The following is a 90,310-nucleotide window of genomic DNA, read 5'->3' as shown; positions in this document are numbered from 1 at the left end:
CCGCACGCAACGGCCTCGTCATCGCTCGCCTACGGCTACGCGATAACGAGGCCGTTGCGCATTCGGCACCCGAAGAGGGGGCCCGTTTGAACGCCGATGAGGGGTCCCGTTCCGAAGCCGTTTGACAGCGGCTCGCGCTCGCCGTCACGCGGCCGGAATCCTTCGTCTACGGCAACCTCGTCGCCGGCGACGCAAGCTGATCATGAGCGACGTCGAGATCGAGGCGCTCAAGCCGTTCAACCGCACGCCGCAGGGTGACCCCTGCGACGTCGGCGATCGCTTCACCGTCGGCGCCACGCGCGCCGACGAGCTGGAGCGGCTGAAGCTCGCCCGTCGCGTCGCCGCGGCGCCCAAGCCCGAAAACAAGATGCGGCAGGAACCGGCAGCCAAGCAGCCGCCGGCACCGCCCGCCCGTCGAACCCGTCCGAACAAGGGTTGATGCCATGCTCACCGTCGTCACGGCTGCCACAGCCGCCAATCTGACCACGCTCGAACGGGCGCGGGCAATGCTGGACTTCGCCCCGACCGAAGATGCGGCGGTGAGCACCCTTATCGACCAGGCGTCGCGCGTCATCGCCGACTATTGCCGGCGGCCGTTCGGCCTTGAGACGGTGCGCGAAACCTTCGACGCGTTCCTTTGGGGCTCGGCGGTTCTTCTCAGCCGGTCGCCTGTCATCGCCATCACGGAGGTTTTGGACGGAACGCAGGCTATCGACATTGAGAACACTCGCCAAGATGCCGAGACCGGGCTGCTCTACCGGATCGATGATGACGGCTATCCGCTTTGCTGGAGCGGCGCCCGGCTCACGGTCACGTACAGCGCCGGCTACGTCCTGCCGTCCGACGAGGACGGTGCGCCGGCGACAACCCTGCCGGAGCCGGTAGAGCGCGCGGCCATCCGCCTCGTCGGCGCCTATCGCTCGCTGTCCGGCAGAGACCAGCTCATCAAGAGCGAGACCGTCGAAGGCATCGGCTCCACGTCGTGGTGGGTGCCAGGCGCAGGCAGCGTCCTCGCCGATCCTGAGGCCGAGCAGCTTCTACAGCCATATCGGAGGCTGTTCTAATGCTGCAGCTCACTCACACAGCGATGCGGATCATTCGCGCCGATCAGACCAGGCGCGAAGCGAAGGCGGCGGCGAAGGCTAAGGCGAAATGCCGCCAGCTCAATCATCAAGTGATGCTGCGCCTCGTCGAGAGCGCGGCTTCTATCCTGCGCACGGGAGAGCCGACCTATTTCGAATTCGAAGGGGCGTGCAGATCCGGCATCCGCCGTTCGCTCATCATGCAGGGTTGGAAGTGGGTCGACGCTGACAATGCCGCTGCCGATGTTGTCTCTGCAGCCCTGAAGCAGATAGGCGCCGTTCGCCCAACATGGGACCAAGGTCAGCCGGAATGCGCCGCAAACTTCAGCGTCGAGCACTACTATTGCTCCAGATGCGGCACATCCATTCCCGACGAGCGCAAGGCTTCCGGCAGGGCGAAGTTCTGTTCCGACCTGTGCTCCACGGCCGCGAGCTTGACCAAGGCCCGTATGTCCGGCGAGCGGCGGTCGCTTGCCGATTATCTCGCTCAGATATCCCGCACGTCAGCGGAAGAAGTCCGGCAGAGGACCGGCACCTGTGAGCAGTGCAACCGGCCGTTCATAGCGCACAGCGGTCAGCTCTTTTGCAGTGTGCGCTGTCGGGGGCTCGCCGAAAGGTCCAAGCCTGAGGTGAATTGCGAGCAGTGCGGGACGGCATTTCGCTCCAGGCTGAACCATGGTCAGCGGCAGAAATACTGCTCGAAGACATGCGCCGACGCCGCAGCGACCGGCATCGAAAGATGGCGCAAGCCCCGTCCGCAGGTGACCTGTGAAGGCTGCGGTTCGATCTTCTCGCTGAAGGTCGTCTCCCGGCCGCGCCGCTTCTGTTCGCAGAGCTGCGCCAATCGGAAAAACAACAGCGACCGCGCCCGAATGCGCTGTGAGCCCGTGAGCGAGCCCCAAGAGTGGGATTTCCAGAAAAAGGGAGGCCGCTGACATGGCCGGAGAAGTCTATCGGCGGCTCACCGTCACCGCGCAGCAGCGCGGCGTTCGCGAGACCGCGCAGGATGTCGAGAAGCTCGGCCAGAGCGTCCAGCGCGCCGCCACGACGGCGTCCGACGGATCGCGGCAGTTCGATCGGTCGTTGACGGCCGCGGGCGCGAGCGGTCGCACCTTCGCGACCGATCTGCAGCGCGTTCAGCAGGCGCTCAAGAACCACGGCTTTTCGCAATACGCGTCCGACCTCGCCAGCGTGAAAGCGGCGACCGCCGAGACCACGAAGCTGACGCTTTCGCAGAGCCGCGCCATCGAGTCGCTGGAGCGCAGTCTCGATCCGGCCGTGCGGAACCTGCAGCGGTATGAGGCGGCCGAGGCGAAGGTCGCGGCTGCCGTGGCCGGCCGCAAGTTCAGCCTCGAGCGCGGCAACGAGCTGCTCGGCCTCGCCGCAGTTCGGTTCAAGCAGGTCGGTGACCAGGCCAGCGGCGCAAATGACAACGTGCGCCTGACCTCCAACCAGATGCTGAACCTCGGCCGACAGGCGCAGGACGTCGGCACGATGCTCGCGATGGGGGCGAGCCCGTTCCAAGTGATCACGAGCCAGGCCGCGCAGGTCTATGATGCGCTCGCCTCGGGCCCCGGCGGCTTGCGCGGTTCTGTGAAGGCGCTTGGCGTCGAGCTTGCATCGCTCGTTGTTCGCTTCGCCCCGATCGGTCTCGCCGCCGGTGCGGCGACGACGGCCGCCTATCTACTTTGGAAGGCCGCATCGGGCCCGGAGGTGAAGACGGCCGAGGAAGCGCTTAAGAGCTACAAGACTCTGCTCGACGAGCTCGAGGCGGGGTACGGGCGCGCAGCGGATGCAGCCGCCGACTTCTTCAAACGGGCCCGGCAGGAATCGCCGAACGTCGCGTCTGCGCTCATTCAAGGAACCGAGGCGGAGATCCGCGCGACGCTTGCGCAGGAGATCGAAACCTTGACCGCGAAAACGCAAGGTTTCGTCACCTCGTTCAAGGATCTGTCTCCGGCAGTCCTCGCGGGACAGCAGCAAATTCGGACCCTCGGCGATCGGCTGGAGTCGGGCAAGATCACGGTCGCCGAGTTCCGGGACGAAATCGCGAAGATCCGGATCGCGCCTGACCAGCCGCGCGTCATCGTCAAAATCGCCGACGACTTGCTCAAAGGGTCGGTGAATGCACGCGAGCTGGCGAACGCCCTCGGCGCCGTCGGCGGGGCAGCGGACATCGCCGCCGGCAAGACGTCGCGGCTGGCGATTCCGTCGATGCGGGAGCAGCCGCGGCAGTTCGGCGGTGCGGTGCCGCTGATGCAACGCCTCAATCCCGAGGGATACGACGCCATGGTTGAAGGCCTGAAGGCGCAGGCGGACGCCATGAAAAAGGTCGACACTGCCGCGAAGTCCGCCGCCGATGCCCTACGGGAGGCGCAAGACGCGATCGCGGACGCCTCGCTCCGCGGCTACGCGGCAGAGATGGCGCAAATCAACCGCGAGATCGAGCGGCAGATCGCATTGAACCCCGAGAACGCCGCGGCGTGGCGGGAGGTTCGAGCGGCGCGCAAGCAGGCTTTGGAGATCGCGACGAACCGCGGTCTGTTCGATCCGCTGCAAACGCAGGTCGATCAGGTCAAGGCGCAGGCGGCGGCCATCGGACTCAATGCCGACGCGACCCGGACCCTGACCGACGCCATGAAGGCCGAGCAGGCGATCCGACAGGCCGGCATCGATCCGCTTAGCGACCGCGCCGACCAGTACCGCCGCGCCGCTGCTGCCGTGTCCGATTACGCCGCCGAGGTCGACCGGCTGGCGAAAGCCTGGGACGTCGTCCACAAGGCGGAGACGGACGCCATCGACAAAGGCGTCGACGCGCTGATGTCCGGCGATTGGAAGTCGGGCCTGACAAGCATCCTCGATGACCTGCAGAAGCAGATCGTCGAGATTGGCATCAAGAACCCGTTGAAGAACTCGCTGACCGGAAGCCAGCTTCCGACCTTCTCGGATCTGTTCCTCAATCCGCAGGCGCCGGCTCTTCCGACGTCGCAGATGACGAACGCCATGAATGTCAACGCCGCCGTGGTGAACATCGGAGGCGTCGGCGTGACAGCGGCGCTCGGCGGGGCGCCTGTCGGCAATGTCGAGCGAGGCGGCGCACTCGCTGCCGTGAACAAGCTCGCCGGCGTGAACGACAACGGGAAGGTGCCGCCCGTCAGCGACCTGGCCGCCTACATCCGCCAAGCGGCCAACGTGCGCGGCATCGATGCTGAGACCGCTCTACGCGTTGCCCGGTCCGAAGGCTTGGGTGAAGGCATCTGGCAGTCGAACTATCGGCGGAACGGCTATCGCGAGCCGTCCTTCGGGCCCTTCCAACTGCTCAAGGGCGGGCCGGGAACCGGCTTCGGCCGCGGCCTCGGCAATGCGTTCATGCGCGATACAGGGATGGATCCAGCCGATCCGCGCAGCGCCTATGCCGGCATCGATTACGCACTGAACCACGCCGCCAAGAACGGATGGGGGGCATGGTACGGCGCCGACAAGGCTGGGATCGGTAAATGGGAAGGGCTTCGGGGCGCTCAGACGGTTCCGATCGAGCAGATGCAGGCTCAGATCCAGCAGTCGGCAATGGCTCTTCAGCAGTCGGCTTCCACGCTCGCACCGGCGGCTTCGACGTTCACAACCGGCCTGCAGCAGAGCCTGAACGGAACGATCCTAGGCGGCGCCGGCCAGATCGCGAACCAGTTCGTCCCCGGGCTCGGTGGCGTGGTGCAAACCTTCCTGCAGGCGTTTCAGAACGCCGCGCCGGGCGGCGGTATGGGCGGCGGCATGTCGGGAAGCGGCGCCTACAACATCGGCGCCATGCTGGCGAACCTCGTTTCGTCCTTCTTCGACACCGGAGGTTACACCGGGCCCGGTGGCGTCCATGAGCCCGCCGGCATCGTCCACAAGGGCGAGGTCGTCTTCAGCCAAGCGGACGTCGCCCGGGCCGGCGGTGTGGGCGCCGTTGAGGCTATTCGCCTCGGCGGGCGCGGCTATGCAGACGGTGGGGCGGTAGCGGCGCCGGCGCGCACGATCGTGAACCGGCAGTCGGCCATTGCCCGCGCGCACTCGCCCGCAAACGGTCAATCGCCGGTCGTAAACATGCCGGTCACGATCGAGAACCGGAACGGATCGAAGGTAACCGCGCAGCAGGAAGACGACGGCCGCGGCGGGAAGCGCCTGCGGATCAACATCATGGACGACATGGTTTCCGAGACCCTCAGCAAGGGCAGGAAGTCGAACCGGGCGCTCAGCCAGCGCGGCGCCAAGACACCATTGGTGCGCTGATGAAGACGATCGCAAAATTCCGCCAGCGCGTCCGCCGGGAGGCCCATCGCAATTTCGACGCCTGGGACCGCGACATGGCGGCGGACGACGACGCTATCGACTGGCTTTGCGCCAATCGGGACGAGGCGCTTCGGCGGCTTATCCTGCCCATCCGAAGCGAGGCTGAGAAGATGCTCGCTGAGGGAGTGAGCCCGCTCGTCGCCGCGATCTACCTGAACGAAACCGAGGCGGTGCTTCGCAGCCGGTTCGAGAAGATGATCGTCGACCTTATCGAGGCGCTTCGTCGGAAGCTCGAGCAATGACGGACGATCCGTTCCTCGCCGAGGTCCGGCTGATCGTGTCGGACCTTTCGTCGCCAGAGGCGCAGTCGGCGCGCCTCGCCACCTTCGCGGCCGAGGAGATCGCCAAGGCGCAGGCGGCGAACGCTGCGGCGCTCGGCGGGCGGCAGCCGGATCCGCGCGTCACGGTCGACGGACGCCAAGGCGCGCCGCTCGCGACCGTGCGGCCGGATGGCAAGATCGTCGCCGACTTTGACCTCGGCGGCGAGGTCATCGAATGGATAGGCGCCGAGCTCCTGAAGGCGTCGCCGGTCCTCACCGGCGCCTATCAGCGGGCGCACCGCTTGTTCGTTGATGGCGTCGAGCACACGCCAGGCGATCCACTGCCGGCCGGCGCCAAGCGGTTCGTGTTTCTCAACCTCGCGCCCTACAGCCGGAAGATCGAGGGCGATGTCGACCGGGCCCCGCTGTCGTCTCAGGCCCCGGCGGGCGTCTTCGAAGTCGTCGCCGCCATGGCAAATCGGCGCTTCGGCAACACGGCCGACATTCGTTTCGGATGGGAGGCAGTCGAGAAGGCGCCCGAAAAGTCCACCGTCGGCCAGCGGAAGGCCGAGCGAGCCAGCCGCACCCCCGCAATCATCGTGAGGCTCTACTGATGGCACATCCCACCGTTGACACCGCCGTGCGCGCCCGCTTGGCCGCCAACTTCAACGCCTGCGAAATCCGGCCCGAGGGAAGCCTTGAGGCCGGCGACGGCGCCCCGTTCCTCGTCGTGCAGTTCCCCTATTCGTCCAGCCGGCAGGCGAGCATCGGCGATCCGGGCGGCAACCGTTGGCGGGAGGAAGGAGGCGTGCGCTTCGTCCTCAGCGTCCCGCGCAATCGTGCCGCGATCGCAGCGGGCCGGCAGTGGGCAGAGGAGATTGCCACCGTGTTCCGGGGGAAGCGGTTCGATGGCGTGCTGACCTTCGCGCCGACGTCACCCGTGAGCGACGACAACAACGACGTCGGCGGGCTTTATCGGCTGTCCTGGGCGGTGCCGTATCAGTTCGATGTGAGGGGCTGACCGTAGGGTGCTCAGAGCGACCTACGGGAGCAAGGGTCCGATATGCAGATATTATCGGACCTTTGAGGGATGGGGGATTGCGGCCTCGAGCGTCAGATCACCGGCCTCAACGGAATCGAGGACCTGGAATGCGGATAGCCCCTCGACCCTCTCGATCGGCGGGCAGGTGCACATAAGCCGCATTGCGATGATCGAGTTGGGCGTGACGAATTCCTTCCCGGCGATTTTGAACGTCACAAGCCTGCCCTTCTCGCGCTCTCGGCGGAGCGACGCGGGGGTGAGGTTCCCATTGAGGAGAACTTCGCACGCCTGCGCAAGCGTCAGCAGATCGTCGGGCCGAAGCTCTTCGCGAGAGAGGAGCGCTCGCTTTCGCATTAGTCTAGGTCACAAGGATGAACGACAACGCCGACCATCCCCTGTTTGTGACAGACGCGCAAGCGGCGAGGCGCGTCGGTGTGCCGGTCGCAGTCTATCGCCAAGCTGCGGCGATCCTCGAGCGGCAAGGCTTCCCGCGGCCGGATCCGATGTTCCACGATCGGCGATATTGGCCGGCCATCCGTGCATTCCTCGATCGCAGGGCGGGCTTGGATCGTTCCGGCCTAACGCTTCAGCCGGACGGCGAGGAGCATTGGGACTAGGCCGGATCGAAGTGCGGGAAACGTCAGTACCGCCAGCGCTGCTTGAAGTCGTCGATGAACCAGCCCTCCGAATCCTCCTCGGCGCCTCTCATGGACCGGAATTTGAAGTAGGAGTCGTAGCCCTGCGCAGAGCACCAGCGTCGAAAATCCGCATAGTCGGGGTCTGCTTCAGCAGACTTCGGGGTGCCGGTCTCGCGGCTCCATCTGTCGCGCAGCTGCGCTTGGGCCTGCTTCGCTTCATCCTTCGTCATGTCGCATTCCATGTCGCGTGGAGCTGCCGAGTGTCGCAGGAAACCGCTGAAAATCAAGGGAACTCACTGCAACATGGATGCGACATAAGACAAGCAGATTTGCCGCTCTTAATATCGTTCAAGTGGCTGATTTTGCTTAGAAAATTGAGTGGCTGGGGAACCTGGATTCGAACCAGGACTAACGGAGTCAGAGTCCGCTGGTCTACCGTTAACCTATTCCCCACCAGGCGCCCCCGGGGCGCCGTGTCTGCGCCGAACCTGGTAGCGGCTCTTGCTGGCGCAGGGCTTGCCGTCCGGACGAACCGCGGCGACGGGCTGTCATATAGCGGTCTCGCCGCAGGATGTGAACCCTGCCGGGGTGGATTTTTGCCGCCTATCATCGGGATCTCCGGAAACGACCGTCGTTAATGTGGAAACCGCCCCGTGCCGGGCCGCAGGGCAATCGCATGCGAAAATTTGCAAGGACGTCGGGAGCGAAAGGCCGGAGCCACGGACGGCTCCCGCAGGAAAAACCAAGGTTCCGACAGGTAGCGGCTTCGTCCGGCGAGCGACGACAGCGGCGGCAACGCGGCTTGCCACTGGGTTGGCCGCATGCCAGCATCGCAACCGATGGTGCAGATCTTCCTTTCCTACGCCCATGCAGACACCGAGCGGCTCGACGCGTTTTTGACGCATCTCGATCCCGTGCGCCGGTCGGAGGGGTTCACGATCTGGGACGACCGGCGCTTGAGGGCCGGCGAGATGTGGGACGAGGGCATCCGCAAGGCCGTCCGTGAATCGGACATCTTCATCTGCCTCGTCACCAACCGGTTCCTCGCCTCGACCTATATCCGCGGCAGCGAGCTGCCGGCGATCCTTCAGGCGGAAAACCGGGGTGCGCTGGTCCTCCCCGTCATCCTCGAACACTCGCATTGGGACCAGATCTTTGCCGAGCGGCAATGCGTGCCTTCGACGAAGCGCGGGGAGCTGCGGCCGATCGTCAACTGGCGGCCGCGAAACGACGGCTATCACGCGGCGAGCGTCCAGATCGCCCGCTCGATCACCGACTATGTCGAGACCGAGCCGGCCCCAATACCCTCCCCCGGCCCATCGCTGATCGCGACGCCGGACGGCTTCGAGATCACCGACGACACGCCGTCGGCTGCCGCGCTACAGGATCGATCCGGACGGGACCATTCACGATCCGGATGGAAACGCAAGCGACCTGTTCGAAAGTTGGGCACTTGCGGCGCGCGAGACGAGTGGGCCAGAGGCTCCTGAAGCGGAGAGATAGCCGCACTGCCCAAAGCGCGGGAGCTTTGGCGATGTTTGGCGATCGCCCCTATGTTCCTGACCGTGACAGCACGCCCTACCCCTCTTGCGCCCGACAGCGCGCCGATCTCCCTGCCCGAACCTTTCCTCCGATGGTTCGCCGGCCATGGCTGGGCGCCGCGGGCGCATCAGCTGGAGCTGCTGACGAAAGCCGAGGCCGGCGCTTCGGTACTGTTGATTGCGCCGACCGGGGCGGGCAAGACGCTGGCCGGGTTTCTGCCGGCGCTGGTCGATCTCCACCGCCGCGGCCGGCCGAAGACAGGCGCCCGCCCGCGCGGGGTGCATACGCTCTATGTCTCGCCGCTGAAGGCGCTGGCCACCGACATCCAGCGCAATCTCGAGCGGCCGGTCGCCGAGATCGGGCTTTCGGTGACGCTCGAAACCCGCACCGGGGATACGAGCCAAGTGCGCCGCCAGCGCCAGAAGCTGAAGCCGCCGGACATCCTTCTGACGACGCCGGAACAACTGGCACTGCTGATCGCCGGCAAGGACGCAGCCGACTTCTTCTCCGACCTTCGCTACGTCGTCTTCGACGAGCTGCATTCGCTGGTCACGTCGAAGCGCGGGCATCTGCTGGCGCTGGGGTTGGCGCGGCTCAGGAAGCTGCGGCCGGAGCTGCAGACGATCGGGCTTTCGGCGACGGTGTCCGAGCCAGCGGAGCTGTGTCGCTGGCTGGTGGCGCAGAATCAACGGACGGGAGACGGCATAACGGCTGATGCGGATGCTGATGCTGCAGCAGAACTGAAGCCCGAGGCCGATCTCATCACCGTCGCGGGCGGCGCCAGGCCTGACATTCAGATCCTCGATTCAGAGGAGCGCGTTCCCTGGCAGGGGCATACGGCGCGCTATGCGCTCCCCGAAATCTACGCGGCGATCAAGGCACACCGGACGACGCTGCTCTTCGTCAACACCCGCAGCCAGGCGGAGCTCTTGTTCCAGGAGCTGTGGCGGATCAACGAGGAGACGCTGCCGATCGCGCTGCATCACGGCTCGCTCGACGTCGGCCAGCGCCGCAAAGTCGAGGCGGCGATGGCGAAGAACGAACTCCGCGCCGTCGTCGCCACCTCCACCCTCGATCTCGGCATCGACTGGGGCGACGTCGATCTCGTCATCCATGTCGGCGCGCCGAAGGGCGCCTCGCGGCTGGCGCAAAGGATCGGCCGGGCGAACCACCGGATGGACGAGCCGTCGAAGGCCATCCTCGTTCCCGCCAACCGCTTCGAGGTGATGGAGTGCCGCGCCGCGCTCGACGCCAACTATCTCGGCGCGCAGGACACCCCGCCGCTCCGGGACGGCGCTCTCGACGTCCTCGCCCAGCACGTCCTCGGCATGGCGGTGGCGGCGCCGTTTCGCGCCGACGATCTCTATGACGAGGTCACCTCGGCCGCGCCCTATGCCGGTCTTCCCCGCGAGACCTTCGAGCGGATCGTCGAATTCGTCGCCACCGGCGGCTATGCGCTGAAGGTCTATGAGCGCTACGCCAAGATCAGGCTCACCGAGGACGGCACCTGGCGGCTGACACATCCGCGTTTCGCGCAACAGTACCGCATGAACGCCGGCACGATCATCGAGGCGCCGATGCTGGAGATCCGGCTCGTGCGCCGGCGCACCGCCGCGGCGATCGCGAGAGGCGGCCGGGCGCTCGGAAAGATCGAGGAAGCCTTCCTCGAAACCCTTTCCCCCGGCGACACCTTCCTCTTCGCCGGCGAGGTTCTGAAGTTCGAGGGCATCTTCGAGACCACCTGCCTCGTCACCAAGGCGGCGAGCGAAGAGCCGAAGGTGCCCTATTACGGCGGCTCGAAATTTCCGCTGACGACCTATCTCGCCAAGGAAGTCCGGGCGATGCTCGCCGATCCCGCCCGCTGGCACGCCCTGCCGGACCAGGTGCGCGACTGGCTGTCGATCCAGAAGCTGAAGTCTGTGATTCCGGGGCCGGACGATCTGCTCGTGGAGACCTTTCCGAACGCCAAGCTCTTCCACATGGTGCTTTACCCGTTCGAAGGCCGCCTCGCCCACCAGACCCTCGGCATGCTGCTCACCCGCCGGCTGGAGCGCGCCCGGGCGATGCCGCTCGGCTTCGTCGCGACGGATTACGCCATTTCGATCTGGGGCCGGCGCGACATGGGCGCAATGATCGCCAAGGGCTCGCTCCCCCTCGACGCCTTGTTCGACGAGGACATGCTCGGCGACGATCTCGAAAGCTGGATGGCCGATTCCTGGCTCCTGAAGCGCACCTTCCGGCAATGCGCGGTGATCTCCGGCCTCATCGAGAAGCGCCATCCTGGCCAGGAGAAGACCGGCCGGCAGGTGACCGTCTCGACCGATCTCGTCTACGACGTTTTGAGGGCCCACGAGCCGGACCACATCCTCATGCAGGCGACCTGGGCGGACGCGGCGACCGGGCTTCTCGACGTTGCCCGCGTCTCCGACCTCCTCGCCCGCATCAAGCACCACATCGTCCATGTCGACCTCGACCAGATTTCGCCGCTCGCCGTCCCCGTCATGCTGGAGATCGGCCGCGAGAGCGTCGTCGGCGAAGCGCGGGACGCGGATCTTCGCGAAGCGGCGAAGGAGGCGATGATCGCGATGGCGATGGGCGAGATGGCGGGCGAATAGGTCGGCGACCAGTGGAGTGCATCTATCTCCACTTTCAACTTTATTGACTCCATACTGCTACTTGAGATAGTTTCTAATTCCCTAGCGTAAGAACCGGTTCGGAGCCGGGACCGTGGTCGCCGCGGTTTCCGGCAACGGCGGAGCTTTGGGGACGACGGATATTCGTGTGGGAGCCCCCTATGGCCAATGCAAGTGAGCGCCAGGCGGAACTGGCGAAGACGCAGACCCGCGCTGCCGACGCGGCCATGTCCTCGGCCAGGGCAGGCAGCCCCGCCGTCGCGATGGGCACGTTGATGACCGAGGTAATGGGGCACGGCGGCCTCTACACCTTGCTCGACAAGGAAAGGACCGGGAAGCGGATCGAAGCCATGGCGATGGCCCATATGGGGCATGGCGGCGGGATGCATGGCCCCCATGGGGCGCATGCGATGATGCAGCATGCCGCGGCGATGGCCGACATGGTGCCGACGTTCTTCTTCTACTTTCTCGTCAACAAGCCGTATAACCTTCGATCCGAGCTGATCAGTTTTCTCAGCTATCCCAATCGCCATATGCTCAGCCCTATAGTGCCAGACCCCGGTATGGTCGAAAGTGGCCCTGCCACGCCGGCAGACGGCGCGCCGTCTGCCAAGCCCTACGGCTCCGTCGGCCGCACCTATTCGCAATTCAACGATCCGAGCCCGACCATCCCGGCGGCAATGACCTTCCTCGGCCAGTTCATCGATCACGACCTGACGCTGAACGCGGTGAACCTGTTCGATGACCAGACCAATCTGGTTCCGAACGACGCCTCGCCGCTGATCGATCTCGACAATGTCTACGGCCCGCGGGTCGACGACGAAAATCCCGGCAAGCCGCGCGAAATCCCGATGAAGGACGGATATTTCTGCTTTCGCCGGGTCGAGAATTCTGACGGCGAGCGGATCGGCTTCGACGTCTGCCGGCGCGATGGCGAAAGTGACGGCCGCAAGGTGAAGGTCGCGCTGATCGGCGACAAGCGCAACGACGAGAACCAGATCGTCCTGCAGGTGCACATCCTCGCCATGCGCCTGCACAACGCCTTCCGCTCCCTCGGCTTTGACTACTGCGAGGCACGCAGGCAGACGATCCTCACCTGGCAGGCGATGATCCTCGACGAATATCTGCCGCTGATCGCCCAGCCGGAGATCATCGCTGATGTCCGGGCGAAGATCTTGACCGGCGATCGGGACGGCCTCGGCAACAAGCCGGGCAAGACCGTATGCGGCGGCGATGTCCTCGGCATGCCGCATGAATTCGCCATCGGCTTCCGCTTCGGCCATGCGCAGATCCGCAGCGAATACAGCCTGCGGGCACCGTCGGAAAAGGACGATCTCAAATACGTCTTCCGGCTGTTCGACAGCCTGTCCGACGGCAGCACCGATCTTCAAGGCGGAAAATGCCTCAATGCCAGCCGCATCATCGATTGGACCTACTTCCTCAACGATCCCGATGAGAGACTCGACTCGAACATCATCGACACGAAGCTCAACGAAGTGACGTTCGATCTGCCGCAGAGCGCCATTCCCGACGATCTCAAGCTGGTCGGCAACCTCGCCTTCCGCAATCTGGTGCGCAGCGACAGCATCGGCGTTTGTTCCGGCGAGGATCTCGTCGATTTCTACAATCGGATTCTGGATCGGACGAATCAGATTGTGAGGCTGACTCCCAGGCAGGTCGAGAATAACGAAGGTGATCCGGATGATCCGGACAAGTTCCATCCGCTCTTCAAGCAGTCCAGCTGCGACTGCCCTCCCTTCCGCACGCCGTTGTGGTACTATCTGCTACGAGAGGCCGAGGTTGAGAGAGCTGCAGACCCCAACGCTATTCAAGGCCGTCTCGGCTCGCTCGGCAGTCGGCTGGTCGCGGAGGTCCTCCTCTGGGGCATCGACTACGGCGAGCATTCCGTGTTCCGGGCGGTTCGCGAACAGACACCTTGGCAGCCGGACGTCTACCGGGGCGGTCTCGTTCCTTCGCAGGGCGAGGTCGAATATCCGGATGAGCCAAAGCGCAAGAAAGTCACGCTGCTCGATATCGTCAAATTCGTCGAATGGGCGGAAAAGCAGCCTGATTTCATCGTCCATGACTGCTGCGACCCGGATCAGGCCCCGCCGCCTTACTGCCCTCCAACTCCGGGCGGCGACACATCGGCGTGCAAGAGCACGGGCGATGATCCGAAGTCGGCCGCCCAAAGCGCGGGCTGACGGCAAGCGGTCAGAATGCGCTGCCCTCCTCGGCTAGCCGCCCTAACTCATCGTGCGTCCCTTCCGGCCGGAGCGCACGATGTACAATCTCTGGTACAAGAACGCCGTCATCTATTGTCTCGACGTCGACGCCTTCATGGATGCCGACGGCGACGGGGTCGGCGATTTCCAGGGGCTGACCGACCGGCTCGACCATATCGAGGCGCTCGGCTGCGACACGATCTGGCTCCTGCCCTTCTATCCCTCGCCGGACCGGGACAACGGCTACGACATCACCGACTATTACGGCGTCGATCCGCGGCTCGGCAATCTCGGCCATTTCGTCGAATTCGCTCAAGCGGCCAAGGATCGCGGCCTGAAGATCATGGTCGATCTCGTCGTCAACCACACGTCGATCGACCATCCGTGGTTCCAGATGAGCCGGGCGGGCCATCCGAAATATCGCGACTGGTACGTCTGGGCCGACGAGGAGCCGGCCGACGCCGAAAAGGGCATCATCTTTCCCGGCGTGCAGGAATCCACCTGGACCTTCGACCGCAAGCGCCAGGCCTATTACTTCCACCGCTTCTACAAGCACCAGGCCGATCTCAACGTCGCCAATCCGGAAGTGCGCGAGGAGATCGAGCGGATCGTCGGCTTCTGGCTGCAGCTCGGCGTCTCGGGCTTCCGGGTCGACGCCGTCCCGTTCATCATCGAGGACCTCGCGGGCCCCGACGACGGGCTCTCCCCCTACGGCTATCTCGGTCAGATCCGCCGCTTCCTCTCCTGGCGCCGGGCCGAGGCGATCCTGCTCGCCGAGGCGAACATCCCGATGGAGAAGGCCGGCGACTATTTCGGCAATGACGACCGGCTGAACCTCGTCTTCAACTTTCCGCTGAACCAGCGGCTGTTCCTGGCGCTGGCGCGCCGCGAGGCGACGCCGGTGCGCGACTTTCTGGCCGCGCTGCCGACGATCCCGGAGACGGCGCAATGGGCGACCTTCCTGCGCAATCACGACGAGATCGACCTCGGCCGGCTGGAGGACGAAGAAAGGGCCGAGGTCTTCGCCGCCTTCGGACCGGAAAAGTCGATGCAGATCTACGACCGCGGCATCCGCCGGCGGCTCGCGGCGATGCTCGGCGGCGACGAGCGGCGCATCGCCATGGCCTTTTCGCTGATGCTGTCCCTGCCCGGCACACCGGTGATCTGGTACGGCGACGAACTCGGCATGGGCGACAATCTCGCCCTTCCCGAACGCAACGCCGTGAGGACGCCAATGCAGTGGTCGGCGAAGCGCTCCGGCGGCTTTTCCACCGCAAGGCCGGAGGATTGCGTCCGGGTTCCGGTCAGCGAAGGGCCGTTCGGCTACGCCCATGTCAACGCCGACGCCCAGCGGATCGACCCGACCTCGCTGTTCTCGACGGTGCAGCGGCTGATCCGGGCGCGGCGAAGCTGCCCGGAGATCGGCTGGAGCCCGCCGGAGGTGCTCGACGTCGACGGCGCCGCGATCATCGGGCTTCGTTATTCCTGGCGCGGCAACACCCTCATCACGCTGCACAATCTCTCCGACGCGCCGCAGACCGTCGAGATGACCGCGTTGATCGAAGGCTGCGAGGTCCGTCCGGTGCTGCGCGCCGGCATCGATCTCGACCGCTCGCGCGACGGGCTGACGCTGCGTCTCGACGCCTATGGCTACGAGTGGCTGCGGCTGGAGCCGCCGGCGGAAGGGTCGTGATCGCCGTCAGCCTGCGCCGTCCTGCCGCAGCGAAGGCCCGCCCCGACTCTTGCCTTCCCCCCGCCGTCTCGGCCAGAAAGAACGAAACGCGAATCAGCGCTGCGTGCAACGAAGGTCCCGCGGCGGGGCCGGCGATGCCGCGAGACGACGGGGAGCAAACGGCGATGAACGCTCTGGCACGGCGGCGGGCGCAGCTTGGCTGCGAAGCGCTCGAAATGGCGCTGGCGGGCGAAAGGGTCGCCTGCGATCCCGCCGGCGTCCTCTACCTTGCCGCGGAAAACTGCCTCGTCGTTTCGGACCTTCATCTCGAAAAGGGCGCGGCCTTCGCCCGGCGCGGCATGTTCCTGCCGCCCTACGACACCGCCGCGACGCTGTCTCTGCTCGCCGCCTGCCTCGATCGCTATTGCCCGGCACGCGTCGTCTGCCTCGGCGATTCGTTCCACGACGTGAAGGGCGCCGCCCTGATGCCGGCCGGCGAGCGCGCGTCCCTGCGTTCGCTGATGGCCGGCCGCGACTGGATCTGGATCGCCGGCAACCACGATCCGGAGCCGCCGGTCGGGATCGGCGGCGAGACGCTGGCGGAGGTCGCGATCGGCGCCCTCGCCTTCCGCCACGAGCCGAGTGCCGGCCGGCGCCGGGGCGAAGTGTCCGGCCATCTCCATCCCGTCGCGCAGCTCGCCGGCCGCGGCTCGCGCCGGGCCTGCTTCGCCACCGACGGGGAGCGGATGATCCTGCCCTCCTTCGGCGTCACCACCGGCGGGCTGAACGTTCTCGACCGGGCGTTTCACGGGCTGTTCGACGCCAGCCGGGCGCTTGCCTGCATGATCGGCCATGCCGGCATCTATCCGGTCCGGTTCGGCGCGCTGTCCGCCGGCTGACCCTGGTGCAGGTCAGCCCCAGGTCGACGCAAAGGCGGCGATCTGGCACAGCGTGACGACCGAGGCGAGGACGAGGCGCAGCCGACCGAACCAAGCGGGCAGTTCGCCGCGGCGCGCCGAAACGACGTCCCACAGGCCGGTCAGGGCAAAGCCCGCCGCAAAGCCGGCGAAGCTCCAGGGGCTCGGGGCGAAAAGCAGCGCCCAGCCGAGGAGCGACGGCAGCACCGCGGCGACGAGGGTGCCGATCGCCTGGTGCTGCGGCGCCAGCGAAAAGCCCCAGCGGATGCCGCCGAGAAAGGCGAGGATGGTCGCCGAATAGCCACCGAAGGCGAGGATCAGCTGGGGATAGGCGATGAAGTTCCGCCCGGCATAGACGAGCAGCGCGGTCATGACCACGAAGGGAACGAGACCGAAGAGCCCGAGCGTCCAGGCCGTGCGCCGGTGGTCGCGGTGGCGCCCGCCGGCGCGCGGCCCGGCAGCCGCCGGCCCGGAAACGTCGTCACCCTCGCTCTGATCAATCGTGCTCATGGAGCAGAAGATAGGCGGGAGCGCAGCAAGGTCACCGGGCGCGGCGTCACGTCCATCAGGCGCCGTCCCGCCCCTGCCGGCCCTGCCGCCGCGGCCGACGCGGGCGCCGCGTCAATCGCGCTTGAAGACCAGCCGGCCGAACCATCCGGTGAAGATGGCGAGGAGCACGGCGACGATGCCGTAGAGCACGCCGTAGCGGGTGGCGACGTCGTCGATGTAGCTCTCGAAGCCGGACTTGCGGACGTAGAGCGGCTCGGAGCTCTCCCGGATGAACACGCCGCTGCGGAAGAGATAGGCGCGCGCCATGTGGGTCCCGGTCGGCAGGTCGGCCGGGAGATAGAGGTCGGCCCGAAACAGCGTCGGGCTGACGAACTGCACCGTCCCGACCGACTGGTTGTAGAGGCCCTTCGCCTCGCGGATGCGCTTCAGCGCCTCGGCATAGCGACCGCCCGGTCCGTTCTCGTCGGATTCGGGAACGGGGCCGCCGCCGACGCTCGCCCGCGCCCGGCGTTCGCCGAGGCTGACATTCGCCTGCCCCTTCGCCGGGTCGGGATCGTCGAGCGCCGGGTCGGCGGCGGTACCGGGAGGGCCGGCGGCCGGCGCGCGGTCGAGCCGCAGGTCTTCGATCCCGAGCGACAGACGCTCGCGCAGCTCCCTGCGGGCGACGTCCCCGAGCGGGCGCGTCGCGGCGAGCGCGTAGGAACCCGGCACGGCGTCGAAGGTCTCCGAGCCGCGGTTGATCCACAGGCCGAAGGTCCGCTCCTTCTCGCGCACCACCACCGGGCTGCGCGGCCCGACCAGAACGACGACGATGTCGTAGCGCTGCTGGCGCAAGAGCTTCGGATCGGCATTGTCGAGGGCGCCGAAGACCACGAGCCGGGCGCCGGTGAAATCGGAGGTGATCGAGATGGTGCCGGTCGAAAGGCCGATCTCGAAGGTTTCGTTGCCCTCCTGCTGGGCGAGCGCCGGCAACGGCGCGAAGGCGAAGCCCGATGCGAGCGCGAGGACCGCAGGCCGCCGGATCGCACCAAGGCCGAGGGACGCCGCCTGCACCGCGCCCTTCACCCGATCTCTCCCGTCGGCAGGCTGATGCTGAAGGGCTCGTCGGGCTTGGCGACCAGTTCCCAGCCGAGGCGCAGGCCGACGGCGAGGACGAGAAGCGCGAGCAACGCGCGCAGCTGGTCGCCGCGCAGCTTGCGGCCCGCCTCGGTGCCGAACTGCGCGCCGATGACGCCGCCGAGCATCAGCAGGAATGCGAGGACGACGTCGACGGTGCGGTTCGTCGCCGCCTGCAGGATGGTGGTCGCGGCGGCCGTGAAGATGATCTGGAACAGCGAGGTGCCGATGACGACGCTGGTCGGCACCCTCAGGAGATAGATCATCGCCGGAACCGCGATGAAGCCGCCGCCGACGCCCATGATGCCGGCGAGCAGGCCGATCAGGAAGCCGAGCACGAGCACCGGGATGACCGAGACGTAGAGCTTCGAGCGATGGAACCGCATCTTCAGCGGCAGGCCGTGGACCCAGCTGTGCTGGCCCGGCCGGCGGATTTCGCCGGTGCCCTGGGACCGCGCCCGCAGCATCGACTGCAGGCTTTCCACCAGCATCAGCCCGCCGATGCCGCCGAGAAAGACGACGTAGAGGAGCGAGACGACGAGATCGAGCTGCCCGAGACGCCGCAGCAGCGTGAACAGCAGCACGCCCGCCAACGAACCGACGAAGCCGCCCGACAGCAGCACGGTGCCGAGACGCAGATCGACCGTGCCCCGGCGATAGTGCGCGAGCGCGCCGGAAAACGACGCCGCGATGACCTGGTTCGCCCCCGTCGCGACGGCCACCGCCGGCGGGATGTTGTAGAAGATGAGGAGCGGCGTGATCAGGAAGCCGCCGCCGACGCCGAAGAGGCCGGAGATGAAGCCGACCGCCGCGCCCATACCCACCAGCACGAAGACGTTGAGAGAGATTTCCGCGATCGGCAGGTAGAGATTCACGGGAGCGCGGCCAATGGATCTTGTCGGGATTCCGCACTGCGGCGGATGCTCAATCTTCTGACCCGAAGGGCACCCGGTGTCAAATGGCGAAAGGCCTGCTGCACCGGTCTTTCGCGCCCCGCCCCGACGCCCTCAGCCGTCCTTGCGGGCCAGCAGCTTGCGGATCAGCGTCTCGTCGACCTTGCCGGTGGCGGCCAGCCCCGAATCCTTCTGGAACGCCTTGATCGCCTGGGTGGTCTTTTCGCCCATGACGCCGTCCGGCGCGCCGGGATCGTAGCCGATCTTAATCAGGATTGCCTGGATGTTGCGGATCGCCCGCGTCATGTCGACGGAGGAGGTCTCGGTCTTCTCGGACGGACCGGTCCATTCCTTCGGAATGTCGACGGTGTTCGCCTGTTCGTTGCGGGCGAGCGGCTTGAAGCCGGCGATGTCGGCATCGGCGCTCTTGAGCTGCGCCGGGGTCAGCGCCTTGCGGATCTCGTCGCGCTTGGAGGCGGCGTCCTTGTCGCCCTCGCCGGCGACGATCGAGAACCACTTGTAGGATTTGACGAGATCCTGGTCGACGCCGGCGCCCCGCGCAAAGAGGATGCCGAGATTGTACTGGCTGTCCGGCATGCCGTAGCTCGCGGCCTTTTCGAACCACTGCGCGGCCTTCGCCGGATCCGACTTGCCGTCGATGCCGGTGGCATAGAGGACGGCGAGATTGTGCATCGCCCGGACGTTGCCGCCGTCGGCCGCCGCCTGATACTCGTCCCGCGCCTTGGCGAGATCGCGGTCGACGCCGTTGCCCTTCTCGTAGAGCGTGCCGAGGCTGTATTCGGCCGGGGCGAAGTCGCGGCCCGCGGCGAGTTCGAACCACCGTGCCGCGGCCTTCGGATCCGGCTCGCCGAGGCGGCCTTCCATCAGCCTCAGGCCGATCTCGAACAGCGCCTTCGGATCGCCGGCCTGGGCCGCCGCCATGAGCGGCTGCGAGGCGAGCCCCTCGGGGATCGACGGCAGGTCCGCGGGCGCGATCGCCGGCTGTGCCCCCTGCGCGTCCGTCGCCGCGCCCGCATCGGCGGGCGCCGGCTCGGCAAGGCCGGCGACGGCGCCCTGCGAGGCCGTCTGTGCATTCGGCGCGTCGATGGCGGAAGCGTCGGCGGCGGGTCCCGCCGTTTCCGCAAAACCCGCCTGGCTCGGGCCGTCGTCCAGCGAGAATCCGACCTTCGGGCTCGGCAGCGCACCGGCCGTCGTCATCGGCGCCGGAACGTCCGCGGTCCGGTTCGAAGCACTTCCGGCCGGAACGGCGATGCCGGGGCCGGCCGCATCGCCGGCGGCAGTCGCCTGCTTCTTCGAGACGGGCTCGGCGGCCGTCGTCGTGTCGGAAACGTTCGCTTCCCCGCCCGCCGGGAGTGCCTGGTCCTGGGTCGCGACCGCGTCCCGGGCGGCACGGTTCTCCGGCGCCGAACCGGACATGAGGCGCGGCGCCATCTGGCTGGCGAGCACCGCGAGCAGGATGGCGCTGACGGCGAGGAGGATCGGCTTGCGGCGGCGGCGAATCGTCGCGGCGAGCCCCTCGCCCGAAGCATTGTCGGCCTCGCCGGCGCGGCTGTTGCGCATGACGTCGGCTTCCGCCGCGGCGGCGAGCGCGGCGCGGCGTGCGGCGGCGATGAAGTCGGCCTTGCCGCCGTGGTCCTCTTCCGAGCGGCCGGCCTGCTGGGCACGCACCCGCTCGATCAGGGAGACGATGTCCGGCTGGCCCGAGCCGACCGCGAGCGGACGGTTGGCCTCCTGAGAGGCGACGTCGAGGGGATCGCCCGCGTCGCCGCCATCCGGCTGCCCGCCGAAGCCTTCCGGCTGCGCCGAGGCGGCCGCGTGGTCGGCAAATTCCGGTTCCTGCCAGGGGTCCGGACGCATCTCCCTGGCGGCGGCCGGCGCGGCCTTAGCGGAGCGGCGCTTCAGCATGCCGCGCAGGCCGCGCGGCGCTTCGTCGACGGCCGGGGCCGCGTGCACGGCCTCGGCGGCCGCCGGCTCGCGGCCGGAGCCGATCTCGGCGTCGATGCGGTCGATGCGGTCGACGAGCTTGAGCAGCGTCGCATGCATCGCCTCGTAGAAGGTCTGGCTCTGCTCGCCGCTGGCGCGCGACATTTCCTGCAGGGCCCGCAGGTCGCCGGCGAGCTGCTCGACATAGGCGCCCTGGCGCCCCTCGCCCTCTTCCATCATCCGGCGCACGGCCGCATCGGCGGCAGCCTGGGCCGATTCGATGATCGCCTCGCGGTTCTCCTCGATGCGGAACTCGATGGTGGCAAGGCGCTCGTCGAGGTCGGGATCCGACAACGCCGTGGCGCTGCCGACCTCGGCGATCCGCTCGGACAGCCGAGTGATCTGCGCCTCGAGGGCTCCGACGATCTCAGGGTCGAGGCTCGGCGCCGCAAAGGATTCGAGCCGCTGGTTGAGGCTGACGAGACGCGCCTCGATGGCGGCGACGTCCGGCCCGGCATTTGCGGGCATCGAGGCGAGGGAGTCGAGCTGCGAGGAAAAGGCCTCGATGCGCTCGCCGAGCGCCGCGATCGCCGGGCCGTTGGAGAGCCCCTCGATCCGGTCGGCGAGTTCGGCGATCCGCGTCGACATCGCCTCGACATCCGCCTCGCCGAGGCTGTCGACCCGTGTCTGCAGGGCCTGCAGCCGCGCCTCGACCCGCTCGACCGGCGACATGTCGACCGACGGCGCCTTGGTCGCAGCCGCGACGATGGCCCGCGAGATTTCGTCGAGACGCTCCTCGAGCGCCTGGAAATTGGCTTCCTCGGCCTCGTCCCGGCGCGCCGCGCCGAGCGCGTCGAGCCCCGCAGACAGCGCCTCGAGGCGGGCCTCGATCGGCGCCAGCGCGAGGCTGTCCGGCAGCCTGCTCAGGGTTTTTTCGAGCTGCTCCATGCGCCCCGAAAGCGCCCCGATGTTCTCCTCGATCGCCCGCGAGGCGAAGCGCTCCTCGAGCGAGCCCCAGCGCGCCTCGACCGCCTTCACCGACTGTTCGGAGGCGAGCGTCTCGAGCTTGTCGCGCAGGCTCGCCATCTCCGAGCGCAGGAGCTCGGTGAGGTCCGGCCCCTCGGCGCGCTCCGGCTTGTCGAGATAGCGGCTCTCGAACTCGTCCCAGCGCCGCTCGACGGCCTTGATGTGCTCTTCGCTCGCCAGCCCGCCGAGCGACATGCGCAGGCGTTCGAGCTCGTCCTTGATGTCGCGCCGCTCCGTGGTCGACGCTGCCTCGCGATCGTTGATCGTCTCGCGGATGTCGTCCCACTTGGCGTCGGCGAGCCGCAGGCTCTCCTCCCGGGCAACGTCCTTCACCAGGCTTTTGATCGAATCGAGCTCCGAGCGCAGGCCCTCGACGCCGACCTCGTCGGCGCCGCTCGTCGCCATGCGGGCAAGGCCCTCGTGGACCCGGGCGATCTCGGCGTCGATCTTGGCGCTGCTCGCCCGCTCGGCGATCATCCGGCGCAGCTCGTCGACCGCGTCGCGCATGTCGTCGAAGCGCGGCTGGAAGCTCTTCGCCATGTCGGCGCGCAGTTCCTCGCGCAGCCGCTCGAGCTGTTCGGTGATGCTCGGGCCGGCCGGAACCTTCGGCCGCGCGGCGAGCCGCGCTGCGGCCGCCTCGTCGGTGGCCGGCAGCGGCGTCACCCGGGGCTGGGCTTCGCTCCGCTCTTTCGCGGAGATGTCGTCGACCGGCGCCTCGCGCAGCGCGGCTCCGGCCGCGGCGGGACGGGCCGCCGCCGAACGGTTGAGCGTGCGCTGGCGCATCACGATTTCGGAAACCGCCTGTGACAGATCGGTGCGCGGCGAGGGCCGCGCGGCACCGACCGCCCGGCGACCGGCGGAGGCGGCGAGAAGCACGGGCTCGGCCGCATCGGGCCTGGCGGCGGCAGGTTCGTGGCGGTGCAGATCCGCCGCGGCGCGGGCATGGCTTGCGGTCAGTTTCGACAGACGGGCTTCGAGCTCCTCGAGCGTCCGGCTCAGGGATTCCAGCGAGGAACCCTCCTCCGCACCGCGATGCCTGCCCTTTTCCATCCCTTGCAAGTCGGCCATTTCCCGCTCTTCCCGGTTTTCCAAGGGCCGGCCCGTCGGTCCAGCCTCTGCACGCTGTGCGCGCCTTCTTGGCGCGGCCCCGCTCCGCACCATTTCCCGACGGGTGGGGCGAAGACGGTCCCCTCCACGGCTCATAGGGGATTAGACCCGGAACCCGGCTTGAAGCTGGAGTCCGATCGTGTCCGGCGACCCTCTGTTACAAATCTGTCTTTGAAGAGCCGCATTTGGATCGATATTCCTCTAGGTAGGGATTCGGGGCTTGCCCTCCGGCAGGTCGACCCGGATCTCGGGGCAAAAACGGAAATTCGTAATGGCAAACCTAACAGCGGTCGCGAGACCGGAAGAAGACGAAGCCCAGGTCGACATCGACTTCCTCCTGGGGATCAGCGGCGACCCCCACGCGGAGAAGGAGACGTTCCGCATCGGCGACCTCTCCCAGGAGTTCGGCGTCACCTTGAGGACCCTGCGGTTCTACGAGGATCGCGGCCTGCTGGCACCGGCTCGTCGCGGCACGACGCGGCTCTACAGCCGCAAGGACCGGGCACGGCTGCGGCTCATCCTGCTCGCCAAGATGCTCGGCTTCTCCCTCACCGAGGCCAAGCAGCTCATCGAGCTCTACCATCAGCCGAACGGCAAGCGGAAGCAGCTCGAAGTCTCGCTCGAGCGGTTCGAAGAACAGCGCCACATCCTGCTGGAGCAGAAGCGCGAGATCGAAGAGTCGATCCGCGCGATGGACAAGACGATCGACTATACGCGCTCGCGGCTCGACGAGGCCGCCGGCTGAACCGTCCGGCCGGCTCCGCTTTCGGCGGAGCCTTTGCCGACGGGCCGAACGACCCGGACATGGCTCCGCCGACCCGCGTCGGCGAGGGCCTTGTCGTATCGTCCGCACGAGCCCGGCGCAGCGTTCCTGCGGGACGCGATTGCTACCTTGCCGTGGGCGCCGCCTCGGCAATCTTTCCCTCTTCAAACCGGTCCAAGCCGGTCCGGCTCCGGAGCCTCCGCCTGGGCGGACGGACACCGGGCACCGCGCCATTGACGTTTACGTCAATGTAAGCCATAGACCGGCGACGCGATGGATGCGGCCTCGTCCCGATTGCGGCGCGGCCCGGCACCACGGATCATGGGAGAGGAGGCAACGCTCATGGCCGAAGCTTACATCTACGATCACGTCCGCACGCCGCGCGGTCGCGGCAAGAAGGACGGCGCGCTGCACGAGGTGCCCGCCGTCCGCCTCGGCGCCAAGGTTCTCGAAGCCCTGCGCGAGCGCAACGGTATCGACACCGCCACGCTCGACGACATCATCTTCGGCTGCGTCGACCCGGTCGGCGAGGCGGGCAGCGTCATTCCGAAGGCGGCCGCCTTCGAGGCCGGCTACGCCTTCTCGGCGCCCGGCATGCAGATCTCGCGCTTCTGCGCCTCGGGTCTCGACGCTGTGAACCTCGCCGCGGCGAAGGTCGCACAGGGCGCCGACGATCTCGTCATCGCCGGCGGCGTCGAGTCGATGTCGCGGGTCGGCATGGGCATGTCCGGCGGCGCCTGGGTGATGGACCCCTCCGTCGGCATCCCGGCCTATTTCATGCCGCAGGGCGTCTCGGCGGACCTCATCGCCACCAAATACGGCTTCTCCCGCGACGACGTCGACGCCTATGCCGTCGAGAGCCAGAAACGCGCCGGCAAGGCGTGGGCCGAGGGGCGCTTCGCCAAGTCTGTCGTCCCGGTCGTCGACCAGAACGGCATGACGATCCTCGACCGCGACGAGCACATGCGCCCGACGACGGACATGCAGTCGCTCGGCAGCCTGAAGGCTTCCTTCGCCCAGATCGGCGAGATGGGCGGCTACGACGCCGTCGCCATCCAGGCCCATCCGGAGATCGAGGCGGTGGAGCACGTCCACCATGCCGGCAATTCCTCGGGCATCGTCGACGGCGCGGCGGGCGTACTCGTCGGCTCGAAGGCCGGCGGCGAGGCGATCGGCGCCCGGCCGCGGGCGCGGATCAGGGCCTTCGCCAACATCGGTTCGGATCCGGCGCTGATGCTGACCGGGCCGGTCGACGTTACCCAGAAACTGCTGCAGCGTTCCGGCATGACGCTCGGCGACATCGACCTGTTCGAGCTCAACGAGGCCTTCGCGGCGGTGGTGCTGCGCTTTCGGCAGGCCTTCGACATCAATCCCGCGATCCTCAACGTCAATGGCGGCGCCATCGCCATGGGCCATCCGCTCGGCGCCACCGGCGCGATGATCCTCGGCACCGTGCTCGACGAGCTGGAGCGCCAGGACAAGCAGACGGCGCTCGTCACGCTGTGCATCGGCGCCGGCATGGGCACGGCGACGATCATCGAGCGGGTGTGAGGGCGCCGCGATGTCTGCCCCGGCGGCATGGCGGCGTTCAGGCGGTCTGCGCCAGCCTTTCCTGCCCGGCGTCGCACCACGGCACGTCCAGCGACACTTCGAGGGTCGGCAGCGCCTCGAAGGCCGGCTTGGCGAAGTAGTAGCCCTGGAAGAGGTTGACGCCGGCCGCCTTCAGCGCCCCGAACTCGGCCTCCGTCTCGATGCCTTCGGCGAGCACGGTGATGCCGAGTTCGCGGGCGACGTAGAGGATGGCGGCGAGGATCGCCTGGCGGGGATGGGATCTGTCGACGTCCCGCACCAGCTTCATGTCGATCTTGATGAGGTCGGGCTGGAAGTCGGCGAGCAGGCCGAGCCCGGCATAGCCGGCGCCGAAATCGTCGAGCGCGGTGATGAAGCCCATGCGGCGGTATTCGGTGATGATCCGCTTCAGATGCGCGACGTCCGCCATCTCCTCGGATTCGGTGAACTCGAACATCACCGCTTCGAGCGGAAAGCTGTGCTTGCGGGCCGCGGCCAGCGTCGCGCGCAGGCAGGCCGCCGGCTCGTAGACGGCGTTGGGCAGGAAGTTGATCGACAGATGCAGGTCCCTGCGCGGAAACAGACGTGCGGCGAGATCGATCGCCTTGACCCGGCAGGCCTGGTCGAAACGGTACTTCTGCTCGGCGGAGACCCTGCCGAGGACGGAATAGGCCCCCTCGCCCGCCTCGCCGCGGACCAGCGCCTCGTAACCCCAGACGCGGCCGGCCCCTGCGTCGACGATCGGCTGGAAGGCCATCGAGAAGGAGAAGTCGAGCGGCTTCGAGCCCTGGCAGCCGGGGCATTCGTGAGCAGTCATCGGGGATTTCCTTGCTTTCGTCTGCAAGGATGACGATGCCGTGCAATCCTTGAGACTGTCTCAACGTCGGATCGTCGCATCGCCTCAAAGCATTCATTTCGAAGGAAAATCGGTAGCCGGATGCGTTTCGGCCGCAAACGGGATGGGAGCCAGCCATGACCTACGAGAACTTCACCATCGACACCGATGCCGACGGCATCGCCCTCGTCACCTGGGACATGCCGGGACGTTCGATGAACGTCTTCACGGCAGAGGTGATGGACCAGATCGACCGGATCATCGATCAGCTCGCGGCTGACGAAGCCGTCAAAGGGGCGGTCTTCACCTCCGGCAAGAAGGGATCCTTCACCGGCGGCGCCGACCTCAAGACGATCAGCGCGATGTTCGAGGACTTCCATGCCGAAGTCGGCCGGAACCGCGAGGCGGCGATCGCGACGCTGTTCGAGCGGGCGGGCCGGATGTCGTGGCTGTGGCGCAAGCTGGAGACCTGCGGCAAGCCGATCGTGACGGCGATCAACGGCACCTGCATGGGCGGCGGCTTCGAGATGGCGCTGGCGAGCCACGGCCGGGTCGCGGCGCGTTCGGCGCAGATGGGTCTGCCGGAGGTGAAGGTCGGCATCCTGCCCGGCGCCGGCGGCACCCAGCGGATTCCCCGCTTGCTCGACACGCAGGCCGCGCTCGCCCTGCTGACCAAGGGCTCGACGCTCTCGGCCGACGAGGCGAAGGCGATGGGCCTCATCGATGCGGTGGTCGGTGACGGCGATCTCGTCGATGCGGCCAAGGCTCTGCTGAAGAAGGGGCTTTCGCCGGTGAAGCCCTGGGACGAGGAGCGCTTCAAGCTTCCCTCCGGCCCGATCTATTCCCCGCAGGGTGCGAAGATCTGGCCGGCGGTTGCCTCGCTCTACCGCAAGGAGACGGCGGACAACTATCCCGCGGTCAAATGCATCGTGAAGAGCGTCTACGAGGGCCTGCTGCTGCCGATGGACCAGGCGCTCAGGGTCGAGCAGCGCTACTTCACCGAGGTCCTGCAGACCACCGAGGCGCGGATGATGATCCGCTCGCTCTTCGTCTCCGCCCAGGCGCTGGCGAAGGGTGCCCGGCGCCCGAAGGACGTCCCGCCCTCGAACCTTCGCAAGGTCGGCATCGTCGGCGCCGGCTTCATGGGCGCGGGCATCGCCTTCGTCGCGGCCAAGGGCGGCCTCGACGTCGTGCTGATCGACCAGGAGCAGGCGGCCGCTGACAAGGGCAAGGCGCATTCGCAGAAGCTCGTCGAGGGCCTCGTGGCGAAGGGACGCATGAGCCAAAGCGAGGCGGAGGCGCTTCTCGCCCGCATCACCCCCACCGCGGACTATGCCGCGCTCTCCGACGCCGGCCTCGTCGTCGAGGCGGTGTTCGAGGATCGCGACGTCAAGGCGGAGGTGACGAAGAAGGTCGCGGCGGTGCTTTCCGCCGACGCGGTCTATGCCTCCAACACCTCGACCATTCCGATCACCAGCCTCGCCGAGACCTTCGACGATCCCGAGCGCTTCATCGGCATCCACTTCTTCTCGCCGGTCGACCGGATGCAGCTGACCGAGGTGATCCTCGGCGAGAAGACCGGTGAAAAGGCCCTCGCCGTCGCCCTCGATTTCGTCCGGGCGATCAAGAAGACGCCGATCGTCGTCAACGATTCCCGCGGCTTCTTCGCCAATCGCTGCGTGCTTCGCTACATGAACGAGGCCTACGACATGCTGGTCGAGGGGGTGCCGCCGGCGATGATCGAGAACGCCGCGAAATTCGCCGGCATGCCGGTCGGGCCGCTCGCGCTCAACGACGAGACCGCCGTCGACCTCTCCCACCGCATCATGAAGGCGACGATGCGCGACATGGGCGAGAGCGCCGTCGACCCGCGGCACTTCAAGCTGGTCGAGACCATGACCTCGGACGGCCGGCTCGGGCGCAAGGCGGGCAAGGGCTTCTACGACTATCCGGAGAAGCCGGCGAAGAAGAAGCTCTGGCCCGGCCTCAAGGAGATGTTCGACCAGAAGGATCCCCAGACCGTCGACTTTACGGAACTGAAGCAGCGCTTCCTCGTGACGATGGCGCTGGAGGCCGCCCGCACCATGGAGGAGGGCGTCGTCACCGATCCGCGCGAGGCCGACGTCGGCTCGATCTTCGGATTCGGCTTCGCCCCCTATACCGGCGGCACGATCAGCTACATCGACGGCATGGGCGCCAAGGCCTTCGTCGCGCTGTGCGAAAAGCTCGAGGCAAGGTTCGGCGAGCGTTTCGCCCCGACCCCGCTGCTGCGCGAAATGGCCCGCAGCGGCGAAACCTTCTACCAGCGGTTCGATCCGGACGGGGCCTCGGCAAGGGCCGCCTGACCCGGGCAACCCAGGCGGGCCGGTCACGGCCCGCCCTCGCCGACATGCAATGCCGGAAGGTCTGGCGTCGTCCTGTGCCAAAATGGGATGACGCCAGACCTTCGCCATGTTTAAAGGTTCAAATTCGACGAAAGGGATGCGACGCGGACTTGGATGCGATCGACGGCGGGCCGGTGGGGACGGGCCTTGCGGATCGATGCGAAGGGCGACGGCGTGGGCTCGGCCATCAAGGCGGCCCGCGCCGCGCCGTGGCGAAGCCGCAGCCATCCGGCGCCGGGCAGGCACCCGCCGGAAGGCACCTTGAAGGAGACGGGGATCGATGGAAGCGGGGGATGGAGCGTCCCGGCAAGGCGGGCGTGTCGGCGCGGGCGGGGTCAAGGGCGGTCGCCCGAGCGAAGAAGCCATCCGCAACCGGCTGATCGACCGGCGCCGGTCGTTCGAAACGGCCGAGGCGGACCGCAAGGTGAGGAACCGGCTGCGCCAGCGCCTGCGACGCAGCGCAGCCCTCCCCTTCCTTCCGCGCGGCGGCGGCCCCGAGGGGGCGGTGCGGATCGGCGGGCGGATCGGCCGCGCGATGCGCGATCGACCGATCCTCGCCTTCTGCGCCACCGTCTCGCTGTCGGCGGCGATACTCGTCCCCCTGGCATTGTCCTCCTTTGAACCGCTGACGGGCGAGCGGCCGTTGCCGCCGACGATCCTCGGCGAGACCGGCGGACCGACGCTGCAAAAGTCCGCTCCCTCCGACGATCCGCAGCTCGCGGCGACGACCGGCGCCGAGGCGAAGCCGTCGATCTTCGAAGCCTTGGAAAAGGAAGAGGCATCGCTCGGCGGCAGGACCGGCTGGAAACCGGCCGCGCCTGCGGCTTCGCCCGGCTCCCAGCCGACCGCGGCCGGGGCAAATATCCTCGGAAGCACCACGCTGCGCCAGGCAGCCTCCGCCGGCCCCTTATTCGCCGGCGGGAGCAAGCCGGCAAACGCTGCCGCAGAGGTCGCGACCGGTCCGGACGCTGCGCCCGCCATCTCGAACGGCGCGCCGGCGATCGACCCGGTGGCGGCGGCGCTGGCGCTGCGCCTGCCGCCAGAGCCGGCGGAAGGGGGTGGTAGCGCCGCCACCCCCGATCCGCTGACGACCGGCGGCATCGCTCCGACGGCGGGCGACGCGGCCACCGCCGACACGATGCAGGCAGCCTCTGCGAACGCGGCGGCAACGGTGGACGCGGCCGGCACGGCGGGCAACTTCGTCGCCGTCTCGCCGTCGATCCTGATCGCCAGCGGCCGACCCGTTGCGGCAACCGGTGCCGCGACGGAGATCGGCGCAAACCCTGCGAGCGATCCGGCCGCAGATGCAGCCGGCGCAGAGCCGGCGGCGGAGGCAGGCGGCGGCAGCGACGAGGCCCCGCCCCGCTCCGACGACGCAGCGCCGGCGAACCGGGAGGCCGCCCTTTCGCCGGCGGCGAAGGGCTCCGCCACCGCTTCGGTGAACATGCGGGCCGAGCCGACCAATGACGGCAGGATCGTCGCGATCCTCGCCAAGGGCGATCCGGTGACCGTCGTTTCCTGCAAGGGCTGGTGCGAGGTCGAGACCGCGGCCGGCCAAAAGGGCTACGTCTACGAGAAGTTCATCGCCCGCGAGACGAAGGGCTGAAAGCCGGCGGCCCCGCTCTCGGCGGGGCCCGCAACCTTCCGATCACCGCCATGCCTCGGCGTGCTGGCCCTCGCGCTCGTCACCCGAGGCTTCCGCCTCGCTCGCACTGGCTCCACATCGCATTCAACACAAGGTGACGTTGGCGGCGAGGCCGCCGAGGGCCGTCTCCTTGTATTTCTCGCTCATGTCCTCGCCGGTCTGGCGCATCGTCTCGATCACCTGGTCGAGCGAGACGAAATGCGTCCCGTCGCCCTTCAGCGCCAGCCGGGCGGCGTTGATCGCCTTGACCGCGCCCATGGTGTTGCGCTCGATGCAGGGGATCTGGACGAGGCCGCCGATCGGATCGCAGGTCAGGCCGAGATTGTGTTCCATGGCGATCTCGGCGGCGTTCTCCACTTGCCGCGGCGTCCCGCCGAGAACCGCCGCGAGCCCGGCCGCCGCCATCGAGCAGGCGACGCCCACCTCCCCCTGGCAGCCCATCTCGGCCGCAGAGATCGAGGCGTTCTGTTTGTAGAGCGCGCCGATCGCCGCGGTCGTCGCGAGAAAGCGGATCGCCCCCTCGTCGGAAGAGCCGGGGACGAAGCGCTCGTAATAGGCGAGCACCGCCGGGATCACGCCTGCCGCGCCGTTGGTCGGGGCGGTGACGACGCGCCCGCCCGCGGCGTTCTCCTCGTTGACGGCGAGCGCGTAGAGATTGACCCAGTCGAGCGTCGTCAAAGGGTCGCGCAGGGCGCGTTCGGGCCGGTGCACGAGATCCTGATAGAGCGACTTCGCCCGGCGCTTCACCTTCAGGCCGCCCGGCAGGCAGCCGTCCATGCGGCATCCGCGCTCGATCGAGGCGATCATCGCGTCGCGGATCGACAGGATCCCGGCCCGCACCTCGGCGCGGCTGCGCCAGGTCTCCTCGTTGGCGAGAACGACGTCGGCGATGGAAAGCGCCTCGGTGTCGCAATGGACGAGCAGTTCGGCGGCGTCGGCGAATTCGTAAGGGGCGAGCGCGTTGCGTAGGACCGGGGTCTCATTGCCCGCCTCCTCCGCGGAGAGGACGAAGCCGCCGCCGACGGAATAATAGTCGGCCCGGTCGATCTCCGACCCGCTCTCGTCGAAGACGACGAAGCGCAGGCCGTTCGGATGGTGCGGCAACCGCTCGCGCTTGCGGAAGGACAGTTCTTCCTCGGCGCGGAACGGCATCGCCCGCACCCCGTCGAACTGCAAGACGCCGGTCTCGCGGATCGTCGCATAGTCGCGTTCCGCTTCGTCCGGATCGAGCTGGTCCGGCCGCATGCCCTGCAGCCCCAGCATGACGGCCTTGTCGGTGCCGTGGCCGATGCCGGTCAAAGCCAGCGAGCCGTAGAGCTCGGCGGAGACGCCCGCGACCCGTTGCTTCAGCCCGCGCGCCTCCAGCCGGTCGAGGAAACGGCGCGCCGCCCACATCGGCCCGACGGTATGGGACGACGACGGACCGATGCCGATCTTGAACAGGTCGAACAGGCTGATCGACATGATGGCGCCTCCCGCTGCATCCCGGCCCGTTGCAAGACGGGAACGCTCCTGAGAAGGGGAGCGTGAACCCGCCTCCGCGTCAAGCCTTCCGCCCGATACGCTGGCCGACCGTGTCGGCCACCCGGGCACCGCGCCTGCCGATCGGTTTCGGCGGCGGATCCGTCGTGTCGACCGCGGTCTGATGCTCCATCTCGGCGTTGATCTCGGCCCCGACGATGAAGATCAGCGAGGAGATCCAGACCCACATCATGAAGCCGACCACGGCGCCGAGCGAGCCGTACATCGCGTTGTAGTTGGCGAAGTTCTGGAGGTACCAGGAGAAGCCGATCGAGGCGAGCAGCCAGATGCTCGCGGTCAGCGTCGCGCCGAAGACCACCCAGCGCCAGCGGGCGCGCCGGCGGCTCGGCCCGTAGCGGTAGATGACGGCGATCGAAAACACCACGAGGAGATAGACCACCGGCCAGCGCAGCGCGGCGATGACGCCTTCCGAAAAGCTCCTCAGCCCGAAGATCGCCATCAGCACGGGGACGATGCCGATGGCGGTGAACAGCACGACGGCGAGGAAGATGCCGCCCAGCGTGAAGCCGAAGGCGACGAGGTTGAGCCGCAGGAAGCTGCGCTTCTCGCTCTCGCCATAGGCGACGTTCATCGCCTCGAACAGCGTCTTGATGCCGTTGTTGGCGCTCCACATGGCGAAGATGAAGCCGGTGACGAAGCCGAGCGAGAGCGAGGCGGAGTTCTGCTTCGTCAGGTTGGTCAGCTGGGCTTCGAGGAGATCGGTGCCGGCCTGCGGCAGGAAACGGCCGATGAAGGCGATGTGATCGCTGATCGTCGTCGGGTCGCTGACGAAGCCGTAGAAGGAGACGAAGACCGCGAAGGCCGGAAACAGGGCGAGGAGCAGATAGAAGGTCGCCCCGGCCGCGATCAGCATCACGCGGTCCTCGAAGAACGAGACGTAGAGCCGCGCGACGATGTCCTTCCAGCCCTTCCATGGGATTCTGGTCGGATAGTCGGCGTCCCGTCCGCGGCCCGGCTCGCTCGCCCGGTGCCGCATTTCCTCGCTGGTCTGGGCGGCGAACCGCGTCTCACTCACCTCTCAGCATCTCCGCCGGTGCGCCGCCGCCCGAAGCTGCCGGGCCCTGTTTTCAAAGCGGGTGTCGCGGGTCGTGGCGGTCGCCCTTCCGCATCGACACCCGAGACCGCTTCAATGCCGCAGACGCGCCATTCGTTCCCTGCCGGGGCGGAGGAGGACACGGTTTCGCCACATGGCTGCCATTCGCTCTGGACAACCGGCGAGCGGCCTCCTAAGAAGATCGAGGGATATTTTCCTCAAGCTCTTCGTGACGGATCCTCCGCCATGTTTTCGCATGACCGCATCTGGGCCGCAATCGACGCGCTGGCCGCCCGCAACAAGCTCTCCGCCTCGGGGCTTGCCCGCCGCGCCGGCCTCGACCCGACGACCTTCAACCGGTCGAAGCGCAGCGCCGGCGACGGGCGGCCGCGCTGGCCCTCGACGGAATCGATCGCCAAAGTGATCGAGGCGACCGGTTCGTCGATCGAGGAATTCACCACGCTGATGGCCGGGCGCGGCGCGGTCGACGCGGCGACGCAGGCGCGGCGCGCCTCCGTCGGCGTGCCGCTTCTCGGCTTTGCCCAGGCCGGCGGCGGCGGCTATTTCGACGATGCCGGCTATCCGGTCGGCCAGGGCTGGGACGAGATCCAGCTGCCGGCGCGGGCCGACGAGACGACCTATGCGCTGGAGGTCTCCGGCCAATCCATGCTGCCGCTCTACCGGGACGGCGACATCGTCATCGTCGCGCCCGGCGCCTCGGTGCGCCGCGGCGACCGGGTGGTGGTGCGTACCCGCGACGGCGAGGTGATGGCGAAGGTCCTGCAGCGGCAGACCGCCCGCACGGTCGAGCTCGCCTCGGTCAATCCCGACTATCCCGACCGGCACTTCCGCGTCGACGAGATCGAGTGGATGGCACGCATCCTCTGGGCCAGCCAGTGAACATTGCCTTCGACGTCGCGGCCGTGCGGCGCCACATCGCGACGGCCGCGGGTCTCGTCCTGCTCTTTGCCCTGGTGATCTGGCTTGCGCCCGACAGGGGCCCGGAGAGAACCGTCTTCGAGGCGGCGAACCGCCGTCCGGTGGCAGAGCCGGCCGGGGGCGCCGCTCCGCGAAGCGACGAGGAATCGGGCAAAAGGGCCGCCGAAGCCTCCCGCCCTGAGAAAGATCAAGCAGCGCCGGGCGTTGCCGGAAAGGCGCCGGCCGCCACCGGCGACGCGGCCGGCGAGCCGCTGGAGCGCCTGCCGCCGCGCCCGCCGCTTTCGGCGCCCGAACTGCGGGCGGACACCCCGAAACCGCAGCTTCTCGCGCGCCCGATCGCCCTCGACGGCGCGCGCATCGCCTATCGCCAGGGCGTCGTCACCCTGCCCGGGGTCGAGGCGTTGCCGCTCAACGCCCAGTGCGGCGCCGGAGCTGCCGCCTTTCCCTGCGGGGTGAAGGCGCGGACGGAGCTCCGCCGCTTCCTGCGCGGCCGGTCGATCGCCTGCGACGTGCCGGCGGATTTCGGGGTGAGGCGCAGCGATGCGGCGAGCGCCTGCACCGTCGCCGGCGAGGACATCGGCCGCTGGGTCGTCGAGAACGGCTGGGCGAAGGCGACGCCGGACGGTCCCTATGGCGAGGCCGAGGCGACGGCGAAACGGCAACGGCGCGGCATCTGGGAGACGGACACCCCGGCCGCGGCGACGCAGTGACGCGCGTTTCGGGCGGCGCGGCGGGCGGCGCGGAAAGGACGCGACGCAGGGTCCCGGAGCCTCGAGCGGATCGCGCGTCAGGTCGCGGCGGCAAGCCGGCCTTCGAGCGCCTGACGGATCAGCGAGCGGGTCTCGCCGATGCCGTAGAGCGCGACGAAGGAGCCGAAGCGCGGCCCCTTCTCCTGGCCGAGCAGGATCTCGTAGAGGGCCTGGAACCATCCGACCGAGACGCCGGGGCCGCCCTCCGGCCCCTTCTTCTTGTGGTCCTGGAAGCGTTCGATCGGCCGCGCGACGTCGAGCATCGCCGCCTGGATCGCCTCGCCGTCGGCGTCCTGCGGCAGTTCGGCGAGCTTTGCGTCGAGCGCCGCGAGCGCCTCGCGCTCCACCGCATCCGGGGCGCGGAAGCGCTTTGCCGGCTTCACGAAGTCGTCGTAGTAGCGGATGGCGTAGCCGACCAGCCGGTCGAGTTCGGGCGCCGACTGCGGCGTGACGCCCGGGGCGTAGCGGCTGATGAAGCCCCAGAGCGTCTCCTTGTTGGCGGCGTTCGAGGCCGAAACGAGGTTGAGCAGCATCGCGAAGGGCACGGCGATGCCTTGCTCCGGCGGCTGGCCGTCATGGATGTGCCAGACCGGATTCTGCAGCCGCTGCCGCACGTCCTGGCGCTGATAGGCGGAGACGAAGGCATAGTAGTCGTCGACGGCCTTGGGGATGACGTCGAAGTGCAGCTTCTTCGCCGCCCGCGGCTTCTGGAACATGTAGAGCGCCAGGCTCTCCGGCGAGGCGTAGGCGAGCCACTCGTCGATGGTGATGCCGTTGCCCTTGGACTTGGAGATCTTCTCGCCGTTCTGGTCGAGGAACAGCTCGTAGACGAAATGCTCGGGCGGGCGGCCGCCGAGGATTTCGCAGATCCGGTCGTAGATCGGGGCGTTGGTCTGGTGGTCCTTGCCGAACATCTCGAAATCGACGCCGAGCGCCGCCCAGCGCATGCCGAAATCCGGCTTCCACTGCAGCTTCACCCGGCCGCCGGTGACGGGGAGCGTCACGTCGGTCCCGTCCTCGTCGGCGAAGGTGACGGTGCCGGCTTCGGCGTCGACGGCCTTCATCGGCACGTAGAGCACCCGGCCGCTGGTCGGCGAGATTGGCAGGAACGGGCTGTAGGTCGCCTGCCGCTCCGGCCCGAGCGTCGGCAGCATGACGTCCATGATGTCCCGGTAGCGCTCCGCCGCCCTGAGCAGCACCGCGTCGAAGCGGCCGGCCCGGTAGTAGTCCGTCGCGCTGGCGAATTCGTAGTCGAAGCCGAAGGCGTCGAGAAACCGCCGCAGCATGGCGTTGTTGTGTTCGCCGAAGCTCTGGTAGTCGCCGCCGAACGGGTTCGGCACGGCGGTCAGCGGCATGTGCAGATAGGGCTCGAGGAAGGCGCGGTCCGGGACGTTGTCGGGCACCTTGCGCATGCCGTCCATGTCGTCGGAGAAGCAGAGAAGCCGCGTCGGCACCTTGTCGTCGGTCAGGATCCGGAAGGCGTGGCGCACCATCGACGTGCGGGCGACCTCGCCGAAGGTGCCGATATGCGGCAGGCCGGAGGGGCCGTAGCCGGTCTCGAACAGCACCTCCGCCGGCATGCCGGACGCCTCGTAGCGCTTCAGGATCTTGCGGGCCTCCTCGAAGGGCCAGGCGTTCGAGGCGAGCGCCTCCTCGCGCATCGGATCGGCTTCGGGGAAAGGTGTCGGCATGGATGCTTCCGGGACGAGGGAGACGGTGCCGCAACGCGGCGGGAAAGCCGGCGGCTCGTGGGACATGCTCTAGAAAGAAGCCGGCCGAAGGTCAACAAAACCGGCCGGGCGGAGCCGTGGCGGGGCGCCGCGGCGCGTCCGCCGATCCTTGTGGGCGCGCCGCTTCCTCCCTAGCTTTGGCAAAAACCGAGACGGAGAGTAGCAGAGAATGGCCGAGCTCACGGCGCAGGACGCCCTCATTCACCTGATGATCGCCGCCGCGGCGGCGGACGGGCAGATCAGCGGCATCGAGCAGCGGGAATTCACCGTGCTTCTCTCGACGCTGCCCGCCTTCGACGGCTTCGAGCGAAGCCGGCTGCCCGCCATCGCCGGAGACTGCGCCGAACTTCTCGACCGGGAGGACGGCATCGACCTGATTATCGACGCAGCGCTCGCCGCCCTGCCGAAGGCGCTCCACGAGACCGCCTACGCCCTCGCCGTCGAGGTCACGGCGGCCGACGTCAGTGCCTCGGAGCCGGAGCTCAGGCTTCTGGAAATGCTGCGCGACGCCTTCGAACTCGACCGGCTGACGGCCGGCGCCATCGAGCATTCGGCAAGGGTCCGCTATCGCCGGATCGACCGCTGATCAGAAGGCGCTGATCGGAAAATAGCGCAGCATCAGCTCGCTCATCCGTCCCTTGCCGACGAGCTGGGCGACGGCATAGTCGACGGCGTCTGCGAGGGCCGTGTCGTTGGGCGGTACCGCGACCGAAAGGCCCTCGCCGAGAAAGCGGTCGGAAAGGAACGGGCCGCCGGCGAAGCTGCAGCAATGGTTCGCCGCGTCGCTCTCCAGCCAGAAGGACAGGCTCACGCCGTCGCCGAAATAGGCGTCGATCTTGCCGTCGCGCACGGCCGCCAGCGCCTGCTCCCGATCCGGATAGGTCTGCACCTTCGCCCCGGGAAAGAACGCCTGGAGCATCGCGGCATGGGCGCTGCCGTCCGCGACGCCGACCACCTTGTCCGCCAGGTGCTCGGCGATCGGGGCCTCGATCTGATGCGCCTTGCGCGTGACGAAGCGGGCCGGATAGCGGAAATAGGGCTGGCTGAAGGCGAATTCCCGCCGCGTCGTCGCGCTCATGGCGAGACCCGCGATGACCGCCTCGCCGTCGCCGCGCTTCAGCGCCGGAACCAGTTCGGCAAACGGCACCGCCTCGATCTGGCACTTGGCGATGACGCCGAGCTCCTCGCAGATCGCCCGGGCGAGATCGACGTTGAAGCCGGTCAGCCGGCCCCGATCGTCGAGGAAATTGAAGGGCGGGTAGTCGGTCGAGGTGAGGAAGCGGATGCGCTGCCGGTCGGAAAGGTCCGGCTTGGCAATCCGCTGATGCTGGTCGACGAAGTTCGGGGTTGCAACCTCCTCTTCGCCGGAGCCGGCGGCGCACGCCACCGCGGCAGAGCCAAGCACAAGATATATCGAAAGAATCAACCGCAGCAAGAAATCTTCACGCCTTGATTGGTTTACGCGACGGTCGAAGGGCAACACGATCATCCGACGATTGAACTTTGGCAATCTGCACCCGGTAGACGAGGATCTTCGCCCTTGCGGACGCACCGCGACTCCGCTGCTCCGCCCGGGGCGCAGATCTATCCGAGGCGGGACGATGCCGGCAAGCCCGTTACGGCGCGCGCCGGATCGGGCCGCTCCAGCTCTCGGCCGACCACGGGGCAACCGGCGGCCGCCGGGCCGGAGGACGAACTCCTCGTCGCCTTCGGCGGCCGGACGGAGCTTTGGCCTGCCCCGGACGGGCCCTTCAGCGCGCGCCAGCTGCGCGTCCTCGACATTCTCGGCATCGCCTATGGCGATGCGCTGGAAGCGGTCCGGGCGGCGCAGCGCCACGGCAGCGACGTCGTTGCCGAACTCGTCGCCGCGGGCCGCACCGACGAGCGGCGCTTTGCCGAGATCGCCGCGATCGAACTCGACCTTCGCCTCGACGCGATCGCGGCGGAGGATCGGATCCTCAATGCCTCTACCCTCCTCGCCCTGCCGCCGCCCCGCCTTGTGCGTGTCTGCAACGACCGGCTGGACGCGCGTCTCTTCGTCTGCCCCACCCTGGAGGGGCTGGACGGACTTGCCGCCTATCTCGAGCGCCTGCCGTCGATGCGCGCGATGCTGAGAATCGCGACGCCCTCATGCCTCGCCGAAGCGCTCGACCGACAGACCATGGCCGAACGCCTGCGCGATGCCCGGCTCAGCCTCTCGGCCGAGACCCCGGGCCGCTCCGCCCGCACCACGCTCGCCGCCGGCCAGGCGGCGCTCGGCGTCGCCGCGGCGGCCCTGGCGAGCCTCGGTCTCGCCGCGATGCCGCATGCCTCGCTCGAACTGCTTCATGCTGCGGCGTCGACCTTCTTCGGTACCTGCCTCGCCTTCCGGCTGCCGGCGGCTTTCACACAGAAGTACGGACCGGCAGCCCTCGCCGACCTGCCGGCGCCGGGCGTCCTCGAAAAAGGCTGGCAGGGCGTGCCGGTCTACAGCGTCCTCGTCGCGCTTCACGACGAGGCCGAGATGATGCCGCAGCTCGTCGCCGCGCTCGAGCGGCTCGACTGGCCGAAGACCCGGCTCGACATCAAGCTCGTCTGCGAGGCCGACGATGCCGCGACGATCACCGCCGCGGCGCTGGCGACCCGCGGCAAGCCGCATTTTTCCATCGTCCGCGTCCCGCCGAGCGCGCCGCGGACCAAGCCCAAGGCGCTCAACCACGCGCTTCCCCTCGCCCATGGCGAATTCCTGGTGCTCTACGACGCCGAGGACGAGCCGGATCCCGGGCAGTTGCGCGAAGCCTATCTGCGCTTTCGCACCGGACCGCACGACCTCGCCTGCCTGCAGGCCCCGCTGGTCGTCACCAACGGGGCGGCGCACTGGCTGGCCGCCCTCTTCGCGCTGGAATATGCCGCGCTGTTCGGCCGGCTGCTGCCCTGGCTCGCCGGCAGAGGCCTGCCGATGCCGCTCGGCGGCACTTCGAACCATTTCGTGCGCAGCCGCCTCGTCGCAGCCGGCGGCTGGGATTCCCACAACGTCACCGAGGATGCCGACCTCGGCATCCGCCTCCACCGTGCCGGCTACCGGGTCGCGACGATCACCCGCCCGACCTTCGAGCACGCGCCGGAGCGCTGGACCGTCTGGCATCGCCAGCGAACGCGCTGGATGAAAGGCTGGTTCGTGACCTATCTCCTCCACATGCGCCGGCCGCTGGCGCTGCGGCGCGATCTCGGCGGCTGGACGATGGCGGCGTTCCAGCTCCTGTTCCTCGGCATGCTCCTGTCTTCGATCGCCCATCCGCTGCTTCTCGGCTGCATCGGGCTCGAAGCCGCGGCGCTCGCCACCGGGGCGCTGTCGCTCGCCGACATCGGCCCGATCGAGATCCTCGACATGATCAACGTCGTCCTCGCCTACGGCCTCTTCGCCGCTCTGTCGGCGCGCGGCTGGCATTCTGCCGCGCAGCGGCCAAAGAGGCGGATCTACCTTCTCCTGCCGGCCTACTGGGTGCTGCTCGCCCTCGCCTCGGCCCGCGCGCTGCTGCAACTGCTCGTCGATCCGCACAAATGGGAAAAGACTCCCCACGGCCGCGCCGCCGCCCGGGCTGCGCCGGGGGACGCCGGCCACCCTCCCGGCCCCGCCGCCCTCCGGCCGCCGGCGGGGCCGGCGCCGCTTCCCGACGCCGTGGCCGAGCGCCTCACTGCCCGGCTTGAGGGCGCATTTGCAGCCGGTCCATGGCCTGTTTCAGAACCGCGGCGATCCGCTCGCGCTCGCGTTCGCTGACCTGTCCGAAGTCGAGGAAGATCCGCGCGCCTTCCGAATATTCGTTGATGACGTCGCTGGTCTCGGCCTCGGCCTCGTCGATCAGGCCCTCGACGACGTATGGCACGACCTGCCGGCTGATCCCCTTCAGCGAGATCGGCTCGATCGGCCGTGCCCGCACGATGTCGGTCACCAGCGCGTAGGTCTCGTAGCTGAGCACGATGCCGCCCGGCTCGGCGGTCTGTTCGAGCCGCGCGGCAAGGTTCGCCTCGGCACCGATGATCGTGTAGTCCATGCGGTCTTCGCTGCCGAAATTGCCGACGTTGCAGTAGCCGGTGTTGATTCCCATGCGGGTCTGGAAGGGCTTTTCGATGCCGCGGCGGCGCCAGGCGTCGTTCAGCTCATGCATGCGCCGCTGCATGGCGATCGCCATCCGGACGCAGGCCTGCGCATCCTCCTTCACGCCCTTCGTTTCGGGATCGCCGAAAAAGGCGAGGATCGCGTCGCCGATGAACTTGTCGACGGTGGCACCGTGCTCGTGGGCGATCCGCGCCATCTCGGTGAAGTATTCGTTGAGGAGCCGGGTCAGCTCCTCCGGCTGCAGCCGCTCCGAGGTGACGGTGAAGTCCTTGATGTCGGAGAAGAACACGGTGAGCTTCTTGCGCTCCGTGGAGATCACCACGTCCCGCTCGCCGGAAAAGATGCTGCGATAGACCTGGGGCGAGAGGTATTTCGAGATCTTCAGCGAGACCGCCGCGAGGAAGGAGTTAGCTTCCTCGAGCTCGCGGTTCATGCGCCGGAACACCCGCGCCTGACGCCACTGCACGGAGGCGAAGGCGACGCCGAAGATGCCGGCCCCGGCGAAATAGGTCAGCAGATACTTGAAGGAGAAGATGTTGGCGGCGATCGGCTGCGAGATCTCCACCTCCTGGATGCCGCGCACGTCGCCGACCTTCCAGTCGCGCTTCGGGCTTTCGGGGTGGGTGTTGTGGCAGGCGACGCATGCCTCGCCCATGAGGACGGGCGAGGCGAGACGGATCTGCCGGTCGAAGAACGAGCCGGTCAGCGCCGCGATCACCGGCTTGCCGGTCCCCTCGCGGCGGAACGTCCGCAGCGCGTCGCGCTCGAAGGCGTCCAGTTCGTGCGGCGGACGCGACCGGAAGACGAAGTCGGAGACGAACCGGTAATGCATGTTCTCGCCGCGCCCGCCGATCACCTGGCCGAGTTCGAGCGAAAGCGTCGCCGGGATCGGGATACCGCCGGGAACGTCGAGATAATTGTGGACCGGCACGGCCTTGCCGCCGGCGGCGTTCACCCGCCCGACGACGTTCTTGGCGTAGTAGCCGCGAATGTCGGATATCATCGCGTCGAGGCTCTGCGCCTGCTCGCGCAAGGCGACGTCCGACAGATGCCGGAGATCGAGCCAGACCGCGACCGGCAACAGCGCCAGCGCCGCGGCGACCACCAGCGCGAAGACGATCGGCCGCGCCATCAAGGCGGTGAACAAGGTGGACATCGTGCCCTCGATCCACGACGGGACTGAGGGCGCAAACTATCGCATTGCTGACGCTGGGTCACCCCGGCCGCAACGGCGCGGGACATCACATTCTGCGGCGAGGGAGGACGCCGAGCCGCGACGGCAGCTCAAGTGGTCCGCCGTCGCTTTCATGCTCGATCGGACGCCGAACCGTGTGTCGAAACGGCGTCCGTTACCTCTCTGCCCGTCAGTGGGCCACGTCCCGCACGGCCGAGCCGGTCGCATCGACGGTATTGCCGACGTCGCGCCCGACGCCGCGGACGGTGTTGGCGCAAGCCGAGAGCATCAGGGCACCCGCGAGGGCTGCGAGAACGAAGGAACTGCGCCTGGACATCGAACAAAACTCCACAATCGGCACGGGATGGCCGGTGAACGTCCGCCACGCAGCGAAGTTCCCTCGGGCGCCGAGGCCGGCGCCGGTTCCTTCCTTGCTGCGCCGCAATATGTAGCGTCGGAGATCGACCGGCCGCGACGAGGAACCGCTCCGCACGGCCCGGCAAGACGATCGGAGGGTTTCCCGACATGCAGCCAACTCACGGCACCGACCGGCGGATCTCGAACGACGCCGCCCTCACCAGGGAAAGCGAACTGCTGGTGCTGGTCTTCCAGGGCGGCGGCGCGCTCGGCTCCTACCAGGGCGGGGTGTTCGAGGCGATGGAGCGGCGCGGGGCGCGGCCGGACTGGGTTTCCGGGATCTCGATCGGCGCGATCAACGCGGCGCTCGTCGCCGGCAACCCGCCTGGCAAACGGGCGTCGGCGGTGCGCAGGTTCTGGGAGGAGGTCTCGTCCGCCATCACCTTCGGACCGCCGCTTCCGGGCCTCTTCCTGCAGACGGCGTTCAACGAGGCGAGCGCCGCCTCGACGGCGCTCTACGGCGTTCCCGGCTTCTTCAAGCCGCGGTTCCCGCCGACCTATCTGGTGCCGGACGGCAACCCCGCCGACATCGGCTACTACGACACGCGGCCGCTGCGCGCCACGCTGGAGCGGCTGGTCGACTTCGACCTCCTGAACGACGGCGAGACCCGGGTGAGCCTCGGCGCGGTGAACGTCGCGACCGGCAACTTCCGCTATTTCGACACGGCCGAGACGCGGATCGGGCCCGAGCACGTGATGGCGAGCGGCGCGCTGCCGCCGGGCTTTCCGCCCGTCGAGATCGAGGGCGAATGGTACTGGGACGGCGGTCTCGTCTCGAACACGCCGCTGCAATACGTCCTCGAACGCGACCACCGTGACGACATGTGCATCTTCCAGGTCGATCTCTTCGCCGCCCGCGGGCCGTTGCCGCGGACGATCTTCGACGTCGCGGAGCGGGAAAAGGACATCCGCTTCTCCAGCCGCACGCGTTTCAACACCGACGTGATGAAGGAACAGCGCAAGCTGAAGCGCGCCCTGCACCGGCTGCTCGACAAGCTGCCGGCCGAACTCGCCGCCGATCCGGACGTCGAACTCCTCTCCGCGGCGACGAACGACGCTTCGGTGACGATCGTCCACCTCATCAACCGCCGCAAGGCGGCGAGCCGCGACTCCAAGGACTACGAGTTCTCCCGCCGCTCGGTCGACGAGCGGTGGCGCGACGGCTTCGGCGATGCCGAGCAGACGCTGGACGATCCGCGCTTCGTGCATCGGCGGATGCCGCCCCACACGGTCGCCGTGCTCGACCTCACCGGCGACTGATTGGCGCGGGCGCGCAACATCGATCCGCATTGCGTCTTGCCGTCGCCCCGGAAACCTCGACTTAAGCCGGGAATGGGCATAGTGAGCCCATGCGCCGGTCGATGATCCGCCTGCCGTCTCGCAGCGGCACCATCGCGGCCGGCACCGTTCGAGCCTCGTTCCCGGCAGCTATCGAAGTGTCATACGACAGAGTCCCGTCCGTGCCCCCTGGTGGTTTTTCCAGCCTGCGTCATGCCCTCCGGCGGCGAGGAGCCAAGCGTCAGAAGCGGATTTCCGCGATCCTTCGCACCTTCAGCCACCGTCGCCGCGAAGAGCCGACGATCAACGAACTCTCGCAGGCCTTCGACACCCGCGCCTTCGGCGCCTTCTTCATCCTGTTCGGCGGGCTCAACCTCATCCCGCTGCCGCCGCCGGCCTCGTTCTTCATCGGCCTGCCGCTGATGTTCTTCACCTTCCAGCTGGCGATCGGCCGGCCGCGCCTCTGGCTGCCGGATTTCGTCGGCACGAAGCGCCTGAGCCCCGAACGCATCGCCCAGGTGATGGACAAGATCGGACCGATGCTGCGCAAGATCGAGCGGCTGGCCCGGCACCGCTACTGGCTGGAGCCGGAGCGCCTGCTGCTTCTGATCCTCGGTTGGTACTCCTTCATCATGGCGACGATCGTCGCGATCCCGTTTCCGCTGACCAATCTCATCCCGGGCATCTCGGTCGCCCTCGTCGGCGTCTCGATCAGCACGCGGGACGGGCTCTGGCTCGCCGCAGCCCTGATCACCGGCCTGATCGGCCTGATCGTCCTCGGCGCTTTCTACGGCGCGGCGGCCTTCGCCATCTTCCAGTTCTTCTGAGCGGCCGGACGGGCAGCCTCCCGCGCAACTTTCTTTCGAAGGCACGCGCGACTTTCCCCGGCTTCACGCGTTCTGCCGAAAACCCGTGAGGCTTGATCCATGCGCCGTGCGATGCCCTTTCCTCCCAAAATGACCGTCGACGCGCCGAAGAGCGCCGCCGAACTCGTCACCCTGGCGACGCTCTCTCCCCTGGTCATCGGCAGCCGGCTCGGGCAGTTCTGGTTCGCACTGGCGACCGTCCCGACGGCGAAGGACAAGTCCGAAGCGACGCGGATGGTCACCGAGAAGCTCGCCGCAACCGCCGAGGCCACGGTGGCGATGCAGACGGCCTTCGCGCGGGCCGCCGGCGACGCCTTCCTCGCGGCGCTGAGCGGACGCGGCCCGGCCAACGCGATGGACGCGATCATGGCGGCAGGCCTGCGGCCCTATTCCCGGCGCGTGAAGGCCAACCAGCGCCGGCTGTCGAAATGATCCGCCCGGTCGCCGGTTCGTTCAGCGCGGACGCGCGCTGACGAAAGCATTTTTCGAGCATCGCGGGGGCCTGCTCAGCATTCTTGCAATCATGGTGCGGCGGCGCGACCGATGGCTGGCTGACGATCGTCGCGGCGTCCCAATTCCGGCAAGTCGATCGCCCGGTGAATCGCCGGCATCGATGTCATCGTCTGTCGCCGCCGGATATCCGGACATGACGGATGCGCGACGCCACCCATTCTTAACCCTTTCTGCACTTTGCCGGCCTCGATCGGCATTTTCGCGCTGCCCGACGGAAAAGTTGGCCGCGCGTTAAGGTCGAATGACGAATGCTATTCCTCCGAGAATCGGTCTGGCGGAGGATCACGACATGGCGCACTCACCGTCCCGACTGTCCCATCGCATCGATCGCTGGGTCGGCGCCCTTCGTCGCCTTGCCGGCGACAGCGCCGGCAATTTCGGCATGATGACGGGGCTGGCGGCGATCCCGCTGATCCTGGCGCTCGGCGGCGGCGTCGACGTCGCCAACACCTGGCGCCACAAGGCGGAGGCGCAGTCCGCCGCGGATGCCGCGGTCGTTGCCGCCGCGAAATATGTCGGGACCGATGCCACCGAGCGCGAGCGGCTGGCGGACATGTATTTCCTCGCTAATGTCGGCGACGACATCGACGCCGACGTCTCCGGCGAAAACCTCTCGATCGAGAACGGCGAGTACAAGTACACCATCGACTTTTCCGTCGACACGCCCTTCCTCAGCCTGATGCACGTCGCCTCGCTCGACGTCGGCGTCGAGGCGGTGTCCGCCCGCGCCAACATCCCGCTCGACATCGTCCTCGTGCTCGATTCCTCCGGCTCGATGAAGGACGACAGCCGGATGGTCCAGCTGAAGGCCGCGGTCAAGCTGTTCCTCGAGCAGTTCAACGGCGCCGAGTCCGGCGACGCCAAGGTCCAGGCGGCGCTGATCCCCTTCGACACGCAGGTCAAGCTCGACGCCACGACGATGGGCACCTACACGGCGACGGCGTCGAACCCCTATGCGACGACGAACTGCTCGACGATCACCGATCTCACCGACCGGGCGGCCTGCGTCGCGGCGCAGTCGGTGAGCGATCCGGTCGTGAACTGCAGCGCGCTGAATGCCAGCGCCAACGACTGGGACCGCTATTTCTGCTCCCCGACCCGCGACGGCTTCAAGGTCGGCACGACAGACGTCCTGACCGGCTGCTACATCATCTTCTGCACGTCCTATTCCTACAGCGCCTACAAGTCCGGCAGCCTGTTCGTGATCGAGCGCCGGAATGCCTCGATTTCCTGCGGCCACCATGGCTGTTCGACGACGGTCTACGGCAGCACCACCCGCATCTATTCGGCGACGATCACGACCACCACGTCGTCGCCGGTGGCCACCAAGAACAACGACACGGAAACCGCCAACAACGACCTGATCCTGACCAGTTCGCAGGTCTGGTCGGGCTGCGTGATCGACCGGACGCAGCCCTACGACGTCCAGGACGACGCGCCGCAGTCGGCCATCGCCGACACGCTCTATCCGAAGGCCAACTGCGCGACGAGCACGCTCCTCGCGGTCTATCCGCTGACCACCGACCTCGCCACGCTGAAGACCAAGGTCGATGCGATGCAGCCCTCCGGCAACACCAACATCACCATCGGCGTGCAGTGGGGCATGGAAGCCTTCACCCCCACCTACCCGCTCGCAGGAGCCAACACCGACAGCCGGACGCAGAAGGTGATGATCGTGCTCACCGACGGCAACAACACCCAAAACCGCTGGTATGGCGGCAGCCAGGCGTCGCTGATCGACGCACGCACCGCCGCCGCCTGCGCCAACGCCAAGAAGAAGGACATCGAGCTCTTCACCATCCGGCTGATGGGCGGCAACGAGACGCTGCTGAAGGCCTGCGCCACGGACGAGGAACACTATTTCCCGGTCACGGTGGCGAGCGAACTGACCAAGACCTTCAGCGACATCGCCGAACGCGTTCTGAGGATCCGCATCGTCAGCTGAGCCCGAGCCAGGGCCGGACGAACAGCGGCCGAACGAGCGGCCGGCGGGAGCGCCCGCCTCGGCGAAGCCGGCGGCGTTGCGGCCAGGGCGTTGCCGGATCGACGAAAATTCGTCACCCTCCGGTCGTGCAATGCCGACGAAATGACGCGATTTCGTTCGACGATGGCTTTCGATGGACACTGTTGACGAATCGGGGACGGGGCTCGGCACCGTCATGGTCGGCGCCGCCGCGGATCAGCCGCGGCGCACGATCGTGTTCCTGCTCGTGCCGAATTTCTCGATGATCGCGTTTGCCAATGCGGTCGAGCCGCTGCGGATCGCCAACCGCATCGTCGGGCGCGAGACCTATCGCTGGCGCCTCGCCTCCCCCGACGGCGGAAGCGTCGAGGCCTCGAACGGCGTCGCCTGCTCGGTCTCCGCGAGCGTCGAGGAGGAGCGGCGCCTGCTCGTCTCGAACGGCCGGCCCTCGATGATCTTCGCCTGCTCCGGCATCGCGGTCGAGGAGTTCGGCGACCGGCAGGTCTTCTCCTATCTGCGGGAGGCGCACCAGCGCGGCGTCTCGGTCGGCGGCCTTTGCACCGGCGCCTGGCTGCTCGCCCGGGCCGGCCTCCTGTCCGGGCGAAAATGCGCCATCCACTGGGAGAATCTCGCGGGCTTCGCCGAAGCCTTTCCGCTGGCGGAGGTCTATGCCGACCTCTTCGAAATCGACCACAATCTCTACACCTGCGCCGGGGGGACGGCCGCTCTCGACATGATGCTGACGCTGATCCGTGAGGATCTCGGCGACGGGGTGGTGAACAGGGTCTGCGAACAGGCGATCACCGACCGGGTGCGGGCGCCGCACGACCGCCAGCGGGTGCCGCTGACGGCGCGCCTCGGCGTCCAGCATGCCAAAGTGGTGCGGGCGATCGAGATCATGGAGTCCAATCTCGCCGACCCGCTCTCGCTCGCCGAGATCGCCGACCATGTCGGCCTGTCGCGGCGTCAGGTGGAGCGGCTGTTCGAACGGGAGATGGGGCTTTCGCCGGCCCGCTACTATCTCGAGATGCGGCTCGACCGGGCCCGCCATCTCCTGCGCCAGTCGCAGCTGCCGATCGTCGAGATCGCGATCGCCTGCGGCTTCGTCTCCGCGTCGCATTTCGCCAAGTGCTACCGCGAACTCTACGACCGCACGCCGCAGCAGGAGCGCGCCGGGCGGCTGAAGAAGGCCGTCTCCGCCGCCTGATGCACCCGGCCCGGCCGAACCGCCGCCGTTCCGCCGGCAGCAGGCCGACGAGCGAAGCCGGCGCAGCGGCTCAAAAACCCTGACGTCCGGCACTGCGAGAAATCGCGCCCAGCGCCGTCGCGCAACCCGGCGCCTATCGGCTGTCGTCCATCCAGCGCTGCTGGCGCTCCATCCACATGTTCTCGCCGACGAGGCAGTCGGCCGGAGGCACGTCCTGCACCTTCACGACGGCGCCACCGCCGCCGCCGCGCCCGACCGGCCAGCCGCCGGCGAGTTCCAGGATCAGCTTGCGCCGCACCGCTTCGGGAAACTGCGACCAGTCGTTCACCGGGATCACGAAGGCGCCGGGGCCGCCGATGACGCAGTCGGAATAATAGCGGTCGAGATGGGCGATCGACCCCCAGGAAAAGCCCATGTCGGAGGTCATCAGCGGCAGGCCGTTGATGGTGATGCCCTTGGCGACCGCCTCGTCGCGGGCGACCGTGACCATCCGGCCCTGGTTGTTCGGCCCGTCACCGGAAATGTCGATGACCCGGCGCAGACCGTCGAAGCCGTTGCCCGCAAACATCGGCGCGATGCGGTCGATGGCGGCCGAGATCGACGTCCGGCGCTCGCGGTCGGGGAGTTCGGTGGCGAGCTTGTAGGCGAAGGAATCGGCCGCCGCCTTGGAATCGATCAGCGTCCAGGGAACGACGATCGTCTGCGACGCGACGCCGGCCCATTCGACATAGGTGACCGCCACGCGGCCGTGGACGCCGTCGAGGATCGCCTCCTGCACCTTGGGATCGCGGAAGGCCGCGGCATAGCCGTCGCGCTGGATCTCCTGCTCGCCCTGATCCATCGACCAGGAGACGTCGACCGCCAGGACGAGCTCGACGTCGACCGGCTCGCCGTCCGACGGCGCCCGGCTGCCGGCGCCGAAATCCGACAGGCCGCGGTCGAGCGCCGCGGCCGGAAGCGGCGAAAGCACCATTGCGAAGGAAAGACCGATGGCCAGCAGCGCCGGGCCGATCGCCGACACCGGCCCCATCGCGACCTTCCCGGACGCGATCTCCGGTCGCCCCTGCCGGCCGCAGGCTGCCGCGCCGGCCGGGCCGCAGCCCGATCGCCCGCCGTCACGCCCCGCCAGGTTGCGCCGCCGCTTGTGCATCGCAATACGCTACGCCGACGCACCGGCGGCGCAATTCACAAAGCCGTCACAGGCCGCCCGTGTCGCTCGCGCCCGCCGCAAGGCACGGGGCCCGCACGGGATTTGACCGGCAATCCTCAGCCTTTCTTAATGCCGCTGCGGCATGATGCGGCCGGAAATCGCAACGCGGGACCGTTCATCGTGACGCTCACCTCGACGGCAAGACAATCCCATCCTCTCGGATCCCTCGCGGCCCTCGCCTCGCCGCCGCTGATCCTTTGCGTCATCGCGGCGATCCTCGTCTTCCTCCTGGTCCTCCCCCTCACCGTGCCGATCGGCGCGATGTACTGGGACCTGTTCATCTACTTCGACGCCGCCAACCGCATCTTCACCGGCCAGGTGCCGGGGGTGGACTTCTTCACCCCGGTCGGCCCGCTCGGCTACTGGCTCTTCGCCTTCGTCGAGCGGCTGTTCCCGCACGGCCAGCCGCTGCTCGTCGCGCAGTGGTCGCTGTTCCTCGTCACCGGGCCGCTGATCGGCCTCGTCGCGGCCGAGGTCGACCGGCGCTCGCGCGGACTGGCGCTGGCCCTGCTGCTGCCGTTTCTCGTCTTCCAGCTGCTGCCGTTCAACGTCACCGAATATTATTCCTTCCCGAGCGTCGACGGCTTCGGCATCTACAACCGGCAGATCACCGAGATCCTCTACGTCCTCGCCGCGGGTCTCCTCTTCGTCCGCTCCTGGCGGGTCATGCTCGCCGTCGTCGCCGGCACGATGCTCGCGCTGTTCCTCACCAAGGTCACCGGCTTCATCGGCGGCGGCCTGCTCTGTGCCGTGGCGCTGCTCGCGCGGCGGATCGACCTTCGCCTCGCGGCCGCGACGGCGGCGATCTTCCTCGCCGTGCTCGCGGTGCTCGAAGTCTCGCTCGGCATCGTCTCGGCCTATGTCGGCGACATCGCCGCGCTGCTCGCGATGAACGAGGACAGCCTCCTGCCGCGCTTCCTGCAGGCGGCCTCGATCCATTTCCGCGTCTTCGGCCCGCTGGCGCTGCTCATGCTGACGCTCGCCGTCCTCGACGGCCGGAGCCTTCTCGGCGCGGCGACCGCCCTGCTGCGCTCTCCAAGCAGGGAGAGGCTCGCCGGCCTCGTCGACCGACCGATCGTCTGGCTGGGCGCATCGATCTTCGCCGCGCTGTTCGTCGAGACCCAGAACACCGGCGGCCAGGGCTTCATCTTCGTCTGGCCGGCCCTGCTCTTCGTCTGGACCGGGCGCGGCGCGCTGTCCGGCCGGCGGCTCGCAGTCCTTGCGATCCTCATCGCCGCCAGCTCTCTGCCCTATCTCGCCGAGGTCACCTCGCGGGCGGCCCGCGCCTTCGTCGGCCAGATTCACTATCAGCAACTCGCCAACGAGCATCTCGGGCCGCTCGGCCAGGTGTCGCAGCGCTCCGAGATCATCCACCATGCCGAGGTGATGAAGGCCATCTACGCCGCCCACCCCGCCACCTACGAGGCGATCGCCGATGCCGGCGAGCTGCCGGACTTCACGCTCTACACCGCGCCGGACTTCCAGCTCACCTGGCTGATGACGGTGGACGAGGCGGTCGGGGCGATCAAGGCCTTCGAGGCGGCCCACGGCGTGCACTTCGACACCATCATGAACCTGAACTTCACCAACCCCTTCCCCTTCCTCCTCGGCCGGCAGGCGCCGCACGGCATCGCCATCGGCGCCGACCCCTATCGCGCCGTCCCCGACCCCGACGGCGCGGTGCTTTCGGCGGTCCGGGCGACCGATCTCGTCCTCTATCCCCGCTGTCCGGTGACGGGAGCGAACCGCAAGCTGCGCGACCTCTACGAAACGGCGCTGCAGGAGAAGGCGAAGATCGCGCTGACGCCCTGCTGGGACGCCTATGTCTCCCCCGCCGTCGCAGCCATGGCGGAACCGGCCAGGAGCGAGTCGGGCACGAAAGTCGCCGGGATGCCGCAGCGGCAGTGACCGCCGGCACCGGCCCCTGACCGAAGGGTCTTTTCCCGGACGCGGTTTTTCGCCAAGATTTCGGCGAAGGAGGGCCGGGACGTCTCGGCTTTCCACTGTCGGTTCTTCGATCGACCCCCAGCCGGACCCGAACACGATGCAGCTGCGCACCGCCCTCGCCGCCCTTCTCGTCCTCATTCCCGTCGCCGCACCGGCGCAGCCTGCCGCAACGGCGGCCGGCGACGCCACCGCCGGCAAGGCCGGAACCGCCCTCGGCGCCGCCGCCCTGACCGCCGCCCTCAAGGACTATCTCGGCCCCCTGCCCTTCGAGAACGGCCTCGTGAGCATCGAGCCGGACCCGGCCGGCTACCGCATCGTCTTCGGCGGCAAGAACGGCCTGTCGACCGGCCTGCCGCAGGCCGGCAACATCGACTTCGATCTCAGCCCCTATGCGATGATCGTCAGCCAGCAGGACGACGGCAACTGGAAGGTGACCTCCGACGGGGCGGTCGCCATGTCCTACGATCTCGTCGTCAACGGCCAGAAGACCCACACCGACTATGCCATCAACGGCGTGCGGATGGAGGGCGTCTACGCGCCGGCGATCCGCGGCTTCCTGACGGGCACCGGCACGATCGACGAGATCGTCGTGACGCAGACCCAGCCGAACGGGTCGGTCTCGGCCCGGGTCGGGCCGCAGACCTTCGAGACGAAATCACTGGTCAGGCCGAACGGCAACGTCGACTACACGCTGACCCAGAAGGCGAACGGCCTGACCGAGACGCTGCGGATGCCGCTCGATCCGGCCAAGCCGGACGAACTCCTCGACATGACGATCACCGCCGGCTCCTATGGCGTCACCTCGGATGCGACGGACTTCAGGTCCCGGCAGATCGCCGATCTCCTCGCCTTCCTGCTGCGTCGCTCGGCCGACGGAAGCCTGCGGGCGGCCGAGAGCGACATGAAGCACATGATCGGCGAGGCGATGCCGCTCTGGGCGAGCATCAGCGGCGACACCAGCCTCGACGGTCTCTCGGTGAAGACCCCCTTCGGCAAGGTCGAGATCGGCAGCTTCGCCGTCGCGGTCTCCGGCGACGGGATCGTCACCGACGGCACCTACCGCTACCACGTCGCCGCCGGCGGCATGGTCGTCGACTTCCCGCAGATCCCCGAATGGGCGAAGCCGTTGATCCCGGCCGATGCGGCCTTCGACGTCGTCGGGGCGAAGGTCGATCTCGAGACCCCGGCGCGCATCCTCGTCTCGCGCCTCGATCTCTCGGCGGAAAAGCCGATCTCCGACGAGGTCGGCCAGGAGATCGCCGCGACCTTCGAGAAGCACCGGCCGGAACTCCGCTTCGAGAACGTCAAGCTCGCCGCCCGCGACTACGAGCTGACGGTCGACGGGCAGATGACCTTCGAAGGCGACAAGCCGCAGACGCGCTTCGACATCGTCGCGACCGGCCTCGACAAGACGCTGAAGGCGCTTCAGGACGCCGGCGCGAAGGACCAGCAGGCGCTGCAGGGCTTCGCCTTCGGCTCGATGGCCAAGGGCTTCGGCAAGCAGCTGCCGGACGGCCGGACGCAATGGCTGATCGAGACGGCGGCCGACGGTTCGGTGAAGATCAACGGCGTGACGATCAAGGGGCCCGATGCCGCCGCAGAGCCTCCGACGGGGGCTGCCCCCGGCTCGACCCCCGGCTCGACCCCCGGCGAAGGAGCAGGCGGAGCGGGCGGCCAGCCGCTCTGACGCTCCGACGCTCAGCCCGGCAGGGCGGAAGCGCCGATGCTGGCGACGACGCAGAGGGCGAGCGTCGAAAGGACGCCCCAGCGGAGCACGAAGACCGCCGCCGCCGCCAGCCCGAACAGGGCGAGGGCGAGCGGCTCAAGGCTCGAAGGCACCGGCACGGCGAGCGACAGGCCGGCCCAGTGAACCGTCCCGATCTTCGAGAACAGGACGTGTAGGGCGAACCAGACCGCGAGGTTGAGGATGACCCCGACGACGGCGGCCGTGATCGCCGAGAGCGCCGCCGAAAGCGCCCGGTTTCCGCGCAGGGCCTCGACATGGGGCGCGCCGGCGAAGATCCACAGGAAGCACGGCGCGAAGGTCACCCATGTCGTGAGGCAGGCCCCGAGCGCCCCCGCCAAATAAGGATCGAGGCTGCCCGGCGCACGGAAGGCGGCAAGGTAGCCGACGAACTGGGTCACCATGATCAAGGGGCCGGGTGTCGTCTCGGCGAGGCCGAGCCCGTCGAGCATTTCGCCCGGGCGGAGCCAGCCATGGGTGCCGACCGCCTCCTGCGCGACATAGGCGAGGACGGCGTAGGCACCGCCGAAGGTGACGACCGCCATCTTGGAGAAGAACACCGCGATCTCGGCATAGACGTTGCCCCGGCCGAAGAAAAGCAGCAGCCCGGCCACCGGCAGCAGCCAGGCGAGGAGGCAGGCGCCTGCGGCAAACAGGGCGGACCGTCCCTCCCGCGGCGCCGATCGCCAAGGCGGAGCGCCGGAAGCTTCTGCGGGCGTCGCGACGGTGCCGTTCGGCTCGCGTGATGCCGCATCCCTCCGGCCGGCATCGCCGCCCTTGCTGCCGCCGAAGGCCGGACCGCCGATCCACCGGCTGGCGAAGCCGAGAAGGCCGGCCGAGGCGACGATCAGCGGAAACGGCACGCCGAAGACGGAGATCGCCGTGAAGGCGAGCGCCGCGATGCCGACCATCCAGCGATTCTTCAATGCCCGGCCGCCGATGCGGCTCACCGCCTGGAGGACGATGGCGAGAACCGCCGCCTTCAGCCCCAGAAGCGCCGCCGCGACGAGGCCGACCTCGCCATAGGCGGCATAGACGATGCTGAGCGCCATGATCGCCAGGAATCCCGGCAGGACGAAGAGCAGCCCCGCCACGAGGCCGCCGGCGACGCGGTGGAGCAGCCAGCCGCAATAGGTCGCGAGCTGCTGGGCCTCGGGGCCCGGCAGCAGCATGCAGAAATTCAGGGCATGCAGGAAGCGGTCCTCGTCGATCCAGCGCTTTTCCTCGACGAGGATGCGATGCATCACCGCGATCTGGCCGGCCGGACCGCCGAAGGAGAGACAGGCGATGCGCGCGAAGGTCCGCGTCGCCTCGCCGAACGGGACGACAGGGGCGATGGAGACGCCGGCTTTTGCTGCGTCCGTTACGCGCTGCATGGAGCGGCACCTCGGGCGTCGGGAAGGACGAATGCGGGCCGGCGCCCCGACGAAGCAGGGCCGGCCGCAAGAGGCGGCGGCATTGTCGGAAGCCGTGTCGAGACGGCGTCGATGCGGCAGTCGGCATCCTTCATCAGGCGATGGACGCACCCGTCGGTGTCAACCGTGTGACGCGGTCGCCGCGCTTTCATCTCCCACCCCGCTCGTGCCTCGCATCACTGCCCGCCCCGAGGATCGGGGACACTGAGCTTCACGCTTCAAGGATCGTCCCGGCTCGGCGAGAGCGGGATGGAAGAGCGCCGGTCGCCATCCTCCTCATTCTTCCCATGGGCGCGTGGTCTCTCCAAAAACCGGTTCCCACTTTCATGGATCATGCTCTACCAGCAAAGCCATGACGGATGGTTTTCTCGCAGCCGCTGCGATGTTCTGGTCGGCCTTTCTCGCCGCCACCTTCCTGCCGGGCGGCTCGGAGGTGGTGCTCGCGGCGGGCCTGATCGAGAAATCTGCCGATCCCTGGCTGCTGATCGGCCTTGCGACGGTCGGCAACACCCTGGGCTCGCTCGTCAACTGGGCCTGCGGGCGCTTCCTCATGGCCTGGCAGGACCGGCGTTGGTTTCCCGTGAAGCGAGACGAGATCGAGCATTTCACGGCATTCTTCAGGCGCTGGGGCGTCTGGACACTGCTCTTCGCCTTCGTGCCGGTGGCCGGCGACGCGCTGACGCTCGTCGCCGGCATCGCGCGGGTCGATGCCGCGCTCTTCATGCTCCTCGTCGGTCTGGGAAAGCTCGGCCGCTATCTCGTCGTCGCGGCCGGCGTGCTGAGCTGGCCGTGGATCTGACGGCAGTTTCCCGCTCTTCCCGAAAGCACGTGCCGCGTCAGTCCGGCTTCTTCAGTTCCGATTCCGACTTCAGCACCTCGCTGCCGTCCTCCTGCTCGATCAGATAGGCCGAGTTGTCCTCGCTGGCATTGCGGGTGATCTCGCTGCCGCCGATCTTGCGGGTGACCTTCTCGGTGAAACGGTCCTTGACCTTGCCCTCGCCTTCGCCGTTGCCCCAGGACCAGGCGACATTCTGACCCTTGCGGAATTTCGTCATCGTCGCAACCTCTTCTTGCCGATGCGGTTTGCGGCGAAAAGCCCGCCCCGCACCATCGGTTCCCCGGCAAGTCTCTGATCCGCGGGGCGAAATCGTCGCAGGCGGGTGCGGAACGCTGGGGACGCGGCCGGCGTTTGCCGAGTCCGAACGAAACCCGACGCCGACGAAGCCGATGCAATACGAACTCGCCATGCACGCCGAGCGCTATGGGCTCGAAATGGTCGATCCCGAGACCTTCGAGATCGAGCGCCACAAATGCGGACGCGGCTTCAAGATCTGCCTGCGGTCGGGCGAGACGATCCACGACAGGCAGTTGAAGCGGCGGGTGAAGGCCCTGGTCATCCCGCCGGCCTGGACGGGTGTGAAGATCTGCGTCTACGAGAACGGCCACATCCAGGCCGTCGGCCGCGACGAGAAGGGGCGGTTGCAGTATCGCTATCACGATGCCTGGGTGAACGTGCGCAATGCGGTCAAGACCGAGCGGCTCATGCGGTTCGGCAAGGCGCTGCCGACCCTGCGCGGCCAGATCGAGCGGGACCTGCGACGCCGCAAGGCCGACCGGCGGATGACGGCGGCGGTGGCGACCCGCCTCGTCGACGTCGCCGCGATGCGCCCCGGCCACGAGAAATACGCCGCCGACGGCGGCCGCGGCGTCGCTTCCCTCAGGCGGCAGAACCTCAGGATCGTCGGCAAGGTCGCGGTGCTGCAGTTCGTCGGCAAGTCGAACAAGGAACACCGGATCGAGATCGCCGAGCGCCCGCTCGTTGCCTCGCTGAAGAAGATGCGCCAGGGGCGCGGGCAGCGGCTGTTCCGCTTCCCCGGCAAGACCAGGAAGCAGCGGGAACTGACCGCAAACCTTCTCAACGAGTATCTCGCGGAGGCCTCCGGGGCGCACATTTCGGCCAAGGACTTCCGCACCTTCCACGGCTCGGCCGAGGCGCTGCGCTATCTCATCGAAGATGCCGGCGACGCCGACACGCCGAACAAGAAGAAGCGCGCCGTCGCAGCGGCGATGCGGTCGGTGTCGCAGCGGCTGCGCAACACGCCGGCCGTCGCCCGCTCGTCCTACGTCCATCCGGCGATCGTCGAGGCCTTCGAGGCCGGCGCCCTCGGCGAGGATCTGTTGCGCGGCCGGTGCCGGGAGCGGCTGACCGCGCCCGAGACCGGGCTGATGCGTTTCCTCGAACAGGTCGCGCGGTAGTTCCTCAGGCGCAGTCCTCAGGCGATCGCGGCCGGCTTTTCGCCGCCGAAGGCCCAGTCGAGAAGCTCGACCGTGTGGATGACGGGGATCTTCGTCGCGCCGCCGATCTGGGTCATGCAGCCGATGTTGCCCGTGGCGATGGCCTGCGGCGCGACGCTCTCGATGTTCTTGACCTTGCGGTCGCGTAGCCGCGCCGCGATTTCCGGCTGCATGATGTTGTAGGTGCCGGCTGAGCCGCAGCACAGATGGCCTTCCGGCACGTCGCGGACGCTGAAGCCGGCCTTCGCTAGCAAGGCCTTCGGCTGGCGGACGATCCGCTGGCCGTGCTGCATCGAGCAGGCGGAGTGATAGGCGACGGTCAGCCCGCCGGTGTCCTGCGGCGCCGGCAGTTCCAGTTCGGCAAGGAGTTCGGTCACGTCCTTCGCCAGCGCCGACACGGCGGCCGCCTTCTCGGCATAGGCGGGATCGAGCCGCAGCATGTGGTGATAGTCCTTGATCGTCGTGCCACAGCCTGACGCGGTGATGACGATGGCGTCGAGCCCGCCCTTTTCGATCTCGCGCGCCCAGACGTCGATATTGGCGCGGGCGAAGTCGAGCGCCGGCTCCTCCTGGCCCATGTGGTGGACGAGCGCACCGCAGCAGCCCTCGCCCGCCGGAACCACCACCTCGACGCCGAGCCGGGTGAGCAGCCGCACCGTCGCCTCGTTGATCTTCGGATCGAGCACCGACTGGGCGCAGCCGCCAAGCAGCGCGACGCGCTTCTTCCGCGCCCCCGCGGCGGGATGGACGGCCGGCGCGTTGACCGGCGACTTCGCCGGCAGCGTCACGGGCGCAAGCCGCAGCATCGCCCCGAACGGCTTCAGCGGCTTGACCGCATCGAACAGCGGCGCGAAGGGGCGGCCGAGCCTTGCCAGCGTCAGGCTGGCCCGGAACCGCGCCGGATAGGGCAGCGTCGCCGCGAGAATCCGCCGGATCGTCCGGTCGACGAAGGGGCGCCGATAGGTTCGCTCGATATGGGCGCGGGCGTGATCGACGAGATGCATGTAGTTCACGCCCGACGGGCAGGTGGTCATGCAGGCGAGGCAGGAGAGGCAGCGGTCGATATGGGTGACGACCTTCTCGTCCGCCGGCCGGTCGTTTTCCAGCATCTCCTTGATCAGGTAGATTCTTCCGCGCGGGCTGTCGAGCTCGTTGCCCAGCGTGACGTAGGTCGGGCAGGTCGCGGTGCAGAAGCCGCAATGCACGCATTTGCGGATGATCTTTTCCGAATGCGCGACGTCGGGCTGGTCGAGCTGGTCTGCGGTGAAGGCGGTTTGCATTTTACTTCTTCTGCCGACTTCTGGCTCTGAATCGGCTGATTGCGCCGTCATGTTGAATGAAAAGAGGACTGTCGGGTCGAACCTTCGCCACCGCGGTCACGATGCTTTCGGCGATGGCGCGCAACATAACGACGTCCTGACCGGGAAGCACGATGATGCTGATCCCTCTTTCGCGTGTATCCTGTTGGAAGATGAGGTTTTTGTCACAGGTGATGAGGCAGTCGTAGCCGCCATCGATCAGACGGCGGAGGAGTTCGCCATTGCGAAGCCCCTTCCAATCGTTGGGAAACCTCGAGACGTTCAACGCCTTTTCCTGGAGCAGTCGAGCAACCGCTTTCGGGACTCCCTCATCAAGCAGCGCTTTCAAAGTTCTGCCACCGATGGAACGACTTCAGATGTTCGCCTGCGAAGATCAAAGCAGCTTGCGCTTGTTCACGCGTGACCGTCGGGAAATTGTCGAGAAAATCTTCGAAACTGAGCCCGCTGGCAATGTTCTCGAAAAGCGCGTCGATGGGCACGCGCGTACCGGCAAAGACAACCTCGCCAGACATGATCTCCGGATCCGAACTGATCACCTGGTCGATCCTCATACCGAAACCTCCTCACGCATGTCCATCTCGTCCGAACGATCACTCTAGCCCATCCGACCCGGATTGAGCACGCCCTTCGGATCGAACTGCGCCTTCAACCGTTTCGAGAGGCCCGCCAGCGCCGGCTCCTGCGGCTGGAATACCGCCGTCGCCGCCCGAACGCTTTCGCTTGCCCTGACCAGGGTGGCGTGGCCGCCCCCGAACCGCCGCAGGGTCTCGCGAACGAGACCGTCCTCCGGCTCGCCGGCCTCCATCCGCAGCCAGACGAGACCGCCCTGCCAGTCGTAGAAGGCGTCGATCGCCGCCTGCATCCTGAGGCTCATGACGACCGCATGACCCTTCGTCGGCGTGACGGAGAGCCGCCAGACCGGCTTCTGCGTCCCGTCGACGAATGGCCGGACGTCACGAACGTCCCGCCACACGCGGCGGGAGGCTTCCGGTTCGAGCCGCTCCAGCGCCGCCACCCGTTCGAGCGCCTTGCCGAGATGTGCCGCCCGCGCCTCGACCGACGGGCCGAAACCCTCGATGCGGATCAGCGTCGCCGAGGCCTCGCCGAGCGCTGCATCGGCGACCCGCGCGGCGACATAGGCCGGCAGATGCGCTGCGCCCGAGACCTCGGCGGGCGAGCCCATCGCGGCGGCCATCGCACCCGCCGCCTCCTCGTCCGACAGGCCGCGCAGCACCAGCGTCGCCTCGGTCTCGGATTTCGGCAGCACCTTGACGGTGATCTCGCTCATCACCGCGAGCGTGCCGTAGGAGCCGGTGAGGCCCTTCGACAGGTCGTAGCCGGTGACGTTCTTCACCACCCGCCCGCCGGACTTGAAAATCTCGGCCCGCCCCGACACGGCGCGGACGCCGAGGATGTGATCGCGCGCCGCACCCTGCTTCAGCCGCCGCGGGCCGGAGAGGTTGCAGGCGACGACCCCGCCGAGCGTCCCCTGCCAAGGTTCCAGCCCGTGCAGCGGACCGTAATCCATCGGCTCGAATTCCAGCCGCTGGTCGTGCGCATCGAGGAGCGCCTCGATCTCGGCGATCGGCGTGCCGGCCTTTGCCGACAGAACCAGTTCTTCCGGCTCGTAGAGGGTCACGCCGCTCATGCCGGCGAGCGACAGCGTGCGCGCCGCCTGCACCGGCCGGCCGAGGCCGCGCTTCGACCCGGTGCCCTCGATCGCCAGCGGTTCCTCGGCTAAGACGGCCACGGCCACGATGTCGCGGAGGTCCGCTTCACTCCCCGGCGTCATCACGCGTTCCTGCGGCGACGCGTCAAATGATCGGCCCGAATCGTTCATGCGCGGTGCCGCCGCACGAGGTCGGTCCGGGCGTAGATATCAACCACCCTGCAGGTGAACCCGAATTCCGGAAGCTCGACGAGATCTTCAGGGGATCGCAGCACGCGGCCCTGCCAGCCGTTCGATCGCGACCAGATCTCGACGGCAAAATCGGCCTGTGAAATGATCAGGACGTGCAGGCAGTCGGCATGATCGGCATAGCGCAGGCGCTTGGTGCTGATGAATTCCCGAGTGTTCGAGTCCGACAGCACCTCGGCGACGAGGTAGAAGCGCTCGGCGAAATAGGGGTTGTCGCCATGGTCATCGTCTATGACGGCGACGTCCGCCTGCGGCCGGAAACTGGGCTTGTCCTCGACCGCCAGACCGATCTCGCGAATCGCGAACAACTTCGATGCCTGAGTTTCCAAGGCATCGTTGAGCAGCCGCTCGAGGTTCTGGCCGATGATATGATGCTTCAGGCTCGGTGGATGCATCATCAGGACCGGCTCCCCGTCGATCAGTTCCCAGCGTTCGTCCTCGCCCCGAGCTTCCAAGAACTTCAGGAATCGCGCCTCGTCCATCGGCGGCTCGTCTTTGAGCGAGGGAAGTCGTTCGATCGCGCTCATCGCACACTCCTCGTCCTCAGAACCGTGGCAGGTCGGGGAACGCCACCTGCCCCTTGTGGACATGCATGCGCCCGAGTTCGGCGCAGCGGTGAAGCACTGGGAACACCTTGCCCGGATTGAGCAGATGCTTGTCGTCGAAGGCGCATTTGACCCGCTGCTGGTGCTTGATGTCGTCGTCGCCGAACATTTCCGGCATCAGGTCGCGCTTTTCGACGCCGACGCCATGTTCGCCGGTGAGGACACCCCCGACCTCGACGCAGAGCCGCAGGATGTCGTTGCCGAATTCCTCCGCCCGGTGGAGTTCGCCCTCGCGGTTGGCGTCGTAGAGGATCAACGGATGGAGATTGCCGTCGCCGGCGTGGAAGACGTTGGCGACCCTGAGGCCGTATTTTTCCGACATCGCCCGCATCCCGGCCAGCACCTTCGGCAGTTCCTTGCGCGGGATCGTGCCGTCCATGCAGTAATAGTCCGGCGAGATGCGCCCGACCGCCGGAAAGGCGGCCTTGCGTCCCGCCCAGAAGGCCGCGCGCTCGTCCTCCGACTGCGACACCTTGCAGACGACCGCGCCGTTCTCGATGCCGATCCGCTCGACTTCGGCAAGGAGATGGTCGACCTCCGCCGCCGGTCCGTCCAGTTCGACGATCAGCAGCGCCTCGACGTTTGTCGGATAGCCGGCATGGACGAAGTCCTCGGCGGCAAGGATCGCCGGCCTGTCCATCATCTCCATGCCGCCGGGGATGATCCCCTTGGCGATGATCGCGGCAACGCAGGCGCCGGCCTCTTCAGAGGTCGGAAAGCCGATCAGCACCGCCCGCGCCGTCTCCGGCTTCTGCAGGATCCGCACGGTGACCTCGGTGACGACGCCGAGAAGGCCCTCCGAACCGGTCATCAGGCCGAGAAGATCGTAGCCCTCGGCGTCGAGGTGCCTGCCGCCGAGCCTGACGATCTCGCCCTCGATGGTGACGAATTCGACGCCCAGCACGTTGTTCGCCGTCAGCCCGTATTTCAGGCAGTGCACGCCGCCGGAGTTCTCCGCGACGTTGCCCCCGATCGAACAGGCGATCTGCGAGGACGGGTCGGGCGCGTAGTAGAAGCCGCGATGCTCCACGGCCCGCGTGATGCCGAGATTGGTGACGCCCGGCTGCACCACGGCGCAGCGATTGTCGAAATCGATCGAGAGCACGCGGTTGAATTTCGACAGGACGAGAAGCACGCCGTCCTGAAGCGGCAGAGCACCGCCCGAAAGCGACGTGCCGGAGCCGCGCGGCACGACCGGGATCTCCTCGCGGTGGCAATATCTGAGCACTTCCGCCACCTGTTCGACCGTCTCCGGCAGGACGACGACCAGCGGCAGCTGCCGATAGGCGGTGAGCCCGTCGGACTCGAACACAGCCATCTCGTTGGCGGCGGAAACGACGCCCTCGCCCGGCACGATGTCGCAGAGCGCGTCGACGATCGCGGCGCGGCGCTTCAGGATCGCCTCGGACGGCTTCGGCATCGATACGGACATCGGCAATCTCCCAAGGATGCCATCAGCTTAAGCGCGTCCGGCGAAGACGTCCACCGGCGCGCCCGATTGGGCGCACGGCAGGGTCAGGCTCGTCCCGACATCAATGTTCCCCCTCCTCCGACGGCCGTGCGTGGTGCCGGCGGATGCGCTCCACCACCCACCATACCGCCAGAAGCGCGAACGGCACGAAGATCGCCGTCAGAAGCGTCGAGGAGATCGGGAGACCCTCATGTTCGAGACCCTTCGCGACATAGCCGAAGAGACCGACGACATAATAGCCGATCGCGGCGACCGACAGGCCCTCGACCGTCTGCTGCAGCCGCAGCTGCATCTGCGCCCGCCGGTTCATCGAGGAGAGGAGGTCGCGATTTTGATGTTCGAGCTCGACGTCGATGCGCGTCCTGAGGAGGTTGGCGGCCCGCGCCAGCTTTTCCGAAAGATTCGCCTGCCGCTCCTCAATCGCCCGGCAGGTTCGCATGGCCGGCGCCATGCGGCGTTTCAGGAAGGCGCTCCAGCTCTCCTGACCGGCGATCGGCTGTTCGCCGACGGCGGCGAGCCGCTCGCGCACGATCTCGTCATAGGCTCTGCTGGCACCGAAGCGATAGAGAACCGAAGCCGCCGACGCCTCGACTGCGGCGGCCGCCAGCGTGATCTCCTGCAAGAGTTCGCGCGAATGGCCGGGGCCGGCCTTCATCTCCTCGGTGATCTGCATCAGCCGCGCCTCCAGCGCCTGCACCTCCGGACCGACGGTCTGGGCGAGAGGCAGGCCGAGCAAGGCGAGCGTGCGATAGATCTCGATCTCGACGAGCCGCATGGCAAGCGCCCCGGCCCGCGCCGGCGGCAGGCCGTCGTCGAGGACGAGGATGCGGGTCAGCCCGTCGCCATCCTGGCGGAAGTCGGTGGCGGCATGGGCGAGCCCGGCCTCCATCACCGAATAGCAGAAGCTCGTCCGGTCGAAGATTTCCAGCGCGGCAAGGCCGGCATCGTCGTGAGGGCGCAGTTCCAGATGGACGCCCGCCATCAGCGGGCCCGGCGCCTCGAAGTCGGCACCGAACGGATGGCCGGCGACGGGATCGCCGAAGCGCTCCGGCACCGGCCCTTCCCAGCTGTAGGTGCAGAATTCGGTATGCCGCTCCCAGCGCAGCTTGCCCTTGCCGAAGCTAAAGGCATGGGTGCGCGCGTCCCGCGCCGGCGGCGGCACGCCGCGGCGGATCGACATCTGGGCGAGAATCTGATGATCGCGCGCGCCGTGATCCTCGTTCATGAAGGCGAGGACGACGAGGGCCCGCGGCAGCCTGATCAGCGGAAACGGCCGCGCATGCAGTTCGCCGAGGACGAGCGCCCGCCGCGGATCCTGCTCGAAGCGCTCGAGCGACTGATGGCCGAAAGTGATCGCCGACATGCCGTACCCTCTGTGCCCGGGCCCTTGCTAGCCGATGGCGGCGGACGAGAAAACGCCGATTTGCGATCGTTTCCAAACTGGTTGAGGATCGCTACATCACGTGATGCGCCGCGATGCGGGCCCGAACGGTTGGGCCGGGCGAAAATCCAACGGAGAATGAGTGCCTTGACCATCAACGGCCCGGCGGACATCGAGGCGAGCGTCCGCCGCAGACCCACGGTCGCGCTTTTCGTGACCTGCCTCGTCGACCTGTTCCGGCCGACGGTCGGATTTGCCGCGATCAAGCTGCTCGAGGACGCCGGATGCGCGGTGGTCGTGCCGGCCAACCAGACCTGCTGCGGCCAGCCGGCCTACAATTCCGGGGATCGCGAGGACACCAGGGCGATCGCGAGAAGCGTCATCGAGACCTTCGAGGGATACGACTATATCGTCGCGCCGTCGGGCTCCTGCGGCTCGACCCTGAAGAAGCATTACCCGGAACTCTTCGCCGACGAGCCGGAATGGTACGAGCGGGCGACACGCTTTTCCGCCAAGGTGTTCGAACTCGTCAGCTTCCTCGCCGACGTCATGGGCGTGGAGAGCGTCGAGGCGCAGCTCTCGGCAACCGTCACCTATCACGATTCCTGTTCGGGTCTGCGCGAACTCGGAATCCGTGAGCAGCCGCGCAGGCTGTTGCGGTCCGTCGCCGGCCTGACCCTCGCGGAGCTTCCCGAAGCCGACGTCTGCTGCGGCTTCGGCGGCACCTTCTGCGTCAAGTATCCGGACGTTTCGAACGCCATCGTCGGCAAGAAGGCGAAGAACGTGGCGACGACCGGCGCCGACATGCTGCTCGCCGGCGACCTCGGCTGCCTGATGAACATGGACGGCAAGCTGAAAAGGGAGAACGTCGCGGTCGAGGTGCGGCACGTCGCCGAGGTCCTGGCAGGCATGACCGACAAGCCGCCGATCGGCGGCAAGCTGTGACCGGGAGCGATCGGGACGGAACACGCATCGCCGTCATCACGGCCGACATCACGACGCTCGACGTCGACGCCGTCGTCAACGCAGCCAATCAGGGCCTCAAAGGTGGCGGCGGCGTGGACGGCGCGATCCATCGTGCGGCCGGAAGAGCGAAACTGCGGGAGGCCTGCGCCGCGATCGGCGGCTGCCCGACGGGCGACGCCAGGATCACCGACGGCTTCGACCTTCCCGCGCGCCACATCATCCATGCGGTCGGCCCGCGCTGGAAGGACGGGACGAAGGGCGAGGACGACCTGCTCGCCGGCGCCTACCGCGCGTCCTTCGCCCTCGCGGCCCGGCACGCATTGCGGAGCATCGCCTTTCCGGCGATATCGACCGGCGTCTACGGGTTCCCGAAGGATCGCGCGGCGAGGATTGCCGCGACCGAGTGCCTCATCGCGGCAGAAAGCGGTGCATTCGATGCGATCCTCCTTTGCTGCTTCTCGGAGGCGGATGCGCTAGTCTACGGCAAAGCCCTCGAACGGGAGGCGGAACGATGAGCCTCGCCAAGGACAAGCCCTATTACACGCACCCCTCGGACTACGAGGACGACGTCTACGCCTGGGCGTTCGAACAGGCGCAGCTCCTGCGCCTCGGCCGGTTTTCAGAGGTCGATCTGCCGAACGTGATCGAAGAGCTGGAGAGCGTCGGTCGGGAAGTGAAAAGCCTCATCGCGAGAGCCTATCGCGACCTCATCGCGAAACTTCTCGAATGGGAGGCGCAAACCTCGTCGCGGACGCGGGAGAACGCCAAGGCGATATTGGACGCGCGCATCACGATCGAAGAAGAGGAGCGCGAGGCGAAGTCGCTGCGCGATGGAGCGGAACGCATCGTCGAAAGCGTCTATCCGCAGGCAGTCCGCCTCGCGGCGGGTGCGACGGGACTTAAGCGCGAGAACTTTCCAGCCGTCTGTCCTTTCGATCTCGCGTTCCTCCGCGACTTGGACGCCATGCCCTCCGACATGCCGTTGACCGATTGACTTATGGGCAAGCGCCATCGCAGGGCCCTCCATTCGAGTTACCGGATCCTGATGCTGCATCCGTTGAAATGGCATTTTCAACCGGAACGGCGGTCACGTTCCTGGGCCGAAAGCATCAGGCGAGAGCGCACGAACATCACGGATCAACAAGACCTCAGATCGGACATTAAGGCCATCGACGCTGGGGAGATCGCGATGATCTACCGCCGGGCGGTTCGCCTTGCGGCACAGGAGACCGCCCTTCCGCTCTCGACCTTCCCTCAGACCTGCCCCAATACGGATGCGCAGCTGCGCGATCATCACTACCTGCCCGAATAAGGCCCGTCATGCAGATCACCTCACAGACCTTCAAGGCCAACACGGTCAAGGCGCTCGCCGACGTCGATCTCCAGCGCGCGCTGAAACACGTCGAGAAGGGCTTCATCGGCAAACGCCAGAAAGCCGCCGACGCGCTGCCGGAATTCGAGGCGCTGCGCGACAGCGCCATGGCGATCAAGCAGCACACGCTGAAGCACCTCGACCTCTATATCGAGGCCTATGTCGCGAAGGTGGAAGCGTCCGGCGGCAAGGTCCACTTCGCCGAGGATGCCGACCACGCCAGGCGGATCTTCCTCGACATCGCGAGACGGCGGAAGGCGAAGACCGTCACCAAGGGCAAGACGATGATCTCCGAGGAGATCGGCCTCAACGCCTTCCTCGAAGAGAACGGCATCACCCCGGTCGAAACCGATCTCGGCGAATACATCATCCAGCTCAGGGGCGAGCATCCGAGCCACATCATCGCGCCCGCCGTCCACATCAACCGCGACCAGGTCGAGGCGGACTTCCGCAGGTTCCACGTCGATCTCGATCCCAAGCGCGACCTCCTGAAGCCCGAGACGCTGCTGTCGGAAGCGCGGCAGATCCTGCGCCAAAAATACGGCGAGGCCGACATCGGCGTCACCGGCGCGAACTTCCTCATCGCCGAGACCGGCACCTCGGTGATCGTCACCAACGAAGGCAACGGCGACCTCACCCAGCTGCTCGGAAAGTGCCACGTGGTGCTCGCCTCGATCGAGAAGATCGTGCCGACGCTGGAGGACACGGCGCAGATCCTGCGCGTCCTCGCCCGCTCCGCGACGGGACAGGAGATGAGCGTCTACACGACGCTCTCGACCGGGCCGAAACGCCCCGACGACCAGGACGGGCCGGAAGAATATCACGTCGTCCTCCTCGACAACGGCCGGTCCAACATGCTCGGCACGGAGTTCGAGGACATGCTGCGCTGCATCCGCTGCGGCGCCTGCATGAACCACTGCCCGGTCTATCACGCCGTCGGCGGCCACTCCTACGGCTGGGTCTATCCGGGGCCGATGGGCGCCGTCCTCACCCCCTCGCTGATCGGCGTCGACAAGGCCGGGCATCTGCCCAACGCCTCGACCTTCTGCGGGCGCTGCGAGGCGGTCTGCCCGATGCGCATCCCGCTGCCGAAGATGATGCGGCACTGGCGCGAAAAGGAGTTCGAGAGCCATCTGCAGCCGGCGACCGCCCGGGCCGGCCTCGGCCTGTGGGCCTATTTCGCCAGGCGGCCGAAGCTCTACCGGGCGGCGGTCTCCTTCGCCATGCCGGCCCTGAAGCTCCTCGCCGGGCCGAAGCGGCGCTTCCGCAAGCTGCCGCTCGCCGGCGGCTGGACCAAGTGGCGCGATCTGCCGGCGCCCGAGGGCCGCACCTTCATGCAGGCCTACGCCCAGAGCGGCCACGGCCACATGCGAAGCGGCGGCAGGGAGACGGCACGATGAGCGGTTCGACCAGAGACGCCGTGATGGGCCGCATTCGCCGTGCCGTCGGCGCGAACCCGGCCAACGATGCCGAGCGCCGCGCCGTCGTCGCGGCCCGCCTCGGCGCGGCGCCGGCCGGCATCGTTCCGAAGCGCGGGCAGCTGCCGCCGGGCGAGCGGCTCGACCTCTTCGTCGCGATGGCCGAAAAGGCCGACGCGACGGTGACCCGGCTGACGTGCTACGATGCGGTGCCCGACGAGGTCGCCGGCTATCTGCGCGAGCGCAACCTCCCGGCGGCCATCCGCATGGGACGCGACCCGCGCCTTGCCGGGCTCGACTTTTCCGCCACCGCGCTGACGGTGACCACCGGCCCGAGCGACGGCGACGACCTGTCGAGCCTTTCCCACGCCGCGGCGGGCATCGCCGAGACCGGCACGCTGTTCCTCACCTCGGGACCGGACAATCCGACCAGTCTGAACTTCCTGCCCGAATACCACCTCGTGGTGCTCGACGCCGCCGACGTCGTCGGCGACATGGAGGCGGCGCTGGCGCAGCTTCGGGAACGGCATGGCAAGGGCGTCATGCCGCGGAGCGTCAACTTCGTCACCGGGCCGTCGCGCTCCGCCGACATCGAACAGACGCTGCTTCTCGGCGCGCACGGCCCGCGCAGCCTGCATATCCTAGTGGTGGGGGATCTGGTCTAGTGGTGTGACCGAGACATTTGGTCCTCGTTTGTGTCAGACGCCAAAGCAAATGTCTCGGTCGTGACACCACTATCTAAAATATTGATTCTAGTGGATTTTGCGACTTTGACATTCCATAGGGCAATCGAAACCGAGAGGGTGTTCGAATGTCAAATTCAATCCACTAGCCGAGCAGCGGGCCGGGAACGAAGGTGATGCCGTCGTAGATTTCGGCAAGCGGCAGAGAAATGCCGAGGGCCGGTATCGCGACGTCGTTTTCGAGGCCGACGACGCGGCGCCCTTCGCTCCAACCGTCATCGTCAGTCCGCTCGAAGACATAAACCTCCGGACGGTTCGGCTCGACATAGAAGATCGTGCGGATCGACGGCACCGCCTTGTATTCGGTGAGTTTGATCGCCCGATCGAGGTCACGCGTCGACGGCGAGAAGACTTCGACAACGAGGACGGGCTTCTTTGCGACCAGATCGGTGGGAGCGCGATGGCCACAATCGACGCCAGCGTCCGGCCGGCGGATCCGATCGTCGATGGTCTTGACGCAGAGATCTGCGGTAAAGGGCCTGCAAGGGTTTCCCCTCAAGCGCTGGCGCAGTTCGGCTAGGACGTTGAGGACGATCTCGTCGTGGCGGGCCGTCGCCCCGGTCATCATCTTCACCGGCTCGCCGCCGACGAATTCGTAGCGTCCCGGCCGGCCTTCCTGCCAGACCAGAAACTCTTCCACCGTCCAATGCGTCTGCCGAGCCCCGCTCAAGGCGTCCCTCCGGGAATTGGCGACCGGGCCACCATAGCATCTCCGGCTCGCCGGAGAAGCAGGGGGGCGCCGTGCTCGCGGCCACTCGTCGACGCAAGCTCGGTCCCGGGCGGCATCTGTGAGGCTCTGGACAAGTCGGTGCGTCGTGAGGCTCTCTCGGTCTTCTCACGGAAGGAGCCCCGGATGCCCGTCGAACCGACCACCTTCGCCGCCTTCGCGCTCGCCTCCCTCGTCCTTCTCGCCATACCGGGCCCGACGGTGGTGATGGTCGTCGGCCAGGCGCTGGCCCACGGCCGCAAGGTCGCGCTGGCGAGCATTCTCGGCGTCGGCCTCGGAGATCTCGTCGCGGCGAGCCTCTCGCTCGCCGGCGTCGGCGCCCTGCTTTCGGCCTCCGCCGAGGCCTTCGCCGTGCTCAAATGGGCGGGCGCCGCCTATCTCGTCTATATGGGCGTCAGGCTCTGGCGTCATCCGCCGAGGCCGGCCGAGGCGGCGGACCTTGCGGCGGCAGCCGGCGGTGCCGGCAGCCGTCCGGCGCGCATCTTCCGCGACGCCTTCCTGGTCACCGTCTTCAATCCCAAGGGTCTCGTCTTCTTCGCCGCCTTCGTCCCGCAGTTCGTCGAGGCCGGGCACGCCTACCTGCCGCAGGCGGCGGTCTTCGTCGCGACCTTCGTGATCCTCGGCCTCGTCAATGCCGCAGCCTATGCCCGGCTCGCCGCCTCCGCCCACGGGCTGCTCCGCCGGCCCCGGGCACTTACCGCCGCCGGCCGCTTCGGCGCCGCCTGCCTCGTCGGCGCCGGCATCGCCTCGGCCTTCGCCCGCGCCCCGGCGTGAGGAAGCGCCAAGGCCGCGGCGGGCTCGCCGTCAGGGTTCAGGCGAAGCGGTCCGCCCTGGCGACGGCCGATCGGAGCCCGACGGCCGAAAACAGCGCCGAGGCGATGGCGTTCCAGCCGGCAAAGGAGAGGCCGAGGAAGCGGCCGGCAGCCGCGTCGCAGGAGGGCGGCCGCACGGCGTCGATGTCGGCGAGGAGATCGCCGGAGGAGAGCCCACCGCCGCCGACCTGGCTGCAGCCGGTGGGCCCGGCCCAGAAGTGCCATTCGACGCCGGCGTGATAGACGCCGAGGCCGAGCGAGACGAGCATGATCAGGCCAACGAGGAGGAGGAGGCCGCGGGTCAGCGGCGCCGGCGCCCGGCCGGCCGCCGCGACGAAGGCGACGGCGGCGAGCGGTACGCCGACATAATAGGGGATGCGCTCTTCCAGGCAGAGCGCGCACGGAATGTAGCCCCCGACATACTGGAAGAGCAGCGCCGCCCCGACGGCGATCGCCATGCCGGTCGCGAGAAAGCCCGAGGCGAGCACCTGGCGGAAGCCGGTCGGCCGGCGGGCGAGATCGAGGACGGACATTCGCTTGCCTCAGAACAGGTAGCGGATCGCGACGAAGCCGCCGATCAGCAGGATCATGAACAGGGTGAAGAGCAGGCCGAGATTGGTCTCGATGAAGCCCTTGATCGGCGCGCCGTAGCGATGCAGCAGCCAGGCGACGAGGAAGAAGCGCGCCCCGCGCCCGACGATCGAGACGAGGGTGAAGACCGCGAGGTTCAGCCCGGTGACGCCGGAAAAGATCGTCAGCACCTTGTAGGGAAACGGGGTCAAGGCGGCGAAGAGCACCGCCCAGCCGCCCCATTCGTTGTAGCGCAGGGCGAGGTCGCCGAAGGCGTCGGCCTTGCCGTAGAAGGCGAGGATCGGCTGGCCGACGACGTCGAAGAACAGCGCGCCGATGGCATAGCCGAGAAAGGCGCCGAGCACCGAGCCGACGGTCGAGACCAGGGCGATGCGAAACCACTTCCGCCGGTCGGAGATGACCATCGGGATGATCAGCGCGTCCGGCGGGATCGGGAAGACCGAGCTCTCGACGAAGGCGACGATTGCGAGCGCACGCTCGGCGTGGCGCGTCGCGGCGAGCGACAGGACCCGGTCATAGAGGCGGCGCAGCATGGAGGGCGTCGATCCGGACTTGAGCGAACGGGATGCCGGATCGGCCCCTCGCGATTGAAGCATCGGGCGTCGACGAGGGCGCGTTGGGAACGGCAGCCCTTTCGGGTCGAGATCCCCGACCGCCGACCGCGTCGTCGCGCGCGGCACGGCGCGAAACGAACCACAGACACGTCGCCGCCCGATGCTCTAGGCAAAAGCGCCTGCCGAGGCAATCCCGTCACCCGGCCTGCTGCCGGCATCCGCGGCCCTGGCGGCAGGCGCGCGGGATGCCCTCCCCCGGAGCGAACGCATGGCGGGCGACGCGCGGGGAAGCCTTGAATATCTTCCGGCATCGTCTGGACGGCGGGGCGGTGATCGTGGCATGGAAGCGGCCGCGCGCGGTCGAAGCGCCGGCACCGACTGGGGCCGCCCCGACCGGAAGGCGCGAGCGGGTGTGGCGGAACCGGTAGACGCGACGGACTCAAAATCCGTTTCTGGTGACAGAGTGTCGGTTCGAGTCCGACCACCCGCACCATGTCCCGAAACCAGCGTGCATCGCCCGACCGTCATGGACCGGCCGGTCGCGGACATGTCACCGGCGCTTGGCGAAGGCCGTTGCCGCCGCGGCCGCATAGCCGCCCATCGCGCCGTCGACGAAGTGGACGTGGTCGGAGCGGCTGGCCGCCGGAACGAAACATGTCAGGAGGGCGGCGTCCTGGCGGTGCAGTCCGGCATGGGCGATGCCCTCCCGCTCCGCCGCCGCAAGCCGCGCCTCCAGCCGGTCCGCGACCTCGGGCGTGCAGTCGAGGGTCATCCTGAGGCCGTCGTCGAACTTGCGGAAATCGGTGTTCCGGACGAGTTCCGAGCGGTAGCGCACCGGTTCGAAATCGCCGACCTTCAGCCGCGAGACGAAGGTCAGATGGGCGAGGAAGGAGCGCAGCGCCACCGACAGGAAGGAGCGCCAGAGCGGCCGGCCGGTGCGGGCCGCCGCCGCCCGCGCCTCGATCGCCAGCCCCCGGGTCGGCCAGTGCTGCGGCGGCCCCTCTGAGGGAACCGGGCGCCCAGCGTCGGGCACTTCCGCGGCGGCGAGGCCGAGTATCTCGGCGGCGAGAGCGGCGAAGCGCTCCGGATCGGCCCCCGCCGCCGGCAGGGCGATCAGCGAGAGGATGACGCCGTGGCGCGCCGCGATCGGCGAGAAGCGGCAGGAAAGCCCCGCAAGGTCCGGCCGCGCAGTCTCCGGATCCGCCGCTTCGAGCGTGAACTCGCCGGCCTTCATGCGGGTTTCCGCGAAGGCGAGGCCGCCGCCCGAAAACATCGCATAGGCGACGTCCCTGGAGGCGGCGAAGCGGGCGACCGCCACGTCGTGACCGCGCCTGCGGATCTCCGCGACCGTGACGGCGGCGATGCGCAGGCGAAAGCCGAAGGCCTCGCGCGCCCACCCGGCGACCGCCGCGAGAGCCTCGCGGCCGAGCGCGGCGGCGGCGGGAGGCAGGGCGAAACTCGCCCCGTCGCCGGCGAAGACGAAGGGAAAGTCGTGGCCGGGCAGCCGGTTCGCGACCGCGGCGATCACTGCGGCGGCAACGGTGTTGACCGCCTTGTAGCGGCCCTCGGCGATCGCGTCGGTGGATCGCTCGATGTCGGCGAGGCCGATCGTCCAGTCTGCGGGCAGCGGATGATAGACGGCAGGATCGGCAAGCCGGGCGAACTGCGTCTCGACCGGCAGGGCCTCGTAGAAGCCGAGACCGCCCGCGCCCGGCGGACCGGCAGCGGCCGGGGCCCCGGCGCCTTCGCCGCGCCCGGCCGCATGACGTTCGCCCGCCGCCGCCATCTCCTCCATGGCCTCACTCCCACGCTCGCACCGCCGGAGCCCGTTCCGGTCCTGCCCTGCCCTGCCCTGCCCTGCCTGCCTGCCTGCCTGCCTGCAACAGATACGCGTCCTCGCGCCGGCGCCGCCCTGACGTTCGCGTGATCGCGGCAAGCCGGGGCGGCGGCGGCCCGTCCGCTCAGCGGCCGGATTCGGCGAGCTTCTCTTTGCGGGTCTTCGGCTTCAGACGTCGCAGCAGCCCGTCGAGCCCGGCAAGCGGCCTCACGATGGAATAGAGGCGGTCGACCGAGCGGTTGGTGCCCTCCTGGCGGGCGGCGAGCACCTCGGCCGCGACCAGCGCCACCTCGGCCGGCGGCACCTCGGGAAAGCGGGCGGCGATCCGGTCGAGCGGCGTCGCCTCGCGGCCGCCCCGCATCTCGATCCGCCCGGAGCGGGCCATCAGCCTGAGGACGATCTGCTCGAAGGTCCAGTCGTGGTCGTGGAAGAGCTTCCAGCGCTCGGAGCGCTCGGCGGAGAAGCCGGCGAGCACGATGCGCAGGCCCCCGCACCGTTCGGACAGCCAGAGCGCCAGGGCAAAGCCCGTCGTCGGCGCATAGTCCGGCGGGTAGAAATCGGCAAAATCCGCGGCAAGGTCGAGATGGCCGACCGAGCGCTCGCCGAAGTCGCGCGCCTCGCTGAAGCGCTCGGCGGCGAGCGCCTTCAGGTTGAGGATGCCGGAGAAGCCGGGGCCTTCGAAATAGCCGCACACCGTCTCGACTTCGCGGCGGTGGACGATGTTCGCGCCGGCGATCGAGGAGCGCGCGACGAGCAGCGACGGCCCGTCGAAGGGCGCCTTCAGCACCTTGTAGACCTTGTTGAAGAAGACGAAGAGGACTCCGTCGCCGAAGCTTTCGCGCAGCGCCTCGACATTCGCCGCCTCGCTGTTGGCGACGAGGACGACCGTGCGATGGCGCGAGAAGAAGCCGGCCCAGCCGTCCGGATCGCTCGGCAGGCGGTTCATGGGCTGGCCGGCGTCACGGACGTGGCCGCCGTGGCCGCCGTGGCCGCGCCCCGCGGCGGCCGCCGGCCGGGCCTTCGTCGGCTCGGCGACCGTCCGGCCGGGGATCTGCGAATCGGCTGCGCCACCTCAGGCCCGCTGCTGGACGAACAGCGTGCGCTCGCGCGCGGCGAACCATTCGTCGGCATAGTCGCAGTCCTTGTATTCCTCGAAATACGGACCGCCATCGGTGAAGTGGACGTTCCTGGCGTCGGGGTTGTAGTCGTATTCGTTGACCAGCCAGTTCCACTCCTTCGGCAGTTCGCCGATCAGATCGTCGTTCTCCAGCCACTTGAACTGGTGGAGCTGCAGCCCAGTGGCGCTGTTGACGTAATCCTGCGTCAGGGCGCGGCACTTGGCGTTGTTGAACAGGATGACGCTCGACCAGTTCTTCTTCTCGTACTTGGTCTGCGTCTGGCCGAGGAACTTCGTCTCGATCTTCGGGACGTAGTCGTGCTTGACGCACATCGCCGCGTAGCGGTCGTCGCGCAGCTTCCACAGTTCGGCGATGTCGGCGCGCAGCATCATGTCGCAGTCCATGAACAGGCTCCAGCCCTCGAAGCCCGACAGCGCCGGCACCAGGAAGCGCGAGAAGGAGAATTCGGTGGACTGGAGATTGTTGCGCTCGCGCTCGAAGATACCCTTGAGATTGCTCAGCACGATCGGCGTGAACTGCACGGGCATCGACGCATTCTCGAGGATGCTCTGGGCGAGGACGTGATAGGCGATCACCTCCTTGGTGTCGAAGCCGATGAAGACGCGGGCGGTATCGATGGACATTGACGGGTTTCCCTTTCCGTTTGCGCCTCTCCTAGCAAGAAGGCTGCGCCACTTGAAGCCGGGCTTAGCAACGGACCGGCCCGGAATGGTGGCGACGGCGGGGCGGCGCGTGACGAAGGGTTTCGCGGCAGTGCAGCAGAGGCGCCTTGATCGAGGTCAATCGGCCCGACGAAACCTCCCGCCGCTGGCCATTTGCGACAAGACCGTCTATCGAGCCCGGCAGGTCGCGGGCCTGCGACGATGCCAGTGGATTGAATTTGACGTTTGTGCCCCAATCGGGTGAAGCGTCATATCAAATGTCAAATTCGAAAAAATCCAATAGCATCATAAACTTGGCTCGTGGACTTCCGATTCCGACATCTGCTGCGCGGTCTCCAGAAGACGGTAGCAAATGTCGGAATCGGACCACTAGGATCCTCCGGAGCCAGGGATGGCCGAGCCGCAGCCGATCGTCATTGCCAGGAAGCGCCATTCGCCGCTGATGCGCTGGCGGATCGGCCGGCGCGTCGCAAAGGCGGTCCGGAACGAGGCCGCCTTCCTCCCCGAGTTCGATAGGCTCCGCCGCTCGATCAAGGGCACGTTTCCCGAGGCGCGTGGCGGGCCGATCCTGCTCTGCGCCTGCAACGATCACTACTACCGGGAATTCGCGCCGACCTTCATCCGCTCGATCGACCGTCTGGGCGGCCGCGAGCGATTCCACCTGCATCTGAGCGCGCCTTCTGCGGAGGTTCTCGCCGACGTCGCGCGCCTCGCCGCATCGCTGCAGACCGTCGAACTGACGCATTCGCAGGACGACGGCAGCGGTGCGCTGCTGCCGCACTATCCGACGATCTACTGGGCCGCGGTCCGCTTCCTCGTCGCGCCGCTCGTCCTCGAGGCGGCGCGTTCGGAGGTCCTCTGCCTCGACGTCGACGGCATCGCCCGGCGGCCCGTCGGCCCGGCCCTCGCCGCGCTGGGCGAGGCGGCGGCCGACGTCGTCCTGATCAAGCGGCCGCAGGAAAAGCACGTGCGCAAGGTGCTGGCGAGCGCGCTTTCGATCCGGCCGACGCCGGGCGGCTTCGCCTTTGCCGCCATGCTGCGGCGGGCCGTCGCCGGCGCCCTGGCGCTGAAGCCGCGCTATCACGTCGATCAGCTGGTCATCCACCTCCTCGTCGAACGGCTGGAGCGGGAGAACCGGCTGACGACCGCCGCAATGCCGCTCGCCTTCGCCGACCACGACTTTTCCGACGGGTCGGTGATCTGGACGGCGAAGAGCTGGCAGCGCAAGAACTCCCCCGCCTTTCTCGCGGCGAAGGCGGCGGCGCTGGGCGAGGCCCGGGAGAACGAGGCGGAAGCCCTTTAAGCGATGCCCGAGACCGACCTGTCGCATTTCGTCGAGACCCACAGGAAATGGCTCCGGCCGCTCGGCATCCTGGAGCGTCCCTGGCTGATCCTCGGCTCGGCGCCGCAGCCGGCGATCCCGGCCGGCATCCTTTCGACCCATGCCCGGATCGACATCAACAATGTCGGCCGGACCGCGCAGGAGATGGGCCTCGGCCGCGCCGACCTGACGGTCCGGGCGAAGAAGAAGTCCTGGGCCGAGCATCCGCATACCGACACGAAGATGCTGCTCTGGATCCACACGGTTCCGGGCTTCGCGCTGCCGCTCCTCCTCCTCAACAAGCCCTACGACCACATCGGCAGGGTGCGCCCGCTGCGGCGGCGCGACCGGGAGGCGATGGTGCTTCAGGTCAGCGGCGTGCCGCTGGAGGGGTTCGGCGACCTCGGCAAGGTGACCAACGGCGTCGCCATGGCCTGCTACGGGCTCCTGCTCGGCGTGCCGGAAGTGGTCCTCGCGGGCATCTCCCTCACCAAGCTCGGCCATTCCTACGACCAGCTCGGCCGGCGCCGGCGGCAGGTCGACGAGGACCGGGCGGTGCTGACGGCACTGGCCGCCCATCCGAGGCTGTCGACCACCGAGCCGGAGCTTGCCGCCGAATCCGGCATCCGCCTGTGGACCGGCGCAGCATGACCGCGGCCGACCGGACCCGCCCGCATGTCTGGACGGTCAGCGAGGTGAAGGCCGGAACGCTGACCCAATGCCTCGGCGTCGCCCGCTTCATCGACCCCGACCCGCACGTCGTCACCGTGCGCAAGGAATTCCGGTGGTGGAAGCCGACGCTCTCGCACCTGTTCGACCTTTGGAGGCTGCGGCAGCCGGACGTGATCATCTCCTGCGGCGGCCAGGCGCTCTCCCACACGATGCTGATCGCCGGCCTCTGCCGCAGGCGTCCGCTCACCGTCCACCTCGCCGGGCCGAAACCGGAATACGAGGACCGCTACGACCTCGTCTTCGTTTCTCGTCACGACTGGACGAGCGAGCGGGAGAAAAAGCCGAACTTCCACCCGATGATCGGGGTGCCGCACCGCGTCGACACGGAGGAGATGGAGGCTCGCCGGCCGGCGGCGAAGGCCCGTCTTGCGCCGCAGGAAGGGCCGGTCGCGACCGTCCTCGTGGGCGGCCCGAACAAGGCCTATCACTACGACGAGGCGACGGTCGCGCGGCTCGTCGCAACCATCCGCGGCCTTGCCGCCGAGGGATGGACCGTTCTCGTCTCGACCTCCCGCCGCTCGCCCGCGGCGCTGCAGGAGCGCCTCGCGGGGCTCGGCGAGCCGCGCATCGTCATCTGGGACCGGCAGGGCGAGAACCCCTTCCGCGACTATCTCGCCGCCGCCGACGCGCTCGTCATCACAAAGGATTCGGTGACGATGCTCTGCGAGGCGCTGGCGACGGGCAAGCCGGTCTACGCCTTCGATCTCGCCCACCGCCCCGCCAACCCGCATCTCGACAAGTTCGAGCGCTATCACGCCGACATGTCCGAGACTCTCGGCCTGACACGCCGCTTCGAGGGGTCGCTCGCCCCATACGCCTACGATCCGCCGCAGGAATCGCGGCGGATCGCGTCGATGGTCGAGGCGCGCCTCGCCGAACGCACCGGAAGGATCGCTCCATGAGCCTCGTTCCCCGCCGAAAGAGCCTCGTCCTCTTCGATCTCGACGGCGTCATCGTCGATTCGCGCTCCAACATGGAGGCCGCCTGGGCCGCGGTGAGACGCGACCTCGGCGTCGGCGTGCCGTTCAGCGCCTATTTCGCCGAGATCGGCCGGCCGTTCCAGGACATCATGGCGCGGCTCGGCCTCGCGCATCAGGGCCGCCGCATCGAGGCCGCCTATCGCCGCGCCTCGAGCCTTCTGATCGCCGAGTCGCCGATCTTCGACGGGGTGGAAGCGATGCTGGCGACCGCGGCGGCGTCGGGCGTCAAGCTCGGCATCGTCACCTCCAAGGACAGCGCCCGCACGCAGCTCGTGCTCGACAGGCTCGACGTCTCCTTCATGGTCGTCATGACCCCGGAGGACAGGCTTCGCGGCAAGCCGGCGCCAGACCACCTCCTCTACGCCATGGCGACCTGCAACATCGATCCGGTCGAGACGATCTTCGTCGGCGACATGGAATCCGACGCCGAGGCGGCGCGCCGCGCCGGGATCGACTATGCTCATGCCGAATGGGGCTACGGCGAGCGGCCGGCGCAATGCGCCTTCGTCGCCGAAACCCCCGCAATGCTCACCACCCAGCTTTTCGGATGAAGGCCGATGTCTGAAGCAAGAACCATCGCGGTGATCCCCTGCCGCTACGGCGCCGTGCGGTTTCCCGGCAAGCCGCTCGCCGACATCGCCGGCAAGCCGATGCTGTGGCACGTCTACCAGCAGTCGCTGAAGGCGGATTCGATCGACGACGCGATCATCGCCACCGACGACGACCGGATCCGCAAGGCCTGCGACGTCCTCGGCCTCAACGTGATGATGACCCGCAACGACCACGTGTCGGGAACCGACCGCGTCGCCGAATGCGCCGAGCGGCTGGAGGGCGACATCTTCGTCAACGTCCAGGGCGACGAGCCGATGATCGACCCGCGGGCGATCGATCTCGTCGCCGCCTCGCTGGCCGCGGCAAGCGACGACATCCTCGTCACCAACGGCTATGCAGCCTTCGATTCCGCCTCCGACGTCATCGATACCAACGTCGTGAAGGTGATCATGCGGATCGACGGCCGGGCGCTCGCCTATTCCCGCATGCCCATCCCCTTCCCGAAGGGAGCCAAGGTCTCCTTCCTGCGCCAGCTCGGCCTCTACGCCTTCCGCCGCGCCGGCCTCCGGCATTTCTCGACGCATCGGCCGGGGCCGATCGAACAGGCCGAGGGCGTCGAGATGTTCCGCTTTCTCGAACACGGCGCCGACGTGCTGATGGTCGAGACGCCGAGCGACGGGGCGATCCCGGTCGACACGCTGAGCGACCTCGAGCGCGTGCGGGCGATGATGCAGGCAGCGTCTTGACGGAAGTGGCGGCAGTCGACGAGCAGACCGACGACGGGCACTTTGCCCGGCTCGTCGGCCTGCAACGGCGCTGGCTCGCCCGCCGCGGGCTCTCCGGCAGGCCGTGGCTGATCCTCGGGGCGGCGCCCGGCCCGACCATCCCGAGCCCGCTGCCCGCCGGCATCGCCCATGTCCACGTCAAGTATTCCGGCCATTCCGCCCGCCGGAACGGGCTGCCGCCGGCCGATCTGACGCTGCTCCTCCACAAGACCACGGCCAGGGACGTCGCCGGGCTGACGATCCGCAACGTCCTCAGGATGCGCCGCAGACCCTCGCGCCTCGCGCGGCTCGGCCGGCGCGTCGGCATCGCGGGCTTCCGCGAGGCGGTGATCACCCATGCGGAGCGCGATCTCCTGATCGAAAGGACCCTCGGCTCGCTGTTCGCCTCCGGCGGCCGGGACGTTCGCCCCTCCAACGGCGTCGCGATGATCTGCTACGCCATCGCCATGGGCATCCCGACGATCGTCGTCGCCGGCATCTCACTGGAGGCCGACGGCTACGACTACGATCCGACGATCCGCAACCGCCGGCATCAGGCCGAGGACCGTGCGGCGCTTCGGCGGATCGCCGCCGTCGCGCCGCAGGTCGTCACCAGCGAGCCGGCGCTGGCCGAGATGACCGGAATCCCGCTCTGGAAGCCCGTCGCGGAGCGGCAGCCATGACGCCGCCGGCACGTCGGCACTGCCGGAGCACCGCCCCCGGGGGCGGTCGCTGATGCGCGCCTGGACGGTCTGCGACCCGAAGGCCGGCACCCTCACCCAGAGCCTCGGCGTCGCACGCCATTTCGACCCGGAGCCGCACCGTGTTCTTCTCGACGGGCGGCTGGCGAAATGGCGCAAGGGTCCGCTCTCGCCCTACTGGCGGCGCACCGGCGCACCCGAGCCGGAGATCCTCGTCTCCTGCGGCAGCTTCGCGACGCGCCACGTCGCCGCCATCGCCGCGGCCTGCCGAAACCGGCCGTTCACCGTGCATCTGCAGCCGGTGGACGATGGCCTCGGCGACCGCTTCGACCTCGTCTTCGCCGCCCGCCACGACCTTCGGGCGATCCCCTCGCCCCCCGCGAACTACCGCGAAATGCTCGGGGCCCCGCACCAGTTGTCGCGGGCGATGCTCGAAGCCCGCCGCACCGCGGCGCGGGCACGGTGGGCCCCGTCGGGAGGGCCGGTCGTGGCGGTCCTCGTCGGCGGACCGACCAAGGCCTATCGTTACGACGACGCGACCCTGACGCGGCTGCAGGCGGCGATCGAAGGTTTTGCGAAGGAGGGGCGGACGGTCCTCGCCTCGCCGTCGCGCCGCACGCCGCCGGCGCTCTTCGACTGGCTGCTCGGCGTCCGCAGCGACCGGATCCTCGTCTGGGACCGCAGCGGGGAAAACCCCTATCTCGACTTCGTCGCGGCGGCCGACGCCTTCCTCGTCACCAAGGATTCCGTCACCATGCCGAGCGAGGCGGCGACGACCGGGCGCCCGGTCTTCGTCTTCGACCTCGCCGGAATTCCGGGCGAAAAGTTCGACGAGTTCGAGTGGTTCCACGACGATCTCAGCCGGACGCTCGGCCTCACCCGACCCTTTGAGGGCAGGATCTACGACTACGCCTACGAACCGCCCGACGAATCGCGGCGAATCGCCGCCGTCATCCGCAACGAGATGGCGAGGCGCGGCGACCTTCGGCCCTGAAACGGTCGTTTGCGGGCGGGCCGGCCGCCGGTCGCGGCCGAGATGCCGCTTGACCCCGATCAAGGCGTCGTCTCGCGAGGGCGGGTTTGCTCGGCAAGATCGATGCCGGGACGACGCCCGGGCCACGGTGCGGCGCCAGCCGGACGCTGCGGCCCGGCGGCGGCCCGGCCGTGCCGAGGTTCCGGGTGATGACGATTGCAAGAGCCGATGCGAACGGGTGGGCGGACGGATGCGGGCCGCTTTCCGCCGGAGCCGGGTCCCGGACCGTTCCGGCGACGCTGTCCGGGCTCGTCTGGCGCTGCGGCTTTGCCCAGCAGCTCTGGCTGGTGATGCTTTCGGCCGCGGTCTTCATGGTCAACCTCGCGCCGCTCGAACTGCAGCGGCGCATCGTCAACCATGCGACCGCCGGCGGCGACCTCGCGACGATTTTCGAGCTCGCGGCGCTCTATGCGGCAGTTGCCCTCGCCCTCGGCCTGCTGAAATACGGCATGAACGTCTATCGCGGCCGGGTCAGCGAATGTGCCGTCCGCTGGCTCCGCAGCGCCATTCTCGCCGAGGCGGGGGCGATGGGCGTGACGGGCGGGCGAGCGGCGACCGGCGTCGAGATCTCGCTGGTGCTGAGCGAGGTCGAGCCGATCGGCAGCTTCGTCGGCGTCAGCCTCTCCGAGCCGCTCCTGGCGGCCGGGATCCTCGTCTCGACCTTCGCCTATCTCGCCTATCTCGAGCCGATGATGGCGCTGGCGGCGCTGGCGGTGCTCTCGCCGCAGCTTCTCTTCGTGCCGCTGATGCAGAACGCCATCAACCGCCGCGTCGGCGCGCGGATCGCGACGCTGCGCTCCTTGAGTTCGGACATCGTCGCGGATGCCGGCCCGGCCGCGCCCCTGCCGCTCGACGACAAGATCGCCACGGTGTTCCGGCTGAACATGGGCGTCTTCAAGCTGAAATACGCGATGAACTTCCTGATGAACCTCCTCCATCATGTCGGCGTCGCCGCGATCTTCGCGGTCGGCGGCTATTACGCCGTCACCGGCGCCATCGAGGTCGGCACCATCGTCGCCTTCGTCTCCGGTCTCGCCCAGGTGAACGACCCGTGGGGCGACGTCGTCGACTGGTACCGCGAACTGAAGGTCACGCAGACGCGCTACGGGCTGATCGTCGGGGTGCTCTCGCCCGATGCGGGCGTCGGCGCGGCGGCCGAAACGCCCGGCTGAGCGGCACGCGCTCGTGCGGCGCGGCGGATTCGAAACAGGCCGCTTGCGGCAGATCAAACCGGCGACGCGGCGGTCGTGGAAGGATCGCCCGATCGGCACGGACCACCGGCCTGCGGCGGCAAAACGGAGGCGTCTCGTCATGAAGGCCATGGTTCTCCACGCGATCGGCGCGCCCCTCCTGTTCGAGGAGCGGCCCGATCCACAGCCGGGACCGGGAGAGATCCTCGTCAAGGTCGAGGCCTGCGCGGTGTGCCGGACGGATCTCCACGTCGTCGACGGGGATCTGCCGCAGCCGAAGCTGCCGCTGGTGCCGGGCCACGAGATCGTCGGGATCGTCGAGGGCCTGGGGCCGGACGTCGAGGCCCCGGCGATCGGTTCGCGCGTCGGCATTCCCTGGCTCGGCCATGTCTGCGGATCGTGCCCCTACTGCCAGGAGGGCCGGGAAAACCTCTGCGACCGCCCGGTCCTCACCGGCTACACGCGCGACGGCGGCTTCGCGACGCATGTCGTCGCCGATGCCGGCTTCGCCTTTCCCCTCGCCGGCTTCGACGATCCGGTCGCCGCAGCGCCGCTGCTCTGCGCCGGGCTGATCGGCTGGCGTTCCCTGAAGATGGCCGGCGAGGCCCGCCGCATCGGCCTCTACGGTTTCGGCGCCGCCGCCCACATCATCGCCCAGGTGTGTGAATGGCAGGGCCGCAGTGTCTACGCCTTCACCCGCTCCGGCGACGAAGCGGCGCAGGACCACGCCGTTTCGCTCGGCTGCGCATGGGCCGGCGGCTCGGACGAGACGCCGCCCGAAGCGCTCGATGCGGCGATCATCTTCGCGCCGGTCGGCCCGCTCGTTCCGGCGGCGCTGAAGGCGGTGCGCAAGGGCGGCCGCGTCGTCTGCGGCGGCATCCACATGAGCGACATCCCGCAATTTCCCTATCGCCTCCTATGGGAGGAGCGCAGCATCGTCTCGGTCGCCAATCTGACGCGGCAGGACGCGGCGGAATTCCTGGCGCTGGCGCCCGAGGCAGGAGTCAGGACGACCACCACCGCCTATCCGCTCGCCGCCGCCAACGAGGCTCTGGCCGACCTTCGCGCCGGCAGGTTCCAGGGCGCCGCCGTGCTGGTGCCCTGACGCGCTGCGCCCGCGCCGCTCTCATGCGGGAGCGCCGGCGGCGCAAGCGTCTGCCGGCCGAGCGCGGTCGTCATCCCGCCTCTCCCGGCTTAGCGGAACGCCGCGCAGCCGTAGCGGCCCCGGGTCCGGGCTCCGCCGGCGAAGGGACGGCACTCCGCTTCGCACGCCGCTGGCGCAGGAGCTTGTCCGTCTCCATGACGATCAGCACCGACAAAGCGAGCGGTACGAGGAGCAGCCATTCGGACAGCGGCAGGGGCGACAGCCCCAGGAGATCGCAGAGGCCCGGCGTGAAGGCCGCGCCGACATGCACCGCCTGCGCCCCGACGACCGCCGCGACGAGCGCCCAGTTCGCCGACAGGGGGATGCGGAAAGCCGACCGCGTCTCCGAGCGGCAGTTGAAGACGTGGACGTTCTCGAAGGCCACCATCAGGAAGAGCAGCGTGTTGCGGGCGTCGAACGTGCTCCAGCCCCGGTCGATCATCCAGGCGAAGGCGGCGGTCGAGACGAGGCCGATGACCGCCCCGGAGAGCAGCGTCTCGCGGACGAGCAGCGCGTCGATCAGCGGTTCCCGCGGCGAGCGCGGCGGACGGTCGAGCAGCCCCGGCTCGGAGGCTTCCGCGGCCAGCGCGACGTCCTGGCCGCCATTCGTCACGAGGTTCAGCCAGAGGAGCTGGACGGCGGTCAGCGGCAGCGGCAGGCCGAAGGCGAGCGCGAGGACGAACATCACCGCCTCCGCGGCGCCGGTCGAGATCGACAGGTAGATGACCTTGCGGATGTTGGCGTAGGCGGCGCGACCCTCGTCGATACCGGCGACGACGGAGGCGAAGTTGTCGTCCGCGAGCACGAGGTCGGCGGCGTCGCGCGCCGCGTCGGTGCCGTCCCTGCCCATCGCGACGCCGAGATCGGCCCGGTGCAGCGCCGGCGCGTCGTTGACGCCGTCGCCGGTCATCGCCACGAGATGTCCCGCCTGCTGCAGCGCCTCGACGATCCGCACCTTGTGCGCCGGCTCGACCCGGGCGAAGACGCTGGCGGCGGCGATGCGCCGGTCGAGGCCGGCTGCGGCCGCGGCGATCTCGCGGCCGGTCACCACCTCTTCCGGCCGGTCGGCGATGCCGAGTTCGCGCGCGATCGCCAGCGCCGTCGCCGCATGGTCGCCGGTGATCATCTTCACCGCCACCCCGGCACGGTGGCAGTCGCGCACCGCCTGTCTCGCCTCCGGCCGCAGCGGATCGATGAAGCCGACGAGGCCGAGGAGGGTCAGCCCGCGAAGTTCGCCGAGACACGCCTCGCCCGAGGGCCCCGCCGGCCCCGCGGCGTCGCCGATCGGCTTCGTCGCGACCGCGAGCACGCGGTAGCCGCGGCCCGCCATGTCCTCGGCGAGGCCCAGCACGGCGTCGGGGTCCTCCGCGTCCGAGAGCGGCACGAGGACTTCCGCCGCACCCTTGACGTGAACCAGATGGCCGTCGCCGTGATCGTGCAGGCTCGCGGCATATTTGCGTTCGGCCGAGAACGGCCTGTCGGCGATCCGCCGGGCCGCCTTGCGCAGCGCGCCGGTGTCGAGCCCGGTCTTGATCGCGAGGACCAGGAAGGCGATGTCGACGGTGTCGCCGCTGCGTCCCTCGGCCCCTGCCGTAGGGTCGAGATCGGCGTCATTGCAGAGCGCCGCCGAACGGGCGAGCGAACGCGCGGCCCCATGCGCCTCGTCGCTGAGGGCCTCGCCGCCCTGGGAAAGACGTCCCTCGAGTTCGAAGCCGGCGCCGTCCACCTCGACGAAGCCGTGTCGCGGCAGCCAGATCCGCCGCGCGGTGAGCTGGTTCATCGTCAGCGTGCCGGTCTTGTCGGTCGCGACCACCGTGCAGGCGCCGAGACCCTCGACCGCCGGCAGGTGCCGGACGATGACGTTGCGCCGCGCCATCCGCCGCGTGGCGATCGACAGCGCGATCGTCACCGCCACCGGCAGCCCTTCCGGAATCACCGAGACGGCGAGCGCGATCGCCACGAAGAAGGTCTCGCGCAGCGACGCGCCGACGCCGAGCTGCAGCGCCACGACGGCGCCGACGAGGCAGAGCGACAGGAGCCCCAGCAGGCGGCTGAAGCGATCGAGCCGGCGGGTCAGCGGCGGCTCGGCGGCGGGCGAGCCGAGGGCCCCGGCGATGACGCCGAGTTCGGTCCGGCTGCCGGTGGAAAGGACGACGGCGCGCGCCCGCCCGCGCTGCAGCGTCGAGCCGGCGAACAGCATGGTCAGCCGCTCGGCGAGCGGCGTGTCGGGGGGAAGCGCGTCGCCGGCCACCTTGTCGACGGGAAGCGACTCGCCGGTCAGCGAGGACTCGTCGGCCTGGGTCTCCGCCGCTTCGAGGATGCGCAGGTCCGCCGGCACCCGGTCGCCGCCCTCCAGAACGACGACGTCGCCCGGCACCAGCCGCCGCGAATCCAGCCGGCGGACGGCGCCGTTCCGCATGACCCGCACGACCGTCGTGATCGCCGAGCGCAGCGCCGCCGTGTTCGCCTCGGCACGCCACTCCTGCGCGGCGCCGACCGCCGTGTTGATCGTCAGGACGAGGAAGATGAAGCCGGCGTCGTCGTATTCGGCAAGGACGAGCGACACCACCGCCGCGGCGAGGAGCAGGTAGATCAGCGGGCTCGTCAGCTGTCCGAGGACGATCGACAGAAGAGAGCGGCTCTTCGGCTGCGGCAGCGCGTTCGGCCCGTGGATCGCGAGGCGCCGTTCCGCCTCGGCATCCGTCAGCCCGGAACTGGACGCCCGGAGCCGCGCGAGCACGGCGTCGCGTGCGAGGGCGTGCCAGCGATCTTCCGCGGACGGCCCGGGCGCTGCGGCGTCGCCGCCCGCCGGCTGCTGCTTCGTGGCGGCGGTTTTTTCGGCGGCAGCCGGGCGTGCCGGCGCCGCGTCGGAGGGACGCGTCGTGCCGGGCGCCATCCGCGTCAGTCCTCCGCGGGGGCCGCGTAGCGGCGCCAGACCGCCTTGCGGATCCTGCGGCGGCTCTCCTGCGGCGGCAGGGCCGCGTCGCCCTCGATCCTTGCGGCCTCGACGGCGAGGTCCTCGTCCCGGATCACGTGCCTGAACCAGGCGGAATAGTCGCCTGCCCTGAGATGGTGCTCCCAGGTGGCGTCGTCGATTTCGGCGGCGACGTCGAGGAAGCGGTAGAGGTTGTGGGCCGGTCGGTTCATCGCCTTGCGTGGCCCGCGGAAATAGAAGCTGCGGGCGGCGCCGACGTCGCCGACGGCGTATTTGCCGCGGTGCCGGCGGTGGATCTGCAGCGGCTTCGGCACCGTCAGGCACAGCACCGGCCCGCCCGAAGCCGGTTTCCAGTAGAGGATCTCGTCCACGCCCGGCACGGGCAGGCCGGCGGGCGGTTCGCGGCCCATGGCACGCGCGATGCCGGCAAGCGTCTCTGCCGCGTCGGTACCGGCCACGAGGACGACGGCGATGCCGGCGAGCACGCCGGCCTCGATCGCCTGCGGATAGGCGCTGACGAGGACCGTGCCGCCCTCCGCGCCGATGGCGGCGGGCGGGTGGTCCGGCGCGGCGGCCGGCAGGATCTCGTGGGCCTCGTCGATCAGCAGGAAGTGCGGCCGCCCCGTCCGCCGCCGCAGCCGGGCGACCTGCGCCAGCACCGTCGCCGCGAGCAGGCGCCGCTCGTGGCGATGCAGCGCCTGGATGTTGACGACGAGATTGACGCTGTCGTCGCGCAGGAGCTTCAGCGCCTCCCCGGCCGGCGGCGGGCAGGCGAGGGTGCCGACGAAGACGGCGTGTTCGAGGTCGACATAATCCCCCTCCGGATCGACGACGCAGAACTCGAAGCGCTGCTCGGCCATCCGTTCGCTGAGTGCGGTCGCAAGGGTCGACTTGCCGCTTCCGGACGCTCCGGCGATCAGCACGTTGCCGTCGTAGGGTGCGAGGAAGACCGCCTCGCCGTCCCGGCCGGTGCCGAGCCGGATGCCGTTCCGGCGCGGCGCGACGCCGAAGTCCTCGGCGATCAGCCGTTCGGCGAGTTCCGCGACGCCGGCACCGTGATCGCCGGAAAGGCAGAGATCGGCCGACGCCCTCAGCGCCGCAACAGCATTGGCGACCACCGCGCCGCAGCCGCTTGCGGCGAGCAGCGCGTGGTCGTTCTCGGCGTCGCCGACGGCCGCGACGTTGTGCGCCGAAAGTTCCAGGTCGCGCAGCGCCGCATGAAGGCCCGACGCCTTGTTGACCCCCGGCGGCAGGATCATGATCGCGCCCTTGTTGAAGACGATCTGGAGTTCCAGCCCGGCCTCGCGCACGGCTTCGAGGACGGCGTTCTGATGCGGCTCCCAGGTCGCGACGACGCCGCGCCCCACCGCGATCGGCCCGACGCCCTTTTCCCGCAGCCGCGCCACGAAGTCGGCGGGCGGCGGCGGCGACAGCAGCGTCTCGTGCCGCGTGTCGGGGTCGAAGAGCAGCGCGCCGTTCTCGGCGACGATGCGATCGAACAGCCGGTCCTCGGAGAAGATCTGCAGGAGCTCCGGCAGTTCGCGGCCGGTGACGAGGATCAGCCGGCGCCCGCTCGCCTTGAGCCGCGCCAGCGCCGCGAGCGTCTCGGCCGCGACGACGCCGTCATGGGCGAGCGTCCCGTCGAAATCGGTGGCGAGCGCGAGGAAATACACGGGGGGACCACCCTGCCCTGCGACGTTGGTTGCAGCCAGCCTGCCGCAATGCCGCCGGGCCGCATTGATCTGGAACAAGATGACGGCGGGATGCGGCCGCTGGCCGGTAACAGTGGATCGACTTTGACGTTTTCAGCCCCGATCGGGCGAGGCGCCGCATCGAATGTCGAATTCGAAAAATCTACCAGGATCATAAACTCGGCAAGTGGACTTTGGATTCCGGCATTCCGCTGCGCGGTTTCAACGAGACGCCTCCAAACGTCGGAATCGGAGCGCTAGCCGGTTCCCGAGCCCTGCTCGAGGCATTCCGGTTCCTGCAGCCGGCGGATCCGCGCCCGCATGTCGGCGAGCAGCTCGCTCGCCAGCATCGACAGTCTCTCGCCCTTCGGGGTGATCAGCCAGGACGTCATCGTCAACGGTTCGCTCAACCGGCGAAAGGTCAGGCGCTGGTCCTGCGGGCCGGCCGAAGTGATCGACAGGACGACCGAGATCCCGGCCCCCTCCGCGACCATCTCGCAGGCGGCGTTGGCCATGTGCACCTCGGCGATCGGATTGTAGCGCGAGCCGGCCCGCTGGAAGGCCGCCTCGATCAGCGGATAGGACAGATCCTCCCGCCCCAGGGCGACGAAGGGTTCGCCGTCGAGATCCTTCATCGCCAGCCGGTCCTTCGCGGCCAGCCGGTGGCCGGAGGGCATCGCCACGTAGAAGAACATCTCCTCGAACTTCTCGGCCCGCAGCGACGGGAAGGTCGAGGGCCGCAGGCTGATGCCGAAATCGGCCTTGCCGGTCACCATGGTGTCCTCGACGCTGCGCGAGGTCCGGCTGAACAGCTGCAGGCCGATCTCCGGATGCCGGCCGAGCAGCGCCGCACCCGCCTGCGGGGCGATCTGCATGCTGAGGGCGGGAAAGGTGACGGCCGAGACCTCGCCGCGCTCGAGATTGCGGATGGATTCGGCGAGGCGCGCGATGCGGGTCATGCCGGCTTCCAGCTTCTCGGTCTCGGCGAAGAGCTGGCGGGCTTCGGCGGTCGGCTTCAGCCGTCCCTGTCCGCGGTCGAACAGCGTGAACCCGCAGGCTTCCTCGAAACCCTTCAGGAGCTTGGTCACCGCCGGCTGGGTGACGAACAGCCGCTCGGCGGCCTCGGTGACCGATCCGCTCTTCATGACGGCGTTGAATGCGGAAAGCTGTCGGATGTTCGGGGGCGGCATCGCGCGCGACCATATTACTCCATGGAATGATTCCATCTTATAATTTCATTTGCATGGAATGGGGAACGCCTAAACGATGAGCCTGCTCAAAAACTGGCATCGGCAGGAGATTTCATGAAAAAACATCTCGCCATGCTCGCCGCGGCGAGCTCGCTCTTCGCTGCGGTCGGCGCACAGGCGCAGACCAAGACGCTGACGGTGGGCGGCTACGGCGGCTCCTTCGAGACGTTGATGAAGGAACTCGTCATCCCCGAGTTCGAGAAGACCCACGACGTGAAGATCCAGTTCGTGTCGGGCAATTCCACCGAAAACCTGGCGCGCCTGCAGGCCCAGAAGGGCAATCAGGAACTCGACGTCGTCATTCTCGACGACGGCCCGATGTACCAGGCCGACGCGCTGGGCTTCTGCGCGCCGCTCGACAAGGACGTCGCCACGGACGACATCTACGACCTCGCCAAGATCGGTCCGGATTCGGTCGGCATCGGCTTCGTCGCCACCGGCTTCACCTACAATGCCGACTGGTTCAAGGAGAAGGGCTGGGAGCCGCCGCAGAGCTGGAAGGATCTCGAGGATCCGAAATATTCGCAGATCCTGTCGATCCCGCCGATCTCCAACACCTACGGCCTGCACGCGCTGGTGATGATGGCGCGGCTGAACGGCGGCGGCGAGAAGGACATCGATCCGGGCTTCAAGGCGATGGCCGACGACGTGGCGCCCAACGTCCTCGTCTTCGAGCCGTCCTCCGGCAAGATGTCGGAGCTCTTCCAGTCGAAGGAGATCGCCCTGTCGATCTGGGGCTCCGGCCGCACCAAGTCGCTGGCGGACACCGGCTTTCCGGCGAAGTTCGCCTATCCGAAGGAAGGCGCGGTGGCGCTGATGATCGCCGCCTGCCCGGTCGTCGACAGCGACGCGCCGGAGGCCGCGCAGCAATTCATCAAGTATCTGCTGGATCCCGCCGTCCAGGCGAAGGTCGCCGACGCGATGGGCTCGGGCCCGGTCAACAAGAAGACCGAGCTTCCCGACGACCTCGCGGCCTCGCTGCCCTACGGGCCGGAGAAGATCTCCAAGCTCGTCAAGGTCGACTGGGACGTGATCAACCAGCATCGCGAAGAGTGGACCCAGCGCTGGGCCCGCGAGGTCGAGCGCTGAGCGCGACCTTTCGCTGAGCACCAACCGGCGCGGGCTCCGGCCCGCTCCGATCCCGCGGCGACCGCGCGACGGAACGAACGAACGCAAGATGGCAATTCTCGAACTTCGCGATCTGACCAAGCGCTTCGGCGCGACCACGGCCGTCGACCACTTCACGCTTTCGGTGGAAAAAGGCGAGTTCGTCTCGCTGCTCGGGCCGTCCGGCTGCGGCAAGACCACGACGCTGCAGATGATCGCCGGCTTCGAGACGCCCTCCGGCGGCTCGATCCTCCTCAACGGCCGCGATCTTCGCAGCGTGCCGGCGCGCCAGCGCGGCCTCGGCATCGTCTTCCAGACCTATGCGCTGTTCCCGCACATGACGGTCGAGGAAAATGTCGGCTTCGGCCTCGAAATGCGCAAGGTGCCGGGCGACGAGCGCCGGCGCCGCATCGCCGCGGCCCTCGATCTCGTCCACCTCTCGCATCTGTCCGGCCGCTATCCGCGCCAGATGTCGGGCGGCCAGCGCCAGCGCGTCGCGCTCGCACGAGCCCTCGTCATCGAGCCGGAACTGCTGCTGCTCGACGAGCCGCTGTCCAATCTCGACGCCAAGCTCCGCGAGGAGATGCAGCTCGAACTCCGGCGCATCCAGCAGGAGGCCGGCGTCACCACGCTGCTCGTCACCCACGACCAGTCCGAGGCGATGGCCCTCTCGGACCGCATCGCGGTGATGCAGGGCGGCCGGCTGATCCAGGAAGCCTCGCCCTTCGAGGCCTACGACCGGCCGACGAACGCCTTCGTCTCGACCTTTCTCGGCAAGAGCAACGCCATCGACGCGCATCTCGAGGAGACGCGGGACGACGGCGCCGTGCTGCGCTGCGGCGACATCCGCCTGGCGGGGCCGCCCTCTCCGGCACGACCGGGACCGGTGCTGATCTCGCTCCGGCCGGAGCGCATCGAACTCTGCGACGCCGCCGCCGCGCACGTGTCCGGCCGTGTCGGCGAACGGATCTTCCTCGGCGACCAGTGGCTGTTCAAGGTCGAGACCTCGCTCGGCGAACTGCTCGTGGTGCGCCCCAACAGCGGCCGCCGCGAGCCCGAGCCGGGCGAGACGGTGCATCTCTCATGGCGGACCGAGCATCTGCGCATCCTCGCCGCGGAGCCCGCGGCATGAACCAGGATCGCGC

At 68.2% G+C, this 90,310-nt stretch carries 82 protein-coding genes and 2 tRNA genes (1 of these 84 cut by a window edge); 50 read left to right on the top strand and 34 right to left on the bottom strand.

Annotated features, from left to right (window positions below):
• Positions 1-202: 202 nt before the first annotated feature.
• From J1C47_RS11260 to J1C47_RS11230, 7 genes are read left to right on the top strand one after another with little or no spacing between them, the layout of a single operon-like run.
• On the top strand, positions 203-439 hold the full coding sequence (locus J1C47_RS11260) for a hypothetical protein (RefSeq protein WP_207350857.1): 237 nt from the start codon (positions 203-205) through the stop codon (positions 437-439).
• Between the two features lie 4 nt (positions 440-443).
• Entirely contained in the window at positions 444-1,064 is a 621-nt protein-coding gene (locus J1C47_RS11255; RefSeq protein WP_207350856.1) for a hypothetical protein, read from the top strand.
• A complete protein-coding gene (locus J1C47_RS11250) occupies positions 1,064-2,017 on the top strand; it encodes a hypothetical protein (RefSeq protein ID WP_207350855.1) in 954 nt (317 codons plus the stop codon). Before J1C47_RS11255 ends, J1C47_RS11250 begins: the two co-directional genes overlap by 1 nt.
• 1 nt (position 2,018) lies before the next feature.
• Entirely contained in the window at positions 2,019-5,351 is a 3,333-nt protein-coding gene (locus J1C47_RS11245) for a phage tail length tape measure family protein (protein ID WP_207350854.1), read from the top strand.
• The gene (locus J1C47_RS11240) at positions 5,351-5,653 is read left to right on the top strand and encodes a hypothetical protein (protein ID WP_207350853.1); all 303 of its coding nucleotides are present in this window, start codon (positions 5,351-5,353) and stop codon (positions 5,651-5,653) included. The genes J1C47_RS11245 and J1C47_RS11240 overlap by 1 nt, the downstream gene beginning before the upstream one ends.
• Positions 5,650-6,285, top strand: a complete 636-nt coding sequence (locus J1C47_RS11235) for a hypothetical protein (protein WP_207350852.1) — start codon at positions 5,650-5,652, stop codon at positions 6,283-6,285. The genes J1C47_RS11240 and J1C47_RS11235 overlap by 4 nt, the downstream gene beginning before the upstream one ends.
• A complete protein-coding gene (locus J1C47_RS11230; protein ID WP_207350851.1) occupies positions 6,285-6,692 on the top strand; it encodes a hypothetical protein in 408 nt (135 codons plus the stop codon). Before J1C47_RS11235 ends, J1C47_RS11230 begins: the two co-directional genes overlap by 1 nt.
• Positions 6,693-6,743: 51 nt before the next feature.
• Here J1C47_RS11230 and J1C47_RS11225 read toward each other — a convergent pair whose 3' ends face one another.
• Positions 6,744-7,067, bottom strand: a complete 324-nt coding sequence (locus J1C47_RS11225; protein WP_207350850.1) for a hypothetical protein — start codon at positions 7,065-7,067, stop codon at positions 6,744-6,746.
• 17 nt (positions 7,068-7,084) lie between these two features.
• Between J1C47_RS11225 and J1C47_RS11220 the strand changes: the two genes are divergently transcribed.
• Complete coding sequence (locus J1C47_RS11220) at positions 7,085-7,330, top strand: winged helix-turn-helix domain-containing protein (protein WP_207350849.1); 246 nt, start codon at positions 7,085-7,087, stop codon at positions 7,328-7,330.
• Between the two features lie 23 nt (positions 7,331-7,353).
• Here the strand turns inward: J1C47_RS11220 and J1C47_RS11215 are convergent, their stop codons facing one another.
• Positions 7,354-7,581 carry a hypothetical protein gene (locus J1C47_RS11215; protein ID WP_207350848.1) on the bottom strand — a complete coding sequence of 76 codons (228 nt, stop codon included), beginning with the start codon at positions 7,579-7,581 and terminating at the stop codon, positions 7,354-7,356.
• Between the two features lie 149 nt (positions 7,582-7,730).
• Positions 7,731-7,804: transfer RNA gene (locus J1C47_RS11210), tRNA-Gln, on the bottom strand.
• A 368-nt stretch (positions 7,805-8,172) separates the two neighbouring features.
• On the opposite strand from J1C47_RS11210, the gene J1C47_RS11205 reads away from it, so the two are divergent.
• The 5 genes from J1C47_RS11205 (at position 8,173) to pdeM (ending at position 16,322) form a co-directional block, all read left to right on the top strand.
• Positions 8,173-8,841, top strand: a complete 669-nt coding sequence (locus J1C47_RS11205; RefSeq protein ID WP_207350847.1) for a toll/interleukin-1 receptor domain-containing protein — start codon at positions 8,173-8,175, stop codon at positions 8,839-8,841.
• Between the two features lie 63 nt (positions 8,842-8,904).
• Positions 8,905-11,508 (top strand): ligase-associated DNA damage response DEXH box helicase, encoded by a 2,604-nt coding sequence (locus J1C47_RS11200; RefSeq protein WP_207350846.1) that lies wholly within the window; start codon positions 8,905-8,907, stop codon positions 11,506-11,508.
• 179 nt (positions 11,509-11,687) lie between these two features.
• Positions 11,688-13,730: a peroxidase family protein gene (locus tag J1C47_RS11195; RefSeq protein ID WP_207350845.1), complete on the top strand. Its 2,043-nt coding sequence runs from the start codon at positions 11,688-11,690 to the stop codon at positions 13,728-13,730.
• 79 nt (positions 13,731-13,809) lie between these two features.
• Positions 13,810-15,444: an alpha-amylase family protein gene (locus tag J1C47_RS11190; protein ID WP_207350844.1), complete on the top strand. Its 1,635-nt coding sequence runs from the start codon at positions 13,810-13,812 to the stop codon at positions 15,442-15,444.
• Positions 15,445-15,608: 164 nt separating this feature from the next.
• On the top strand, positions 15,609-16,322 hold the full coding sequence (gene pdeM / locus J1C47_RS11185) for a ligase-associated DNA damage response endonuclease PdeM (protein ID WP_207350843.1): 714 nt from the start codon (positions 15,609-15,611) through the stop codon (positions 16,320-16,322).
• A gap of 12 nt (positions 16,323-16,334) precedes the next feature.
• Here the strand turns inward: pdeM and J1C47_RS11180 are convergent, their stop codons facing one another.
• The 4 genes from J1C47_RS11180 to J1C47_RS11165 form a co-directional block, all read right to left on the bottom strand.
• Positions 16,335-16,850 (bottom strand): DUF3429 domain-containing protein, encoded by a 516-nt coding sequence (locus J1C47_RS11180; protein WP_207350842.1) that lies wholly within the window; start codon positions 16,848-16,850, stop codon positions 16,335-16,337.
• A 111-nt stretch (positions 16,851-16,961) separates the two neighbouring features.
• The gene (locus J1C47_RS11175) at positions 16,962-17,915 is read right to left on the bottom strand and encodes a TIGR02186 family protein (RefSeq protein WP_342591967.1); all 954 of its coding nucleotides are present in this window, start codon (positions 17,913-17,915) and stop codon (positions 16,962-16,964) included.
• Positions 17,912-18,841: a TSUP family transporter gene (locus tag J1C47_RS11170; RefSeq protein WP_207350841.1), complete on the bottom strand. Its 930-nt coding sequence runs from the start codon at positions 18,839-18,841 to the stop codon at positions 17,912-17,914. Before J1C47_RS11170 ends, J1C47_RS11175 begins: the two co-directional genes overlap by 4 nt.
• 132 nt (positions 18,842-18,973) lie before the next feature.
• A complete protein-coding gene (locus tag J1C47_RS11165; protein ID WP_207350840.1) occupies positions 18,974-22,897 on the bottom strand; it encodes a peptidoglycan-binding protein in 3,924 nt (1,307 codons plus the stop codon).
• 310 nt (positions 22,898-23,207) lie between these two features.
• On the opposite strand from J1C47_RS11165, the gene J1C47_RS11160 reads away from it, so the two are divergent.
• A complete protein-coding gene (locus tag J1C47_RS11160) occupies positions 23,208-23,681 on the top strand; it encodes a MerR family transcriptional regulator (protein ID WP_207350839.1) in 474 nt (157 codons plus the stop codon).
• A gap of 360 nt (positions 23,682-24,041) precedes the next feature.
• Positions 24,042-25,250 (top strand): acetyl-CoA C-acetyltransferase, encoded by a 1,209-nt coding sequence (locus J1C47_RS11155; protein ID WP_207350838.1) that lies wholly within the window; start codon positions 24,042-24,044, stop codon positions 25,248-25,250.
• 37 nt (positions 25,251-25,287) lie between these two features.
• On the opposite strand, the gene J1C47_RS11150 is transcribed toward J1C47_RS11155, so the two are convergent.
• Positions 25,288-26,085 (bottom strand): EAL domain-containing protein, encoded by a 798-nt coding sequence (locus J1C47_RS11150; RefSeq protein WP_207350837.1) that lies wholly within the window; start codon positions 26,083-26,085, stop codon positions 25,288-25,290.
• Between the two features lie 155 nt (positions 26,086-26,240).
• On the opposite strand from J1C47_RS11150, the gene J1C47_RS11145 reads away from it, so the two are divergent.
• Entirely contained in the window at positions 26,241-28,448 is a 2,208-nt protein-coding gene (locus J1C47_RS11145) for a 3-hydroxyacyl-CoA dehydrogenase NAD-binding domain-containing protein (RefSeq protein ID WP_207350836.1), read from the top strand.
• A gap of 319 nt (positions 28,449-28,767) precedes the next feature.
• Complete coding sequence (locus J1C47_RS11140) at positions 28,768-30,093, top strand: SH3 domain-containing protein (protein ID WP_207350835.1); 1,326 nt, start codon at positions 28,768-28,770, stop codon at positions 30,091-30,093.
• 123 nt (positions 30,094-30,216) lie between these two features.
• On the opposite strand, the gene J1C47_RS11135 is transcribed toward J1C47_RS11140, so the two are convergent.
• Together J1C47_RS11135 and J1C47_RS11130 are read right to left on the bottom strand one after the other, a co-directional pair.
• Positions 30,217-31,596 (bottom strand): L-serine ammonia-lyase, encoded by a 1,380-nt coding sequence (locus tag J1C47_RS11135; RefSeq protein ID WP_207350834.1) that lies wholly within the window; start codon positions 31,594-31,596, stop codon positions 30,217-30,219.
• Positions 31,597-31,675: 79 nt separating this feature from the next.
• Positions 31,676-32,689, bottom strand: a complete 1,014-nt coding sequence (locus J1C47_RS11130) for a YihY/virulence factor BrkB family protein (RefSeq protein WP_342591966.1) — start codon at positions 32,687-32,689, stop codon at positions 31,676-31,678.
• A gap of 264 nt (positions 32,690-32,953) precedes the next feature.
• Between J1C47_RS11130 and J1C47_RS11125 the strand changes: the two genes are divergently transcribed.
• A complete protein-coding gene (locus J1C47_RS11125) occupies positions 32,954-33,607 on the top strand; it encodes a S24 family peptidase (protein ID WP_207350833.1) in 654 nt (217 codons plus the stop codon).
• Positions 33,604-34,356, top strand: a complete 753-nt coding sequence (locus tag J1C47_RS11120; protein ID WP_207350832.1) for a thermonuclease family protein — start codon at positions 33,604-33,606, stop codon at positions 34,354-34,356. The genes J1C47_RS11125 and J1C47_RS11120 overlap by 4 nt, the downstream gene beginning before the upstream one ends.
• 77 nt (positions 34,357-34,433) lie before the next feature.
• Here the strand turns inward: J1C47_RS11120 and J1C47_RS11115 are convergent, their stop codons facing one another.
• Positions 34,434-36,086 (bottom strand): lysine--tRNA ligase, encoded by a 1,653-nt coding sequence (locus J1C47_RS11115; protein ID WP_207350831.1) that lies wholly within the window; start codon positions 36,084-36,086, stop codon positions 34,434-34,436.
• A gap of 208 nt (positions 36,087-36,294) precedes the next feature.
• On the opposite strand from J1C47_RS11115, the gene J1C47_RS11110 reads away from it, so the two are divergent.
• Complete coding sequence (locus J1C47_RS11110; protein WP_207350830.1) at positions 36,295-36,711, top strand: tellurite resistance TerB family protein; 417 nt, start codon at positions 36,295-36,297, stop codon at positions 36,709-36,711.
• On the opposite strand, the gene J1C47_RS11105 is transcribed toward J1C47_RS11110, so the two are convergent.
• The gene (locus J1C47_RS11105) at positions 36,712-37,530 is read right to left on the bottom strand and encodes a transporter substrate-binding domain-containing protein (protein ID WP_342591965.1); all 819 of its coding nucleotides are present in this window, start codon (positions 37,528-37,530) and stop codon (positions 36,712-36,714) included.
• Positions 37,531-37,665: 135 nt separating this feature from the next.
• On the opposite strand from J1C47_RS11105, the gene J1C47_RS11100 reads away from it, so the two are divergent.
• Positions 37,666-39,882, top strand: coding sequence for a glycosyltransferase family 2 protein (locus J1C47_RS11100; protein ID WP_207350828.1), 2,217 nt, complete (start codon positions 37,666-37,668; stop codon positions 39,880-39,882).
• On the opposite strand, the gene J1C47_RS11095 is transcribed toward J1C47_RS11100, so the two are convergent.
• Positions 39,797-41,377, bottom strand: a complete 1,581-nt coding sequence (locus J1C47_RS11095) for an adenylate/guanylate cyclase domain-containing protein (RefSeq protein ID WP_207350827.1) — start codon at positions 41,375-41,377, stop codon at positions 39,797-39,799. The two genes, J1C47_RS11100 and J1C47_RS11095, sit on opposite strands and share 86 nt — an antisense overlap.
• Positions 41,378-41,585: 208 nt before the next feature.
• Positions 41,586-41,732: an entericidin domain-containing protein gene (locus tag J1C47_RS11090; RefSeq protein WP_207350826.1), complete on the bottom strand. Its 147-nt coding sequence runs from the start codon at positions 41,730-41,732 to the stop codon at positions 41,586-41,588.
• 188 nt (positions 41,733-41,920) lie between these two features.
• On the opposite strand from J1C47_RS11090, the gene J1C47_RS11085 reads away from it, so the two are divergent.
• The 3 genes from J1C47_RS11085 (at position 41,921) to J1C47_RS11075 (ending at position 44,388) form a co-directional block, all read left to right on the top strand.
• Positions 41,921-43,072 carry a patatin-like phospholipase family protein gene (locus J1C47_RS11085; protein WP_207350825.1) on the top strand — a complete coding sequence of 384 codons (1,152 nt, stop codon included), beginning with the start codon at positions 41,921-41,923 and terminating at the stop codon, positions 43,070-43,072.
• 200 nt (positions 43,073-43,272) lie between these two features.
• On the top strand, positions 43,273-43,917 hold the full coding sequence (locus tag J1C47_RS11080) for an exopolysaccharide biosynthesis protein (protein WP_207350824.1): 645 nt from the start codon (positions 43,273-43,275) through the stop codon (positions 43,915-43,917).
• Between the two features lie 99 nt (positions 43,918-44,016).
• Positions 44,017-44,388: a hypothetical protein gene (locus J1C47_RS11075; RefSeq protein ID WP_207350823.1), complete on the top strand. Its 372-nt coding sequence runs from the start codon at positions 44,017-44,019 to the stop codon at positions 44,386-44,388.
• An 89-nt stretch (positions 44,389-44,477) separates the two neighbouring features.
• Here J1C47_RS11075 and J1C47_RS11070 read toward each other — a convergent pair whose 3' ends face one another.
• Positions 44,478-44,666: a hypothetical protein gene (locus J1C47_RS11070; RefSeq protein WP_207350822.1), complete on the bottom strand. Its 189-nt coding sequence runs from the start codon at positions 44,664-44,666 to the stop codon at positions 44,478-44,480.
• A 92-nt stretch (positions 44,667-44,758) separates the two neighbouring features.
• On the opposite strand from J1C47_RS11070, the gene J1C47_RS11065 reads away from it, so the two are divergent.
• On the top strand, positions 44,759-46,414 hold the full coding sequence (locus J1C47_RS11065; protein WP_207350821.1) for a vWA domain-containing protein: 1,656 nt from the start codon (positions 44,759-44,761) through the stop codon (positions 46,412-46,414).
• Between the two features lie 214 nt (positions 46,415-46,628).
• Positions 46,629-47,639, top strand: a complete 1,011-nt coding sequence (locus J1C47_RS11060; RefSeq protein WP_207350869.1) for a GlxA family transcriptional regulator — start codon at positions 46,629-46,631, stop codon at positions 47,637-47,639.
• A 133-nt stretch (positions 47,640-47,772) separates the two neighbouring features.
• On the opposite strand, the gene J1C47_RS11055 is transcribed toward J1C47_RS11060, so the two are convergent.
• Positions 47,773-48,669, bottom strand: a complete 897-nt coding sequence (locus J1C47_RS11055; protein ID WP_245396491.1) for a DUF1194 domain-containing protein — start codon at positions 48,667-48,669, stop codon at positions 47,773-47,775.
• A gap of 300 nt (positions 48,670-48,969) precedes the next feature.
• Here J1C47_RS11055 and J1C47_RS11050 point away from each other — a divergent pair, with 300 nt between their 5' ends.
• Positions 48,970-50,757: a hypothetical protein gene (locus J1C47_RS11050; RefSeq protein ID WP_207350820.1), complete on the top strand. Its 1,788-nt coding sequence runs from the start codon at positions 48,970-48,972 to the stop codon at positions 50,755-50,757.
• Between the two features lie 136 nt (positions 50,758-50,893).
• The gene (locus tag J1C47_RS11045) at positions 50,894-52,483 is read left to right on the top strand and encodes a hypothetical protein (protein ID WP_207350819.1); all 1,590 of its coding nucleotides are present in this window, start codon (positions 50,894-50,896) and stop codon (positions 52,481-52,483) included.
• Positions 52,484-52,494: 11 nt separating this feature from the next.
• Here the strand turns inward: J1C47_RS11045 and chrA are convergent, their stop codons facing one another.
• Positions 52,495-53,916 (bottom strand): chromate efflux transporter, encoded by a 1,422-nt coding sequence (gene chrA / locus J1C47_RS11040; protein ID WP_207350818.1) that lies wholly within the window; start codon positions 53,914-53,916, stop codon positions 52,495-52,497.
• 391 nt (positions 53,917-54,307) lie between these two features.
• Here chrA and J1C47_RS11035 point away from each other — a divergent pair, with 391 nt between their 5' ends.
• The gene (locus tag J1C47_RS11035) at positions 54,308-54,754 is read left to right on the top strand and encodes a YqaA family protein (protein ID WP_207350817.1); all 447 of its coding nucleotides are present in this window, start codon (positions 54,308-54,310) and stop codon (positions 54,752-54,754) included.
• A 37-nt stretch (positions 54,755-54,791) separates the two neighbouring features.
• On the opposite strand, the gene J1C47_RS11030 is transcribed toward J1C47_RS11035, so the two are convergent.
• On the bottom strand, positions 54,792-55,010 hold the full coding sequence (locus tag J1C47_RS11030; RefSeq protein WP_207350816.1) for a hypervirulence associated TUDOR domain-containing protein: 219 nt from the start codon (positions 55,008-55,010) through the stop codon (positions 54,792-54,794).
• A gap of 172 nt (positions 55,011-55,182) precedes the next feature.
• Between J1C47_RS11030 and J1C47_RS11025 the strand changes: the two genes are divergently transcribed.
• The gene (locus J1C47_RS11025) at positions 55,183-56,211 is read left to right on the top strand and encodes a DNA topoisomerase IB (RefSeq protein WP_207350815.1); all 1,029 of its coding nucleotides are present in this window, start codon (positions 55,183-55,185) and stop codon (positions 56,209-56,211) included.
• Positions 56,212-56,228: 17 nt separating this feature from the next.
• Here the strand turns inward: J1C47_RS11025 and glcF are convergent, their stop codons facing one another.
• The 7 genes from glcF to J1C47_RS10990 form a co-directional block, all read right to left on the bottom strand.
• Positions 56,229-57,530, bottom strand: a complete 1,302-nt coding sequence (gene glcF / locus J1C47_RS11020) for a glycolate oxidase subunit GlcF (protein WP_207350814.1) — start codon at positions 57,528-57,530, stop codon at positions 56,229-56,231.
• 1 nt (position 57,531) lies between these two features.
• Positions 57,532-57,897, bottom strand: coding sequence for a hypothetical protein (locus J1C47_RS11015; RefSeq protein WP_207350813.1), 366 nt, complete (start codon positions 57,895-57,897; stop codon positions 57,532-57,534).
• On the bottom strand, positions 57,881-58,120 hold the full coding sequence (locus J1C47_RS11010) for a DUF433 domain-containing protein (RefSeq protein WP_207350812.1): 240 nt from the start codon (positions 58,118-58,120) through the stop codon (positions 57,881-57,883). The genes J1C47_RS11015 and J1C47_RS11010 overlap by 17 nt, the downstream gene beginning before the upstream one ends.
• A 44-nt stretch (positions 58,121-58,164) precedes the next feature.
• On the bottom strand, positions 58,165-59,361 hold the full coding sequence (gene glcE / locus J1C47_RS11005) for a glycolate oxidase subunit GlcE (RefSeq protein ID WP_207350811.1): 1,197 nt from the start codon (positions 59,359-59,361) through the stop codon (positions 58,165-58,167).
• Positions 59,362-59,405: 44 nt separating this feature from the next.
• Positions 59,406-60,014, bottom strand: coding sequence for a Uma2 family endonuclease (locus J1C47_RS11000; protein ID WP_207350810.1), 609 nt, complete (start codon positions 60,012-60,014; stop codon positions 59,406-59,408).
• 16 nt (positions 60,015-60,030) lie between these two features.
• The gene (locus tag J1C47_RS10995) at positions 60,031-61,524 is read right to left on the bottom strand and encodes an FAD-linked oxidase C-terminal domain-containing protein (protein WP_207350809.1); all 1,494 of its coding nucleotides are present in this window, start codon (positions 61,522-61,524) and stop codon (positions 60,031-60,033) included.
• A 100-nt stretch (positions 61,525-61,624) separates the two neighbouring features.
• On the bottom strand, positions 61,625-62,926 hold the full coding sequence (locus tag J1C47_RS10990; protein WP_207350808.1) for a DUF3422 family protein: 1,302 nt from the start codon (positions 62,924-62,926) through the stop codon (positions 61,625-61,627).
• A gap of 156 nt (positions 62,927-63,082) precedes the next feature.
• Here J1C47_RS10990 and J1C47_RS10985 point away from each other — a divergent pair, with 156 nt between their 5' ends.
• From J1C47_RS10985 to J1C47_RS10960, 6 genes are read left to right on the top strand one after another with little or no spacing between them, the layout of a single operon-like run.
• On the top strand, positions 63,083-63,889 hold the full coding sequence (locus J1C47_RS10985) for a (Fe-S)-binding protein (RefSeq protein ID WP_207350807.1): 807 nt from the start codon (positions 63,083-63,085) through the stop codon (positions 63,887-63,889).
• Positions 63,886-64,425, top strand: a complete 540-nt coding sequence (locus tag J1C47_RS10980) for an O-acetyl-ADP-ribose deacetylase (protein WP_207350806.1) — start codon at positions 63,886-63,888, stop codon at positions 64,423-64,425. The genes J1C47_RS10985 and J1C47_RS10980 overlap by 4 nt, the downstream gene beginning before the upstream one ends.
• The gene (locus tag J1C47_RS10975) at positions 64,422-64,904 is read left to right on the top strand and encodes a DUF29 domain-containing protein (protein WP_207350805.1); all 483 of its coding nucleotides are present in this window, start codon (positions 64,422-64,424) and stop codon (positions 64,902-64,904) included. The genes J1C47_RS10980 and J1C47_RS10975 overlap by 4 nt, the downstream gene beginning before the upstream one ends.
• A 3-nt stretch (positions 64,905-64,907) precedes the next feature.
• Positions 64,908-65,222, top strand: a complete 315-nt coding sequence (locus tag J1C47_RS10970) for a DUF29 domain-containing protein (RefSeq protein WP_207350804.1) — start codon at positions 64,908-64,910, stop codon at positions 65,220-65,222.
• A gap of 8 nt (positions 65,223-65,230) precedes the next feature.
• Positions 65,231-66,682, top strand: a complete 1,452-nt coding sequence (locus J1C47_RS10965; RefSeq protein ID WP_207350803.1) for a LutB/LldF family L-lactate oxidation iron-sulfur protein — start codon at positions 65,231-65,233, stop codon at positions 66,680-66,682.
• Positions 66,679-67,365: a LutC/YkgG family protein gene (locus J1C47_RS10960; RefSeq protein WP_207350802.1), complete on the top strand. Its 687-nt coding sequence runs from the start codon at positions 66,679-66,681 to the stop codon at positions 67,363-67,365. Before J1C47_RS10965 ends, J1C47_RS10960 begins: the two co-directional genes overlap by 4 nt.
• A 163-nt stretch (positions 67,366-67,528) precedes the next feature.
• On the opposite strand, the gene J1C47_RS10955 is transcribed toward J1C47_RS10960, so the two are convergent.
• Positions 67,529-68,113, bottom strand: a complete 585-nt coding sequence (locus J1C47_RS10955) for a Uma2 family endonuclease (RefSeq protein WP_207350801.1) — start codon at positions 68,111-68,113, stop codon at positions 67,529-67,531.
• 183 nt (positions 68,114-68,296) lie between these two features.
• Between J1C47_RS10955 and J1C47_RS10950 the strand changes: the two genes are divergently transcribed.
• Entirely contained in the window at positions 68,297-68,944 is a 648-nt protein-coding gene (locus tag J1C47_RS10950) for a LysE family translocator (RefSeq protein WP_207350800.1), read from the top strand.
• Between the two features lie 37 nt (positions 68,945-68,981).
• On the opposite strand, the gene J1C47_RS10945 is transcribed toward J1C47_RS10950, so the two are convergent.
• Both J1C47_RS10945 and J1C47_RS10940 read right to left on the bottom strand, forming a co-directional pair.
• Entirely contained in the window at positions 68,982-69,515 is a 534-nt protein-coding gene (locus tag J1C47_RS10945) for a disulfide bond formation protein B (RefSeq protein WP_207350799.1), read from the bottom strand.
• Positions 69,516-69,524: 9 nt separating this feature from the next.
• Positions 69,525-70,106, bottom strand: a complete 582-nt coding sequence (locus tag J1C47_RS10940) for a YqaA family protein (protein ID WP_207350798.1) — start codon at positions 70,104-70,106, stop codon at positions 69,525-69,527.
• 427 nt (positions 70,107-70,533) lie between these two features.
• Here J1C47_RS10940 and J1C47_RS10935 point away from each other — a divergent pair.
• Positions 70,534-70,620: transfer RNA gene (locus J1C47_RS10935), tRNA-Leu, on the top strand.
• 57 nt (positions 70,621-70,677) lie between these two features.
• Here the strand turns inward: J1C47_RS10935 and J1C47_RS10930 are convergent.
• The 3 genes from J1C47_RS10930 to J1C47_RS10920 form a co-directional block, all read right to left on the bottom strand.
• Positions 70,678-71,922 carry a DUF3095 family protein gene (locus tag J1C47_RS10930; RefSeq protein WP_245396490.1) on the bottom strand — a complete coding sequence of 415 codons (1,245 nt, stop codon included), beginning with the start codon at positions 71,920-71,922 and terminating at the stop codon, positions 70,678-70,680.
• 166 nt (positions 71,923-72,088) lie between these two features.
• Positions 72,089-72,910, bottom strand: coding sequence for a 3-deoxy-manno-octulosonate cytidylyltransferase (locus tag J1C47_RS10925; protein WP_207350797.1), 822 nt, complete (start codon positions 72,908-72,910; stop codon positions 72,089-72,091).
• A 126-nt stretch (positions 72,911-73,036) separates the two neighbouring features.
• A complete protein-coding gene (locus tag J1C47_RS10920) occupies positions 73,037-73,726 on the bottom strand; it encodes a glycosyltransferase family protein (RefSeq protein ID WP_207350796.1) in 690 nt (229 codons plus the stop codon).
• A 430-nt stretch (positions 73,727-74,156) separates the two neighbouring features.
• Here J1C47_RS10920 and J1C47_RS10915 point away from each other — a divergent pair, with 430 nt between their 5' ends.
• The 9 genes from J1C47_RS10915 to J1C47_RS10875 all read left to right on the top strand — a co-directional run bounded on the left by J1C47_RS10915 (position 74,157) and on the right by J1C47_RS10875 (position 82,143).
• Positions 74,157-75,068: a hypothetical protein gene (locus J1C47_RS10915; protein WP_207350795.1), complete on the top strand. Its 912-nt coding sequence runs from the start codon at positions 74,157-74,159 to the stop codon at positions 75,066-75,068.
• Positions 75,069-75,071: 3 nt separating this feature from the next.
• The gene (locus tag J1C47_RS10910; protein ID WP_207350794.1) at positions 75,072-75,737 is read left to right on the top strand and encodes a hypothetical protein; all 666 of its coding nucleotides are present in this window, start codon (positions 75,072-75,074) and stop codon (positions 75,735-75,737) included.
• Positions 75,734-76,720 carry a mitochondrial fission ELM1 family protein gene (locus J1C47_RS10905; RefSeq protein ID WP_207350793.1) on the top strand — a complete coding sequence of 329 codons (987 nt, stop codon included), beginning with the start codon at positions 75,734-75,736 and terminating at the stop codon, positions 76,718-76,720. The genes J1C47_RS10910 and J1C47_RS10905 overlap by 4 nt, the downstream gene beginning before the upstream one ends.
• The gene (locus J1C47_RS10900; RefSeq protein ID WP_207350792.1) at positions 76,717-77,349 is read left to right on the top strand and encodes an HAD family hydrolase; all 633 of its coding nucleotides are present in this window, start codon (positions 76,717-76,719) and stop codon (positions 77,347-77,349) included. Before J1C47_RS10905 ends, J1C47_RS10900 begins: the two co-directional genes overlap by 4 nt.
• Before the next feature lie 6 nt (positions 77,350-77,355).
• The gene (gene kdsB / locus J1C47_RS10895) at positions 77,356-78,096 is read left to right on the top strand and encodes a 3-deoxy-manno-octulosonate cytidylyltransferase (RefSeq protein WP_207350791.1); all 741 of its coding nucleotides are present in this window, start codon (positions 77,356-77,358) and stop codon (positions 78,094-78,096) included.
• A complete protein-coding gene (locus J1C47_RS10890; protein WP_207350790.1) occupies positions 78,093-78,797 on the top strand; it encodes a hypothetical protein in 705 nt (234 codons plus the stop codon). Before kdsB ends, J1C47_RS10890 begins: the two co-directional genes overlap by 4 nt.
• 52 nt (positions 78,798-78,849) lie before the next feature.
• Positions 78,850-79,809: a mitochondrial fission ELM1 family protein gene (locus J1C47_RS10885; protein ID WP_207350789.1), complete on the top strand. Its 960-nt coding sequence runs from the start codon at positions 78,850-78,852 to the stop codon at positions 79,807-79,809.
• A gap of 188 nt (positions 79,810-79,997) precedes the next feature.
• Positions 79,998-81,020 carry an ABC transporter ATP-binding protein gene (locus J1C47_RS10880; protein ID WP_207350788.1) on the top strand — a complete coding sequence of 341 codons (1,023 nt, stop codon included), beginning with the start codon at positions 79,998-80,000 and terminating at the stop codon, positions 81,018-81,020.
• A 139-nt stretch (positions 81,021-81,159) separates the two neighbouring features.
• Positions 81,160-82,143 carry a zinc-dependent alcohol dehydrogenase family protein gene (locus J1C47_RS10875; RefSeq protein ID WP_207350787.1) on the top strand — a complete coding sequence of 328 codons (984 nt, stop codon included), beginning with the start codon at positions 81,160-81,162 and terminating at the stop codon, positions 82,141-82,143.
• A 70-nt stretch (positions 82,144-82,213) separates the two neighbouring features.
• On the opposite strand, the gene J1C47_RS10870 is transcribed toward J1C47_RS10875, so the two are convergent.
• The 3 genes from J1C47_RS10870 to J1C47_RS10860 all read right to left on the bottom strand — a co-directional run bounded on the left by J1C47_RS10870 (position 82,214) and on the right by J1C47_RS10860 (position 87,998).
• A complete protein-coding gene (locus J1C47_RS10870) occupies positions 82,214-85,078 on the bottom strand; it encodes a cation-translocating P-type ATPase (RefSeq protein WP_207350786.1) in 2,865 nt (954 codons plus the stop codon).
• A gap of 5 nt (positions 85,079-85,083) precedes the next feature.
• Positions 85,084-86,790 (bottom strand): HAD hydrolase family protein, encoded by a 1,707-nt coding sequence (locus J1C47_RS10865; RefSeq protein WP_207350785.1) that lies wholly within the window; start codon positions 86,788-86,790, stop codon positions 85,084-85,086.
• A gap of 275 nt (positions 86,791-87,065) precedes the next feature.
• The gene (locus J1C47_RS10860) at positions 87,066-87,998 is read right to left on the bottom strand and encodes a LysR substrate-binding domain-containing protein (RefSeq protein WP_281065510.1); all 933 of its coding nucleotides are present in this window, start codon (positions 87,996-87,998) and stop codon (positions 87,066-87,068) included.
• A 114-nt stretch (positions 87,999-88,112) separates the two neighbouring features.
• Between J1C47_RS10860 and J1C47_RS10855 the strand changes: the two genes are divergently transcribed.
• From J1C47_RS10855 to J1C47_RS10845, 3 genes are all read left to right on the top strand, one after another.
• Positions 88,113-89,147 (top strand): ABC transporter substrate-binding protein, encoded by a 1,035-nt coding sequence (locus J1C47_RS10855; RefSeq protein WP_207350783.1) that lies wholly within the window; start codon positions 88,113-88,115, stop codon positions 89,145-89,147.
• Between the two features lie 88 nt (positions 89,148-89,235).
• On the top strand, positions 89,236-90,297 hold the full coding sequence (locus tag J1C47_RS10850; protein ID WP_207350782.1) for an ABC transporter ATP-binding protein: 1,062 nt from the start codon (positions 89,236-89,238) through the stop codon (positions 90,295-90,297).
• A protein-coding gene (locus tag J1C47_RS10845) for an ABC transporter permease (protein WP_207350781.1) crosses the window boundary here: on the top strand, positions 90,294-90,310 show its 5' portion. 841 nt of this gene lie beyond the right edge of the window; the window shows 17 of its 858 coding nt (coding positions 1-17); its start codon is at positions 90,294-90,296; the stop codon falls past the right edge of the window. The genes J1C47_RS10850 and J1C47_RS10845 overlap by 4 nt, the downstream gene beginning before the upstream one ends.

This window comes from Jiella sonneratiae (assembly GCF_017353515.1).
In the GTDB taxonomy this organism is placed as follows: Bacteria; Pseudomonadota; Alphaproteobacteria; order Rhizobiales; family Rhizobiaceae; genus Jiella; species Jiella sonneratiae.
The sequence above is the reverse complement of the archived record's forward strand: the minus strand, read 5'-3'. Positions and strand labels throughout refer to the sequence as shown.

Bases quoted from the DNA above. Each gene is read 5' to 3' on its own strand.
- J1C47_RS11260 (WP_207350857.1), top strand. From the start codon at position 203: ATGAGCGACGTCGAGATCGAGGCGCTCAAGCCGTTCAACCGCACGCCG.
- J1C47_RS11030 (WP_207350816.1), bottom strand. From the start codon at position 55,010: ATGACGAAATTCCGCAAGGGTCAGAATGTCGCCTGGTCCTGGGGCAAC.
- J1C47_RS10850 (WP_207350782.1), top strand. From the start codon at position 89,236: ATGGCAATTCTCGAACTTCGCGATCTGACCAAGCGCTTCGGCGCGACC.
- J1C47_RS10870 (WP_207350786.1), bottom strand. From the start codon at position 85,078: ATGGCGCCCGGCACGACGCGTCCCTCCGACGCGGCGCCGGCACGCCCG.
- J1C47_RS10925 (WP_207350797.1), bottom strand. From the start codon at position 72,910: ATGAACCGCCTGCCGAGCGATCCGGACGGCTGGGCCGGCTTCTTCTCG.
- J1C47_RS11125 (WP_207350833.1), top strand. From the start codon at position 32,954: ATGTTTTCGCATGACCGCATCTGGGCCGCAATCGACGCGCTGGCCGCC.
- J1C47_RS11245 (WP_207350854.1), top strand. From the start codon at position 2,019: ATGGCCGGAGAAGTCTATCGGCGGCTCACCGTCACCGCGCAGCAGCGC.
- J1C47_RS10880 (WP_207350788.1), top strand. From the start codon at position 79,998: ATGACGATTGCAAGAGCCGATGCGAACGGGTGGGCGGACGGATGCGGG.
- pdeM (WP_207350843.1), top strand. From the start codon at position 15,609: ATGAACGCTCTGGCACGGCGGCGGGCGCAGCTTGGCTGCGAAGCGCTC.
- J1C47_RS10965 (WP_207350803.1), top strand. From the start codon at position 65,231: ATGCAGATCACCTCACAGACCTTCAAGGCCAACACGGTCAAGGCGCTC.
- J1C47_RS11025 (WP_207350815.1), top strand. From the start codon at position 55,183: ATGCAATACGAACTCGCCATGCACGCCGAGCGCTATGGGCTCGAAATG.
- J1C47_RS11225 (WP_207350850.1), bottom strand. From the start codon at position 7,067: ATGCGAAAGCGAGCGCTCCTCTCTCGCGAAGAGCTTCGGCCCGACGAT.
- J1C47_RS10995 (WP_207350809.1), bottom strand. From the start codon at position 61,524: ATGTCCGTATCGATGCCGAAGCCGTCCGAGGCGATCCTGAAGCGCCGC.
- J1C47_RS11200 (WP_207350846.1), top strand. From the start codon at position 8,905: ATGTTCCTGACCGTGACAGCACGCCCTACCCCTCTTGCGCCCGACAGC.
- J1C47_RS10990 (WP_207350808.1), bottom strand. From the start codon at position 62,926: ATGTCGGCGATCACTTTCGGCCATCAGTCGCTCGAGCGCTTCGAGCAG.
- J1C47_RS10920 (WP_207350796.1), bottom strand. From the start codon at position 73,726: ATGTCCATCGATACCGCCCGCGTCTTCATCGGCTTCGACACCAAGGAG.
- J1C47_RS11160 (WP_207350839.1), top strand. From the start codon at position 23,208: ATGGCAAACCTAACAGCGGTCGCGAGACCGGAAGAAGACGAAGCCCAG.
- J1C47_RS11065 (WP_207350821.1), top strand. From the start codon at position 44,759: ATGGCGCACTCACCGTCCCGACTGTCCCATCGCATCGATCGCTGGGTC.
- J1C47_RS11240 (WP_207350853.1), top strand. From the start codon at position 5,351: ATGAAGACGATCGCAAAATTCCGCCAGCGCGTCCGCCGGGAGGCCCAT.
- J1C47_RS11090 (WP_207350826.1), bottom strand. From the start codon at position 41,732: ATGTCCAGGCGCAGTTCCTTCGTTCTCGCAGCCCTCGCGGGTGCCCTG.
- J1C47_RS11060 (WP_207350869.1), top strand. From the start codon at position 46,629: ATGGTCGGCGCCGCCGCGGATCAGCCGCGGCGCACGATCGTGTTCCTG.
- J1C47_RS10950 (WP_207350800.1), top strand. From the start codon at position 68,297: ATGCCCGTCGAACCGACCACCTTCGCCGCCTTCGCGCTCGCCTCCCTC.
- J1C47_RS11190 (WP_207350844.1), top strand. From the start codon at position 13,810: ATGTACAATCTCTGGTACAAGAACGCCGTCATCTATTGTCTCGACGTC.
- J1C47_RS11085 (WP_207350825.1), top strand. From the start codon at position 41,921: ATGCAGCCAACTCACGGCACCGACCGGCGGATCTCGAACGACGCCGCC.
- J1C47_RS11205 (WP_207350847.1), top strand. From the start codon at position 8,173: ATGCCAGCATCGCAACCGATGGTGCAGATCTTCCTTTCCTACGCCCAT.
- J1C47_RS10905 (WP_207350793.1), top strand. From the start codon at position 75,734: ATGACCGCGGCCGACCGGACCCGCCCGCATGTCTGGACGGTCAGCGAG.
- J1C47_RS11255 (WP_207350856.1), top strand. From the start codon at position 444: ATGCTCACCGTCGTCACGGCTGCCACAGCCGCCAATCTGACCACGCTC.
- J1C47_RS11115 (WP_207350831.1), bottom strand. From the start codon at position 36,086: ATGCCGACACCTTTCCCCGAAGCCGATCCGATGCGCGAGGAGGCGCTC.
- J1C47_RS10860 (WP_281065510.1), bottom strand. From the start codon at position 87,998: ATGCCGCCCCCGAACATCCGACAGCTTTCCGCATTCAACGCCGTCATG.
- J1C47_RS10940 (WP_207350798.1), bottom strand. From the start codon at position 70,106: ATGCTGCGCCGCCTCTATGACCGGGTCCTGTCGCTCGCCGCGACGCGC.
- J1C47_RS11150 (WP_207350837.1), bottom strand. From the start codon at position 26,085: ATGACTGCTCACGAATGCCCCGGCTGCCAGGGCTCGAAGCCGCTCGAC.
- J1C47_RS10885 (WP_207350789.1), top strand. From the start codon at position 78,850: ATGCGCGCCTGGACGGTCTGCGACCCGAAGGCCGGCACCCTCACCCAG.
- J1C47_RS11235 (WP_207350852.1), top strand. From the start codon at position 5,650: ATGACGGACGATCCGTTCCTCGCCGAGGTCCGGCTGATCGTGTCGGAC.
- J1C47_RS10970 (WP_207350804.1), top strand. From the start codon at position 64,908: ATGGGCAAGCGCCATCGCAGGGCCCTCCATTCGAGTTACCGGATCCTG.
- J1C47_RS10975 (WP_207350805.1), top strand. From the start codon at position 64,422: ATGAGCCTCGCCAAGGACAAGCCCTATTACACGCACCCCTCGGACTAC.
- glcF (WP_207350814.1), bottom strand. From the start codon at position 57,530: ATGCAAACCGCCTTCACCGCAGACCAGCTCGACCAGCCCGACGTCGCG.
- J1C47_RS11135 (WP_207350834.1), bottom strand. From the start codon at position 31,596: ATGTCGATCAGCCTGTTCGACCTGTTCAAGATCGGCATCGGTCCGTCG.
- J1C47_RS10910 (WP_207350794.1), top strand. From the start codon at position 75,072: ATGCCCGAGACCGACCTGTCGCATTTCGTCGAGACCCACAGGAAATGG.
- kdsB (WP_207350791.1), top strand. From the start codon at position 77,356: ATGTCTGAAGCAAGAACCATCGCGGTGATCCCCTGCCGCTACGGCGCC.
- glcE (WP_207350811.1), bottom strand. From the start codon at position 59,361: ATGACGCCGGGGAGTGAAGCGGACCTCCGCGACATCGTGGCCGTGGCC.
- J1C47_RS11010 (WP_207350812.1), bottom strand. From the start codon at position 58,120: ATGAGGATCGACCAGGTGATCAGTTCGGATCCGGAGATCATGTCTGGC.
- J1C47_RS11165 (WP_207350840.1), bottom strand. From the start codon at position 22,897: ATGGCCGACTTGCAAGGGATGGAAAAGGGCAGGCATCGCGGTGCGGAG.
- J1C47_RS11055 (WP_245396491.1), bottom strand. From the start codon at position 48,669: ATGGGGCCGGTGTCGGCGATCGGCCCGGCGCTGCTGGCCATCGGTCTT.
- J1C47_RS10855 (WP_207350783.1), top strand. From the start codon at position 88,113: ATGAAAAAACATCTCGCCATGCTCGCCGCGGCGAGCTCGCTCTTCGCT.
- J1C47_RS11145 (WP_207350836.1), top strand. From the start codon at position 26,241: ATGACCTACGAGAACTTCACCATCGACACCGATGCCGACGGCATCGCC.
- J1C47_RS11180 (WP_207350842.1), bottom strand. From the start codon at position 16,850: ATGAGCACGATTGATCAGAGCGAGGGTGACGACGTTTCCGGGCCGGCG.
- J1C47_RS11140 (WP_207350835.1), top strand. From the start codon at position 28,768: ATGGAAGCGGGGGATGGAGCGTCCCGGCAAGGCGGGCGTGTCGGCGCG.
- J1C47_RS11220 (WP_207350849.1), top strand. From the start codon at position 7,085: ATGAACGACAACGCCGACCATCCCCTGTTTGTGACAGACGCGCAAGCG.
- J1C47_RS10960 (WP_207350802.1), top strand. From the start codon at position 66,679: ATGAGCGGTTCGACCAGAGACGCCGTGATGGGCCGCATTCGCCGTGCC.
- J1C47_RS11000 (WP_207350810.1), bottom strand. From the start codon at position 60,014: ATGAGCGCGATCGAACGACTTCCCTCGCTCAAAGACGAGCCGCCGATG.
- J1C47_RS10900 (WP_207350792.1), top strand. From the start codon at position 76,717: ATGAGCCTCGTTCCCCGCCGAAAGAGCCTCGTCCTCTTCGATCTCGAC.
- J1C47_RS11230 (WP_207350851.1), top strand. From the start codon at position 6,285: ATGGCACATCCCACCGTTGACACCGCCGTGCGCGCCCGCTTGGCCGCC.
- J1C47_RS11045 (WP_207350819.1), top strand. From the start codon at position 50,894: ATGCAGCTGCGCACCGCCCTCGCCGCCCTTCTCGTCCTCATTCCCGTC.
- J1C47_RS11095 (WP_207350827.1), bottom strand. From the start codon at position 41,377: ATGTCCACCTTGTTCACCGCCTTGATGGCGCGGCCGATCGTCTTCGCG.
- J1C47_RS10945 (WP_207350799.1), bottom strand. From the start codon at position 69,515: ATGTCCGTCCTCGATCTCGCCCGCCGGCCGACCGGCTTCCGCCAGGTG.
- J1C47_RS10875 (WP_207350787.1), top strand. From the start codon at position 81,160: ATGAAGGCCATGGTTCTCCACGCGATCGGCGCGCCCCTCCTGTTCGAG.
- J1C47_RS11070 (WP_207350822.1), bottom strand. From the start codon at position 44,666: ATGCCGATCGAGGCCGGCAAAGTGCAGAAAGGGTTAAGAATGGGTGGC.
- chrA (WP_207350818.1), bottom strand. From the start codon at position 53,916: ATGCAGCGCGTAACGGACGCAGCAAAAGCCGGCGTCTCCATCGCCCCT.
- J1C47_RS11075 (WP_207350823.1), top strand. From the start codon at position 44,017: ATGCGCCGTGCGATGCCCTTTCCTCCCAAAATGACCGTCGACGCGCCG.
- J1C47_RS11195 (WP_207350845.1), top strand. From the start codon at position 11,688: ATGGCCAATGCAAGTGAGCGCCAGGCGGAACTGGCGAAGACGCAGACC.
- J1C47_RS11110 (WP_207350830.1), top strand. From the start codon at position 36,295: ATGGCCGAGCTCACGGCGCAGGACGCCCTCATTCACCTGATGATCGCC.
- J1C47_RS10930 (WP_245396490.1), bottom strand. From the start codon at position 71,922: ATGGAGGAGATGGCGGCGGCGGGCGAACGTCATGCGGCCGGGCGCGGC.
- J1C47_RS11250 (WP_207350855.1), top strand. From the start codon at position 1,064: ATGCTGCAGCTCACTCACACAGCGATGCGGATCATTCGCGCCGATCAG.
- J1C47_RS11215 (WP_207350848.1), bottom strand. From the start codon at position 7,581: ATGACGAAGGATGAAGCGAAGCAGGCCCAAGCGCAGCTGCGCGACAGA.
- J1C47_RS10915 (WP_207350795.1), top strand. From the start codon at position 74,157: ATGGCCGAGCCGCAGCCGATCGTCATTGCCAGGAAGCGCCATTCGCCG.
- J1C47_RS11035 (WP_207350817.1), top strand. From the start codon at position 54,308: ATGACGGATGGTTTTCTCGCAGCCGCTGCGATGTTCTGGTCGGCCTTT.
- J1C47_RS11155 (WP_207350838.1), top strand. From the start codon at position 24,042: ATGGCCGAAGCTTACATCTACGATCACGTCCGCACGCCGCGCGGTCGC.
- J1C47_RS10985 (WP_207350807.1), top strand. From the start codon at position 63,083: ATGAGTGCCTTGACCATCAACGGCCCGGCGGACATCGAGGCGAGCGTC.